General features: G+C 72.4%; 106 protein-coding genes and 8 pseudogenes (1 of these 114 running past the window's edge). 45 read left to right on the top strand and 69 right to left on the bottom strand.

From position 1 onward, the window contains the following. Positions 1-652 precede the first annotated feature (652 nt). On the top strand, positions 653-1,651 hold the full coding sequence (locus tag A4E84_RS02510) for a serine/threonine-protein kinase (protein WP_062924961.1): 999 nt from the start codon (positions 653-655) through the stop codon (positions 1,649-1,651). A gap of 9 nt (positions 1,652-1,660) precedes the next feature. On the opposite strand, the gene A4E84_RS02505 is transcribed toward A4E84_RS02510, so the two are convergent. Next, positions 1,661-2,959 carry a streptophobe family protein gene (locus tag A4E84_RS02505; RefSeq protein ID WP_062924960.1) on the bottom strand — a complete coding sequence of 433 codons (1,299 nt, stop codon included), beginning with the start codon at positions 2,957-2,959 and terminating at the stop codon, positions 1,661-1,663. Between the two features lie 176 nt (positions 2,960-3,135). Between A4E84_RS02505 and A4E84_RS02500 the strand changes: the two genes are divergently transcribed. Next, positions 3,136-4,305 carry a DUF6777 domain-containing protein gene (locus A4E84_RS02500; RefSeq protein ID WP_237304790.1) on the top strand — a complete coding sequence of 390 codons (1,170 nt, stop codon included), beginning with the start codon at positions 3,136-3,138 and terminating at the stop codon, positions 4,303-4,305. A 27-nt stretch (positions 4,306-4,332) separates the two neighbouring features. On the opposite strand, the gene A4E84_RS02495 is transcribed toward A4E84_RS02500, so the two are convergent. The 3 genes from A4E84_RS02495 to A4E84_RS43315 are packed head-to-tail and all read right to left on the bottom strand — an operon-like array spanning position 4,333 to position 5,467. Continuing rightward, the gene (locus tag A4E84_RS02495) at positions 4,333-4,749 is read right to left on the bottom strand and encodes a PRC-barrel domain-containing protein (RefSeq protein ID WP_062924958.1); all 417 of its coding nucleotides are present in this window, start codon (positions 4,747-4,749) and stop codon (positions 4,333-4,335) included. Then, the gene (locus A4E84_RS02490) at positions 4,746-5,330 is read right to left on the bottom strand and encodes a PRC-barrel domain-containing protein (protein ID WP_062924957.1); all 585 of its coding nucleotides are present in this window, start codon (positions 5,328-5,330) and stop codon (positions 4,746-4,748) included. Before A4E84_RS02490 ends, A4E84_RS02495 begins: the two co-directional genes overlap by 4 nt. Next, the gene (locus A4E84_RS43315) at positions 5,327-5,467 is read right to left on the bottom strand and encodes a hypothetical protein (protein ID WP_167455400.1); all 141 of its coding nucleotides are present in this window, start codon (positions 5,465-5,467) and stop codon (positions 5,327-5,329) included. The genes A4E84_RS02490 and A4E84_RS43315 overlap by 4 nt, the downstream gene beginning before the upstream one ends. Positions 5,468-5,654: 187 nt before the next feature. On the opposite strand from A4E84_RS43315, the gene A4E84_RS02485 reads away from it, so the two are divergent. Beyond that, a complete protein-coding gene (locus A4E84_RS02485) occupies positions 5,655-6,119 on the top strand; it encodes an ATP-binding protein (RefSeq protein ID WP_062924956.1) in 465 nt (154 codons plus the stop codon). Between the two features lie 131 nt (positions 6,120-6,250). Here A4E84_RS02485 and A4E84_RS02480 read toward each other — a convergent pair whose 3' ends face one another. After that, positions 6,251-7,138, bottom strand: coding sequence for an RNA polymerase sigma factor SigF (locus A4E84_RS02480; RefSeq protein WP_062931250.1), 888 nt, complete (start codon positions 7,136-7,138; stop codon positions 6,251-6,253). Positions 7,139-7,342: 204 nt separating this feature from the next. Between A4E84_RS02480 and A4E84_RS02475 the strand changes: the two genes are divergently transcribed. Continuing rightward, the gene (locus A4E84_RS02475; protein WP_062924955.1) at positions 7,343-7,756 is read left to right on the top strand and encodes a helix-turn-helix domain-containing protein; all 414 of its coding nucleotides are present in this window, start codon (positions 7,343-7,345) and stop codon (positions 7,754-7,756) included. A gap of 18 nt (positions 7,757-7,774) precedes the next feature. Here A4E84_RS02475 and A4E84_RS02470 read toward each other — a convergent pair whose 3' ends face one another. From A4E84_RS02470 to A4E84_RS02460, 3 genes are all read right to left on the bottom strand, one after another. Next, positions 7,775-8,377, bottom strand: a complete 603-nt coding sequence (locus A4E84_RS02470) for a ClpP family protease (RefSeq protein ID WP_062924954.1) — start codon at positions 8,375-8,377, stop codon at positions 7,775-7,777. Beyond that, positions 8,377-9,018, bottom strand: a complete 642-nt coding sequence (locus A4E84_RS02465; protein ID WP_062924953.1) for an ATP-dependent Clp protease proteolytic subunit — start codon at positions 9,016-9,018, stop codon at positions 8,377-8,379. Before A4E84_RS02465 ends, A4E84_RS02470 begins: the two co-directional genes overlap by 1 nt. A gap of 135 nt (positions 9,019-9,153) precedes the next feature. Beyond that, positions 9,154-10,359, bottom strand: a complete 1,206-nt coding sequence (locus A4E84_RS02460; protein ID WP_062924952.1) for an epoxide hydrolase family protein — start codon at positions 10,357-10,359, stop codon at positions 9,154-9,156. A gap of 121 nt (positions 10,360-10,480) precedes the next feature. Here A4E84_RS02460 and A4E84_RS02455 point away from each other — a divergent pair, with 121 nt between their 5' ends. Further along, positions 10,481-10,963 (top strand): VOC family protein, encoded by a 483-nt coding sequence (locus tag A4E84_RS02455; protein WP_062924951.1) that lies wholly within the window; start codon positions 10,481-10,483, stop codon positions 10,961-10,963. A gap of 207 nt (positions 10,964-11,170) precedes the next feature. On the opposite strand, the pseudogene A4E84_RS40270 reads toward A4E84_RS02455, so the two are convergent. Both A4E84_RS40270 and A4E84_RS02450 read right to left on the bottom strand, forming a co-directional pair. Next, a pseudogene (locus tag A4E84_RS40270) lies at positions 11,171-11,758 on the bottom strand (aminoglycoside phosphotransferase family protein); the annotation flags it as partial. A gap of 152 nt (positions 11,759-11,910) precedes the next feature. Continuing rightward, positions 11,911-12,813, bottom strand: a complete 903-nt coding sequence (locus A4E84_RS02450) for an SGNH/GDSL hydrolase family protein (RefSeq protein ID WP_062924950.1) — start codon at positions 12,811-12,813, stop codon at positions 11,911-11,913. A 202-nt stretch (positions 12,814-13,015) separates the two neighbouring features. On the opposite strand from A4E84_RS02450, the gene A4E84_RS02445 reads away from it, so the two are divergent. Both A4E84_RS02445 and A4E84_RS02440 read left to right on the top strand, forming a co-directional pair. Then, positions 13,016-13,813 carry a VOC family protein gene (locus A4E84_RS02445; RefSeq protein ID WP_062931249.1) on the top strand — a complete coding sequence of 266 codons (798 nt, stop codon included), beginning with the start codon at positions 13,016-13,018 and terminating at the stop codon, positions 13,811-13,813. 41 nt (positions 13,814-13,854) lie between these two features. Next, positions 13,855-14,553 carry a ribonuclease H family protein gene (locus tag A4E84_RS02440; RefSeq protein WP_062924949.1) on the top strand — a complete coding sequence of 233 codons (699 nt, stop codon included), beginning with the start codon at positions 13,855-13,857 and terminating at the stop codon, positions 14,551-14,553. On the opposite strand, the gene melC2 is transcribed toward A4E84_RS02440, so the two are convergent. Beyond that, positions 14,554-15,375 (bottom strand): tyrosinase MelC2, encoded by an 822-nt coding sequence (melC2, locus tag A4E84_RS02435; protein ID WP_062924948.1) that lies wholly within the window; start codon positions 15,373-15,375, stop codon positions 14,554-14,556. It abuts the gene before it with no gap. Between the two features lie 32 nt (positions 15,376-15,407). After that, positions 15,408-15,776 (bottom strand): apotyrosinase chaperone MelC1, encoded by a 369-nt coding sequence (gene melC1, locus A4E84_RS02430; protein ID WP_062924947.1) that lies wholly within the window; start codon positions 15,774-15,776, stop codon positions 15,408-15,410. Positions 15,777-16,117: 341 nt separating this feature from the next. Between melC1 and A4E84_RS02425 the strand changes: the two genes are divergently transcribed. After that, positions 16,118-17,329 carry an FAD-dependent monooxygenase gene (locus tag A4E84_RS02425; RefSeq protein ID WP_062924946.1) on the top strand — a complete coding sequence of 404 codons (1,212 nt, stop codon included), beginning with the start codon at positions 16,118-16,120 and terminating at the stop codon, positions 17,327-17,329. Between the two features lie 28 nt (positions 17,330-17,357). Here A4E84_RS02425 and A4E84_RS02420 read toward each other — a convergent pair whose 3' ends face one another. Next, positions 17,358-19,085, bottom strand: coding sequence for a cholesterol oxidase substrate-binding domain-containing protein (locus tag A4E84_RS02420; protein ID WP_062931248.1), 1,728 nt, complete (start codon positions 19,083-19,085; stop codon positions 17,358-17,360). 138 nt (positions 19,086-19,223) lie between these two features. Here A4E84_RS02420 and A4E84_RS02415 point away from each other — a divergent pair, with 138 nt between their 5' ends. After that, positions 19,224-20,207 (top strand): aldo/keto reductase, encoded by a 984-nt coding sequence (locus tag A4E84_RS02415; protein ID WP_062924945.1) that lies wholly within the window; start codon positions 19,224-19,226, stop codon positions 20,205-20,207. A 24-nt stretch (positions 20,208-20,231) separates the two neighbouring features. Here the strand turns inward: A4E84_RS02415 and A4E84_RS02410 are convergent, their stop codons facing one another. Next, a complete protein-coding gene (locus A4E84_RS02410) occupies positions 20,232-20,579 on the bottom strand; it encodes a hypothetical protein (protein WP_062924944.1) in 348 nt (115 codons plus the stop codon). A 148-nt stretch (positions 20,580-20,727) separates the two neighbouring features. Here A4E84_RS02410 and A4E84_RS02405 point away from each other — a divergent pair, with 148 nt between their 5' ends. Then, positions 20,728-21,225 (top strand): DUF6328 family protein, encoded by a 498-nt coding sequence (locus A4E84_RS02405; protein WP_062924943.1) that lies wholly within the window; start codon positions 20,728-20,730, stop codon positions 21,223-21,225. A gap of 58 nt (positions 21,226-21,283) precedes the next feature. Here A4E84_RS02405 and A4E84_RS02400 read toward each other — a convergent pair whose 3' ends face one another. Together A4E84_RS02400 and A4E84_RS02395 are read right to left on the bottom strand one after the other, a co-directional pair. Beyond that, positions 21,284-21,709 (bottom strand): SsgA family sporulation/cell division regulator, encoded by a 426-nt coding sequence (locus tag A4E84_RS02400; RefSeq protein ID WP_062924942.1) that lies wholly within the window; start codon positions 21,707-21,709, stop codon positions 21,284-21,286. A gap of 62 nt (positions 21,710-21,771) precedes the next feature. Next, positions 21,772-22,812, bottom strand: coding sequence for a hypothetical protein (locus A4E84_RS02395; protein ID WP_174569399.1), 1,041 nt, complete (start codon positions 22,810-22,812; stop codon positions 21,772-21,774). A 150-nt stretch (positions 22,813-22,962) separates the two neighbouring features. Here A4E84_RS02395 and A4E84_RS40265 point away from each other — a divergent pair, with 150 nt between their 5' ends. Next, positions 22,963-23,658 carry a hypothetical protein gene (locus A4E84_RS40265; RefSeq protein WP_079129324.1) on the top strand — a complete coding sequence of 232 codons (696 nt, stop codon included), beginning with the start codon at positions 22,963-22,965 and terminating at the stop codon, positions 23,656-23,658. Here the strand turns inward: A4E84_RS40265 and A4E84_RS02380 are convergent. Continuing rightward, entirely contained in the window at positions 23,555-24,526 is a 972-nt protein-coding gene (locus tag A4E84_RS02380) for an LLM class F420-dependent oxidoreductase (RefSeq protein WP_062924939.1), read from the bottom strand. The two genes, A4E84_RS40265 and A4E84_RS02380, sit on opposite strands and share 104 nt — an antisense overlap. Before the next feature lie 72 nt (positions 24,527-24,598). Here A4E84_RS02380 and A4E84_RS02375 point away from each other — a divergent pair, with 72 nt between their 5' ends. Continuing rightward, positions 24,599-26,050: a serine hydrolase domain-containing protein gene (locus A4E84_RS02375; protein ID WP_062924938.1), complete on the top strand. Its 1,452-nt coding sequence runs from the start codon at positions 24,599-24,601 to the stop codon at positions 26,048-26,050. Here A4E84_RS02375 and A4E84_RS02370 read toward each other — a convergent pair. From A4E84_RS02370 to A4E84_RS02345, 6 genes are all read right to left on the bottom strand, one after another. Next, the gene (locus A4E84_RS02370; RefSeq protein WP_062931246.1) at positions 26,042-27,694 is read right to left on the bottom strand and encodes a protein kinase domain-containing protein; all 1,653 of its coding nucleotides are present in this window, start codon (positions 27,692-27,694) and stop codon (positions 26,042-26,044) included. The two genes, A4E84_RS02375 and A4E84_RS02370, sit on opposite strands and share 9 nt — an antisense overlap. Positions 27,695-28,035: 341 nt before the next feature. Beyond that, the gene (locus A4E84_RS02365; protein WP_062924937.1) at positions 28,036-28,995 is read right to left on the bottom strand and encodes a threonine/serine dehydratase; all 960 of its coding nucleotides are present in this window, start codon (positions 28,993-28,995) and stop codon (positions 28,036-28,038) included. A gap of 542 nt (positions 28,996-29,537) precedes the next feature. Beyond that, the gene (locus A4E84_RS02360; protein WP_418082165.1) at positions 29,538-30,674 is read right to left on the bottom strand and encodes a polyprenyl synthetase family protein; all 1,137 of its coding nucleotides are present in this window, start codon (positions 30,672-30,674) and stop codon (positions 29,538-29,540) included. Continuing rightward, positions 30,671-31,726: a tetratricopeptide repeat protein gene (locus tag A4E84_RS02355; protein ID WP_062924936.1), complete on the bottom strand. Its 1,056-nt coding sequence runs from the start codon at positions 31,724-31,726 to the stop codon at positions 30,671-30,673. Before A4E84_RS02355 ends, A4E84_RS02360 begins: the two co-directional genes overlap by 4 nt. A 172-nt stretch (positions 31,727-31,898) precedes the next feature. After that, complete coding sequence (locus tag A4E84_RS02350) at positions 31,899-32,576, bottom strand: AIM24 family protein (RefSeq protein WP_062924935.1); 678 nt, start codon at positions 32,574-32,576, stop codon at positions 31,899-31,901. A gap of 75 nt (positions 32,577-32,651) precedes the next feature. Beyond that, on the bottom strand, positions 32,652-33,959 hold the full coding sequence (locus A4E84_RS02345) for a CAP domain-containing protein (RefSeq protein WP_062924934.1): 1,308 nt from the start codon (positions 33,957-33,959) through the stop codon (positions 32,652-32,654). A 443-nt stretch (positions 33,960-34,402) separates the two neighbouring features. Between A4E84_RS02345 and A4E84_RS02340 the strand changes: the two genes are divergently transcribed. After that, positions 34,403-35,644 carry an SGNH/GDSL hydrolase family protein gene (locus tag A4E84_RS02340; protein ID WP_062924933.1) on the top strand — a complete coding sequence of 414 codons (1,242 nt, stop codon included), beginning with the start codon at positions 34,403-34,405 and terminating at the stop codon, positions 35,642-35,644. 34 nt (positions 35,645-35,678) lie between these two features. On the opposite strand, the gene A4E84_RS02335 is transcribed toward A4E84_RS02340, so the two are convergent. The 5 genes from A4E84_RS02335 to A4E84_RS02315 form a co-directional block, all read right to left on the bottom strand. Beyond that, positions 35,679-38,615, bottom strand: a complete 2,937-nt coding sequence (locus tag A4E84_RS02335) for a helix-turn-helix transcriptional regulator (RefSeq protein WP_062924932.1) — start codon at positions 38,613-38,615, stop codon at positions 35,679-35,681. Between the two features lie 113 nt (positions 38,616-38,728). Then, entirely contained in the window at positions 38,729-39,082 is a 354-nt protein-coding gene (locus A4E84_RS02330) for a UBP-type zinc finger domain-containing protein (RefSeq protein ID WP_062924931.1), read from the bottom strand. After that, the gene (locus A4E84_RS02325; protein WP_062924930.1) at positions 39,079-40,524 is read right to left on the bottom strand and encodes an ATP-binding protein; all 1,446 of its coding nucleotides are present in this window, start codon (positions 40,522-40,524) and stop codon (positions 39,079-39,081) included. The genes A4E84_RS02330 and A4E84_RS02325 overlap by 4 nt, the downstream gene beginning before the upstream one ends. Then, positions 40,521-42,197 carry an NAD(P)/FAD-dependent oxidoreductase gene (locus A4E84_RS02320; RefSeq protein WP_062924929.1) on the bottom strand — a complete coding sequence of 559 codons (1,677 nt, stop codon included), beginning with the start codon at positions 42,195-42,197 and terminating at the stop codon, positions 40,521-40,523. The genes A4E84_RS02325 and A4E84_RS02320 overlap by 4 nt, the downstream gene beginning before the upstream one ends. A 106-nt stretch (positions 42,198-42,303) precedes the next feature. Continuing rightward, positions 42,304-42,657 (bottom strand): VOC family protein, encoded by a 354-nt coding sequence (locus A4E84_RS02315; RefSeq protein ID WP_062924928.1) that lies wholly within the window; start codon positions 42,655-42,657, stop codon positions 42,304-42,306. Positions 42,658-42,720: 63 nt separating this feature from the next. Between A4E84_RS02315 and A4E84_RS02310 the strand changes: the two genes are divergently transcribed. Then, a complete protein-coding gene (locus A4E84_RS02310; protein ID WP_062924927.1) occupies positions 42,721-43,602 on the top strand; it encodes a universal stress protein in 882 nt (293 codons plus the stop codon). A 12-nt stretch (positions 43,603-43,614) separates the two neighbouring features. Here the strand turns inward: A4E84_RS02310 and A4E84_RS02305 are convergent, their stop codons facing one another. The 3 genes from A4E84_RS02305 to A4E84_RS02295 form a co-directional block, all read right to left on the bottom strand. Beyond that, positions 43,615-44,847 carry a DUF4032 domain-containing protein gene (locus tag A4E84_RS02305; protein ID WP_062924926.1) on the bottom strand — a complete coding sequence of 411 codons (1,233 nt, stop codon included), beginning with the start codon at positions 44,845-44,847 and terminating at the stop codon, positions 43,615-43,617. Between the two features lie 41 nt (positions 44,848-44,888). Continuing rightward, positions 44,889-45,635, bottom strand: coding sequence for an MBL fold metallo-hydrolase (locus A4E84_RS02300; RefSeq protein ID WP_062924925.1), 747 nt, complete (start codon positions 45,633-45,635; stop codon positions 44,889-44,891). A 120-nt stretch (positions 45,636-45,755) separates the two neighbouring features. After that, a complete protein-coding gene (locus tag A4E84_RS02295) occupies positions 45,756-46,379 on the bottom strand; it encodes an alpha-ketoglutarate-dependent dioxygenase AlkB (RefSeq protein ID WP_062924924.1) in 624 nt (207 codons plus the stop codon). A 103-nt stretch (positions 46,380-46,482) separates the two neighbouring features. Here A4E84_RS02295 and A4E84_RS02290 point away from each other — a divergent pair, with 103 nt between their 5' ends. After that, on the top strand, positions 46,483-47,121 hold the full coding sequence (locus A4E84_RS02290) for a TetR/AcrR family transcriptional regulator (protein WP_062924923.1): 639 nt from the start codon (positions 46,483-46,485) through the stop codon (positions 47,119-47,121). Positions 47,122-47,138: 17 nt separating this feature from the next. After that, a complete protein-coding gene (locus tag A4E84_RS02285; protein ID WP_062924922.1) occupies positions 47,139-48,812 on the top strand; it encodes an FAD-binding dehydrogenase in 1,674 nt (557 codons plus the stop codon). A gap of 19 nt (positions 48,813-48,831) precedes the next feature. Here the strand turns inward: A4E84_RS02285 and A4E84_RS02280 are convergent, their stop codons facing one another. After that, positions 48,832-49,182: a DUF488 domain-containing protein gene (locus A4E84_RS02280; RefSeq protein ID WP_062924921.1), complete on the bottom strand. Its 351-nt coding sequence runs from the start codon at positions 49,180-49,182 to the stop codon at positions 48,832-48,834. 144 nt (positions 49,183-49,326) lie between these two features. Between A4E84_RS02280 and A4E84_RS44030 the strand changes: the two are divergent. Continuing rightward, positions 49,327-49,729: pseudogene (locus A4E84_RS44030) on the top strand (DUF6098 family protein). A gap of 23 nt (positions 49,730-49,752) precedes the next feature. Here the strand turns inward: A4E84_RS44030 and A4E84_RS02270 are convergent. Next, positions 49,753-50,007, bottom strand: a complete 255-nt coding sequence (locus tag A4E84_RS02270; protein ID WP_062931244.1) for a WhiB family transcriptional regulator — start codon at positions 50,005-50,007, stop codon at positions 49,753-49,755. Between the two features lie 103 nt (positions 50,008-50,110). Then, on the bottom strand, positions 50,111-51,328 hold the full coding sequence (locus tag A4E84_RS02265; protein WP_062924919.1) for a saccharopine dehydrogenase family protein: 1,218 nt from the start codon (positions 51,326-51,328) through the stop codon (positions 50,111-50,113). Positions 51,329-51,452: 124 nt separating this feature from the next. Here A4E84_RS02265 and A4E84_RS02260 point away from each other — a divergent pair, with 124 nt between their 5' ends. After that, positions 51,453-52,163, top strand: coding sequence for a TetR/AcrR family transcriptional regulator (locus tag A4E84_RS02260; protein WP_062924918.1), 711 nt, complete (start codon positions 51,453-51,455; stop codon positions 52,161-52,163). Between the two features lie 4 nt (positions 52,164-52,167). Here A4E84_RS02260 and A4E84_RS02255 read toward each other — a convergent pair whose 3' ends face one another. Beyond that, positions 52,168-53,067: a LysR family transcriptional regulator ArgP gene (locus A4E84_RS02255; protein WP_062924917.1), complete on the bottom strand. Its 900-nt coding sequence runs from the start codon at positions 53,065-53,067 to the stop codon at positions 52,168-52,170. A 69-nt stretch (positions 53,068-53,136) separates the two neighbouring features. On the opposite strand from A4E84_RS02255, the gene A4E84_RS02250 reads away from it, so the two are divergent. From A4E84_RS02250 to A4E84_RS45620, 3 genes and pseudogenes are all read left to right on the top strand, one after another. Then, positions 53,137-53,754 carry a LysE/ArgO family amino acid transporter gene (locus A4E84_RS02250; protein ID WP_062924916.1) on the top strand — a complete coding sequence of 206 codons (618 nt, stop codon included), beginning with the start codon at positions 53,137-53,139 and terminating at the stop codon, positions 53,752-53,754. A gap of 81 nt (positions 53,755-53,835) precedes the next feature. Further along, a pseudogene (locus tag A4E84_RS45625) lies at positions 53,836-54,156 on the top strand (MFS transporter); the annotation flags it as partial. A gap of 4 nt (positions 54,157-54,160) precedes the next feature. Next, positions 54,161-54,352 carry a hypothetical protein gene (locus A4E84_RS45620; RefSeq protein WP_062924914.1) on the top strand — a complete coding sequence of 64 codons (192 nt, stop codon included), beginning with the start codon at positions 54,161-54,163 and terminating at the stop codon, positions 54,350-54,352. Positions 54,353-54,356: 4 nt separating this feature from the next. Here A4E84_RS45620 and A4E84_RS02235 read toward each other — a convergent pair whose 3' ends face one another. Together A4E84_RS02235 and A4E84_RS02230 are read right to left on the bottom strand one after the other, a co-directional pair. Then, on the bottom strand, positions 54,357-54,812 hold the full coding sequence (locus tag A4E84_RS02235) for a cyclic nucleotide-binding domain-containing protein (RefSeq protein WP_062924913.1): 456 nt from the start codon (positions 54,810-54,812) through the stop codon (positions 54,357-54,359). Between the two features lie 462 nt (positions 54,813-55,274). Beyond that, positions 55,275-55,496 (bottom strand): hypothetical protein, encoded by a 222-nt coding sequence (locus tag A4E84_RS02230; RefSeq protein ID WP_062931243.1) that lies wholly within the window; start codon positions 55,494-55,496, stop codon positions 55,275-55,277. 269 nt (positions 55,497-55,765) lie between these two features. Between A4E84_RS02230 and A4E84_RS02225 the strand changes: the two genes are divergently transcribed. The 6 genes from A4E84_RS02225 to A4E84_RS02200 all read left to right on the top strand — a co-directional run bounded on the left by A4E84_RS02225 (position 55,766) and on the right by A4E84_RS02200 (position 59,958). Continuing rightward, positions 55,766-56,200, top strand: coding sequence for an ATP-binding protein (locus A4E84_RS02225; protein ID WP_062924912.1), 435 nt, complete (start codon positions 55,766-55,768; stop codon positions 56,198-56,200). Positions 56,201-56,400: 200 nt separating this feature from the next. Next, positions 56,401-57,264, top strand: coding sequence for an RNA polymerase sigma factor SigF (locus A4E84_RS02220; protein ID WP_062924911.1), 864 nt, complete (start codon positions 56,401-56,403; stop codon positions 57,262-57,264). A gap of 29 nt (positions 57,265-57,293) precedes the next feature. Then, a complete protein-coding gene (locus A4E84_RS02215; protein ID WP_062924910.1) occupies positions 57,294-57,557 on the top strand; it encodes a DUF5133 domain-containing protein in 264 nt (87 codons plus the stop codon). Between the two features lie 110 nt (positions 57,558-57,667). Beyond that, entirely contained in the window at positions 57,668-58,525 is an 858-nt protein-coding gene (locus tag A4E84_RS02210) for an ANTAR domain-containing protein (protein ID WP_062924909.1), read from the top strand. A gap of 133 nt (positions 58,526-58,658) precedes the next feature. Next, positions 58,659-59,495, top strand: coding sequence for a DUF1206 domain-containing protein (locus A4E84_RS02205; RefSeq protein WP_062931242.1), 837 nt, complete (start codon positions 58,659-58,661; stop codon positions 59,493-59,495). Positions 59,496-59,523: 28 nt separating this feature from the next. Further along, complete coding sequence (locus A4E84_RS02200; RefSeq protein ID WP_062924908.1) at positions 59,524-59,958, top strand: hypothetical protein; 435 nt, start codon at positions 59,524-59,526, stop codon at positions 59,956-59,958. 25 nt (positions 59,959-59,983) lie between these two features. Here A4E84_RS02200 and A4E84_RS02195 read toward each other — a convergent pair whose 3' ends face one another. From A4E84_RS02195 to A4E84_RS02155, 9 genes and pseudogenes are all read right to left on the bottom strand, one after another. Continuing rightward, positions 59,984-62,227: an FUSC family protein gene (locus tag A4E84_RS02195; protein WP_062924907.1), complete on the bottom strand. Its 2,244-nt coding sequence runs from the start codon at positions 62,225-62,227 to the stop codon at positions 59,984-59,986. An 84-nt stretch (positions 62,228-62,311) separates the two neighbouring features. Beyond that, positions 62,312-63,682: an NAD(P)/FAD-dependent oxidoreductase gene (locus A4E84_RS02190; RefSeq protein WP_062924906.1), complete on the bottom strand. Its 1,371-nt coding sequence runs from the start codon at positions 63,680-63,682 to the stop codon at positions 62,312-62,314. 217 nt (positions 63,683-63,899) lie between these two features. After that, positions 63,900-65,627, bottom strand: coding sequence for a PP2C family protein-serine/threonine phosphatase (locus A4E84_RS02185; RefSeq protein WP_062924905.1), 1,728 nt, complete (start codon positions 65,625-65,627; stop codon positions 63,900-63,902). Then, positions 65,624-66,268: pseudogene (locus A4E84_RS44205) on the bottom strand (SpoIIE family protein phosphatase); the annotation flags it as partial. The gene A4E84_RS02185 and the pseudogene A4E84_RS44205, both read right to left, overlap by 4 nt. Before the next feature lie 381 nt (positions 66,269-66,649). Beyond that, a pseudogene (locus A4E84_RS41950) lies at positions 66,650-67,132 on the bottom strand (anti-sigma regulatory factor); the annotation flags it as partial. Continuing rightward, positions 67,132-67,572: an anti-sigma regulatory factor gene (locus A4E84_RS02170; RefSeq protein ID WP_062924904.1), complete on the bottom strand. Its 441-nt coding sequence runs from the start codon at positions 67,570-67,572 to the stop codon at positions 67,132-67,134. The gene A4E84_RS02170 and the pseudogene A4E84_RS41950, both read right to left, overlap by 1 nt. Then, on the bottom strand, positions 67,572-67,991 hold the full coding sequence (locus A4E84_RS02165; RefSeq protein ID WP_062924903.1) for an STAS domain-containing protein: 420 nt from the start codon (positions 67,989-67,991) through the stop codon (positions 67,572-67,574). The genes A4E84_RS02170 and A4E84_RS02165 overlap by 1 nt, the downstream gene beginning before the upstream one ends. Then, a complete protein-coding gene (locus A4E84_RS02160) occupies positions 67,988-68,875 on the bottom strand; it encodes an STAS domain-containing protein (RefSeq protein WP_062924902.1) in 888 nt (295 codons plus the stop codon). The genes A4E84_RS02165 and A4E84_RS02160 overlap by 4 nt, the downstream gene beginning before the upstream one ends. A 264-nt stretch (positions 68,876-69,139) precedes the next feature. After that, on the bottom strand, positions 69,140-69,541 hold the full coding sequence (locus A4E84_RS02155; RefSeq protein WP_062924901.1) for an STAS domain-containing protein: 402 nt from the start codon (positions 69,539-69,541) through the stop codon (positions 69,140-69,142). Between the two features lie 306 nt (positions 69,542-69,847). Here A4E84_RS02155 and A4E84_RS02150 point away from each other — a divergent pair, with 306 nt between their 5' ends. Beyond that, the gene (locus tag A4E84_RS02150) at positions 69,848-70,255 is read left to right on the top strand and encodes a hypothetical protein (RefSeq protein ID WP_062931241.1); all 408 of its coding nucleotides are present in this window, start codon (positions 69,848-69,850) and stop codon (positions 70,253-70,255) included. Positions 70,256-70,302: 47 nt separating this feature from the next. On the opposite strand, the gene A4E84_RS02145 is transcribed toward A4E84_RS02150, so the two are convergent. Both A4E84_RS02145 and A4E84_RS02140 read right to left on the bottom strand, forming a co-directional pair. Next, positions 70,303-70,737, bottom strand: a complete 435-nt coding sequence (locus tag A4E84_RS02145) for an ATP-binding protein (protein WP_033309377.1) — start codon at positions 70,735-70,737, stop codon at positions 70,303-70,305. A 117-nt stretch (positions 70,738-70,854) separates the two neighbouring features. Continuing rightward, complete coding sequence (locus tag A4E84_RS02140; protein ID WP_062924900.1) at positions 70,855-72,753, bottom strand: AMP-dependent synthetase/ligase; 1,899 nt, start codon at positions 72,751-72,753, stop codon at positions 70,855-70,857. A 151-nt stretch (positions 72,754-72,904) separates the two neighbouring features. Here A4E84_RS02140 and A4E84_RS02135 point away from each other — a divergent pair, with 151 nt between their 5' ends. Continuing rightward, a complete protein-coding gene (locus tag A4E84_RS02135) occupies positions 72,905-73,138 on the top strand; it encodes a DUF6480 family protein (RefSeq protein WP_062924899.1) in 234 nt (77 codons plus the stop codon). A gap of 30 nt (positions 73,139-73,168) precedes the next feature. Here the strand turns inward: A4E84_RS02135 and A4E84_RS02130 are convergent, their stop codons facing one another. The 6 genes from A4E84_RS02130 to A4E84_RS02105 form a co-directional block, all read right to left on the bottom strand. After that, positions 73,169-74,257, bottom strand: coding sequence for a glutamate--cysteine ligase 2 (locus A4E84_RS02130; protein WP_062924898.1), 1,089 nt, complete (start codon positions 74,255-74,257; stop codon positions 73,169-73,171). 110 nt (positions 74,258-74,367) lie between these two features. Further along, the gene (gene glgB, locus A4E84_RS02125; RefSeq protein ID WP_062924897.1) at positions 74,368-76,575 is read right to left on the bottom strand and encodes a 1,4-alpha-glucan branching protein GlgB; all 2,208 of its coding nucleotides are present in this window, start codon (positions 76,573-76,575) and stop codon (positions 74,368-74,370) included. A 3-nt stretch (positions 76,576-76,578) separates the two neighbouring features. Beyond that, positions 76,579-77,949 (bottom strand): maltokinase N-terminal cap-like domain-containing protein, encoded by a 1,371-nt coding sequence (locus tag A4E84_RS02120; RefSeq protein ID WP_062924896.1) that lies wholly within the window; start codon positions 77,947-77,949, stop codon positions 76,579-76,581. A 28-nt stretch (positions 77,950-77,977) separates the two neighbouring features. Next, on the bottom strand, positions 77,978-79,696 hold the full coding sequence (gene treS / locus A4E84_RS02115) for a maltose alpha-D-glucosyltransferase (protein WP_062924895.1): 1,719 nt from the start codon (positions 79,694-79,696) through the stop codon (positions 77,978-77,980). After that, the gene (locus A4E84_RS02110; RefSeq protein ID WP_062931240.1) at positions 79,693-81,690 is read right to left on the bottom strand and encodes an alpha-1,4-glucan--maltose-1-phosphate maltosyltransferase; all 1,998 of its coding nucleotides are present in this window, start codon (positions 81,688-81,690) and stop codon (positions 79,693-79,695) included. Before A4E84_RS02110 ends, treS begins: the two co-directional genes overlap by 4 nt. 74 nt (positions 81,691-81,764) lie before the next feature. After that, positions 81,765-82,133, bottom strand: coding sequence for a DUF5133 domain-containing protein (locus A4E84_RS02105; RefSeq protein WP_062931239.1), 369 nt, complete (start codon positions 82,131-82,133; stop codon positions 81,765-81,767). A gap of 364 nt (positions 82,134-82,497) precedes the next feature. Here A4E84_RS02105 and A4E84_RS02100 point away from each other — a divergent pair, with 364 nt between their 5' ends. Then, positions 82,498-83,010 (top strand): hypothetical protein, encoded by a 513-nt coding sequence (locus tag A4E84_RS02100; protein WP_062924894.1) that lies wholly within the window; start codon positions 82,498-82,500, stop codon positions 83,008-83,010. Continuing rightward, positions 83,007-85,160: a glycogen debranching protein GlgX gene (gene glgX / locus A4E84_RS02095; protein WP_062924893.1), complete on the top strand. Its 2,154-nt coding sequence runs from the start codon at positions 83,007-83,009 to the stop codon at positions 85,158-85,160. Before A4E84_RS02100 ends, glgX begins: the two co-directional genes overlap by 4 nt. 42 nt (positions 85,161-85,202) lie before the next feature. Here the strand turns inward: glgX and A4E84_RS02090 are convergent, their stop codons facing one another. Continuing rightward, entirely contained in the window at positions 85,203-86,006 is an 804-nt protein-coding gene (locus A4E84_RS02090; RefSeq protein WP_062924892.1) for a VOC family protein, read from the bottom strand. A 245-nt stretch (positions 86,007-86,251) separates the two neighbouring features. Between A4E84_RS02090 and A4E84_RS02085 the strand changes: the two genes are divergently transcribed. After that, on the top strand, positions 86,252-86,572 hold the full coding sequence (locus A4E84_RS02085) for an ANTAR domain-containing protein (RefSeq protein ID WP_062924891.1): 321 nt from the start codon (positions 86,252-86,254) through the stop codon (positions 86,570-86,572). Between the two features lie 29 nt (positions 86,573-86,601). On the opposite strand, the gene A4E84_RS02080 is transcribed toward A4E84_RS02085, so the two are convergent. Further along, positions 86,602-87,393, bottom strand: a complete 792-nt coding sequence (locus tag A4E84_RS02080) for an RNA polymerase sigma factor SigF (RefSeq protein WP_033311833.1) — start codon at positions 87,391-87,393, stop codon at positions 86,602-86,604. A 339-nt stretch (positions 87,394-87,732) separates the two neighbouring features. Here A4E84_RS02080 and A4E84_RS02075 point away from each other — a divergent pair, with 339 nt between their 5' ends. From A4E84_RS02075 to A4E84_RS02060, 4 genes are all read left to right on the top strand, one after another. Further along, entirely contained in the window at positions 87,733-88,188 is a 456-nt protein-coding gene (locus tag A4E84_RS02075) for a MarR family winged helix-turn-helix transcriptional regulator (RefSeq protein ID WP_062924890.1), read from the top strand. Continuing rightward, complete coding sequence (locus A4E84_RS02070) at positions 88,185-89,066, top strand: ABC transporter ATP-binding protein (protein ID WP_062924889.1); 882 nt, start codon at positions 88,185-88,187, stop codon at positions 89,064-89,066. The genes A4E84_RS02075 and A4E84_RS02070 overlap by 4 nt, the downstream gene beginning before the upstream one ends. Next, positions 89,026-89,886, top strand: coding sequence for an ABC transporter permease (locus tag A4E84_RS02065; protein WP_062924888.1), 861 nt, complete (start codon positions 89,026-89,028; stop codon positions 89,884-89,886). The genes A4E84_RS02070 and A4E84_RS02065 overlap by 41 nt, the downstream gene beginning before the upstream one ends. Before the next feature lie 191 nt (positions 89,887-90,077). Beyond that, complete coding sequence (locus A4E84_RS02060) at positions 90,078-90,599, top strand: hypothetical protein (RefSeq protein ID WP_062924887.1); 522 nt, start codon at positions 90,078-90,080, stop codon at positions 90,597-90,599. Positions 90,600-90,623: 24 nt separating this feature from the next. Here A4E84_RS02060 and hemC read toward each other — a convergent pair whose 3' ends face one another. The 4 genes and pseudogenes from hemC to ligD all read right to left on the bottom strand — a co-directional run bounded on the left by hemC (position 90,624) and on the right by ligD (position 94,646). After that, positions 90,624-91,559 (bottom strand): hydroxymethylbilane synthase, encoded by a 936-nt coding sequence (gene hemC, locus A4E84_RS02055; protein WP_062924886.1) that lies wholly within the window; start codon positions 91,557-91,559, stop codon positions 90,624-90,626. A gap of 68 nt (positions 91,560-91,627) precedes the next feature. After that, a pseudogene (locus A4E84_RS02050) lies at positions 91,628-92,651 on the bottom strand (questin oxidase family protein). 98 nt (positions 92,652-92,749) lie between these two features. Further along, positions 92,750-93,523, bottom strand: coding sequence for an NPP1 family protein (locus A4E84_RS02045; protein WP_062924885.1), 774 nt, complete (start codon positions 93,521-93,523; stop codon positions 92,750-92,752). Between the two features lie 142 nt (positions 93,524-93,665). After that, complete coding sequence (ligD, locus tag A4E84_RS02040; RefSeq protein ID WP_062931238.1) at positions 93,666-94,646, bottom strand: non-homologous end-joining DNA ligase; 981 nt, start codon at positions 94,644-94,646, stop codon at positions 93,666-93,668. A gap of 179 nt (positions 94,647-94,825) precedes the next feature. Between ligD and A4E84_RS02035 the strand changes: the two genes are divergently transcribed. Then, a complete protein-coding gene (locus tag A4E84_RS02035; RefSeq protein ID WP_062931237.1) occupies positions 94,826-95,341 on the top strand; it encodes a MarR family winged helix-turn-helix transcriptional regulator in 516 nt (171 codons plus the stop codon). Positions 95,342-95,348: 7 nt separating this feature from the next. Here the strand turns inward: A4E84_RS02035 and A4E84_RS02030 are convergent, their stop codons facing one another. Then, complete coding sequence (locus A4E84_RS02030) at positions 95,349-96,542, bottom strand: MFS transporter (RefSeq protein WP_062924884.1); 1,194 nt, start codon at positions 96,540-96,542, stop codon at positions 95,349-95,351. Positions 96,543-96,596: 54 nt separating this feature from the next. On the opposite strand from A4E84_RS02030, the gene A4E84_RS02025 reads away from it, so the two are divergent. The 6 genes and pseudogenes from A4E84_RS02025 to A4E84_RS44200 all read left to right on the top strand — a co-directional run. Then, complete coding sequence (locus A4E84_RS02025) at positions 96,597-97,352, top strand: AraC family transcriptional regulator (RefSeq protein ID WP_062924883.1); 756 nt, start codon at positions 96,597-96,599, stop codon at positions 97,350-97,352. 55 nt (positions 97,353-97,407) lie between these two features. Continuing rightward, a complete protein-coding gene (locus tag A4E84_RS02020; RefSeq protein ID WP_062924882.1) occupies positions 97,408-97,788 on the top strand; it encodes a DoxX family protein in 381 nt (126 codons plus the stop codon). Further along, the gene (locus A4E84_RS02015) at positions 97,785-98,252 is read left to right on the top strand and encodes a peroxiredoxin (RefSeq protein WP_062924881.1); all 468 of its coding nucleotides are present in this window, start codon (positions 97,785-97,787) and stop codon (positions 98,250-98,252) included. Before A4E84_RS02020 ends, A4E84_RS02015 begins: the two co-directional genes overlap by 4 nt. Positions 98,253-98,313: 61 nt before the next feature. Continuing rightward, positions 98,314-100,656, top strand: a complete 2,343-nt coding sequence (locus tag A4E84_RS02010; RefSeq protein ID WP_062924880.1) for an ATP-binding SpoIIE family protein phosphatase — start codon at positions 98,314-98,316, stop codon at positions 100,654-100,656. A 210-nt stretch (positions 100,657-100,866) separates the two neighbouring features. Continuing rightward, positions 100,867-101,148, top strand: a complete 282-nt coding sequence (locus A4E84_RS02005; RefSeq protein ID WP_062924879.1) for a hypothetical protein — start codon at positions 100,867-100,869, stop codon at positions 101,146-101,148. Between the two features lie 419 nt (positions 101,149-101,567). Next, a pseudogene (locus A4E84_RS44200) lies at positions 101,568-101,796 on the top strand (helix-turn-helix domain-containing protein); the annotation flags it as partial. 125 nt (positions 101,797-101,921) lie between these two features. On the opposite strand, the pseudogene A4E84_RS40240 reads toward A4E84_RS44200, so the two are convergent. Continuing rightward, positions 101,922-102,172 (bottom strand): annotated as a pseudogene (locus A4E84_RS40240) (DNA polymerase ligase N-terminal domain-containing protein); the annotation flags it as partial. Positions 102,173-102,211: 39 nt separating this feature from the next. Next, positions 102,212-103,042 carry an aldo/keto reductase gene (locus tag A4E84_RS02000; RefSeq protein WP_062924878.1) on the bottom strand — a complete coding sequence of 277 codons (831 nt, stop codon included), beginning with the start codon at positions 103,040-103,042 and terminating at the stop codon, positions 102,212-102,214. A 134-nt stretch (positions 103,043-103,176) separates the two neighbouring features. Here A4E84_RS02000 and A4E84_RS01995 point away from each other — a divergent pair, with 134 nt between their 5' ends. Continuing rightward, complete coding sequence (locus tag A4E84_RS01995; protein WP_237304787.1) at positions 103,177-104,175, top strand: LacI family DNA-binding transcriptional regulator; 999 nt, start codon at positions 103,177-103,179, stop codon at positions 104,173-104,175. On the opposite strand, the gene A4E84_RS42795 is transcribed toward A4E84_RS01995, so the two are convergent. Beyond that, complete coding sequence (locus A4E84_RS42795) at positions 104,176-104,346, bottom strand: hypothetical protein (RefSeq protein ID WP_159029545.1); 171 nt, start codon at positions 104,344-104,346, stop codon at positions 104,176-104,178. It lies immediately after the preceding gene. 147 nt (positions 104,347-104,493) lie between these two features. Between A4E84_RS42795 and A4E84_RS01990 the strand changes: the two genes are divergently transcribed. Then, the gene (locus A4E84_RS01990; RefSeq protein ID WP_062924877.1) at positions 104,494-105,468 is read left to right on the top strand and encodes a TauD/TfdA dioxygenase family protein; all 975 of its coding nucleotides are present in this window, start codon (positions 104,494-104,496) and stop codon (positions 105,466-105,468) included. A gap of 29 nt (positions 105,469-105,497) precedes the next feature. On the opposite strand, the gene A4E84_RS01985 is transcribed toward A4E84_RS01990, so the two are convergent. From A4E84_RS01985 to A4E84_RS01965, 5 genes are all read right to left on the bottom strand, one after another. Further along, positions 105,498-106,526: an LLM class flavin-dependent oxidoreductase gene (locus A4E84_RS01985; RefSeq protein ID WP_062924876.1), complete on the bottom strand. Its 1,029-nt coding sequence runs from the start codon at positions 106,524-106,526 to the stop codon at positions 105,498-105,500. Between the two features lie 81 nt (positions 106,527-106,607). After that, a complete protein-coding gene (locus A4E84_RS01980) occupies positions 106,608-108,113 on the bottom strand; it encodes a metallophosphoesterase family protein (RefSeq protein ID WP_062924875.1) in 1,506 nt (501 codons plus the stop codon). A 47-nt stretch (positions 108,114-108,160) separates the two neighbouring features. Next, on the bottom strand, positions 108,161-108,994 hold the full coding sequence (locus A4E84_RS01975) for an MHYT domain-containing protein (RefSeq protein ID WP_062924874.1): 834 nt from the start codon (positions 108,992-108,994) through the stop codon (positions 108,161-108,163). Between the two features lie 120 nt (positions 108,995-109,114). Continuing rightward, the gene (locus A4E84_RS01970; protein ID WP_062924873.1) at positions 109,115-109,870 is read right to left on the bottom strand and encodes a dienelactone hydrolase family protein; all 756 of its coding nucleotides are present in this window, start codon (positions 109,868-109,870) and stop codon (positions 109,115-109,117) included. Between the two features lie 145 nt (positions 109,871-110,015). Further along, positions 110,016-110,547: the 3' portion of an L-threonylcarbamoyladenylate synthase gene (locus tag A4E84_RS01965; protein ID WP_062924872.1), read on the bottom strand. The gene runs 89 nt beyond the window's last position; 532 of the gene's 621 nt are visible here — the last part of the coding sequence; the start codon falls outside the window, past its right edge — the gene reads right to left on this strand; it ends in the stop codon at positions 110,016-110,018.

The following is a 110,547-nucleotide window of genomic DNA, read 5'->3' as shown; positions in this document are numbered from 1 at the left end:
TGCCTGCTGAGACGCCCGAGCCGACCCGGGCGGTGCCTGCTGAGACGCCTTCTCCGACGCGGGTGGTGTCACCTGAGGCTCCGGAGTCCGCCGGGGTCGGGCCTGCTGAGGTGCCTGAGCCGACCCGGGTGGTGCCTGCTGAGGCGCCTGCTCCGACGCGGGTGGTGTCACCTGAGGCGCCGGAGCCCGCCGGGGTCGGGCCTGCTGAGGTGCCTGAGCCGACCCGGGTGGTGCCTGCTGAGACGCCTTCTCCGATGCGGGTGGTGTCACCTGAGGCTCCGGAGTCCGCCGGGGTCGGGCCTGCTGAGGTGCCCGAGCCGACCCGGGTGGTGCCTGCTGAGGCTCCTGAGCCGACCCGGGTGGTGCCTGCTGAGGCTCCTGAGCCCACCCGAGTTGTGCCTGCTGAAGCTCCTGAGCCGACCCGGGTGGTGTCGTCCGAGGCACCCGAGCCCACGCGTGCGGCGTCTCCCGAGGCCCCCCAACCGACGCGAGTGGTGTCCCCCGACGCCCCCGAGCCCACGAGGGTCGTGGCTGCCGGTGCCCCCGAACCCACCCGGGTCGTGTCCCGCGAGGACCGGGACGGGGAGGGTGAGGAGGACCGGCCCGCCAGGGCGACGCCCACGCGGGTCGTCCCGCCCGAGGGTGACGGGCGTTGAACCGCGAGACGAGCCTGTTCTCGGGGCGGCCCTCCGAGCTGATCGGGCAGCAGATCGCCGGGTACCGGATCGAGCAGGAGATCGGGCGCGGCGGCATGGCCGTCGTCTACCGGGCCCGCGACCTGCGCCTGGAACGCACCGTCGCCCTGAAGCTGCTCGCCCCTGAACTCGCCCGCAACGACACCTTCCGCCGCCGGTTCACCCACGAGTCCCGGGCCGCCGCGGCGATCGACCACCCCCACATCGTGCCGGTGTTCGAGGCTGGCGAGACGGACGGCGTGCTGTACATCGCCATGCGGTACGTCGCCGGCAGCGACCTGCGGCACGTCCTCGACCGCGAGGGCCCGATGCCGCCCGTCACCGCCGTGCGCGTCGCCGCCCAGGTCGCCTCCGCGCTCGACGCGGCCCACGATCACGGACTGGTCCACCGGGACGTCAAGCCCGGCAACATCCTGGTCTCCCGCGGCACCGACAGCGACCACCCCGAGCACGTCTACCTCACCGACTTCGGCCTGACGAAGAAGTCGCTGTCGCTGACCGGCTTCACCACCGTCGGCCAGTTCGTCGGCACGCTCGACTACGTCTCCCCCGAGCAGATCTCCGGCAAGCCGGTCGACGCCCGCTGTGACGTGTACGGGTTCGCCTGCGTCGTCTTCGAGACCCTGGCCGGCCATCCGCCCTTCCTCCGCGACGACGACATGGCCCTGCTCTGGGCCCACCAGTACGACGAACCGCCGCCGCTGACCGAGGACCGGCCCGACCTCGACCCCCGGGTCGACCCCGTCTTCGCCCAGGCCCTCGCCAAAAGCCCCGACGACCGGTACCCGTCCTGCCTCGCCTTCGTCGCCGCGCTGCGCGCCGCGACGACCGGCGGCCGGAAGGGCGGTGCCACGAGGCAGCCCACGCGAGTGGACCGGCAGCTGCCGGGCGTGGGGGAGGAGCGGCCCAAGCCACCGCCGCGCTGGGCCGAACCGGTCTTCATGGAGCGGACGTAGAACGGGGCGTCAGTCCCCGCTGTCGGAACGCACCTCGCCGCGCCGCCGCACGTGCCGGGCCAGCAGCGCCCCGGCGAACCCGGTCACCAGCCCCCACGGGACGGCCAGGCCGACCGCGCCCCATAGCCTGGGTCTCAGGAACAGCTCGCCTGCGAGGCCGCCGCCCAGATCCCCGATGCCGAGCACGGACAGGCCGTAGTGCGCGGAGATGCGTCCGACGAGGCAGATCATGAACACCGTCAGCACCAGGGCGACGGCCATGTGCACCGCGTGCTGCCAGGCCCGCACCCGGGCGGGCGACCGGGCCGCCATCACGAACGCGGCTGCCAGCAGCAGCAGGATGTCGGCGACCAGCAGCCACCACACCCGGCCGTCGTGCTCGGCCAGGGTGCGCAGGTTCAGTTCGGAGATGTCCGGAGTGCGCAGTACCTCGTCGAGCACCTGCGGCATGGGCAGACCGAACGGCCCCTCCACCCTGCCGTTCCAGGTGGCCCCGAGTCCGATCGTCAGCGCCGGCCACGCCAGGTTGGGGATGCCGAGCAGGATCACGGCGAACGTCTCCCGCGCGTTCCCCTTGGTCGCCGCGACGATCAGGGCGATGACCACACCGATGACGACACAGGCCAGCAGCAGCGCGACCATCGCATACGCGGTCGGCCGCACCGACGCCTGGAAGCGCAACAGCCCCGCGGGCAACGGGGCCCCGCGCGACACCAGCAGCGCCAGCATCAGCACACCGGCCAGCCACACCACGCCGACGAACACGGACAGCGGAACGTCCGTGGTGAAGCCGACCTTCGGCGACGCGCCGAACAGGTCGCCGAGTTCACCCAGCGTGTCGTCCCCGAGGGAGATGTCGAAGGTGTGGCGGGCGGCGAGTGTCAGGCCGATCAGCGCCAGCAGCCAAAGGGCCGCCACCCGGCCGGCCCAGCCGGCCAGTTCCCCGGCACCGGCGACCGCGCGGTGCCGCAGCGGCCGCAGGAACCCCCAGGCGACCACCAGCGCACCCGTCAGCGTGACGGACAACGGCATCACCGTCAGGCCCGCCTGTGTGTCGGCGAGATCGCCCGCGCTTCCGGCGAGCCTCACCGTGCCGCCGACGGCGGTGACCATGGTGGCCGCTACGACGGGAGCGAAGGAGCCGTCCGGGAGATCCGCGGCCCCGGCCGCCCACAGACCCAGGCCTGCCACCACCGCCATGGCGAGCAGCCCGCCGAGCACCGTGACGAGGGCATGCGCCCAGCCGTGGTGGGCGACGGCCCGCTCGCCGGAGGTGCGTGCCTGGCCGGAGGGGGTGCGCGAACTCACGCTGCCACGCTAAGCAGCCCCCGCGCCGGCCGCCCGCCGGAGAGGTCCGTCCGCGTCGGCTTGCGGGGCGTACGGGACCGGGGCACACAATGAACAGGTAGTGGAAGAAGCGGTACATGCCGGGATCAATCTCCCTGGGCGTAGGCCGCAGAGAACCCACGCGGGGAGAAGAACTCGTGAGCGTCGATCCGCCGTCGTCCGGCCGCCCCACAGGACCTCCCTCGGGCCCGCTGTCGGGTCCCTCCCAGCCACCGCCGGGCGGCGGCGGCCCGCCCTCACAGCCGCCCACCGGAGGCGGCAGCGAGCCGGGGCCCCGCCGGCCGTGGTGGGGGTCCGTGCCGCGAGTCGCGATCATCGCCACCGCCGTGGTGGCCGCCGTCATCCTGGCCGTGGTGCTGTCCCGGCCCGACAACGGCGGCACCGGCGCGTCCGACGGCGGTACCAGCACGTCCAGCGGCGAGGTCTTCCTCCAGCCCGCCGCGGACACGGGCCCCGACGCGTTCACCGAGTCGACGGCCGAGGAGAAGAGCTCCGCCTCGCCGGTCTCGCCCTCGGGGGCCACCGAGCCGGCACCGCAGAACGCCGTCCGGGGCGTGACCGGCGACGCGCCCGGCCTCTACGGCGGCACCCGCAACGTCGCCAGCTGTGACGTGGAGAAGCAGATCACGTACCTGGAGGAGGCCCCGGACAAGCAGCGCGCGTTCGCCTCGGTCGCCCGGATCGAGCCGTCCGAGGTCCCCGCCTACCTGCGCTCGCTCACCCCCGTGCAGCTCCGCATGGACACCCGCGTCACCAACCACGGCTACAAGGACGGCGCCCCCACCAGCTACCAGGCCGTCCTCCAGGCCCGCACGGCCGTCCTGGTCGACGACCGCGGCGTGCCGCGGGTGCGCTGCGCGTGCGGCAACCCGCTCTCCCCGCCGGTGGCCCAGAAGAGCGCGCCCAGGACGACCGGCGAGGCGTGGCCGGGCTACAAGTCGTCGAACGTCGTCATGGTGACGCCCGCCCCGAAGCCGGTCGACGCCTTCGTGATGTGCGAACCCGACGGCGAGTGGTTCGAGCGCCGGCCGGGCGACACGGGCAAGAAGGACCAAAAGACCCAGAAGCCCGACAAGCCCTCCCCGTCGGCGAGCGTCACCACGCCCACGGCACCGCCCGACACGACGACGTCGCAGCCGCCCACCAGCGAACCGCCGACCTCGGACACGGACACGACGGGGCCGACGACGGACGCACCGCCGTCGTCCGACACCCAGCAGCCCCCGCCCGACGGCGACACCGGCACCGACACCGACACGGGGAGCGACACCGGTGGCGCCACGAGCGAAGAGGCCCCGGCCTCCTGACCGGGTCGGCCTGCTGACCCGGACGGTTCAGGAGGCGCGGACGACCAGGGCGTAGTCCCCGAGTCCGAGCAGCCGATCGGCCGGCAGGTCGCCGTGGGCGGTGACGACCGCCTCGACCCGGCCCGTCTCCGGCTCGAACGCGACATCCTGGACCGTGCCGAGCGTGTCGCCCGTCTCGGTGAGGATCCGCAGACCCGGCAGCTCGTGGTGCGGCGGCACCTCGGCCGGTTCGGCGGTCGTGCGGACCAGCACCGCGTCCGGGCCGACGGCGTGCAGCGCACCCCAGGCCAGCACGGTCTCCTTGCGGGAGTGCCGGCCGCGCACCCGGACGTGGGTGACCACGCCGGACGCGGCGTCGACCGTCAGCGACCTCAGGGCGCCCACCTCCTCCGCCTCGGTCAGCGTCAGCACCGGCAGGCCCCGGGCCTCTGAGAACAGCATCATGACGCCGTCCCCTCCCGCCCGGCCCGGAAGGCCCCGACCCGGGTGGCGAAGGCCGGCAGGTCGTCGGCGACGTAGCGGGTGGCATCCGCCGGGATGACCAGCGCCCGGCCGGAGACGGCGAGTGTCTCACCGCGCGGCACGTACACCCGGTGCCGACGGCGTCGGGAGCCCTGCACCAGCGCCTTGCCCGCGGCGATCCGGAACCCCACGACCCGGCCGCTGGTCCCGCCCTCGACGATCACGTCGAGCACGGTGCCGACCTCGGTGCCCTCGTCGGTCAGCACCTTCGCGTGCAGCACCCGGCCCTGCTGGGCCTCGCGGCGGGCCACCACGACGGATGTGTCCCGCAGCGCGAGCGCATCGCGGATCATGACCGCCTGCGGACCCAGCGCGTGCACCCCCGACCAGGGCAGACTCCGCTTCAGCGGACCCGACAGCAGGCTCCGGCCGCTGAGTGTGAAACCGGTGATCCGGCCGGCGGCGGCGTCGAAGACGGTGTCCTTGACCTGGGCGACGGCCTCCCCGTCCAGGGTGACCACCGGCAGGGTCGTCAGGCTCCGCGCAGCCATCAGCTCGTTCATCGCAGGCCCTTCCCGCCGGGCCGGCGCCGGACCGCGATGACGGTCCCCGACCGGCGGCCCGCCTGCACGGCGAGCGTCACCGCCGCGACAGCGGCGAGCGCCGCGACCACCACGACCAGCCACATCCACCAGGCCACCACGCACCTCCGGCGATCCGGCCCGGCCGCCCTCGGCCGGTCCTGATGACTTCCGGGTGCCCCGCGAAGGGGGGACAATGCCCGCAGCGTCGGATGGGGGAGAATCTGTCAGGACTGTGAAGCCCGGCTCGGGGTACGAGCACTGGTGCAGAGCGTCCGGCCAGTCCGGCTTCCCAGAGAGAAAAGAATGATCGACCACCTGGACGAGGCAGTGATACCGACTGGTTTCGACGTGCCCGTGGAACCGCTGAGGCGGGCGGCACACTACACCGGTGAGCAGGGATGCATCGCCGAGGCGCGGTCCTTCGCCGCGCTCTTTCTCGACCAGCTCAGGACCGAGTGGTGCGCGCGGATCGACGAGCGGGTCGAGGGTGCCGTACTGCTGGTGGTGAGCGAGCTGGTCACCAACGCCGACCGGCACAGCAACGGGCCGTACATCCTGGAGCTCGTCGGCACCGACAGCGCCGTGACGGTGTCGGTCTACGACAGCAGCTCCGCACTGCCCCGCATCTTCCCGCGCAACCCCGAGCGCATCGGCCGGCACGGCCTGGAGATCGTCCACGCGCTCGCGGAGCAGGTCAGCGTGGAACGGGTGCCGGTGGGCAAGCGGGTGCGCGCGGTACTGCCACTCTCCGAGGCAGCCCAGGGGTGAACCGTCCGGGGGGACGTGTCACCCGGACGGAATGAGGACGCAGTCGCGGGTGTCGGACGGAGTCAGAACGCAGTCGCGGGTGCCGCCCCACTCCCGCATGGGGGACGGCACCCGCTGGTGGTACGACGGTGTCAGGCGCAGCCCAGCTCGCCCAGCATGCCCTCGCGCAGCCGCGTGATGATCCGCTTGATCAGGCGGGAGACGTGCATCTGCGAGCAGCCGAGCCGCTCACCGATCTCCGCCTGGGTGGCCTCCTCCACGAACCGCATGTGGATGATCTGCCGGTCGCGCTCGCTCAGCTCCGCCATGAGCGGGGCGAGTGAGTGGAAGTCCTCGACGAGCCGCAGCCCGTCCTCCTCCACACCGATGAAGTCGGCCAGGACCGCCTCGCCGCTCTCCGGGCCGTCGCCGGTGAGGGCGGCGTCCAGCGACGAGGAGTTGTATCCGTTCGCCGCGATCTGCCCCTCGACGACCTGGCGCTCGGAGATGTTCATCAAGGTGGCCAGCTCGGCGACCGTCGGCTCGCGATCCAGCCGGCTGGCGAGCTCCTCACGGGCCTTGGCCAGCTCCACGCGCAGCTCCTGGAGCCGCCGCGGCACGTGCACCGCCCACGTCGTGTCACGGAAGAAGCGCTTGATCTCGCCGACGATGTACGGCAGCGCGAAGGAGGTGAACTCGACCTCGCGCGAGAGCTCGAACCGGTCGATCGCCTTGATCAGGCCGATCATGCCGGTCTGGACGATGTCCTCCATGTCGTCGCCGCGGCCGCGGAACCGGCCGGCCGCGAAGCGCACGAGCGACATGTTCATCTCGATCAGAGTGTTGCGCGCGTACTGGTATTCGTGCGTGCCCTCTTCGAGCTCCGTCAGGCGCTGGAAGAACTGGCGGGACAGCTCCCTCGCGTCCCGCGGGGCCACGGACCGCGGGTCCACGACGCCCGGCAGTGCCCCGTCACCCGCGCTGGCCTCGGTGTTCTCTTCGACGACCTGTGCCTTCGACCGGATCACGGCGGTCTCCATTACCTCTCCCACGAACGTCACGGCGGACTTCTGCATAGGTACTCCCGAGTTGCGGGTACCCGGGTCGACGCGCACCATGCCCCGCGATTTTCCCATGGGTGAAATCGGGCGGAATGCGCCCCTCCGTCGGTGTGGACGGGTGATTCCACCCAGGGCGGAACGCCGGGCCCTTCCCCCGGCGGCCGGGATTCCTAGGCTGGAGCGGTGAGCAACCACCTGCCGAACGAAGCCCGAGTCATCCCTCTGCGCCCGCACGGCGCGCGCCCCGCCGGAACGCCGCGACGCCAGGCGCCGCAGGCCCCCGCCGCCAAGGAGCCGCTGTGGCGGGACCTGGTGGGGGACGTGCTGCGCCGTGAACGCCTGGCGCAGGAGCGCACCTTGAAGGATGTCGCCGACGAGGCGCGGATCTCCATGCCCTACCTCTCGGAGGTGGAGCGCGGCCGCAAGGAGGCCTCCTCGGAGGTCCTCGCGGCCGCCGCCCACGCCCTCGGACTGAACCTCGGCGACCTGCTGACGAGGGCCCAGGGCGAACTGACCCGCGTCACCTCGCGCTACGCGGGCGCAGGCCGTCGCGGGGCCTCCACCTCGTCGCACGACGGAATGTGCCTGGCCGCCTGAGCCGTACCGGCCGGCGCCTCAGACCCTCGCGAGGCGCCGGCTGAGCACCTCGTCGGCCAGCCCGTAGCCCACCGCCTCCTGCGCGGTGAACACCTTGTCGCGGTCCATGTCGGCGCGCAGGGCCGCCACGTCGTGGTGGGTGTGCCGCGCCAGCACCTCCTCCACCTGGGAGCGGATCCGCACCATCTCCTTGGCCTGGAGCGCCAGGTCGGACACCATGCCGCGCTGCCCGCCGGCGGCCGGCTGGCCGAGCAGCACCCGGGAGTGCTCCAGCACGAACCGCCGCCCCGGATCCCCGCCGGCCAGCAGCACGGCCGCCGTGGAGGCCGCCTGCCCGACGCAGAACGTGGAGATCGGCGCCTGCACGAACGTCATGGTGTCGTAGATGGCCATGAGTGAAGTGAACGAACCGCCCGGGGAGTTGATGTAGATCGCGATCTCGCTCTCCGGGGACGACGACTCCAGGTGGAGGAGCTGGGCGATGACGACGTTGGCGACGCCGTCGTCGATCTCGGTGCCGAGGAAGATGATCCGCTCGGACAGCAGCCGGCTGAAGACGTCGTAGGACCGCTCGCCCTGCGGGGTGCGCTCGACGACGTTCGGAATCGTGTACGAACCCATCACTGCAGCCCCATCCTGCGCCGGGTGGCCGCCGGGCGGACGTCCGCGAGGGACTCCACCACCCGGTCCACCATGCCGTACTCGCGGGCCTCCTCGGCTGTGAACCAGCGGTCCCGGTCGCCGTCCCGGGAGATGGTCTCCTGGCTCTGACCGGTGTGCTCGGCGGTGATCCGCTCGATGGTCCGCTTGGTGAACTCCAGGTTCTCCGCCTGGATCTCGATGTCGGCGGTGGTGCCGCCGATGCCCGCCGACGGCTGGTGCATCATGATCCGGGCGTTCGGCAGGGCGTAGCGTTTGCCCGGCGTGCCGACGCTCAGCAGGAACTGGCCCATGCTGGCCGCGAAGCCCATGGCCAGCGTGGAGACGTCGTTGGGGATGAGCCGCATCGTGTCGTAGATCGCGAGGCCGGCGTGCACCGCCCCGCCCGGGCTGTTGATGTAGAGGCTGATGTCGGTGTGGGCGTCCTCCGCGGACAGGACGAGCAACTGGGAGCAGACCCGGTTCGCGGAGACCTCGTCGACCTGGGTGCCCAGCAGCACGATGCGCTGCGCGAGCAGCTGGGCGGCCAGATGGTCGTCGAAGCGGGTCGGAGGGGTGTCGCCCTCCTCCGCCCGCGGGGCGAGCGTCGTGAGTGGAGTCATCGGTTCTCCTCGTCGTGGCGGCGAGCGCCGTGGACGTGTCGGGGATGTGCCGTCGACTCCACTCTTGACCTCGGACGATGCCCGCGAACGGTTTCTCTGCCGTCGGCAGATCCGCTACCGGCAGAGCCCTCCGGCTCAGCCCTTGTCGCGCAACGGGCGGAAGAACGCCCGCACATCACCGACCAGGAGGTCCGGCTCCTCCATCGCCGCGAAGTGCCCGCCGCGGTCGAACTCCGTCCAGCGGACGATGTTCTCCGTCCGCTCCGCCTTGTGCCGCAGCGGGATCTGGGGGTCGCCGGCGAAGGACGCGACCCCGGTCGGCGTGGTGGAGGGCTCCTGCGGGGCGGCGGTCCTCCCGCCCCGGGCGTGGGCGCGCTCGTAGTAGATCCGGGCCGACGAACCGGCCGTGCCCGTCAGCCAGTACAGCATCACGTTCGTGAGCATCAGGTCCCGGTCGACGGCCTCCTCGGGCAGCTCCTCCGAGTCCGTCCACTCCTGGAACTTCTCGACGATCCACGCGAGTTGACCCACGGGGGAGTCCGTGAGCGCATAGGAAAGCGTCTGCGGGCGGGTGGACTGCACGTGGAAGTAGCCCGTGCCGTCGCGCGACCACTCGGCCCACCGCCGCCACGAGGTCAGCGTGCGCTCCCGCTCGGCCGGGCTCAGCGCCTCCAGCTCCGCGGCGGTCGGCTCGACGGCGGCCTGAGCGCCGGGCAGCAGATTGAGGTGGATGCCGATCACCCGGCCGCTGTGGACGCGCCCCAGTTCACGGGAGATCGCCGCCCCCCAGTCGCCGCCTTGCGCGCCGAACCGCTCGTAGCCGAGGCGCGTCATCAGTTCGGCCCACGCGTCGGCGATCCGGCGGGCCTCCCAGCCGGTGTCCCGGGTGGGGCCCGAGAACCCGAAGCCGGGGATGCCCGGCAGCACGAGGTGGAAGGCGTCGGCAGGATCACCGCCGTGGGCGGCCGGGTCGGTCAGCGGTCCCACGATGCCGGCGAATTCGACGATCGATCCCGGCCACCCGTGCGTGACGATCAGCGGGGTGGCGTCGGGCTCGGGGGAGCGGATGTGCGCGAAGTGCACCCGCGCGCCGTCGATCTCGGTGGTGAACTGCGGCCACGCGTTCAGCCGCGCCTCAGCGGCCCGCCAGTCGTAGTCGTGCCGCCAGTACCGGACCAGCTCCCGCAGATAGCCCGACGGAACGCCGTACGTCCAGCCCACACCGGGCAGCTCGTCGGGCCAGCGGGTCCGGTCGAGGCGGTCGTGGAGGTCGTCGAGGTCGCTCTGCGGTATGTCGATGCGGAAGGGACGGATGCCGCTGTCGGCGGGCGAAGACGTCATGACCGGATGCTAGTTCCGAACGGTGTAGCGGCCATCCGAATGTGACGGCCGCCGGCCGATGAGTTCCGGCGCGATTGCCGGTCGACAGTGGTGACAGCGTTCGACGCGTGCAGGAGGACTCATGACCACCGACGGTTTCACCACGTGCCTCTGGTTCGACGGCCAGGCCGAGGAGGCCGCCCACCACTACGTCTCGATCTTCAAGAACTCCAGCATCGGCAAGATCGCGCGCTACCCCGAGGGAGCGCCCCAGGCCGCCGGCAGCGTGATGACGGTCGAGTTCACGGCCAACGGGCACCGGTTCCTCGGGCTCAACGGCGGCCCCCAGTTCAGGTTCACCGAGGCCACTTCCTTCATGATCTTCTGCGAGAACCAGGAGGAGATCGACTACTACTGGACCAGGCTCACCGAGAACGGCGGCGAGCCGGGTCCCTGCGGCTGGCTCAAGGACAGGTTCGGCGTGTCCTGGCAGGTCGTCCCGGACCGGCTCTCCGAGATGATCAGCGACCCGGACCCGGCGAAGGCGTCCCGGGTGACCCAGGCGTTCATGGCGATGAGCAAGTTCGACATCGCCGCGCTGGAGAAGGCGTACGCGGGCGAGTGACGTGCCCCGACGCACGCAGGGGCGGAGCCATCTCTGCCCCTGCGCCGTCTCGGCCAGGATCTCCCCGATCACATGCCGGGAGTTCTCCGCGACCGGCGGGTTGGTGTCACAGTAGTACGGCAGGGCGATGACCGCGATCGACAGGGCCCAGCCCCGGGCCCGTGCCCATTCGGCCTCGCCGGCGCCCACGGCCTCGCGGAAGACGCCGCGGACCGCCGCGGGCAGCACACACCAGGCGCCGATGAGGTCGACGGCGGGATCCCCGACCCCCGCCGTGCCGAAGTCGATCACGGCGCTCAGCCGCCCGCCCGTGACCAGGAGGTTCCCGGCCATCAGGTCGCCGTGAGCCCAGAGCGGTGGCCCGGTGTGCTCCGGAGCCCGAAGGGTCTGCTCCCACACCCTGGTCACCGCGGCGGTGTCGACCCGCCCCGCGAGCCGCCCGAGCGCCTCACGCAGGAAGGGGTCGCGGGTCGCCAGCGGCACGCCCCGGTAACCCGGGGGCCCGTCCGACGCGTCGATGCGGCGCAGGGCCGTGACGCACGCCGCCAGGTCTCCGGCGAGCAGGGCGGGCTGCTCGATCCTGCCGGGCACCGGGTTGCTGCCGCCGAGCCAGCCGTAGACCGACCAGGGCCACGGGAACCCGTCACCGGGTTCGCCCCGGCCGAGGGGCTCGGGCGAGGCGGCGGGCAGCCCCGGGCCCAGCCGGGGCAGCCAGCGCAGCTCGTGCGCGATGGCCTCCACGGCGCGTGGATGCCGGGGGAGCCGTACGACCTTGTCCGCGCCGAGGCGGAACATGGCGTTCTCCGTCCCGGAGGACTCCAGCCGCCGCAGGGGCAGCCCGGCCCACTGCGGGAACTGCCCCGCGATCAGCCGGCCGACGAGGGAGACGTCGATGGCCAGCTCGTCCTCATGCATCCGCACCGCGCACATGGCGCCCATGCGAGCGGTCAACGCGCCGCCTGTCGAATGGTTTTGGTGACCTCCCGGGCGATGCGCAGGATGCCGGGGGAGCGGACCGGGCAGGGTTTCGGCCGGGTGGTGGTCGGGGCCAGGCAGAAGTGCAGATAGTCGTCGTCGCGGTGCAGGGCCGTGCGGTCGCGGCCCGGCTGAGTGCACAGGCCGGGGCGGGCACGCTCGTGGGTCGTGCACGGCAGGTACTGCGTCCAGGTGTAGCGGTCCGCGGCCGGGCTCACCGCCTTCCCGGCGTCCGCCACGAGGTCGCCCGAGGCGGCGGCCCGCTTCTCGTACAGCGCGTTGACGCGCCGGATCCGGTCGGGGGTGATCGGGTCCGGGCCCTGGGACACCCAGACGATCCGGGGGCGGTTGTCGCCCCCGGCCGCGGTGATCTGCTCGGTGAGCCGGCGCGCGTCGGCGTCGTAGCGGCTGAAGTACCGGGCCGGGGACTTGTCGTGGGTGATGCCGTCCATGCACGGCGTGTAGCCCCAGGAGTTCCCCCAGAACTGCAGGACCACGAAGTCGGGCCGCAGCCTGCGCACCAGCGCGGCGGCCTTGTCGGCGGCCGGCACGAGGGACCGTTCGGCCGTGCCCTCCAGGTAGTCGCACAGGGTGGTGCCGGAGTACGGGGCGCCGGTGTACCGCGCCTTCAGATCCCGGCGTAACTCCTGGCCCAGAACCTTCTGGCTCTCCATCGCCAGCGAGTCGCCGAGGTACAGCACCCTGGGTGGTGCCTTCCCCGGCTCCGGACCGGGGGAGGCGGGGGCCCGCTGATGGGTGGTGGCCGACGCGCGCGGCGCGGCCGGTGCCGGTTCATCGGGTGCGGACGCGGGATCCCCGCACCCGCCGAGGAGCACCCCGGCCAGTATTGCCCCCACGATCCACGGCTTGCGCATATGGCAACTCCCGCCCCGGCCACCGAAACGGCACTCAGGCAAGCACAGCCGGGCGCCGGGGGGAAGACATCCGCCGGACGCGATGGTCCGGGCCGGTGTGGCCCGACCACCCGGTGGCCGGTCCGCTCGACGCGCGGGCCGGCCGCCGGGTGACTAGCGTGAGGAAGCGGATGATTCCACCCATTCGGAGAGGGTCGTGGTCATGGCCGTGCAACCTGAAGGAACCCCCTGCTGGGCCGACGCGATGTTCGGCGACCTCGAAGGGGCCAAGAGCTTCTACGGAGACGTCCTCGGCTGGACCTTCGCCGAGGCGTCGGCGGAGCTCGGCAACTACACGGAGGCCTACGCGAACGGCAAGGCGGTCGCCGCCGTCGTCCCGCCCATGCCCGGCCAGGAGGGCCTGTCGCAGTGGTGTCTGTACTTCGCCGCCGACGACGCAGCCGCCACCGCCGGCCGGATCCGCGACAACGGCGGCGAGGTGCTGATGGAGCCCATGGAGGTCGCCGACTTCGGCACCATGTGTCTGGCCCGCGACCCCGGCGGCGTCGTCTTCGGCGTCTGGCAGGCGGGCACCCATGAGGGCTTCCAGGCGATGGCCGAACCCGGTGCCTACACCTGGGCGGAGGTCTTCACCCGCGAGCCCGCGAAGTCCGACGCGTTCTTCCCCGCCGTCTTCTCCTACCGGCAGCGGGACATGGAGGACGGCGAGATGGACTTCCGGATCTACGATCTCGGCGAACGCACCGTGCTGGGCCGCATGAAGATGGGCGACGACTTCCCGCCCGAGGTGCAGCCGTACATCAACGTGTACTTCACCGTGGAGGACTGCGACGAGACCGTCGCGAAGGCCACCGAACTCGGCGGCGTGCTGCGGTTCGGCCCGATGACCACCCCGTTCGGCCGCTTCGCGGCGATCAGCGACCCGCAGGGGGCGAACTTCTCGGTGATCGACATCACGAAGACAGAGGGAGAGATGCCGAAGCTGACCGACGTGGCGTAGGCGTCCGGACCTCCCGGCCGGACGACCCCCGCGGTCATGGCATGATCGAGCGCATGCGTGAACGTGTTGTGGCCGCGTGTGACGGGGCTTCGAAGGGAAATCCCGGGCCCGCGGGCTGGGCCTGGGTCGTCGCCGACGCTTCCGAGACACCGGAGCGGTGGGAGGCGGGGCCGCTCGGCAAGGCCACCAACAACGTCGCCGAACTCACCGCGCTGGAGCGGCTGCTGGCGGCGACCGACCCGGACGTGCCGCTCGAGATCCGGATGGACTCGCAGTACGCGATGAAGGCCGTCACCACCTGGCTCCCCGGCTGGAAGCGCAACGGCTGGAAGACCTCCGCCGGCAAGCCGGTCGCCAACCAGGATCTCGTCGTACGCATCGACGAACTCCTGGACGGCCGCTCGGTCGAGTTCCGATACGTCCCCGCCCATCAGGTCGACGGCGACCGGCTCAACGACTTCGCCGACCGTGCCGCCAGCCAGGCCGCCACCGTCCAGGAGCCCGCGGGCAGCGGCCTCGGTTCCCCCGAGCCGCCGCCCGCCCCGGACACCCCGGCCAAGGCCCCGCGCTCCCGCCCGCGCACCGCCAAGGCCGCAGGGAGCAAGGGCCCCGCGCGCACCATCAAGGCGAAGTTCCCCGGCCGCTGCCAGTGCGGCCGCTCCTACGCGGCCGGCGAGCCCATCGCCAAGAACGACAGCGGCTGGGGCCACCCGGAGTGCCGCACGGCCGCGAGCGTCTGATCAGACGTCGAACGTGTAGTGCGGCGTGTGGTCCAGCAGATCCGCCGGGCTCATGTCGTGCCACGGCCGCATCGTCTCGTTGAGGTCGATCACGTTCGGCGTGCCGGCGGCCGGCAGATAGCCGGAGCCGGGGTGCCGGCGCTGCCACTCGGCCCACAGCTTGTCTATGTACGCGTGGTGCAGCCAGAACACCGGGTCGTTGGGGGAGACCCCGGTCGCCATTTGCCCGCCGACCCAGACATGGACGCGGTTGTGCAGGTTCACGCCCCGCCACCCTTCGAGGTGGTTGCGGAAGCCGTCCGAGCCGCTGTTCCAGGGCGCCATGTCGTACGTGGACATCGACAGCACCGACTCGACCTCGGCCCGGGTCGGCAGCTCGCGGGTACCGGAACCGAGGGAGCGCCGCAGGAACGTACGGCCGTCGACCCGCACGTTGACCGGCCAGTTCCCGCCGGACGCGGAGAACGGCCCGTCCGTCACCCGGCCGTCCCGCTCCCGGCCGGTGCCCCCGAGGAAGTCGGGCGCCCACAGCGAGGCGCGCGGCGTACGGTCGACGGTCCAGTCCCAGTAGGGCAGCGTCACCGACGCGTCCACCGACTGCAGCGCCCGCTCGAACTCCAGGAGGAATCTTCGGTGCCAGGGCAGGAAGGACGGTGAGCGGTGCCCGGTCCGCTCGCCGTTGTCGGTGTCGGAGACGATGAACGCGTTGTGTGTCGTGACGAACTCGTCGTAGCGGCCGCTGCGCTTCAGCTCCAGCAGCGCGGCGACGAAACGCCGCTTCTCGTCGGCGGTCAGGGTGGACTGGTTCTTGCGGACAGCCATGTGCGGGTGCTCCAGATGCCTTGCGGTGCGGGTCAGTTGGCGGGGAAGGGCAGCAGCGTCGCGCCCTGCAGCTCGTCCACGGCGGCGCGGGCGGCGGCCCGCGGGGTGGCCACCGGGTCGTAGTGGCTGACGACGCTGATCCAGCTGCCGTCGGCGTTGCGCATCACGTGCAGCTCGACCCCGTCGACGAACACCGCGTAGCCCGCGCCGTGGTGCCCGTGGTGACCGGACCCGGTCGTCGGACGGCCCTGTATCCGGCGGCCCTTGTAGACCTCGTCGAAGGTTCCGGGCGAGCCGTGGTGCCCGGCGGCCGAGGCCGGGATGGCGGCGGACAACGTCCCGGCGCTCGTGGCGAGGACGGCCGCTGCGGTGAGCGCGCTGCGACGGCTGAGTTCCGGCATGCGGACCTCCAGGGGTGGTTTCGGCTGATGTCCCCGCATGCCTACCGGCCCGCCCGCCACCGGCAGAAATCCACGCGAGCCGGTTGGCTGCGATCCGGGCAATTCCCCTTATGTCGTGCAAGGTTGAACGAAGATGATCTTGCTGCGGGACGCCGGTGCGCGGGCGCGGAAGGGGAAGTTCCGCCCGCGAGGGGTGCTGTGACGGATGTTTCTGCCGGTGCGGCCCGCCGTCCGTGGCGCGCGTCACGCCGCGAAACTGGCGCGATTCGGCGGTCCGGTCGGCGGCACGCGCATGCTGCTACTCTGCGTCGGCAATCGACAGCTCTCGGTAATTCTCAGGGGTGTGCGTGAAGGTCGCCTGTGTCGGCGGCGGGCCCGCCGGTCTGTATCTCTCGATCCTGCTCAAGCGGCAGGACCCGTCCCACGACATCACCGTCTACGAACGCGACCCGGAGGGTTCCACCTACGGCTGGGGCGTGACGTACTGGCGCGGACTGCTCGACCGGCTCCACGAGCGGGACCCCGAGTCGGCGGCCCTCCTCGACGCCGGCTCCGTCCGGTGGAGCGACGGCGTCGCCCACGTCCGGGACCTGACGACCCGGCACAGCGGGGACCAGGGGCACGGCATCGGCCGCCACCGGCTGCTGGAGATCCTCGCCGCCCGGGCCCGCGACCTCGGCGTACGCCTGGAGTACGAGCGCGCGATCACCGCAGGCGACCTGCCCTCCGGCGCCGACCTGATCGTGGCGGCCGACGGCGTCCGCAGCGAACTGCGCTCGCACCACTCCGAGCGCTTCGGCACCCGGCTCACGCCCGGGCGCAATCACTACGTGTGGCTCGGCACCACCAAGGTCTTCGACGCCTTCACCTTCGCCTTCACGGAGACCGCCCACGGCTGGATCTGGTGCTACGGCTACGGCTACGGCCCCGACCGCAGCACCTGCGTCGTCGAATGCGCGCCCGTGACCTGGACCGGCCTCGGACTCGACCGGGCGAGCGAGGCCGACAGCCGGGCCCTGCTGGAGAAGCTCTTCGCCGCCGTCCTGGACGGGCACCCCCTGCTGGGCCGCCCCGGCGGCACCCCCTGGCAGACTTTCCGGACCCTCACCAACGACACCTGGCACCACGGCAACCTCGTCCTGCTCGGCGACGCCGCCCACACCACCCACTACTCCATCGGCGCCGGCACCACGCTCGCCCTGGAGGACGCCATCGCCCTGGCCGCCGCGCTGCGCGAACACCCGGAACTCCCGCGCGCCCTCGCCCGCTACGAGCGGGAACGCAAGGCGGCCCTGCTGCCGGTGCAGAGCGCGGCCCGATACAGCGCCCAGTGGTACGAGAACCTGCCGCGCTACATGCACCTGCCCCCGGAGCGCATGTTCGCCCTGCTCGGCCAGCGCCACTCACCGCTGCTGCCCTACGTCCCGCCCCAGCTGTACTACCGGCTCGACCGGGCGGCCGGACAGCTGGAGCCGCTGCGCCGGTTCAAGCGCTGGCTGGGGCCGAAGGTCGCGCGGACGGTGCACGCGCGGGCGCTGACCTCCCGGGAATAGCGCCCCGACCGTGCAGGTACCTCGGCCCCTAGGGGCCGAACAGCCGGTCCAGGAAGGCGTTGCCGTACACGTGGTGCGGATCGAGCCGGTCCAGCGCGGCGCGCGCCTGCGCCCACGCGGCCGGGCCGACCGCCGCCGGGACAACGTCGCCCAGCACCTCCTGGTCGCTCCACACGTCGTCGTCCGTGTACGCCCACCCCTTGGACCACTCCACCCGGGTGAGCGCGGACCCGCCGTCGAACGTACGCAACAGGAACCGCTCGATCTCGCGCAGGAACGCCTCCGCGTCCGGGGTGCCCGGCAGTGTCAGGACGTCCAGCCACACGGCCGTGTCCCATTCGGGGTGGTCCTCGGGCGGCCGGAGCGCCGACAGCAGCGGCGGACGGGCCCCGGCCACGCCGGTGGCGGCCGGGTCGTCCAGGCCGGTCACCCGGATCTCCACCGAGCCGTTGACCGGGAAGCTGCCTCGGGCGGCGTACGCCGTCAGCCGCTCCCGGTAGAACGCGGCGAACTCGGAGACGACCCGCTGCACCCCGTCCCGCGCGGTGAGGACCGCGTAGCCGTTGGCGTGCACCTGCAGCGTGGTCGGCTTCAGATACAGCAGCGTGTTCTTGGAGGGCCCCCAGAGGTCGGCGGACAGCGTCGTCACCAGCCCGAGCGTGGCGGCCTCGTACTGAGCGGTGCCGAGCACCGGCGCGAGGTACCAGGCGGCCTCCGACGTCATCCGGCCGACCAGCTCCGCCACCGGCGTGGGGACGTTGTCGGAGAACGGATAGTTGTACGGCCGGGTCACCTTCCGCGAGGTCAGCGGCCGGGTGGGGGAGACGCTCCACACCTTCAGCCAGGGATGCTCGGTGAAGGCGAACCAGATCGCCTCGACCCGCCCCGCCTCGTCCAGGAAGCCCGCGAACGTCCGCCCGTCGTCCGAGCCGGGCGCGGCGAACAGCTCCCCGGCCGGGATGTCCGTGCGGCTCACGCACCGCAGGTTCGTGTTCGCGCCGACGCGCAGCACCACCTCGGTGACCAGGGACCGCCCGAGATGGGTCAGCAGAGCGGCGCAGTCCGCCCCGTCGCGCTGGAAGGTGCGCAGCACGTACGCACCGGCCCCGTCGTCCCACACCACGGCCGTGAGGGACAGGATCAGGTTGCTGAGCGAGCCGTAGGTGTGCCCGGGCTGCCGCTGCTCGCCCCGCGCGGGGACGGCCGTGCCGTGGCCGTCGACGGCCAGGACGCCGCCCAGGGTGAGCACGCCGGGAGCGGGTGCCGCGGTGATACCGAGGCCGTGCTCCTCCAGGAAGGCGAGCAGGTCCTCCATGGTCACGCCGGTCCCGGCGCGCACCGCGGTCCGGGAGTCCAGGGCGAGGTCCGTGAGGTGGACCGCGGTGTCGACCAGGAGGACCGGGGCCCCGGACGGTGTTCCCTCCGTCACCGTCAGCGGCGACCAGCCGTGTGCGGCGCCCCGGGCGCGCACCCGCCACCCCTGCCGCCACGCCCAGTTGACGACGGCGACCACTTGGTCCGGGCCGTCCGGAGCACACGCCCACAGACCGTCGGCGGTGATCTCACCGACCCAGTTGCGGTACGCCGAGCGGTACAGCGCGACGTCGGCCGGGAAGTCCGGCAACTCCGCGGCGGCGGCCGCGGGATCCGCCGGCAGACCGGGCAACGCGGCCAGGGCGGTGGCGCCGAGGAGGAAACCCCGGCGGGTCCAGGGCGACGCTTCGGACGGGTTGTCGTTCGTTGAACCGGTAGTCACCGGCGTCACGCTAGAGGCCCGTTGACACGTGACGTGTTCCTGTCGCATCGATTCACCCGTGTGAGTGAATCGTGGGGGCTCGACGAGCCGGAGCAGAACGTTCCACGCGGCGCCGTGACGGGTGACAGACTGACGCCCATGGACGAGCGCACATTCGACAGGTCGGGTCAGCACGCCTCCGTCATCGGTCTGGGCACCTGGCAGCTGGGAGCCGACTGGGGAGACGTCGACGACAAGGAAGCCCTCGCGGTACTGGAGACGGCGGCCGAGGCCGGGGTGACCTTCTTCGACACCGCCGACGTGTACGGCGACGGCCGCAGCGAGCAGACCATCGCCGCGTTCCTCAGCGGCCGCCCGGACCTGCACGTCATGGTCGCCACGAAGATGGGCCGCCGGGTCGACCAGATCCCCGCCAACTACGTGCTCGACAACTTCCGCGCCTGGAACGACCGCTCCCGGCGCAACCTCGGTGTCGACCGGATCGACCTGGTGCAGCTGCACTGCCCGCCGACGCCCGTCTACTCCACGGACGAGGTGTTCGACGCCCTGGACACCCTGGTCGAGGAGGAGCGCGTCGCCGCGTACGGCGTCAGCGTCGAGACCTGCGAAGAAGCGCTGACCGCGATCGCCCGGCCGAACGTGGCGAGCGTGCAGATCATCCTGAACCCGTTCCGCATGAAGCCGCTGCGCGAGGTGCTCCCCGCCGCCCGTGCGGCCGGAGTCGGCATCATCGCCCGCGTCCCGCTGGCCTCCGGCCTGCTGTCGGGCAAGTACACCCGGGACACCGTCTTCCCGGAGAACGACCACCGCACCTACAACCGGCACGGCGAGGCCTTCGACCAGGGCGAGACCTTCTCCGGCGTCGACTACGCCACCGGTGTGGAGGCCGCCGCCGAGTTCGCGGCGCTCGCCCCCGAGGGGTACACCCCGGCCCAGCTGGCCCTGCGCTGGATCGTCGAGCAGCCCGGCGTCACGACCGTGATCCCCGGCGCGCGCTCGCCCGAGCAGGCCCGGGCCAACGCGGCCGCCGCCCGCCTCCCGGGGCTGCCCGGCGAGACGCTCACGGCGATCCGCGACCTCTACGACCGGCGGATCAAGGACCAGGTCGAATCCCGCTGGTGAGACTGGTTCTCACATCTCCGGTTCTCACGGCTCCAGGAGCAGCTCCCTCTCCTGCTCCTGGTCGCCGGAGGCGGCCCCGTCGTCGCGTGCCGTGAACGCCCGGGTGAGCGTGTCGCTCGCCCGCCGCACGGCCTCGGGGGTGCCTTGCACGGTGACGGTCACGGGTGCGGACAGTCGCCCGGAAACCTCCCCGCCACCGCCGGCTGGGCCCGTCTCCCCCTCCCCGTCGAAGGTCGCCGTATGCACCGTCGCGTTTTCGTCGGCGGGAAGCTCGTCCGGCGCCCCGAAGGTGCCCTCCAGGGCGCGGACGACCGCTCGCGCGTCATCGGCGCCTCCGCCGCTGAGCGTCACGGTGAGCTGCGTACCGGACATGCGTCCACGACCTCCTCAAGCCTGCGTCATTCGAGCCGTCCGTGTAACCGCCCCCCGATCGCTCAAACCGCAGCGATCTCCGGGACGACGAGTTGTTACGGGGAACCCGGGAAAGAGGAGGGCTCAGGTCTCTCACCGGGAGGAAACAGTGGTGGACGCGGCAGAGGGCGGGGCGATGCGCCGGGGGCGCAACGAGACGGAGGAGGAGAGAGCGGACCGGATGTGGCAGGAGCTCATCCAGGAGGTCCGCGTAGCGCAGATGGGCGTACAGATCCTGTTCGGCTTTCTGCTCACCGTGGTGTTCACCGAGAAGTACGACGACCTCTCCGGCACCGACCAGACGATCTACCTCGTGACGGTCGTCCTGGGCGCCTGCGCGACCGGGGCGCTCATAGGCCCGGTGTCCCTGCACCGCCTCGTCTCCGGGCGGCGCGTCAAGCCCCAGGCGGTGCAGCTGGCCTCCCGGCTCACCCTGCTCGGCCTCGTGCTGCTGCTCGCCACGACGACCTCTTCGCTGCTGCTGATCCTGCGCGTGGCCACGCACGACGGCTTCGTGCCCTTCCTCGTCGCCGGGGTGGTCGCCTGGTACCTGCTGTGCTGGTTCGTCCTGCCGCTGTGGACGCGGCACCGATACACGTCGAGGTGACGGTACGGAGCCCGCTGCCGGCCGGCAGCGGGCTCCTCGCGAAACAGTTCGCCCTGCTTCAGCCCCCGGCGAGGACGCCCGCCAGGAAGTCGTCGACGTGCACCTCCTCGCGGCCCGGCTGCACCACCTCGTACGTCTCGCGCAGGAACGCGGCGAACCCCGGCGCCCACGCGAACACCACCGCGTGATGCCGTCCCCCGTCGGCGCGGGCGTCGCCGAGGAACTCCATGCGCAGCTCCTGCCACATGCCCCGCGCCTGAGGGCGCATCCGCACGTCGCCCACCCCCACCGGACGCCGCAGCGCCTCACCGAGCATCTCCCGGTCAAGCTGCCACCGGGCGAGAACGCGGCCGTCGTGGCTGAAGACCACGGTGACGGCGAACGGGTCCGCGGCGTCGTAGCTCAGGTGCGCGAGCACGGAGAAACGGTCCGTGTCACCCGCCTGGAGCTGCACCACCAGGGTCTTGTGGACGAACGAGTTCACGAGGGGGCCTCCGGGAAGAACCGACGTAGAGCCCTCTAGTACCCCCGATCCCGCCGGAATGCTCAGCCGACCGGGTGATTCCCGCGAGCACCGCGCAGCGACTCGATGCAGACGGCGACGGCCCGCTGCAGATCCTCCAGACGCTGCACCATGTCGTCCTCGTAGAACTCCCCGGCGTCGTCGAAGGTCAGCTCCTCGAACACCTTGGTCGCCTTCTGCAGGCTGCTGTAGAACTTCGTGCGCCGCTCCTGCACCCGCAGCCCGGGATCGGTCTCCACGACCTCGACGACGAGGGACTTCATCGTGTCGTAGGCCTCGGCGGCCCACTCGCCGGCGTCCTCGCCCTCGTCCAGCTCGTCGAGGAGCGACAGGTGCCGCTCGGCCTCCTGCCGCAGATCGGCGGGCGCGTCGACGGTCTGCCCGGCGGGCGTCCTGATCTGCCCCGACTCGGCGATCTGGCGCACATAGCCGATCCGGTCGGCGGCCCTGCTCTCCCCGGCGACGGCCTTCTTCAGCTCGTCGGTGCGCACCACGTCCCGGGCCAGCTCCGACTGGAGGTCGGGGTCCTCGCGGACCCGGTCCAGCAGGGCCTGACGGGCCGCGCGGGCGGTGGAGGGGTCGGCGAGGATCGCGGCGCGCAGGGCGGTGGGGTTCTCCGCGACCTCCAGGGCCTTCGTGGGCCGGATTCCCTCCGCCTCGGCGGCCTCGCTGATGGCGGTGCCGCGCTCGGAGGTCGCGCTGTTGCGGGAGACGTAGTAGCTCAGCCACACGTCGGCGTCCGGCAGGTCTACCTCCTGACCGGGCGTCAGCGCCTCGAAGTGCGGGACCATCCCGTCGTCGGCCGCCCGGTCCCACGCCTTGTAGTAGCGCATGACCCGCTCCGGGGAGCAGCCGGCGAGTTCCGCGAACTCCCTCGCGGACACCTTCGGCGTCTCGTCCGCGCCCTGCCCGCCGGGCCGCACACTGCGCGCCACCTTCAGCCCGAAGGCCCACCCGCCGGTCCGGGCGTAGGCCCCGAACTCCCGCGCGTCCCGCGCGATGGGGTCGGAGACGGGCGCCGGGGCGGCGGGGGACGTCTCGGGCGGAGTGATGGCAACGGTCACGGACGACTCTCCTGAGGCGGGGCGGACGGGACGGCACGAGGTGCGCACGGAAGCCTAGCGGCACCCGCTGACCTCGTTGTTCACCCCCAGGCGGGGGCCCGTCCGAAAACCGTTGTCCCCACCGGGCGCGCGTGCGCGACGATGCTGGGCATGGTGCGACAGGAGACGGACGTCACGCTGCGCCGCTGTACGCAGTGCGGCGGTCACGTGCACGGAGGTGCCCCCGCCTGTGCCGTCTGCCGTGTCCTCGTGGACGGCGTCGTCGAGGGGGCGTGGGCCGCCTTCCTGCGCCAGTGGGACACCGTCGCGGGCGGCGATCAAGAGAGGGCGCTGGCCGGAATGGTCGCGGCCGAACCGCACCGGCACGACTGGCGGATCGTGGACGCCGCCCTCGACCGGCTGGTGTGCCCCGACTGCGGCGGCCGGCTCGCCCGAGGCCCGGCCGGCTGCCCGGCCTGCGACCTGGCGCACGGCTTCCGCTACGCCGCGATCGAGACGGACCGCCCCGGCGTCCCGCCCGGCAACGAACACGCGATCCGGGTCAACGTCTCGGTGGTGCGCAGGCCGCAGGTCACCTCGGAGAGCGAAGTGCTCGTCCGGCGGCTGGTGCTGCCGCTGCTGCTCGCCGGGTTCCTGCCCACGGCGGAGGAGGCCCAGCGGGTGAGCGCCATCGTGAAGAAGAGCCCTCCGGGGCGGAGGGCTCGGTCGGCGGAAGAGGCCGTCGAGGCGCTGGCCGAGAGCTTCAGCCGAACGCGTCGCGCAGCGCGGGCAGCAGCGTCTTCTCCGACCAGTCCAGATACGCCGACTGTGACTCGCCACCGATCTGGACGAGGGCGACCTCGGTGAACCCGGCTTCGGCGTACGGGCGGACGGCCTCGACGAACGCGTCCGGGTCGTCACCGCACGGGATGGCGTCGGCGACGTCGTCCTGCGTGACGAACTGGGTCGCCGCCTCGAAGGAATCCGGGTGGGGCAGCTCCGAGTTGACCTTCCAGCCACTGCCGAACCAGCGGAACTGGGAGTGCGCCCGCTTGACGGCCGTGTCCCGGTCGGGGTCGTAGCAGACCGGCAGCTGGCCGACCCGGGGCTTGCCCTGGCCGCCGTGCCGGTCGAAAGCCTCCAGCAGCCCGGCCTTGGGCTCCGTGGCGATCACCAGGTCACCGAGCCGCCCCGCGAGTTCACACGACCGCTCACCCGACACGGCGACACCGATCGGCGGCGCCTCGTCCGGCAGGTCCCACAGCCGGGCCGATTCCACGTCGAAGTGCGTGCCGCGATGGTTGACGTGCCCGCCCTTGAAGAGGGCGCGGATGATCTCCACGGCCTCCTCGAACATCTCGTGCCGTACATCGACGGAGGGCCAGCCGCCGCCCACGACGTGCTCGTTGAGGTTCTCGCCCGAGCCCAGTCCCAGCCGGAACCGGCCCTCGGACAGCAACTGCAGCGTCGCCGCCTTCTGCGCCACCACCGCGGGGTGGTAGCGGAACGTCGGGCACGTCACGTACGTCATCAGCGGGATACGTGACGTGGCCTGGGCGGCCGCGCCGAGCACGGCCCACGCGTACGGCGAATGGCCCTGCGAGCGCAGCCACGGGAAGTAGTGGTCGGAGGTCACCGAGAAGTCGAAGCCGGCCTCCTCGGCCCGGACCACGTGGTTGACGAGGTCACGGGGGCCGGCCTGCTCGGTCATCATCGTGTATCCGATTTGCACCATGACCGGCGAGTCCCCTGACAGCGGGCCCGGAAACAGCTCGATCAAGGTCGCCGACGGGTGCAGGATGCATCCATGAGTGCTTCCCCCCTGCCGACTTCCGGTCCGGCCGCCCAGGGTGTCGACGCCTCCGGCGTCCACGCCTTCCTCGACGCCCTCGAAGCCGCCCCCGAGATCGAGCCGCACAGCCTGATGATCATGCGGCACGGGCACCTGGTGGCCTCCGGCTGGTGGGCGCCCTACACCGCCGAACGCCTCCACCTGCAGTATTCGCTCAGCAAGAGCTTCACCGGGACCGCGGCCGCCCTGGCCGAGGCCGAGGGGCTGCTCGACTTCGACGCGCCAGTGATCTCGTACTTCCCGGAGTTCGAGGCCGACATCACCGATCCGCGCAGCCGGGCCGTGCTCGTCCGGCACGTGGCGTCCATGGCCAGCGGCCACCGGGGTGAGACCGTCGACGAGGCCTACGGGGGTGACCCCGCCGAGCCCGTCCGCGGGTTCCTCCTGCTGCCGCCGGACGGCGACCCCGGCACCGTCTTCGCCTACAACCAGCCCACCACCTACACCCTCGCCGCGATCGTCCAGCGCAGGAGCGGGCAGCCGCTCACCGAGTACCTTCGGCCCCGGCTGCTGGATCCGCTGGGCATCGGCGAGGTGGTCTGGCGACGGGACCGCACCGGCCGCGAGCTCGGCTTCAGCGGTCTGTACGCCACCACCGACGCGGTGGCCCGGCTCGGCCAGCTGTATCTGAACGACGGACTCTGGGAGGGCGAGCGCCTGCTGCCCGCGGGGTGGGCGGCCCGGGCCTCGCGACCCCGCACCCCCACCGCCGGAGCCATGGGAGACGCGGACCTGCAGGACTGGCACCAGGGCTACGGCTACCAGTTCTGGACGTCCCGGCACGGCTACCGGGGGGACGGCGCCTACGGCCAGTTCTGCCTGGTGCTGCCGGAGCACGACGTGGTCATCGCGGCGACCGCGGCGACCGAGCGGATGCAGGAGTACCTGAACCTGGTCTGGGAGCATCTGCTGCCCGCCTTCGGACCCGAGCCGCCGACCGGCCGCGAAGCCGCCGACGCGGAGCTGCGGGAGCGCCTCGGCCGGCTCGCGCTGCCGCCCGCGCCGGGCCGTCCCGCACCCCCGGAGCGGGAGCGGGACTGGACGGCTACCGTGTTCACGCCCTCCGTGGAAACCGGGCCGGTCCGGTCGGCCGGGCTCGACCGGGACGCGGACGGCTGGACGCTCACCCTCACCGGGGAAGGTGACCGGCCCGACCGCCCGGACCGGCTCACCCTGCGTCTCGCGGGGGAGGGCTGGACGGTCGCCGAGGAACCCGCCCCGACCGCGGTGAGCGGCGGCTGGACCGATGCCGGCACGCTCGCGGTGGAGGTGGTGTTCCTGGAGACCCCGCACCGCCTGGCACTGACCTGCTCCCTCGCCGACCGGACGCTCACCGCGTCCTGGCGCACCCAGCCGCTGCACGACGGACGGCTCAGCACCCTGTGCGCCCCGCGCCGCTCAGTCTGACCCGGGCCGGAAGGTCGTGAAGAACGTGCGCAGCGCCTCCTGGTTGGCGGCGGCCTCCCAGTCGGCGTCCGGGGTCGTCCAGCGCAGCGAGAAACTCCGGCCGCCGCCCAGCAGGACACCCCGGCCGAGGGTGTGCACCCGGGCGCCGTCGACGTGCGCGGTCCACTCCATGTCGGCGGCCTCGCGGCCCTGGTACGTCGTCGCGCGGATCGCTCCGATCCGGTCGTAGTCGTCGGCCTGCTTGAGGTTCGGCTCGACGTCGTCCCGCCACACGGCCACGGGGTCCGGGCCCGCCTGCTCGCTGTAGGTGACGGCCAGCGTGCGGTCGTCTCCCTTGGCACCGAAGACGACCCGGTACGCACCACCGTCGCGGTCGGTGTCCAGCCGCTTCCAGCCCTCGGGCAGGGCGACGGAGAAGCCCTCCGCCGCCCGGTAGCGCTGGAAGCCGGGCGGCAGGGCCGTGGCCGGGGCGGACGCTGTTGGCGTGGGAGTGGGAGTGGGGGACGGGGACGACGGAGTGGGGGTGGGGGAGGGAGACTGGGGCGGACTGGGCGGCCCCGACGGATCGGGGCTGTCACCACCGGTGCCCTCGCCCGGTGTGGCGGTGGAAGCCGGCGGCCGGGCCGGCGATTCGGCCGCGTCGCTTCCGCCGTCCGTGCCGGGCAGCCCCTGGGTCGCGGCGAGCACGGCGACCGCGACGGTGACGACGGCCAGGGCCGTCCCCGCCACCATGGTCCGTCTGCTCCACGCCGGGCTCCCCGGCCGCATCCCGGCGTAGGCGCCGCGCAGCCGCGGGACCGGCGCCGCGGCCAGGGCCGCCTCGGGGTCCTCGCTGAGCGCGCGGGTCAGCGCCTCACGCACGACCGGGCGGGTCAGCCGCTCCCGTGAGTCCTTGCGGAGCAGCCCCTGCACGACCTGGGTGAGCGGCCCGGCGCGCACCGGCGTGCGCAGCGGCAGCCGGTCCACGCCCTTCAGGGTGTTCTCCGGACGCCCCCGGTCCCGGAAGGGCGGGCGCCCCTCGACCATCGTGTACAGGATCGCGCCCAGCGCCCACAGATCGGCCGCGGGACCGATGCGCTGGTCGCGGGCCTGCTCCGGGGACGCGTACGCCGGTGCCGTCAGACGCGGTGCGAGGGTCGCGCCGGCCAGGCCGAAGCCGGTGACGACGACCGAGTGGTCCTCGCGTGCGAACACCTGGCCCGGGCTGAGCTCGCCGTGTGTGATGCCCTGGGCGTGCGCGGCGTCCAGCACGTCGAGCAGTTCCAGACCGATCCGCGCCGCCCGCACGTAGTTGAACGTGCCCTGCTCCGAGAGGAGTTCGCCGAGGGGGGTGCCGTCGATCCACTCGTTGACCGTCCACAGGGCGCCGGCCTCCTCCGCGGCGTCGACGACCGTGGCGATGCGGCCGGGGCATAGCAGCGCCATGTTCTCGGTCGTGCGCAGCAGGCGGGCCGCGGCCCGGCGCTCGGCCCCGCGCGGATCCTCCGGCAGCCCGATCTGGGTCACGAGGCACGGGCGGGAGATCTCGCCGGTCCCGGTGTCCTCGGCGTACCAGCAGATGCGGTTGGTCTCCCGCTGGATGATCTCGAGCAGCCGGTAGCGGCCGGCGACCAACTGGTGTGTGGAGACGTGCGCCCTGCCCATGGCCATCCCTCGCTGGAAACCTGGCTCTCACCTTTTCCAGAGGTACGGGGAGTGAGCCCGTCCGCGTTCAATCGGATCGCAACTCCGTGCTCATTCCTGTCTTTTGTTCAAGAGATGGGATCACGTGTGCGAGAGGAAACGGTCTTTCGCGAACTCGGGTGCGGTTCACCTCGGCCGCCCGGGCCGCCACGGGCGCGAGGAATTCGCCCGAGGCAGGCCGTGATTAGGGAATTCCGGCCCGGCCTGGTAGTAACCGGCGGTAAATGCGGACGTGTACAACGTCTGAACTCCGAGCCCTCCGATGAATTCCGCGGAGGATTCCCCGGGCAGCGGCCGGATCGTCAGCGCAGACCGAAGCGACGCGACCAGGCGAACAGGTCGCCCGTCGTCACGTTGCCCCCGCACACCACCAGACCGAGCCGGGCACCGTCGCCGACCCGCTCCAGGACCTGCCGGGCGGCGGGAAGCAGGCAGCCGGCCGCCGGTTCGGCCCACACCTTGGCGTGGTCGGCCAGGTCGAGGGAGCCCTGCACGGCCTCCCGGTCCGGAACCACGAGAACCTCGGTGACCAGGGCCGAGACATGGTCGTACGTCAGCTGCGACACGGCCGGGGCGCTGAGGGTGGAGACGATCGACGACAGGGCGACCGGCAACGGGCCGCCCGCCGCCAGCGCCTCGGACATGGCCTGCGCGCCCTCGGTCTCCACGCCCCACACCCGCACCCCGGGCCGGCGGGCCGACAGCGCGGCGGCGACACCGGCGATCAGACCGCCGCCCCCGATGCTCACGAGGACGTCGGTGAGCTCACCGGCGTCCTCGGCGAACTCCAGCCCGACCGTGCCCTGCCCGGCGATCACCACCGGGTCGTCGAAGGGGTGGACCAGGGACAGCCCCTCCTGCTGGAGCCGCGTCATGAGCGCGAACGCGCCGTCCATGTCGTCGGTCAGCCGCACCGACGCGCCGGCCGCCTCCGCGATCTCCACGGCACGGGCGGGAGCCGAGCGCGGCATCACCACTGTCGCCTTCACATCGAGGGCCGCGGCCATGACCGCCAGGGCGATCCCGTGGTTGCCGCCGCTGACCGCCACCACCCCGGCGGCCCGCTCGGCCGCGCCCAGCGACAGCAGCTTCGCCGTCGCCCCGCGCGCCTTGAACGAACCTGTGCGTTGCAGCAGTTCGAGCTTGGCGGTGACCGGCGCGCCGAGCAGCTCCGACAGTCCCGGGCTGTCCACCGTCGGGGTGCGTACGACGTGCCCGGCGATCCGCCCGGCCATGGCCTGGATCTTCGAGATGCCGATCATGGCAGCCATCCTCCCGGCGCGGGGTCGCGGAACGCGCCGTGTCGAACCCTGACGCGGGGGAGGGGGCGGGGTCAAAGCGGTGCGAGTGGGGGAGCGCCCCGGCTGCGCGGAGTGCCCGCCCGGCCGGGTGTGCCGGGCCGGTACCGGGACCCTTTGCCCGCCTTCGCAGGGCGTTTCACATCGGCTCAGGTGGTGAGCCTGGTGCTCGCCCCGCGCCTGTCGGCCTCGCCGGAGCACCCCTGCCCGCCCGAAGGCCTCGCGTCGGTCAGGTGTCGCGCCGTAGACCGTGGCAGGGGTGGGGCGGGGTGGCCGTGCGCGGAGTCCGGTTGCGCGGAGTGCCCGCCCGGCCGGGTGTGCTGGGCCGGTACGGGGGATCGTCCTCGCCCGCTCCGCAGGCCGTATCAGATGGCTGAGGTGCCGCGCAGGGTGATTGCCCCGCGCCCGTCGACCCCGTCGGAGCGCCCCTGTCCGCCCGGAGGCGGGCCGCGCCTGCGGCGGCGGCCGCCCCGGCGACGGCGCGAGCCGGTGCTGTTCGCGTCGGTTCAGGTGTCGCGCCGTACCAGGTAGGCGAGCAGCGACCGCAGGCCGGCGGCGGGCCCTGCGGCCAACGGTGCCCCGGCGAGCGCTGTCTCGACGGCTGCGATGTGCCGTCGGGCCTCCGTCATCGCCGCCGAACGGCCGCCCGCCTCCTCGATCAGCGCCGCGGCCGTCTCCGGCGCATCCCCCGTCTCCAGGAGTGCTGCGACGCGGCCGCCCAGCGGGGAGCCTAGTGCCACCAGCACCGGGAACGTCTTCTTCCGCTCGCGCAGATCACCGTGGACCGGCTTGCCGGTGACACGGGGATCGCCCCAGATCCCCAGCACGTCGTCGACGATCTGGAACGCGACCCCGAGATGCCGGCCCGCCCGGTCGAGCGCGGCGGCCGTCTCAGGGCCGGCGCCCCCGAGCACGGCACCCAGCGCCGCCGCGCAGCCCAGCAGGGCGCCCGTCTTGCGCTCGGCCATCGCCCGGTACTCGTCCGGCCCCACCCGCTCCGGCCCCGTCCACGGGCGGTCGGCGAACAGCAGGTCGTCCGCCTGCCCGCGCACGAGGTCACCCAGCGCCGCGGAGAGCGTGCGAACGGCCCCCGCTCCTCGCGGTTGCACGGCGAGGGTCTCGACGGCCAGGGCGAACAGGGCGTCGCCCGCGAGCACCGCGGGCCCGGTGCCGTAGGCCTTCCACACGGTCGGGCGGCCCCGCCGGTCCGTGTCGCCGTCCATGATGTCGTCGTGCAGCAGGGAGAAGGTGTGCACCAGTTCCACCGCGACGGCAGCCGCCACCCCGGCCCGTCCCGGAGCACCCGCCGCCTCGGCCCCGAGCACCGCGAGCGCCTGCCGTACGCCCTTGCCGCCGGAGGCGACGGCCGGTGCGCCGCCGACCTCGCACCAGCCGAAGGAGTACGCGGCCATCTCACCGACCCAGGGGTGCAGCCGTCCGACGGCTTCTTCCAGGGCCGGCCGGACCAGGGCGCGGCACCGGCGGAGGACCTGGGGGATGTCGTCGACGCCGACCGCGAGATCACGCAGCTCGCCCGGCCGTGCCGTCCGAGCGGCCGGGGCACTGCGGCCGGAGCTGACAGCCGGCGCCGCCTTCACCGTCTTCACCGTCGCCGTCCTCACCGTCGTCGGCAGCGCCGTCACCGTCCCGCCTCCGTCGCCTGCCCGGCCGCCGGTATGCCGAGCTCCTCGTGGGCCCGGGCCACCATCCGGCGGGCGTGCTGCAGGCCGATGCGCTCCAGCAGACCGGCGAGGTCGGCCAGTTCGGCCGCCGTCTCGTCAGGGGCGCGGCCCAGGCGGGCCAGGGACTTGGCGAGTCCCAGCCGCGACAGCGCCTCCCCGCGGGGCTCGCTCATCTCCCGGAACTCTTCGAGCGCCTGCTCGTACAGCCCGCGTGCCTGCGCGTAACGCCCCGCCCGGTACAGGACGTTGCCGCGCATCTTGTGGTTGTAGGCCAGCGCGCTGGACAGCCGCATCGCGCGGCACGCCGTCTCCGCCTCGCTCAGCAGCTCCAGGGCCCGCTCGGTGTCGCCGTCGCGCACCGACACCACATCGGCCAGCCCGCGCAGCGCCCAGGCGTGGCCGCGCCGGTCGTCGGCCCGGGCGGCGATCTCGGCGGCCTCCTCGAACAGCGCGTACGCCGTGCCGTAGCGCCCGGTGTTGCGGTGCATCTGGGCGATGCCCTCCAGCGCCCACACCGTGTGCCGTGCCTCACCGCGCCGCCGGGCCTCGGCGAGCAACTGCTCGTGCAGCCGGCCGACGGCCTCGTAGTCGCCCTGGATGCGGCCGGTCTCGGCCAGGCCGGCCAGCGAGTAGCCGCGGACGACGATGTCTCCGCCGCGTTCACCGAGGTCGGCAGCCAGCTGGAGCAGCCTGCGGGCCAGCCGGAGCTCCCCTCGCTGCCGGGCCAGTGTGCCGCCGCTCCACAGCGCCCAGGCCATCGCCCCGACGTCCCCGGCCTGCCGGGCCGCGCGGTAGCTCGCCTTCCAGGCCCGGTCCGCGTCCTCGACCCGGCCCAGCCGGCGGTGCGCCTCGGCCACCGCGAGCCCGGAGCGCGCCGCCTCCCCGGGCTGCCCGGCGCGCTCTGCCGCCCTCAACTGCTCGGTACCGGCGGCCAGGACGTCGGTCAGTGAGGAGTTGACGGACAGGGTGGTGAGCGCGCCCTGGTACTCCGGGGCGAATGCCTTGCCGTACATCGATGCCTTTCGGTCCGTATACCCACCATGTATACATGGTGGGTATACATGGTGCGTATAGAAGGATGGAAACCTGCCCTGGCCGCAAGGGCCAGGGCATCACCTGTTGCCGGTCAAGACGTAGGCGGCACGGACCGGGTTGCCTCTGAGGTGCAGATCACCCGACCGGCATTCAGTGCTGGCCGGCTTTCTGCGGTGTCGCCTCGCTCGGCCGGACGACGACGTAGCCCTCGCCCTGGAGCAGCAGTTGCACGGCCTCGCCGGAGCCGCCGCGCAGCATGGAGCCGATGGACTGGGAGCGGTGCAGCGAGGTCTGCAGGCCCGCGGTCCAGCCGACGACCGCGTCGGTGTCGACGTACACCGGGTACTGCGGCGAGACGGGGATGACGAGCGGATTGCCCTCGCACACCAGGCCCAGCTTGCCGTGCCCGGTGAAGACGCTGTTGAACAGGCCGCCGCCGGTGATGCCGGCGCCCTTCACGGTCGCGATGCGGTACGACAACGTGGCGTCGAAACACAGGACGTTGCGGCCGTTGACCGTGAACTCGTCACCGGGCTCGACGTCGACGATGAAGCAGTTCTGCGCCTCGTGCGCGAACCAGGCCTCGCCCTGCCCGCGCACCGCCATCAGCGGCAGTCCCTCGCCGGTGACCGCGCGCTTGAGCATGCCGCCCACGCCCTGGCCCTTGCGCTCGAACTGGAGGTTGCCCCGGTAGGAGATCATCGCGCCCTGCCGGGCGAGCATCTCGCCGTTCACCGTGTACCGGAGGCACTTGGAGTTCTCGATCGTCATACCCGGCGCCACGGCCGGCTGCACCATGTGCTCACTGGAAAAGAGGTCACCCTTCATACCGGCATCCTCGCCCGGAGCGTCTCCCTCCGCCAAGATCGCGGGAGACCGGGTCCCGCAGCGCGGTCGCCGGCGTCAGCCGCCGAAGAGCTGCGTCCAGTACGTGCCGGCCCGGCCGCCGCCGGCGAAGCCGATGCCGATGTGGGTGAAGCCGGGGCTGAGCATGTTGGCCCGGTGGCCGGGACTGTTCATCCAGCCCTCCACGACGTCGGCGGGGGAACGCTGGCCGCAGGCGATGTTCTCGCCGATGGCACGCCGGGTCGAACCGGCCGCGGCGGCCCGGTCCCAGGGCTGGGAACCGTCGGGGGCGGTGTGCGCGTAGAAGGCGCGGGCCACCATGTCCGCGCTGTGCGCCTGGGCGGCCGCGGTGAGCAACGGGTCGGCGGCCAGGGGCGGGAGCCCGGCCCCGGCTCGCTCCCGGTTGGTGAGATCGACGACGGCCGCCGCCGTGCCGGCCAGCCCCTCCGGCGTGAACGGCCTGGCCCACAGCGCTGCCCAGAAGGTGTCACCGGACGGGCCGTCGTGCACGTGGGCGAGTCCGGCGTGGGTGAACGCCGGGTCGTGCAGGGTGCGCCGGGCCCCTTCCGTGCGCACGCAGTACGCGACGAACTCGGCAGCCGTGCGCGGTCCGGACACCAGATGCTCGCCGATGGTGAGGTACCTGAATCCCAAACCGACGACACGCTGGTAGACGGAGACGCCGTCGCGCGTCTCGACGCCGAGCCGCCCCGCGGCGGCCATGGCGGCGGCGTGCTCCCGAGCCGCCGCCACCAGGCGGGGGTCCAGGCGGAGGTGTGGTGAACCGGCCGCGGCCCGCGCGGAGTTGACCAAGGGCAGGAAGCCGTCGGGGTCGGGGGCGGAGGAGGAGGCGCCGGGAGCGGAGGAGGAAGCGCCGGGGGGTGTGTCGTCCACGACGTCGACGCCGAAGTCCCGCGCGAGGCCCGCCAGTCCGTCGGCGTACCCCTGGCCCAGGGCACGCAGCTTCCAGTGGCCGCCGCGCCGGTAGAGCTCCGCGAGCAGCAGGACCGTCTCCCGTCCGGGGGGCGGCGGGGTGAAGCGGGCGAGCGCGCTGCCGGTCGCGTCGGCGACGTGGAGCGTGGGGGAGGGCAGGCCGCCGAGCGCGGTCGCGGGGTCCGAGGGGCTGACGACGACGGTGACCCGCGTCGCGCCGGTGCGCAGCCCCGGCGGGTCCACGGTGAGCGTGTCGCCCCGCAGGACGGCTCCCGGCGCCGACGGCTGGTTGTAGAAGACGAAGTCGCCGTCGTCACGGACCTTTCCGCCGTCGTCCGTCACGAGCGCGGACACGTCGAACGGCCCGGGCACCCGGACGCTCACCGCACCGCCGGGGAGGGTCAGATTTCCCCCGGGAACCAACTCGTTCATCGTGCCGCCCTGCCCTCCCCGCGCGGGACCGGTTGCCCGGACAACGGCCGCCGGAGCACTGGGGTTCCCGCACCGGCCTTCCCGTCGCGGTCGCCCCGACCGGTGCCGGGCGCGTCGTGCGCGGCGGTTTCCTACCCGGCAGACGCAGCTTCGCGGCACGCCCGCCGGGCCCCCCGGCCGCAGCTTCGCGGCACGCCCGCCGGACCCCCCCCGCAGCTTCGCGGCACGCCCGCCGGAACCCCCCGGCCGCAGCTTCGCGGCACGCCCGCCGGGCCCCCCGGCAGGGGTGGCGCGGCACGCCCGCCGGGACCACCCCGCGCAGGGGCGGCGGCCGCACCACTACCGTGGCGTACGCCGGGACGACCAGCAGGTTCCTCGCACGCCAGGAACTGCGTCCCGCGACACCGCCCGCATCCGACCGACCGGCCGAAGGAGCGCCGACGATGCCCCGCACCGCACGCCCCCGCTGCCGCGCCGCCCTGGCCGCCCTCTCCACCTGCGTCGCGCTGGGCTGCGGGAGCGGCACGGTACCTCCGGGGGACCAGCCGACCCCGCCGCCCAACGCCCCGACGGCGGCCGGGCGTGGCGTGGTCACCTGGGCCTCCTCCGCGGGCCACGTCGGCGAGGCGGTGGACGACCGCGGCTACCGGCTGATGGTGCACACCAGCGTCGGCGGCAGCGGCCTCAGGGTGCGGCTGTCCAACGCCTTCGGCGACCGGCCGGTGACGTTCGCCAACGTCCACGCGGGACTGCAACGCCGCGGCGCCGCACTCGTCCCCGGCAGCAACAGGCGCCTCACCTTCGGCGGCGCCCGCTCCGTCACCGTCCCCGCCGGCGGCATCGTCTACAGCGACCCGCTGCCCGGCCGCGTCCCCGCCGGGCGCACCCTCGCCGTCAGCCTGTACGTCCCCCGGGCGGGCGGCGCGCTCACCGGGCACTGGATGGCGATGCAGACGTCGTACACCACGCACGGCGACCACACCACCGAGGAGGGCGCGGCCCACTGGAAGCGGCGGACCGGCTCCTGGTCCTACCTCGACGCCGTCACCGTACGACCCCGCAAGGGGACCGGCGCCGTGGCCGCCCTCGGGGACTCCATCACCGACGGATGGCACTCCACGACCGACCGCAACCGCCGCTGGCCCGACTACCTGGCCCGCCGCCTGGCCGCATCCGGCACCACGGTCCAAGGCGTGGCCAACGCGGGCATCGCAGGGAACAAGGTCCTCCTCGACGGCCCCGGGCAGAGCGCACTGAACCGCATGGAGCGGGACGCGCTGTCCCTGCCGGGCGTGCGCACCGTGTTCCTCTTCCAGGGCGTCAACGACATCAAGGCCGAGCCCGGTGCCACGGGCGCCGGGCTGATCGCCGGGTACCGCAAGCTGATCGACCGGGCGCACGCGGCCGGGAAGTGTGTCGTCGGCGCCACGATCGCCCCCTACAAGGGCTGGCAGGAGTGGGACCCCGCCGGGGAAGCGGTGCGACGGCAGGTCAACGCCTTCATCCGCGACAGCGGCGAGTTCGACGCGGTCACCGACTTCGACCGCGTCCTGCGCAGCCCCTCCGACCCCGAACGGATGCTGCCCGCCTTCGACGGCGGCGACCATCTGCACCCCAACGACAAGGGGATGCAGGCGATGGCCGACGCCGTCGATCCCGGGAGCCTCGACTGCCGGACCGGCTGACCCCGCACGCCACGCCACGGCGCAGGCCGACCGGTCAGCCGGACGCCGACGGCTCCGGGGCGATCAGGCCCTCGCGGTAGGCGATCGCCACGGCCTCGCCGCGGCTCGACGCGCCCAGCTTGGCGAGGATGTTGGAGACGTGGACGCTCGCGGTCTTGCCGCTGATGAACAGCTCCTCGCCGATCTGACGGTTGCTGCGGCCCAGCGCGAGCAGTCGCAGCACGTCCTGTTCGCGCGCGGTGAGCACGGCCGCCCCGCCGTCGCCGCCGGGTCTGTCCGACAGCCGGCCACGACGGATCAGGGTGTCCACCCGGCCCCGCAGGGGCGTGGCGCCCAAGAGGTCCGCGGTCTCCCGGACCGCCCGGGCCTCGGCCGCGGCCTCCTCGCGATGCCCGGCCGCCACCAGGGCCTCGGCGTACCGCAGCCGACACCGCGCCCGCTCGTAGACGTCGCCGTAGCCGAACGCGGTCACCGCCGCCGCCCAGGCCGCCACGTCCGGCCCCGACCGGGCCCGGACCCACTCCGCCTCGGCCCGCGCCAGCCACGCCTGCCCCTCGGGGCCCTGGGCGGCGCCGTTCTCACCCCGGCCGGCCGTGACCCGGGCCAGTTCCACCAGTTCCGACGCGGTGTCCGTCCAGTGGCGCGCCCCGGCCTCGTCCCCGGCCAGCCGCAGCCCGGCCGCCGCGTCGGCCACCGCCGCCAGCGCCAGGGCGGCGAGCCGGACCGTCACATCGGGACGGGCGCCCGTCTCGTCGGTGAGCGCCGTGACCGTGGACCGCATCCACCGCACCGCTTCCTCCGGATCACCGCGCAGCGCCGCGGCGTCGGTGAGCACGATGCCCGCCACCAGGGCGGCCATCCAGTCGAACGGCCCCTGCAGCAGGACACGCGCCCGGTCGGCCGCCGCGACGTCGCCCCGCGCGAGGGTCACGAACAGCGCGGGGCCCATCGTGTACCCGCCGGCGGCCGGCAGCACCTCGGCGTCGGCCGCCGCCGCGCGCACACACTCGTCCCAGCGGCCCAGCACGTTGAGCACCAGCAGCCGCAGGTAGCGCATCTCCAGCGGATACGGCGACGACAGCAACCCGGCGCGCCGGGCCCGGTCCAGGCCCTCCGTCAGGAAGGGCACGCACTCCGCCAGGGCACCGGACTCGTAGCAGCCCATGGCCAGGTTGAACAGGGCCCGCAGCTCGACGGGCGCGTTGCCCGAACTCCGGGCCAGTTCCCGGGCCTTGAGCAGCCGCTGACGGCCCTCAGGGCCGCTCCGCCCCTCGCCGTCGAAAACGGCCAGCGAGATCAGCAGGTCCGCCTGGGCGTCGGTCACCCGCAGCCGCTCCGCCACTCCCAGGGCCCGGCGGGCGACCTTCAGCGCGGTCTCGTTCTCCCCGACGTGCCGTGCGGCCAGGACGTGCGTGGCCGCCGCCCACACCCACGTGTGCGACGGCGGCTCCTCGGGGATCATCGCCAGGGCCTCGCTGCTGTAGGCGAACGCCGCCGTCAGACTGTCCACCCGCAGCAGGTCACCGGCGAGCGTGTAGCGGACCCGGGCGGCGAGTTCGGAGTCGGTGTCCTGGCCGAGCTCCGCCAGCGCGGACCGGGTGAGGGAGACCGCGCGGTGCAGCTCCCCGGCGTGCGCGGCCGCCGCGGAGGCCCGCAGGGTCAGCGTCACCCGGTCGACACCCCCGCCCGAGGGACGGGCCTCGGCTCCGACGGCCGGCCACAGGTCGAGGGCCGTTTCGAGATGCCGCTGCTCCTCGGCCGGCGCACCGACCTGCTGGGCGTGATCGGCGGCCTCCAGCGAAGCGGCCAGCGCCTCGGCCAGGTCGTGGCTCTCCCGGTAGTGGTGCGCGCGCTCGGCGGCACTCTCGGGGCGATGCCCGCGCCCGGCGAGCAGCCGCGCGAACGCGCCGTGCAGCCTGGCCCGCTCCCCGGGCAGCAGATCGGCGTAGACGGCTTCGCGGGCGAGGGCGTGCCGGAAGGAGTACGTGTCGTCGTCCCCGGCGACGAGCAGTTGCCGCCCCACCGCAGCACGCAGTGCCGCCTCCAGCTCCGTCTCCGGCAGCCCGGCCGCCTCCCTCAGCAGATCGTGATCCACCCGGCGTCCGGCAACGGCGGCGGTCCGCAGCACCTGCTGCGCGGTCTCGGACAGCTGCTCGAAACGGATCAGCAGCACATCGGCGAGCCCGCTGGGCACCCCACCGGACTCCGTGTCGGTGGCGGCCAGCAACTCCTCGGCGTAGAACGCGTTCCCTTCGGCCCGCTCCACGATCCGCCGCACCGTCGCCTCCGGCAGGGGCCTCGGCTCCAGGGCGCGCACCAGCCGGTCCACATCGGGGTCGGCCAGCGGCCGCAGCTCCAGCCGCTCGACGACGGGCAGCCGTATCAGCTCCGCCAGCAGGGGCCGCAGCGGATGCCTGCGGTGCAGGTCGTCGGCCCGGTACGAGGCGAACACCGCCAGCCGGTGCCGGAGCACGCCCCGGCCGAGCAGGAACCTCAGCAGATCCCGCGAGGACTGGTCGGCCCAGTGCAGATCCTCCAGCACGAGCAACAGCGGCGCGACCTCCGCCACATCGGCCAGCAGCCCCGCCATCCCCTCGAACAGCCGCAACCGCCCGTCCACGTCCCGCACGGCATCGGATCCGGCCCCCAGCAGCCGCTCGACCACGGGATACGCGGCCAGGGCACCCGAGAACCGCTCATCGGCGGCCAGCACCCCCAGGATCTCGGTGAACGGCAGATACGGCAGCCCGACGTCACCGAGATCCACACAGTGCCCGGTGACCACCGTCATGCCCGTCGCGGCAGCCAACCCGCCGACCTCGTCGAGCACCCGGGTCTTGCCGACGCCGGCGTCCCCGGCGATCAGCACGGCCCTGGCCTCACCGCCGCGCGCACGCTCCAGTACACCGGAGAGCCGCGTGAGTTCGGCATCCCGTCCGACGACGGGCGTGGCCGATGACGCCTGCTGCACGGAACCAACTTTCTTTCAGGGGCGCGGGGCTTTGACATGGTGCGGCCTCGCCGCGTGGGCGCGATCGACCACTCACGAGGTGCGGCCGCCGTGCGTCGGAAAGCATCGATCTCCTAGGCGCGCAGAATCTTCGCCCAGTCACCGGGCACCCGCCCCGCCGGCCCCGGCGCGGGCTGGTCGGCCGGATGACTCACCGGCTCGGCCAGCTCGGGCCCGCCCTCGTACAACTCGTTCGTCTCGTAGTTCCAGTACCAGGCCTCACCCGGCTCGAAGCTCTGCACGAACGGATGCCCCGTCTCCCGGAAATGCCCCGTCGCGTGCTTCGCCGGTGAACTGTCACAGCACCCCACGTGCCCGCACTGCGCACACCGCCGCAGATGGAACCACCACCCGCCCGCCGCCTCGCACTCCGCGCAGCCACTGCCGCTCGGCGCGGCACCCGGGTCGATTCCGTTCTCCGCACTCATGCCGACTCCTCCTCGACCGCTGTGAGCGGAAGCAGTACCTGGAAACGCGTGTCGCCCGGCTCCGACTCCACCTGGATGCTCCCGTGGTGCTTGTTGACCACGATCCGCCAGGAGATGTCGAGCCCGAGCCCGGTCCCCTCACCCACCGGCTTGGTGGTGAAGAAGGGATCGAAGATCCGCCCCCGGTCCTCCGCCCGGATCCCGATGCCGGTGTCGCGGAACTCCACCAGCAGCCGGTCGTGGTCCGAGGCCGTCCGCACCGTCAGCGTCCCCTCCCCGCCCGCACTGTTCATCGCCGCGACCGCGTTGTCGATGAGGTTCGTCCACACCTGGTTGAGTTCAGCCGGATACGCGGGGATCTGCGGCAGCGTACGGTCGTAGTCCTTGACGACCTTGATCTGCTTGCCGATCTTGCCCGACAGCATCAGCAGCGTGGAGTCGAGGAGTTCGTGCACGTCGGCGTGGCGGAAGGGCGCCCGGTCGAGCTGAGAGTACTGCTTCGCCGCGTCCACGAGGTGGGAGATCCGGGCGGTCGAGTCGTTGATCTCGTCCATCAGCAGCTCGGTCTCGACGGTGTAGTTGAGCCACCCGATCGCGCTGGGCAGGATGGCCTCGTCCACCGCCGCCTTGACCTGGTCCAGCCAGTCGACGTCGAGACCGGCCTGGACGAAGGCGGGCGCGATCCGCCAGCCCTCCGGAATGCCCTGGTCGTCCAGCCAGTCGGACACGGTGTCCTCCCGGTCGGAGGCCTCCAGCGGACTCAGCGCCGGTGCCTTCGCGACCCGTTCGGCCGTGCGCTCCTGGATGTCGATCAGGTTGGCCATGACCTCCGGGGAGTACGAACCCTGCGCGATGACCGCCAGCTTGTGGCGCATCTTGCCGACCCGTTCCCGCAGGGTCGCCGTCGCCCGCACGGCCGCCGCGGCCGGGTTGTTCAGCTCGTGCGTGAGCCCCGCGGACAACGAGCCCAGCGCCAGCAGCCGTTCCCGCTGGCCGATGGCCCGCTGCGTGCTCTTCGAACCGAAGAACAGCCCCTCCAGCAGATGCACCGCCATCGGGAACCACTCCTGCATGATCCCCGCGAAGGTGTCGGCGGGCAGCACGAAGAACCGCGTCGGCTCCGTGACGCGCATGGAGTTGTTGTAGACCTGCCGCACCCGGTCGCCCAGGTACGCCTGCATCGATCCCGCGTACACCCCGCGCTGGGAGGTCCGGGTCACCTCCACGTCGTCCCCGCCGACCCGGCGGTACAGCACCACCGTGCCTTCGAGCATCACGTAGAAGCAGGTGGCGGGCTCGCCCTCGGTGTACACGGGCCCGGGCTCGAACCGCTCCACGCGTCCCTCGGCGCACAGCCGGCCGAGCTGCTCCGGCGTGAGCTTCTCGAACAGGAACAGCGCCCCGATCTCCTGCGGGTCGCACGGCGCCGACCGCCCGCTCACGACTGCTCCAGGTACCGGTGGACGAGCATCACGGCCATGGCTCCCTCTCCGACGGCGGATGCGACCCGCTTCGCGGACTCGGAGCGGGCGTCGCCCGCCACGAACACGCCGGGCACGTTGGTCTCCAGGTGGTACGGCGGCCGGTCCAGTTCCCAGCCCTCGGGCGGGCGGCCGTCGGCGGTCAGGTCGGGCCCGGCGAGGATGAACCCGCGCTCGTCCCGCAGCACCGTGCCGTCCAGCCAGCCGGTCAGCGGGGCGGCGCCGATGAAGACGAACACCCACTGCGCGTCGACCTGTTCCCTCTCGCCGGTGTCCACGTCCCGCAGGGTGAGCCGCTCCAGCCGGCCGTCGCCGTGCGCCTCCTCGACGACCGTGCGGGCACGGACCCGGATGTTGGACGACTCCTCGATCTGCTGGATCAGGTAGTGCGACATCGACGCCGTCAGCGACTCGCCGCGCACCAGCAGCGTCACCGACTTGGCGCCCCGGGACAGGTACATCGCCGCCTGCCCGGCCGAGTTGGCGCCGCCCACGATGTACACGTCCTGTCCCTGGCAGGCGGGGGCCTCCGTCAGGGCCGACCCGTAGTACACCCCGCAGCCGGTCAGGTCCTCGCAGCCGGGCGCCGCCAGCTGCCGGTAGGACACACCGGTCGCCAGGATCACGCTGTGCGCGGCGACCGCCGAGCCGTCGGAGAACCGCACGATCCGGGCAGCGCCGTTGACCTCCAGGGCCGTCACCTCACGCGCTGTGAGGATCTCGGCGCCGAACTTCGCCGCCTGCCGCCGCGCCCGGTCGGTGAGCTGTGCTCCCGACACGCCGTCGGGGAAGCCCAGGTAGTTCTCGATGCGGGAGCTCTGCCCGGCCTGCCCGCCGGTCGCCGACCGTTCCACCAGCACGGTCCGCAGCCCCTCGGAGGCGCCGTAGACCGCCGCGCCGAGGCCGGCCGGGCCGCCGCCGATGACGACCAGGTCGTAGAAGTCGGCCGTCGGGGTCGTCGCCAGCCCGACCCGGGCGGCGAGGTCGACGGCCTCCGGCTCGACCAGCGGTGTCCCGTCCGGTGTGATCACCACCGGCAGCCGCATCCCGTCCTCGCCGGCCGCGGCCAGCAGCCGCCGCCCCTCTGGCTCGTCGGCGGAGTACCAGCGGTACGGCACCTGGTTGCGGGCCAGGAACTCCCGCACGTCCGAGGAGCGCGACGACCACCGGTGCCCCACGACCTTGGTGCTGGGCACGGGCCGGAAGTCGCTGGAGCGCCACGCCTGGAGCAGATCGTCGAGGACCGGGTACAGCTTCTCCTCGGGCGGGTCCCACGGCTTCAGCAGGTAGTGGTCGAGGTCGACGACGTTGATCGCGTCGATCGCGGCGTTCGTGTCCGCGTACGCGGTCAGCAGCACGCGCCGCGCGCCCGGGTAGACGTCCAGGGCCTGTTCGAGGAACTCGATGCCGTTCATCTGCGGCATCCGGTAGTCGGCCAGGATCACGGCCACGAGGTCGCCGCGCAGCTTCAGCTCACGCAGCGCGTCCAGCGCGGACTCGCCGGACTCCGCCCGCACGATCCGGTACGACGCGCCGTAGCGCCGCCTCAGGTCCCGGGCCACGGCCCGGGAGACGCCCGGGTCGTCGTCCACGGTCATGATGACGGTCCGCGCCGAATCGGCGGCCTGTGCCATACGTCCCCCACGCCGGGCGGTCGACTCACGGCGCGGCGCCCCGGAGCACCGCGCCGGCCTCCGCCCATCGTATGTTCGATCGCCGCGGGGCGCCCGGATGCGGGGATCAGCTGTGGAAGGCCCCCAGCACGCAGAACTCGTTGCCCTCCGGGTCGGCGAGCGTCACCCACGACTGCTCGCCCTGACCGATGTCGGCGTGCCGCGCACCGAGCGCCAGCAGCCGCGCCACCTCGGCCTCCTGGTCGTCGGGCCGGAAATCGAGGTGGAGACGGTTCTTGATCGTCTTACGCTCCGGCACCGAGGTGAAGAGCAGCCCCGGCACCCGGTCCGGGGCGGGGCGGATCTCGAACTCGTCGGGTGCGTCGTTCACCACCACCCAGCCGAGAGCCTCCGCCCACCAGCGGCCGAGGGCCTCGGGGTCGGCCGAATCCACCATGACCTGTTCCCACTCCAGCGACATGCGGGCAGTGTAGTGAAGACTGATCATGAGCACGCAGGGATTTTCGACGAGGGAGACAGCCGGATGACACGCCCGATCACCGCAGGGGTCGACGGATCGCAGGAGAGCCTCGCGGCCCTGGCCTGGGCGGCGCGGGAGGCGGCGCGGCGCGACCGGCCGCTGCGCGTGGTGCACGCCTGGCGGATTCAGACGCCGGAGCTGATGGAGACCGCGGTCGCGACAGACGCGGACAGCCAGGCCGAGTGGGTGCACAACGCCGTGACCGAGTCCGTCGGGACGGTCACCGAACGGCACCCGGACCTCGCGGTGACCACCGACGTCATCGAGGGCGCGGTGGCCGACACCCTGGTGGCCGCCGCGGCCGACGCCGAGACGCTGGTGCTCGGCTCGCGCGGGCACGGCCGTATCGTCGGATTCCTGCTCGGCTCGGTCGGCCAGCAGGTGCTCGCCGCGGCGACCCGGCCGGTGGTGCTCGTCCGGGCCGGCGACCGGCCCTCGTCCGAGGCCGCCGGGCGGGAGGTCGTGGTCGGCCAGCAGGGCGACCCGGAGGACAGCGCCGAGGCGTTGCGCTTCGCCTTCGAGACGGCCGCCGCGCGCGGGGCGACCGTACGGGTCGTGCGGGCCTGGAACCTGCCGCCCGTCTTCGCCTACAGCCCGGGCTCGCTGAAGCTCCTCGACGAGGCCGGCGGCCTGGAGCCGTACGAGAAGAAGAGCCTGGCCGCCGCGGTCCGGCCCTGGCGGGAGCGCTTCCCCGGCGTGCCGGTCGAAGAGCACGTGGAGATGGGCAGCGCGAGCCAGGTGCTGCTGTCGGTGGCCGGGACGGCCCAGCTGATGGTCGTCGGCCGCCGGGTTCACCGCACGGCCGTCGGGGCCCGCATCGGCTCGGTGGCCCACGGAATGCTGCACCACGCGGACTGCCCGGTCGCGGTGGTGCCGCACGGGTGAGGCCGCGGCCTCTCACTCCGCCGTCGGCTGCAGCGTCTTGCGGGCCGTGGGCAGGATGTTCCGGATGTAGTCCTGGACCACCGCGTCGAGGCCGATGTCGTGCTGGGCCCGCTCGGACAGGTACCAGCGGTGTTCGAGGAGCTGGTGGTAGATCTCGGCCGGGTCCATCGCACCGCGCAGTTCGAGCGGTACGGCCCGCACGGTCGGCCGGAACACCTCCCGCACCCAGCGGTGGGCCAGGACCTCGGGGCGGGCTCCCAGGGGATCGCCCGGCGCGTAGTCGTCCTGGGTCGCCATCCAGCTCTCCAGGTCGTTCAGCAGCCGACGGGCCTGGTTCTCCTCCGTGTCCAGCCCGGTCAGGCGCAGGAGCTGCCGCTGGTGGTGGCCGGCGTCGACGACCTTGGGCACGAAGCTGACCGTGTCGCCGTTCGAGGCGTGCTCGATCTGCATCTCGGCGACGTCGAAGCCGAGGTCGTTCAGGCGGCGGATGCGGCGTTCTATGTAGTGGTACTTGCCGGCCGGGTAGACGGAGGCCCGGGTCAGTTCGTCCCACAGTCCGCGGTAGCGGGCGCAGATCTCCATGCCGAACTCGATCGGGTCGACGGACGGATGCAGTGCCCCCGACGCCTCCAGGTCCAGGAGTTCCCCGCTGATGTTCACGCGGGCGAGGTCGAGGTCGTAGTCCCGCTGCCCGGAGCTGAGCTGCGGATGCAGATCACCGGTCTCGGCGTCGACCAGGTAGGCGGCGTAGGCGCCCGCGTCGCGCCGGAAGAGGGTGTTCGACAGCGAGCAGTCGCCCCAGGCGAACCCGGCCAGGTGCAGCCGCACCAGGAGCACGGCGAGCGCGTCCATCAGCCGGTGCATGGTGGCCGGGCGCATGGTCGTCTCGAACATCGAGCGGTACGGCATCGAACCGCCCAGGTGCCGGGTGACCAGGACGCTCTCCAGCGGGGCCCCGCTCGCGTCGGTGCGGCCCGTGACCACGGCCAGCGGGTCCACCGACGGGATACCGAGCCGGTCCAGGTCGCGCAGCATGTCGTACTCGCGCAGCGCCGGGCGCTCGGCGAGCTCCTTGACGGCGATCACCTCGTCGCCCGCCCGGGAGTAGCGCACCACGTGCCGGGAGATGCCGCGCGGCAGCGGTACCAGGTACTCCTCCGGCCAGTCCTCCAGGGGCACGTCCCACGGCAGTTCCAACAGGAGCGCGGGGTGCTCCGGATTGGTCGCGCTGATCTGCAGTGCCATGGGTCGGGTGTCCTTGTCTCGCCGCTGATCGTCACATCAGATTAGAGGGCGCGGTCCCGGGCCCGGAGAGCGGCGTCCCGCACCGGCCCCCGGTGCACCGGCCCGTGCCCGGGGAGCAGCAGTTCGCCCTCCAGCTCCGCCAGGACGTCCAGGGAGGCCAGAGCGCGCGGCCGCTCGTGGTGGAACATGTCCGGCAGCAGCTGCGGCCCCTCGACCCGCGAGGTGGGGTGCCCGCTGACCAGGGCGTCCCCGGAGATCAGCACGCCGGTGCCGGGCAGGTGGTAGGCGCAGTGCCCGTCGGTGTGGCCGGGTGTGTGCACCGGTACCGGCCGCCCGGGCAGGTCCAGGGCGCCGGCTCGCGGGAACGGCTCGGGGGCCGTGACCGGGTTGCGCGTCGTGCCGCCGGAGCGCAGCGCGTGCACCGCCCACGGCAGCACCCCCGGCCGCCAGCCGTTCTTCAGCACTGTGCCGATGGTCACCTGGTGGAGGAACTCCCGGCGCGCGTGCGGCGCTTCGGCCTCGTGCAGGTGGACGGGCGTACCGTAGGCGGCGCGCAGGTACTCGGCGTTGCCCAGGTGGTCGTTGTGGGCGTGCGTGATCAGCACGGCAACGACGGCCTCCGGGGAACTGCCCACCTCGGCGAGGGAGGCCAGGACCTGTTCCCGGTCACCGGGGTAGCCGGTGTCGACCAGTGTGACGGCGTCCCCCTCGGTGAGGATCACCCAGTTCGTGCTGGAGCCGTGCACCAGATAGGTGCCGTCCGCGACGTGGTGTACGTCCGCCCGCATGTTCGCCCGCCCCGTGTGGTCCCGCTACCGGCCCGACGGGAGAAGAAGAGCAGATCCCGCGGCGGGCGGAATCACCGGGTCGGCCACAACGGAGCCGTACGGCAGGGGCGTTCGGTCCGCTCAGCGCACGCCGTGCGGGCGGAACTGGATGCTGATGCGTGGTTCCGTCGCCCGGGCGCTCTTGGGGATCGCGTGCTCCCAGGTGCGCTGACAGGAGCCGCCCATCACGACGAGGTCGCCATGGCCCAGCGGACGGCGGACGGTGTCCCGGCCGCCCCCGGCAGGGCGCAGCAGCAGGTCCCGGGGCGCTCCGACCGACAGGATCGCGACCATCGTGTCCTCGCGCGCACCGCGCCCGATCCGGTCGCCGTGCCAGGCCACACTGTCGCGGCCGTCACGGTAGTAGCACAGCCCGGCCGTGGTGAACGGTTCGCCCAGCTCCTCGCCGTAATGGGTGCTGAGGGCCTCCCGCGCCTCCGTCAGCACCGGGTGCGGCAGCCGGTCGTCCACGCCGTAGAAGGCGAGCAGACGGGGGACGTCGACCACGTTGTCGTACATCTTGCGCCGCTCCGCCCGCCATGGAACCTCGGCCGCCAGGTGTTCGAACAGCACGTCCGAGCCGTTGAGCCACCCGGGCAGCACGTCGAGCCAGGCGCCGAAGCCGAGGTGGGTGCGGCTGACCCCGTCCAGAGGGCCGAGGTGCAGCTCGTCGGCCTGGTCGAAGAGGGAGCCCTGGAGGTGCATGCCACCCAGCGTACCTCCGAATCGAATATGTGTTCCATGGGAACTCGGCCTTTCGATACATCGATGTATCCAATACAGTCATGTATCGAAAGGGGGGCCGGGCATGGCTGTCGAGGGAAGCGCCGGGCGCGTGACGAGGCGCCGGGTCCACACCCGCGCCAACCTCCTTGAGGCCGCGTTCGCCGTCTTCGCGGCCAAAGGCTTCGGGCACGTCTCGATCGAGGAGGTCTGCGAGGCCGCCGGCTACAGCAGAGGCGCCTTCTACTCCAACTTCTCCAGCCTCGACGAGCTGTTCTTCGCCCTCTACCGCCGGCGGGCCGACCTGATCGCCGAGCAGGTGTCCGGCGCCCTCGCCCTCGACGGGCCCGACCTCGACGTGCCCGCCGCCGTGGACCGCGTCACCGACGTGCTGCTCCTCGACCGTGACTGGCTCCTGGTGAAGGCGGACTTCCTGGTGCACGCCGCCCGCGACCCCGAGGTCGCACGAGGCCTGCTCGAACACCGCGCGCGGCTGCGGCAGGCGATCGCCGACCGGCTCGGCCGGGCCCGCGGGCACACCGCGCTGCCCGCCGTACTGGGCGACACCGACGGCGCCGCCCGTGCCGTGGTCGCCGCGTACGACGGCGTCACCACGCAACTGCTGCTGGACCGGGACGTGGAGCACGCCCGCGCCTGGCTGAAGCAACTGCTCACGGCCCTGCTGACCGATGGCAGCGGCACCCCTGCCCACTCGAAGAACTGAAGAAGGGAACGGTCGCCATGGATGCCGATGTCATCGTCGTCGGAGCGGGTCTCGCCGGTCTGGTCGCGGCGCACGAGCTGACCAGCAAGGGCCGACGGGTCGCCCTCGTCGACCAGGAGAACGCGGGCAACCTCGGCGGCCAGGCCTTCTGGTCCTTCGGCGGGCTGTTCCTCGTCGGCTCGCCCGAACAGCGGCGTCTGGGCATCAAGGACTCCTTCGACCTCGCCTGGAGCGACTGGCGCGGCAGCGCGGGCTTCGACCGGCTGGAGGACGAGGACTCCTGGGCCGTGCGCTGGGCCCGCGCCTACGTCGAGTTCGCCGCGGGGGAGAAGCGGTCCTGGCTCGACGGGCACGGCATCACGTTCCTGCCCACCGTCGGCTGGGCCGAGCGCGGCGACCTCACGGCACACGGGCACGGCAACTCCGTGCCCCGCTTCCACGTCGCCTGGGGCACGGGCACCGGCGTCGTCGAACCGTTCGTGCGCTACGCCAAACAGGCCGCCCGCGACGGCCTGCTCACCTTCCACCACCGTCACCGCGTCGACGCGCTCGTCGTCGAGGGCGGCACCGCCCGGGGCGTGCGTGGCACGGTCCTGGCCGAGGACCCCGCACCCCGGGGTGTGGCCTCCAGCCGCGACGCGGTCGGCGCGTTCGAACTCACCGCCCAGGCCGTCATCGTCACCAGCGGCGGCATCGGCGCGAACCACGACATCGTCCGCCGCTACTGGCCCGAACGCCTCGGCACCCCGCCGCGCGAGATGGTCACCGGCGTCCCCGCCTACGTGGACGGGCGGATGCTCGACATCAGCGCGGAGGCGGGCGTCCGGCTGGTCAACCGCGACCGCATGTGGCACTACACGGAGGGCCTGCAGAACTGGGACCCGATCTGGCCCGGCCACGGCATCCGCATCCTGCCCGGACCGTCCTCGATGTGGTTCGACGCCCTCGGCCGCCGCCTGCCCGGGCCCTTCCTGCCCGGCTACGACACCCTCGGCACCCTGAAGCACCTGCGCACCACCGAGGACATCGCCGGGTACGACCACTCGTGGTTCATCCTCTCGCAGAAGATCATCGAGAAGGAGTTCGCCCTGTCGGGCTCCGAGCAGAACCCCGACATCACCGCCAAGGACCGCGCAGGATTCCTCAAGGAACGCATCCTCGGCAAGGGCGCGCCCGGGCCGGTCGACGCGTTCCTGCGCAAGGGCGCCGACTTCGTGACCGCGTCCACCGTCGAGCAGCTCGTCGCGAAGATGAACGAACTCACCGACAAGCCGCTCCTCGACGCGGCCGGGATCAAGCGCCAGATCGAGGCCCGCGACCTCCAGATCGCCAACCCCTACGCCAAGGACGCCCAGGTGCAGGGCATCCGCAACGCCCGCCGCTACATCGGTGACCGCCTGGGCCGGGTCGCCACCCCGCACCGCATCCTCGACCCGGCGGCCGGGCCGCTGATCGGCGTCAAGCTGCACATCCTCACCCGCAAGACGCTCGGCGGCATCCAGACCGACCTCGACTCCCGCGCCCTCGGAACCGACGGCAAACCGGTCGAGGGGCTGTACGCGGCAGGGGAGGTCGCCGGATTCGGCGGCGGCGGTGTCCACGGCTACAACGCCCTGGAGGGCACCTTCCTAGGCGGCTGCCTCTTCTCGGGGCGGGCGGCGGGCCGGGCGGCGGCCAAGCAGACCGCCTGACCTCGCCGGACGGCCCGTCTCACGTCCGGAGGAGGCGGGCCAGTACCGTCGCGTGGCTCTCGTGCGGTGTCTTCGAAGCGGTCAGCAGCGTCACGTCCCCCTCGCGGAGCAGCGCACGCACGCCGTCGAGGGCCTCGGCGGCCTCGTCGGCGGCGAGTTCCGCCTCGTATCGCTCGGCGAACTCCTCGTAGGAGCCCTCGCCCGCGTGGTACCAGCGCCGCAGCTCCGTCGACGGAGTGATCGCCTTCGGCCACTCGTCCACCCGAGCCGCGTCCTTCGCCAGCCCGCGCGGCCACAGCCGGTCGACCAGGACCCGCACCCCGTCCTCCGGCTCGGCAGGATCGTAGACACGGCGCACGCGCACGCTCATGGTCGGCTCCTCTCCTCGGCGGCCCGGGGTGCCGCGAGCCTAACCCCGGCCGGCCGTCCGCACCGCCCGGAGCCGAACGGCCGGTTCCACCCGTGCCGGGCGGGCACTCCGTCGCCTGACCACGCCGAGGAAGGAGGTCATGACATGAGTGCCCCCGACGACCTGCGGCTCGTGCGCACACTCGACGAACTCGCCGAGCTCGTGGAACACCACCGGGGCTTGTACGTCCGCTGGTCGCGCGGACCGGAGATCGATCTTGGCGAGGTGTCCAGCACCGATGATCTGACGGGTGTCTCCCTGCCGGGGCTGTCCGCCAGCCCGCTCGGCGTCGAGGAGTGGTGGGAGGACCGGCCGGTCCGCGTGTGGGTGGCCCGCCGCCTGCACGACTACGCCCATCTGCCGCACGGAGGCAGCTCGCGGCCCCGACAACGAACCGCTGGTCACCGACGTCCACCCGCTGCGCCGGATCGACCAGAAGGTCATCGACGAGGCGAAGGCGGAGGTGACCCGGCAGGAGAACCCCTGGGGACCGCTGCGGCGCAGCTGAGTCCCCAGGGGTGGTGGCCGGTGTCAGCCGGAGCGGCGGCGGGCGGCCGTGCGGCGCTTCAGCGCACGCCGTTCGTTCTCGCTCGTCCCGCCCCACACGCCGATGGACTGACCTGTGTCCAGGGCCCATTGCAGACACTGCTCCTGCACCGGGCAGCGCCGTCGGCACACCCCCTTGGCCTGCTCGGTCTGGAGCAGAGCCGGGCCGGAGGTACCGATCGGGAAGAAGAGCTCGGGGTCCTCGTGCCGACAGGCAGCGTGGTCTCGCCAGTTGTCCATCGAAGTCACCTGCATCGCAGTAGAAACGTGCTCTCTCGGATGCTTACTCCTCTTCGAGTCACCTGTCGATGGTTGGTGAAACAGGGCGTTCCCGGACAGTCCTTCATTGCTCCCGCATGCCCCAGGGGGAGCCATAGGCCGTCAGCAGGTCCAGGAAGGGCCGCGCGGGGAAGGCCTCCGGGCCGAGGACGCCCGCACCGGACCAGGTGCCCGTCGCGAGGAGTTCGAGCGCGACCACGGGGTTGACCGCCGTCTGCCACACCACGGCCTGGGAGCCGTACTCCGTCATGGACCACTGGTTGTCGACCACGTGGTAGAGGTACACCTCGCGGGGCTCGCCGTCCTTCACGCCCCGCACCCAGGTGCCCGCGCACGTCTTGCCGTGCATCCGCTCGCCGAGCGTCGCCGGGTCGGGCAGACACGCGGCGACCACGTCCCGGGGCGAGACCGCCACCGGCCCGTCCGGCCCGGGCACCGTCACCGGGTCGGTGCGGTCCAGGCCCAGCAGGTGCAGCGTCTTCAGCGTCTCGACGAACTCCCGGCCCAGGCCGTACTTGAAGGTCACCCGGCGGGCGTCGACCCAGCGCGGGACGAGCAGCACTTCCTCGTGCTCCACGTTCACGCACTCGACCGGGCCGATGCCCTCGGGGAAGTCGAAGACCTCGGGCTCGCTGAAGGGCTCGGTGGTGAACCAGCCCTTGCCCGTCTCGTAGACGACCGGCGGGTTGAGGCACTCCTCGATGGTGGTCCAGATGCTGAAGGAGGGCGCGAAGTCGTAGCCGTCGACGGTCAGGTTCGCGCCGTCGCGGATGCCGATCTCCTCGATCTCGTCGAAGAGTTCGTCGGCGGCGTGCCGCGCGAACACGTCCGACAGGCCCGGCTCCACGCCCATGCCGACGAGGGCCAGCAGCCCCTCCTTCTCCCAGTCGGCCGCCTGCGCGAACTGTTCGTCGCCGAGCTTGACCCCGCACTCCTCATAGGGCCGCTCGGCGTGCGGGCGGGACAGCGACATCGCCATGTCGAGATAGGTGGCGCCCGCGGCGCGGGCGGCGCGGAACAGCGGCATCACGAAGCGGGGGTCGGTGGCGTTGAGGAGGACGTCGCAGCGGTGCCAGGCCAGCAGGCGGGTCACCGCCGCCTCGTCGCCCGCGTCCACCTGCTCGGCGGTGAACCGCGGGTCGCCCGCCAGCGCCGCGACCGCCGCCTCGGCCCGAGCCGGGTCGTAGTCGGCCACCACCATGGCCTCGAAGAACGGCCGCCGGGCCGCGATCCGGGTGATCGCCCCGCCCACACCACCGGCACCCACGAGCAGTACACGCATGACAGAAACTCCCTATGTGCGAAGAACGCGACGCGCTCTTGTGGAGATACAACGCCGCCCCTTGCCATAAGGTCAATGGCGTTGGCATAAGGACCGGGGCCGGTCCCCGGGGAGGGAGGCAGCCGTGCCCAAGCCCGTGGTGCCCGAGGAGAAACGCCGCCGGCGCAGGCCCACCAAGAGCGGCACCGTGCTGTCCGAGGAACTGATCGTCGAGACCGCGCTGCGCATGCTGCGCGAACACGGCAGCGCGGGACTGACCGCCCGCCGGCTGGGTCTCGCCCTGGACGCCGACCCGAGCACGCTCTACCGCTACTTCCGGGGCATGGACGACCTGACCCTCGCCATGGGCGACGCGCTCATCGGCCAGGCCCTTCAGGGCTGGCGGCCCACGGGGGAGTGGCGGGCGGACCTCAGGTCCTTCGGGCTGCGCATCCACGCCGCGTATCTCGCCCATCCGCAGGCGGCCCTGCTGACCACGAACCGCGTCACGGGCCGGGCCCACGAGCTGGCCGCAGACGAGGCCGTCCTGGACGTCCTGCGCACGGCCGGTTTCCCGCTGCCCGACACCGTGCGCATCTACCACGCGTTCATCGACCAGACCCTGGCCTTCGCCGCCCTGGACGCCGCCTCCCTGGCCCTGCCGAGCGACTCGCTGCACGCCGACGAGGACATGTGGCGCTCGACGTACGCCCGCCTGCCCGCCACGACCCACCCGCGCATCGCCGAGGCGGCGCCCCTGCTCGCGACCCGCATGCTCACCAGCGCCTATCCGGCGGCTCTGGAGATGCTGCTGGACAGCGCGGCGGCCCGGCTGGAGGCCGTCAACGACGCATGAGACGTCAGGGCCGCAGCGCCTGTGCCGCGGTCGCCGTCACCGTGTCCGCGACCTGCGCCAGCGCGGGCGAGTCGAGCTTCCACTGCTGCCAGTACAGCGGCACGTCGACCGTGCGGCCCGGGGCGATGCCGACGAGCCGGCCGTCGCCCAGCAGCGGATCCGCCTGGGGCTCCGGCACCAGACCCCAGCCGAGCCCGGCGGCCACGGCCTCGGCGAAGCCCTCCGAGGTCGGCACGTAGTGCCGCAGGGCGCTCGCGCCGCTCCGCCCCCGCGTGAGCCGCCGGACGAAGCCGTCCTGGAAGTCGTCGCGCCGGTCGAAGACCACCACGGGCACTTCCGCGAGCGCCTCCGTCAGGGGTCCGCCGAGGTGGCGCGCGGCGAAGCCCGGTGCGGCCACGGGGAGGTAGCGCATCCGCCCGAGCGACCGGACCGAGCAGCCCGGCACGGGATCCGGTGACGAGGTCACCGCCGCCATCACCGTGCCTTCCCGCAGCAGGGCCGCCGTGTGGTCCTCGTCCTCGCGGCGCAGCTCGAAGCAGAGCCGAAGCTCCTCCGGAACGCGCGAGAGGACGGGCAGGAACCAGGTGGCCAGCGAGTCCGCGTTCACCGCGACGGACACCCGCGTGGGCTCCCCGTCGCCGCTCAGTCCGAGCTCCGCGTACGCGTCGTGCTCCAGCCGCGCCACCTGGCGGGCCAGCCGCACCAGTACCTCGCCCGACTCGGTCGGCCGCACCGGCTTCGTCCGCAGCAGCAGGACCCGGCCCGTGCGCTGCTCCAGCGCCTTCACCCGCTGGCTGATCGCCGACGGCGTCACATGCAGCGCGGCCGCCGCCGCGTCGAACGTGCCCTCGTCCACGACGGCGAGCAGGGTCCGCACCTGATCCAGCGGGAGATCCGTCATCATCACGCCTGCTAATGATACGTAAGAATCCTTAGCTGGACCCCAGACCGGTGCGTCCGTAGCGTCGACGCCATGACCAGCACCTTCACCGCGGGCGCCGCCGGTTTCGGCACCGGCCTGTCCCTCATCGTCGCCATCGGAGCCCAGAACGCCTTCGTCCTGCGTCAGGGCATCCGCCGTCAGGCCGTCCTCGCCGTGGTCGCCATCTGCGCCCTGTCGGACGCGGCGCTCATCGCACTCGGGGTCGGCGGGGTCGGAGCGGTGGTGGTGCGGTGGCCGGGCGCGATGACCGCGGTCGCCTGGATCGGCGGCGCGTTCCTGCTCGTCTACGGAGCCCTGGCCGCGCGCCGGGTGTTCCGGCCCGGCGGCGACGCGCTGCGGGCGGAGGGGGAGGCGGCCGGATCGGTGCGCCGGGCCGTGCTCACCTGCCTGGCGATGACCTGGCTGAATCCCCACGTCTACCTCGACACCGTGTTCCTGCTGGGCTCCGTCGCCGCCGACCACGGCGCCCTGCGCTGGACGTTCGGCCTCGGCGCGGTGCTGGCCAGCCTGTGCTGGTTCACCGCCCTCGGGTTCGGCGCCCGGATGCTCGGCCGGTTCCTCGCCAGGCCCGCGGCCTGGCGCGTCCTGGACGGACTGGTCGCCGCCACCATGATCGTGCTGGGTGCCGTGCTGATCACCGGAAGCTGAGACCGGCCGCCGGCCCCGCCGCGACGGGTGCGATAGTGATCCCCGCCCGGAAAGATGTAGCGAGCATCGAGGAAGCGGCGCGTGGACGCGAGCGAGAGCACGACCGAAGAGCGGGAGCCCGGTCTCAAGCCACCCCGGCGGCGCGGCCGGCGGCGCTGGGCCATGGACACCCGCCCCCTGCGCCGCCCCGCCTACCGGCGGCTGTGGGGCTCGACCATCGTCACGGCCGTCGGCAGTCAGCTCACCGCGGTCGCCGTCCCCAAGCAGATCTACGACATCACCGGCTCCTCGGCATGGGTGGGCGCCGCGAGCCTGGCCGGGCTCGTGCCCCTGATCGTGTTCGCGCTGTGGGGTGGGGCGATCGCCGACACCATGGACCGGCGCAAGCTGCTGCTGATCACCTGAGATGCGCGGGCGCATGCAGGGCGTCTTCACCGTCGTCGTGGCGGGCGGCCCGCGCCTCGCCGACGTGCTGCACGGCACCGCGGGATCCGCCTTCGGACCCCGCGCCGCCGTCGCGGGCGGCGGACTCATGGTCGTCGCGGTGATGCTGGTGCTGGCCGCAGCCGTGCCGGCGCTGCGGCGCTACCGCGTCTGAAGCCTCACAGGGCTCCACGCCGGTGGAGTGTGTACTGCTCCATCAGCTTGCCCCGGGTCATCTCCAGCCGGTGCGCGAGCACCTCGGCGACGTTGCGCACCAGCATCATCCCCAGCTCCGGGTCCTCCTCGCACAGCTCCAGCACGGCCTGGGCGTCGAACTCGTAGGCCCGCACCGGGCTGAACGCCACCGCGCCGAAGTCCCAGGTGTACGGCGGGAACAGCCAGGACCAGCCGAGCAGGTCGCCCGCGCCGAGGCTGGCGACGGTCACCCGCTGCAGGGAGTTCACCTGCTGGTCCAGCGAGACGGCGCCCGAGCGGATGACCCAGAAGCGGTCGGCCCTGCCGTCCGCCTCGAAGATCCGGGCGTCCTCCGGGAAGGACGCCTCCCGGGCGAGGGCCATGAGACGCTGCCGCTGGGGCGGAGGCAGGGCGGTCAGGAGTTTGATCGCTTTGGTCATGCGGAGCTCCTCGCCGGGCGGTCGACTGCGGTGCTGTCCCTAAAGCCATTTCAGCCGCTGCCGGGGCCGTGGGCACCTCGGCGTACGTGACTTCTTGCGACGGACCGTCCGGGCATGAAAAAGCCCTGGCTGGACGGGGGAGACCAGCCAGGGCCGTAAGCGGTGGCGCACGGAGGACGAGGGGTCGACTCCGTCACCACATGAATGAACGATAAACCATCTGGGCGGTGAGTGCGCCCCCTGGACCGGGTGGCGTGACCTGTTTCACGCCGGGGAGCCACCGCGCGAGCACACGGACCGTCTCCAGCTCCAGGGCCCCAGAACCGGTGCTCGAGTGTGGTCGACTGTCATGCGCACCGGGTTCCCGGCGTGTGCGCTCGCAATCCGGATAGGTCCTCAGCGGCACCCGCCTGCGCCCGGTCGGCTGCGGCCAGGTCCTCTGCGGCGCCCACCTGCGCCCGGTCAGCTCCCCGGGGCGTGTTTGCCCGGGGCCACGATCTCGTCCAGCACCCGCAGCACCGCCTCGTACGACATCCGCCGCACGGTCGCGTCCCGAGCCCCCTGCGGGTCCGTCGCGTCCAGCTCCTCGCTCCTGGTCCGCCAGGTCCGTTCCTCCTGCACCGCGCACTCCCTCGCACGCTGGATACGCCGCAACAGCTCGTCGGAATCCACCACATCGGTCATGCACACCGCCTACCCGTCCAGAGGCCAGAGATGACATCGAGTCATGTCCGTCCGGGGTGTTTTCGGGTCTTCCGGCGGGAGCGGAGGTTTGCAGGTGCGGGGAGAGGTGAGCCGAAGGGTAAGACCGCGGCGCTCGCGCGGTGCGCCCCCGGATGTCGCGGCAGGTCGAGGCAAGCAGTGGGTCCGCGGACCCCGGGCAGGCCCGTGCGGGCGGCCTCGGAACGCGGTCCGGACCCGTTTTTCCGTCCGTGCTTTCAGGGAGCTGCAGAATGTGCGAGGAGCACATGATCGATTCAGTGTTCGAGCCGCCCGGCGCCCACCGGGCCCGGCCGTGCAAACCCGCCGAGGCGCGCCGGGCGGTGGAGCGGGCCGTGGCCGAACGCTGCCGGGCCACCCATACCCCGTGCGACACGGACGCCCTGTCCGACGCACTGCTCGTCGCCTCGGAACTCACCACCAACGCGATCCTCCACGGCGGCGGCGTCACCGACTTCCAGGTGGACGTCGACGGCCCCGGGGTGCGCGTCTCGGTGAGCGACCGCAGTGACGCGCTGCCCGTGACCGCGCCACGCACCGATCCGCACGGCCGGCTGCGGCACGGCGGCCACGGCTGGCCCATCGTCTGCCGGCTCGCCCGCGACGTCCGGGTGTCGGACCTGCCCGCCGGGGGCAAGTGCATCACCGCTGTCGTCCCCCTGTCTTGAACGCCCGTGAGCCGCACTCGACAGATTGCACTGCAAAGCGGAGTTTGTTCCACCGGGGTCAGGGCAGACGCAGTTTCGTGCTTCGGACCGGAGGCGCGCCAGCGGGAGCGGTATGACTGCCCCGGATGGCCCTCCAGGCGATCCGGGCAGCGTCCCTCCCGCGGTCAGTCCCTGAAACCACCGTTCAGGAGCGAATCCGCATGCTCATCGAAACGCCCACCCATCGTCCCGGCACGCCCGAATCGACGACCACCGCTTCCCGGCGGCGTCACGACGACGCCCCCGACACCGCCGCCCTCTTCGCCCGGATGGCGGAGCTGGAGGAAGGCCCCGAGCGGGAGGCCGTCCGCGACGAACTGGTCACCCTGTGGCTGCCCATGGCTCACCGCATCGCCGGCCGCTTCCGCGACCGCGGTGAGTCGATCGAGGATCTCCGGCAGGTCGCCGCACTGGGCCTGGTCAAGGCCATCGACCGGTTCGACCCGAGCCGGGGTGCCTTTGAGAGTTACGCCGTCCCCACCATCACCGGCGAGGTCAAGCGGCACTTCAGGGACCGCATGTGGGCCCTGCGGGTCCCCCGCCGTGTGCAGGAGCTGCGCAACAAGGTGCGGGTGGCACGCCGTGAACTCACCCAGAACCCGGGCAGCCCCGAGCCCTCCGTGGCGGACCTCGCCACCCACACCGGCCTCAGCGAGGAAGAGGTCAACGCCGGGCTCGAAGCCCTGGACAGCTTCAGCACCCTGTCGCTGGACGCCGAGCTCTCGGCCGACGACGACGGCTACAGCCTCGCCGACACCCTCGGCGCGGCCGACTCGTCCTACGACGTCGTCGTGGACCGCGAGTCCGCCAAGGAAGGCCTGCGCCGGCTGCCGGAACGCGAACGGGCCATCCTCTACATGCGCTTCTTCGAGGACATGACCCAGAGCCGTATCGCCGACCACCTCGGCATCTCCCAGATGCACGTCTCCCGCCTCATCAGCCGCAGCTGCGCCCGCGTGCGCGACGAGGTCCTGGGGCAGCGGACGGGCAACCGGGGGAACGGCGGCACCTCCACGACTGCCTGACCATCCGACCCCACGAGGAGCGAACGACCATGCTGAGGCCCCACCCCGCCGTACTGCGCCGACTCGTCGACGAGTACGAGGCCCTGGCGGCCGCCGAGGCCGCCCGCGGACCGGCGGAGCTGAACCCCCGGGCACACGACCTGGCGTACACGCTGTGCGTGTCCACCGGCACCCGGGACGTCAAGCGCGCCCTGGAGGCCGCCCACCAGTGGCTCGCGGCCGGACCCGCACCGGCACGCGAACCCGTCGCGCCGATGGCCGTACCGCGCATGCCGGCCACGGAGCCCGCCTGATCCCCGCGTGCCCCTGACACCGGGGGTGACGAAGCGCGCAGGGGCCCGGCCGACGGCACAAGCCGCGGCCGGGCCCCTGCGCGTCATGACGACGACACCCTAGGAGTTCCATGTCCACAGCGGGGCGAGCGGCAGCCGCCGACGACGGCGAGCTGGAGCGCCTGCGCGCCGAGCTGCGCGATCTGCGGGCCCGGGCCCGGGTGCGCCCGCTGATCTCGCAGGCGCAGGGCATCCTGCAGGAGCGGTACGCGCTCCCGGACGGGGAGAGCGCCTTCGCGCTGATGCAGCGGGCGTCCCAGCGCCACAACGTCAAACTGCACACCCTGGCCGGAGTCCTGGTGACCGCACCGCGCCCCGACGGGCCGGACGCCCTGTGGTTCCCGCGGCGCGTCCGCGGGCCGGAGCCCGAGCTGACCTTCACCCAGGCGCACCGGTCCGGGTCCGGCAGCCGCGGCGCCGTCCTGAAGGCCGTGCTGCGGTCCACCCTGACGGTGACCGGCACCGACATGGGCAACGTGCAGCTCACCGATCCGGCCCGGGGAGGGCTGCGCATCGAGCAGCACACCGGTCTCACGGCCGACTTCGTCGACTTCTTCGCCCACGTCGGCGAGGACGGCACGTCCTGCGCCCAGGCCGCCCGGGACGTCGCCCAGGTCACCGTGCGTGACGTGGAGAGCGATCCGGTGTTCACCGAACCGGCCCGGCGGGCCATTCTCGCGGCCGGCAGCAGGGCCTGCCACAGCGTCCCGCTGACGACGGAGTCGGGGCTGTGCGTCGGCATGGTCTCGGCCCACATGGACCGGCCCATGGACGGACTGACGACCGCCCAGACCAAGGCCCTCGACACCGTGGGCGGCCAGGCCGGCCGCTGGCTCGCCTGGCACGACCGCACGGTGGTCCTGGACGCCTTGGAGCACCTGCACACCCTCGGCCGCGCCGGCCGTGGTTCGAGGTTCCGGCGATCCTGAGCCCGTCACGGGAGGGGCGCCGCCGTACGGCTGTGGAGACAGTACCCGGCGCGGAACCGGAATCCGCTGGTCCGGTCGTTGTGCAGGGTGTGTGAACGCCGACCCGGGGCATCCGCACTGCCGGGAGGTCGACATGAACACGAGTGCGATGGCACAGAGCGGTCGGTTCCGGGCCCGGCGGATGGCCCGGGGTTCGGTGACCGAGGGGGCGGCACGGGCGGGTTTCGCCGCCCGGGGCGTGATCTATCTGCTCGTCGGAGCGCTGGCCCTGCAGATCGCCTTCGGCGACACCGGCCGGCAGGCCGATCGCGGGGGAGCGCTGCAGGAACTGGCGCAGAAGCCGTTCGGCGCGGTGCTGCTGTGGGCGCTGGGCATCGGGCTCGTCGGCATGGCCCTGTGGCGGCTGTCCGAGGCGCTCTTCGGCTCGGTCGGCAAGGACGGCCGCAGCGCCCGCAAGCGGCTGATGGCGACGGCCCGCTTCGCCTTCTACGTCTTCGTCGCCTACTCGGTGCTGTCGTTCGCGGCCAGCCGCCACCAGAGCGGCGGATCCAGCGACCAGCAGTCCCGGGACGCCACGGCCAGGGCCCTGGAGATTCCCGCCGGCCAGTGGCTGGTCGGTGCCGCGGGCCTCGTGATCGTCGGCGCCGGGGGCTGGATCGCCGTACGCGCGGTGCTGCGCAAGTACCACGACAAGCTCCGGCTGGGACAGATGAGCCGGCGGACGCGGCAGCTCGTGGACGTCACCGGTGTCGTCGGCGGCGCCGCCCGCGGGCTGGTGTTCGCGGTGGCGGGGATCTTCGCCGTCCGCGCCGCCATCGACTACGAACCCGACAAGGCCAAGGGTCTCGACGACACCCTGCGCACCCTCGCCGACACCCCCCTCGGCCCCTGGCTGCTGGTGTGCGTCGCGGCCGGGCTGGTGCTCTTCGGAGTCTTCTCGTTCGCCATGGCCCGGTGGCGACGCGTCTGAGCCGCGTCTGGTGGGGAACACGGAGCGAATGAGCGATTCCGAGATTCCGCATGGCGACGGCCGGCCCGTGGACGTGTACCTGGACCTCCTGCGCATCCGGATGGACACGGAGGACTACCGCCTTCTGATGCGCGCGGTGGAACCGGTCCTCGAGGCGATCGAAGAGGAACGCCTGTCCAGCCTCGACTTCGCGCTCGACTCCGGGCCCGACGACGAACTCCCCCAGGAGGTGCGTGACGAGGTGGCCCTCGTCATCGCCACCGCCGTCACCGGCCGCCTGGACAACGAAGTGGTCGAACTCCACGTCGACGACACCGGCCCGGTCAGGATCGTCACGGACGCCACCACCGCGTCCGATCCGATCCGCCTCGGCGAGATAGCCGACTACATCCGGGACCGGCACAAGCAGACCGAGGAACTGCGGGGCATCGCCGAGGTGAGCGGACTGCCCACGGACTTCTGACGGCGGCCGTCAGCCCGTCGGCGGGTCACGCCTTGGGCGCCGCCACCGGCACGCCCAGCGGCCGGGCGAGGCCCACCACGGCCTCGTCCAGCCGCTCCAGATGCCGCAGCACGCGGTCGGTGATGCGGCCGTAGCGTGGTGTGCCGGCGTCGGATCCCAGCAGGGAGGCGATGCTCGGCCCGGTCTCGACCTGCGCGCCCGCGTGCTCGTCGGCGACCCGGGCCGCGATGACCCCGATGTTGCGCACCGTGCGCCCGGCGGCCCCGCGCAGTCGCGGGTCCGCCGCGATCGAGGGGTGCGTGGGCAGCAGCTCGGCCGTCGCGGCCAGCGTCCGCGCGTGGTACGCGCACGTCTCCAGCAGCGCCACCACGTACCGGGCCGTGTGGCGCCGGGTCCGCAGCGGGGTGACCGGATGCATCAGCGGCTGCGTCGCGGCCCGCAGGTCGGCCAGCGCCTGGTCGAGGTCGCGCGCCTTGTCCAGCAGTTCGTCCGCCGGCCCGCCGCTGAGCTGGCCGACCGCGGCCTCGGTGACCTCGGCCAGCCGCTCCAGCACGGTGCCGAGCAGTTCGTTCGTACGGCGGTCCGTCTGCACCGGCAGGACCAGGGCCGCCGCCACCACCCCGCACGCGGCACCGAGCGCCGTCTCCTCGATCCGCAGCACGAGCACATCGAGGCTGTAGGTGTGCAGCAGCGTGTACAGCAGCCCCAGCATCGCGGTGACGAAGAACGACATCAGCGTGTACGACAGCGGCGCCGAGTAGAACATCGCGAAGATCAGCACCAGGACCAGGGCGAACGCCGTCCAGGTGTGGTTGCCGACCAGGCCCGCCAGCACGATGCCGGCCACGACGCCGAACACCGTCCCCAGCAGCCGCCGGTACCCCTTGACCAGGATCTCGCCCGTCGACGACGTGTTGATGAAGACGATCCAGCACGTCAGCACCGCCCAGTACCAGCGCTGCGTGGACAGCAGCTCGCCGCCCACGATGGCCAGCGACGAGCCGACGGCGACCTGCACGGCCGCACGGGTGGTGGGCCGCCGCAGTCCGGTCTGCTCCTCCTGCTCGGCCTCCTCGCCGCCGCCGTCGATCGCGGCGTCCTCGGCGTCCAGTTCCTCGCGGGAACGGGCCGTCGCCGGGGAGTCGTCCGACTCGTCCTGGGGGCCGTCCAGCGCGATCCGCAGCCCGAGCACGGAGCGGACCGACTCGCCGATGCCGCGGAAGACGTCCTGGAGGGCCGCCGACGCCGGCGGCAGGTTCTCCTCGTCCCGGTAGCCGAGGAGCCGGTTGCGTACATGGGCCAGCCCGGTGCCCGTGTCGCCGCTGCCCGCCCGCAGCACCAGGGTGTGCAGCGCCAGCAGATCGCGGCGGAGCGTGGCGCCGGCCTCGTCCGGCATGTCCGGACCGGCGATCGCCGGTGCGGGCGCGCCCGGCAGGTGCAGGGTCAGAGTGTCCGCCCGTTCGGCGGTGCGGGCGGTCAGCAGCAGCAGGCCGAGCCGCTCGGCGGCGATCTCGGCGTCGGCGATCCGGCGCTGCACGAGCCGGGCCGCCGACTCGTCCGGGGTGCCCTCCTCCAGCTGTCCCTGGATCATCATGGCCGTCTCGTGCAGCCGCGCGGTGCCGTCGCGCAGGGCCTTCAGCGCCTTGTCCATCTCCTCAGCGGGGGCGTCGAAAAGTTCGAGCTGCGCGGACACCAGCTGGGCCAGCCGGGCGCGGAAGGCCAGGCGCAGGCGCAGCAGCACGCCCGCGGGAGTCGCGGGCACGACCGCGAAGCGCATCAGGGCACTGGAGCAGAACGCCATCGCCATGGCACCGCACAGTTCGGGCAGCGTGTCGACGGTGGCGCCGACGAACAGCGACAGGAAGTAGACCTGGAAGCCGATCAGCCCCAGCGCGGTGCCCCGGTCGCCGAACCGGCGGCCGTAGACCGCGCAGAAGATCAGGACGACGAAGAAGGCGTCACCGACCACGACCCGCGTGTTGAGCACAGCCCCGAGGGAAACCGAGGCCAGGGCCACCGGAAGCCCCAGAGCCAGGGTCACGGCCTGAGCCCCGAGCTGCTTCTCCCGGATGGCGAAGGTGGCGACCATCGCCGCAATGGCCCCCGCCACCAGAATGTGCACGTCGGCGCCGAGCAGGGAGAGCACGGCCAGCGTCAGCGCGATCGCGCCGACCGTCCGCAGCCCGGCCGTCAACCGCAGCAGTCCGGGGTCGGACGCCGCGATCCGGTCCCGCAGTCGTGCCCGCACCGCGCGTCCCGCTGCCCTCACACCGCCGCACTCTCTCCCGACTCACACCAAGATCCGTATCCCAGCATGACATGCCCCGGGCGGGCCCTCCCGTCCGGCCCGGTCCTACTCCGGCCGGACGGACCCCTCGACCTGTGCCCGCACCTGCTCCGGCGTCAGATACGCGTCCGTGTACTCGAAGTCCTTCAGCCGGGCGGCCTTGCGGGCCTGGAACCCCGTCCGTACGAAGTCGTCGCCGGCGACGGCGTTGAGCAGCCAGTTCGTCATCACCCGCGTCTTGGCCACGTTGGTGCGCAGCGCCGACCAGTGGTAGCCGCGGGCCACGGCCTGCGCGGGCAGCCCCCGCAGTTCGATGCCCAGCGGCTTGGAGACGGCGTCGGTGCCGCCGAGGTCGACGACGAGCCCGAGGTCCTTGTGGACGTACGGCTTCATCGCCTGCCCCCGCAGCGACGCGATGACGTTGTCGGCGACGTGCTTGCCCTGCCGCAGCGCGTGCTGCGCGGTGGGCGGGCACATGGCCCCGTCGCCCTTGGCCAGGTCGGGCACGGCCGCCGAGTCGCCGAGCGCGAACACCCCGTCGTCGCCCGGCAGGTTCATCTCGGGGGCGACCGCGAGCCGCCCCTTGACCGTCTCCGCGCCGAGCGTGGCGATGAGCGGGCTGGCGACGACCCCGGCGGTCCAGATGAGCGTGCGGGTCGGGATCGCCCGGCCGTCGGTGAAGGTGACCTCCTCGGGGCCCGCCTTGGCGATGGAGGTGCCCAGGGAGATCTCGATGCCCCGCCGGCGCAGGATCTCCTGCGCGCTGCTGCCGAGCTTGTCGCCCAGCTCCGGCATCAGCTTCGGCGCGATGTCGATCAGATGCCACTTGATCAGCCCCGGGTCCAGCCGCGGGTAGCGCTTGACCGCCGCGTGCGTCAGCCGCTGCAGGCACGCCGCCGTCTCGGTGCCCGCGTAACCGCCGCCGACCACCACGAACTGCAGCCGCGAGGCCCGCTCCACGGGGTCCTGGCTCGCGTCGGCAAGATCCAGCTGCGAGATGACGTGGTCACGGATGTACGCCGCCTCGGCGAGCGTCTTCATCCCGAACGCGTGGTCCGTCAGCCCCGGGATGTCGAAGGTCCGGGTGATGCTGCCGGGCGCCAGCACGATGTAGTCGTACGGCTCGTTGACGATCTCGTCGGTGATGGTGCGGATGACACAGACCTTGGACTTCAGGTCCACGCCGATGGCACCGCCCGGAATGATCCGCGTGCGGTACTTCTTGCTGCGCCGCAGCGAGACGGCGATCGACTGCGGCGTCAGCACGCCGGAGGCGACCTGGGGGAGCAGCGGCAGGTAGAGCTGGTAGGCGAACGGCGTCACCAGCGTGACGTCGGCCTCGTCCGGGGAGAGTTTCCGTTCCAGACGGCGGACGCACTCCACGCCGGCGAAGCCTGCGCCAACCACCAGGATCCTGGGTCGTGTCACGGTGTTCATCCCTTTCTGCGGCTCCAGGCGGTCTGCCTCGAACGCCTTCCGACTGCCCCTGGATCGCTGGTTCGCACCCTTTCGATCCCACCGTGTGTCCCACGGGCGCGCCAGTCGGACGCGGCAGGCAGACGAACGCGTTGATCACCACCATGCCCGCACCGTGGCCGAAAAGCACCAGGCAGGAGTGAAGAACGCGTGCACACCCGGCCCGCCGGACCCGCCGTCAGGAGCCGATGCCACCTTGGACATGACACAGCAACAGGCACACGTCGTCGTCCCGCTCGGAATCGCTCAGCAGCGGATGCAGGAGCCGGTCCGCCGAGCCCTCCAGGTCCGCGTCCAGCTCCGCGGAACGGAACCCGCCGAGCGCCGAGGCCAGCCGCTCGATACCCGGGTCTATGCCCTGTGCACGCCGCTCCACCAGCCCGTCCGTGTACAGCGCGAGCGTCGAGCCGGGCTCCAGCTGCTCCGTGTGGTCGGCGATCTCCTGGGTGAGCGGGATGCCGAGCATCGCGCCGGGCTTGGCGTCCAGGGTCCGTACGGTGCCGTCGGGCAGGCGCAGAACCGGTGGCGGATGCCCCGCGGCGGCCCAGGTCAGGGTGGGCTCGTCCGGGTGGAACCGGGCGATGACGGCGGTGGCGTACAGGTCCGGCTGGAGGTGGTGCAGGAACCGGTGCAGCCGGGTCAGCAGCCGGCCCGGGCTGTCGCCGTCGACGGCGTACGCCCGCAGCGCGGTGCGCAGCTGGCTCATCATGACCGCCGCGTGCAGACCGTGTCCGGTCACGTCGCCGATGACGGTGATGAGACCGCCGTCCCGCTGGGGGAATGCGTCGTACCAGTCGCCGCCGATGTTCAGCCCGTGGGTGGCCGGAAGGTACCGCGCGGCCAGGCTGAGGCCCGGCGTGACGGGCAGGTCGGTCAGCAGGGCGCGCTGCAGCGTCTCGGCGATGTCGCGGTTGTGCTCGAAGCGCCGGGCGTTGTCGATGGCGATGCTGGCCCGCCGGGTGAGCTCGATCAGCATCACCGCGTCGTCCGGGTCCCAGCGCCCGCCGGGCGGCGACAGCGTCAGGACCCCCAGCGGCGCCCGTCGCGTCGGCAGCGGCACACACAGCAGCGGCCGCCCGGGATCCAGCGCCGACGGCGGCTGGTCCTCGACGCCGGGCAGGTTCCCCGGGTGATCGGCGGCGTACTGGGGCCGCCCGGTGCGGGCCGCGACGACGGCGGCGGCCGGATGCGGCGCCGACCGGTGCTTGTCCTCCTCGTGGTCGAAGAGCCAGACGTCGACGCTGCTCGCGTACTCGGGCACCAGCAGGTCCGGCAGCCGGCGCACGATCTCCTCGTGATTCAGCGACGCCGTCAGCACGGCACTCGCGTCCGCGAGGAACGTCAGCCTGCGCCGGGCGCTCTCCGCCTCGTTGCGGGCGCTGCGCTCGGCGGCGAAGGCCTCGCGCTGGGCCCGCCCGGCCGCGTCGAGCTCGGCGTGCAGGGCCAGCACGCCCTGGTTGGTCTGGTGCAGCTCCTCGCGGTGGAAGGAGACCAGGTCCTCCTGCTCGGTGAGCTTGTCCAGCACGACGGCCGTGTCCTCGTCCGCGCCGAGCAGCGCCTCCGACAGTGCGGCGGTGTCGTCGGCGACGGTGCCGTCCTCGGCGGCCTCGGCCGTCTCGGGGCAGGGGACCGTGACCTCCCAGAGCGGCTCCCCGGCGGCGCAGGCCTCCGGCGACGGGGTCACCACGACGTGCAGCAGCCCCTCCTCGGCGGGGGAGCCCGCCAGGTCCATGGTGAGCCGCCAGGTGCCGCCCTTGGTGAGGCACTGCCGCAGGTGGGCGCTGAGGGCGGCGGCCAGCCGGGTCCGTTCGACGGTGGGCACACCGTAGGCGGCGGCCATGCGCGCGAGCGAGATGCGGGCGCGGGCCGCATCGGTGACGGTGGTGATCTGCCAAGTGCGCATCATGGGTGTTCCGGCGGGATCGAGGTCAGCACGGCCACGGCGGTGTCGTCCCGCACCGGCCGGGCGGGACTGCTGGCGTCACGTATCGTCACGGCGGCCGTCACGGCCGGGTCGGCCGGCGCCGGCCCGGGACCGGACGGCGGCGTCCAGCGGCTGGGCAGGCCGTCGGTGTGCAGGATCAGCAGGGGGTCGTCCGTCCAGTCGGCTTCCTCCTCGCGGAGGGTCGCGGGCCGGTGGACCCCGACGATGCCGGGCCGCGACAGCAGGGCGCGCCAGGTACCGCCGGTGCGTAGCCGCGCTCCCACGTTGCCGATGCCGGCGAACCGCAGGCGCCCGGCCGACAGGTCGAGCTGGGCCAGGGCGACGGCCGCGCCCCGGGTGTCCCGCAGGGCGTCGTGCAGCCGCCGCAGCGACTCGGCGGGGGAGAGGTGGGCCCAGCGGTGCAGCGCCGTGACCGCGGCGGACGAGGCCCGCGCGGCCTCCGGCCCGTGGCCCAGCCCGTCCGCCAGCATCAACGTCACCCGGTCCCCGGCCCGGACCCAGCCCCAGGCGTCCCCCGAGTACTCGGCTCCGGCGTAGGGGATGTTCACCCCGCCGGCTCGCACACCGGCGACCGGCAAGGAACGGTTCTGCGAGGCGGCTTTGGGGACCGGGTCTGTTGCCGCGTGGTCGTTCGACTGGGCCCTGTGCGGGGCCCTGCCCGTGGACCTGCTGCCTGCCGGAGGGCCGGCCTGGCCGCCGGGCACATCGGCGCCTGCCGTGGCGGGGGCCCCCGCCCGCCGGGGCAGCGCCTCGGTGCCCGGAGTGCCGACGTCCTCCGGGGCAGCCCGGAGGACGGGCCGGCTTCCCGGAGTGCCGGCGTCCGGGAGGTCGTGGCCCGGTGCTCCGTGGAGTCCCGGCTCCGTCCCCCGCGCACGGCCGGCCGTCGCCGGGCCCTGTCCCGGGGAACCCGGAGCGCCGGACACTGCCGCATGGCCCGTCAGGCCGCCGCAGGCCACCGTGCCGAACGGCGGCTCGCCACCCTGCCACCGTCCGCCGGCGGACACCCCGCCGCCTCCGGGCCACACCGACGCCTCACCAGCCCGCGGCGTCGCACTCACGCGGGCCACGGCGACCGTGCCGCGGCCGGGAACACTGTGCAGGGCGAAGTCGTCGCAGAGGCGACGGCACGTGCCGAGGCCCGCGCCGAGCGAGCGGGTCGTGGAGAAGCCGTCGCGCAGCGCCGCGGGGACGTCGTGGATGCCCGGGCCGTGGTCGATCGCGGCGATCTGCACCACCCTGGACCTCTCCCGGCCATCCCGCAGCACGGGCAGGGCGACGACCTCGATGAGCACCTGACCGCCCTCGGCGTGCTTGAGCAGATTCGTGGCCAGCTCGGTCGCGACCAGCGCGGCCGCCGCGGTCCGCCGCTCGTCCAGCCCGGCCAGCGCGGCAGCGCCCTCCGCCGCGGCCCGCGCATCGCGCACCCGGGTCGCGTCGCGCACCGGCACGTCCCACACCCGCGGCATCAGACCTCCTCGCGCGGACGCGGCGGCCGGCCCACCCAGCAGGTCACCCGCACCGTGGTGCCCGACCCCGGCGCGGTGTCGATGTCGAAGTCGTGCACCAGGCGCCGCGCGCCGCTCAGCCCCATCCCCAGACCGCCGCCCGAGGTGTAACCGTCGCTCAGCGCGAGGTCCAGGTCGGCGATGCCCGGCCCCTCGTCGGTGAAGGCCAGCCGCAGCCCCTGCGCACCCGCGGTGCCGACCTGCGTCGCCTCCATCTGTCCGCCACCGCCGTGCACCAGGGTGTTGCGGGCCAGCTCGCTGGCCGCGGTGATGAGCTTGGTCTGGTCCACCAGGCCGAAGCCGAGCCGGGCGGCGGCCTGCCGAACGTGCTGTCGCACCCACACCAGGTCCATGTCCGACCGGATGGGCAAGCAGGCCTCCACGCCCGCGGCGGTGTGCATCACGGACTCTCCTGACGCGGGCGGCCGGGACGGCGCACCGGGGCCTGCTGTGCGAGGAGCTCCATGCCCGCCTCGGTGCTGAGCGCGGTGCTCAGCCCCGGCAGCGACAGTCCCAGCTCGACCAGGGTGATGGCGACGGCCGGGCGCATACCGGCCACCACGGTGCGCGCGGCCAGCAGCTTGGCCTGCGCGGCGATCTCGGCCAGCACCCGGCCGAGGAAGGAGTCGACGATCTCCACACCGGAGATGTCGATGAGGACCCCGCGCACCCCGGTACGGGAGATGGTCTCGGCGAGGTCCTGCTGGAGTTGCTGCGCCGTGCTGTCGTGCAGATCCCCCTGGAGCGTGACGAGCAGGACGTCGCCGAGCCGGAGGACCGGCACGTGGCCGGTCACGGGACGGGGGCGGGCGTCGTTCACCGCTGACCCGCACCCGGGTTCACGATGTCCGTGCCGAGCTGGTGCAGCGCGTACCCCAGTGCGTCGGCGAGGTTCGCACGCGTGATCACGTCCAGGTCGAGCCCGAGGTGCACGATGGTCTGCGCGATGGCGGGGCGGATGCCCGAGACGATGCACTCGGCGCCCATGAGCCGCGCCGCCGCGACCGTCTTCATCAGGTGCTGCGCCACCAGCGAGTCGACCGTCGGCACCCCGGTTATGTCGAGGATCGCGAACCGCGCGTGCTGCTCCACGACGGCGTTCAGCAGCGTCTCCATCACGATCTGGCTGCGGGCGCTGTCGAGCGTCCCGATGAGCGGCACGGCCACGACGCCGTCCCACAGCCGGATCACGGGCGTGGCCACCTCCATCAGCTGCATCCGCTGCCGGTCGCTGAGCGCCTGCCACTCGCTCAGCGCCGTCTGCATGGCGACCAGCCGCAGGGTGCCCATCAGCACGGTCAGGGCGGTCGAACAGGCCCTCAGGTGCTCGGGCGGTGCCTGTTCCAGATCGGCGGCCAGCAGGTTCTCCACGGGCGGCCGCAGGGCGGCCAGCTCGCTGGAGACCTGGGTGTTGGACAGTCCGGCACGGGAGCGGGCCACCCCCATCCGGGCCAGCTGCTCGCGCACCCCGCTGAATCCCGCGGCGTCGGGATCCTCCACCTGCTCCGAGTCGGCCACCTCGGCCAGCGCGTCGACGACGGCCTTGCCCGCCTCCACCGCCTCGTCGCGCGAGACGGTGAACACGGTGCGGAACAAGGGCTCGTCCGCCCACCGCTGGGCGATCTGCTCACGCCGGCGGTGCAGGAAGTCCCTCACCTCGTGGCTGGGCGTGGCGAGCTGTCCGTCCGCTTCGTGCTCCGGCACCTGGTTCTCTCCTCATCCGCGTTGCGTCGACCGAGCCCGCTTCTGGCAACGAGACGGCGATGTGACACTTGCCGGGCGACAACTCTAACCATGCGCCGACCTCGTACGACACCTGCTCCTGCGTAAGCGATCCGGTTCAGGGGTACGGCGGTTGGAGCCCCGTCGGCGGCGTGCGAAGAGGGAGCCGTCGTCCGGGCAGGGCGGAGCGAGGGCGCCGGGCCACCGGCCTGCGCCGGTGCCCTGCCCTGTGGATCACCCGGACCGTCAGACGTTCAGCCCCTCCGGCTCCCCGGGCTGCTGCGGCCCTTCGTCGACACGGGTCAGAGCCTCCTCGACACTCTCCGATATCGGCACGGTGATGCTGACACCCGTCAGGTCGAGAATGCGCCGCACGGCCGGTGCCGGACTGATGACGTGCACGCTGCCCTCGGTCTTACGGGCCTCCTGGTACACCCGCAGGATGATGTTCATCCCGGACGAGTCCATGAAGGGGACGGACGACAGGTCGAGCAGGAAATGCCGTCGGCCGTGGTGGAGTTGGTTGGCCAGATGGGCCTGGAACTCGGTCGCGGTGTCGACGTCCAGGTAGCCGTCGACCGTGATCAGGGCCACGTCCTCCCGGGGCAGTTCGACTTCCACGGACAGCGGGTTCTGGGCGAGGGGCACGGATACCTCCAACAAGTGCTACGGCCTGGGCTGGTCACCTCTGGGGATGACCGCGGTGCGAGGGGATCCCGGTCGTTGTCCCGACTCGGATTCCGTTCCTCATGCGCCTCCCTTCACCGACGGGCTCGGATGTCACCGCGCCCCCGCGATTACCCCGGAAACCGCCCTCCATGCCCCCTCGGTCGAACATCGCCGGGACCGGCCGGCGGAAGTCGCGTGCGGTAGCGGGCGTGTGCGCCGAATGCGCTTGCGACAGGAGGGTAATTGCTGCTGTGGGACGGGGTGGGCGCGAGCGCCCGCCGAGGCATGCGGTCCACGGATCGCCAGGGAGGATGGGGCAGAGTGGCCATCGACAGAATCTGGTCGTACGCGCCGGACAGCGGTCACACGGAGGGGCAGGACCTGACCGGGTTCGCCGTCGCCGCGACCGACGGCACCATCGGGCACGTGGACCGGGAGGCCGCCCCGCACGACATGCGGCACCTGGTCGTCGACACCGGCGTCTGGGTGTTCGGCCGCAGTGTCCTGGTACCGGCCGGGGTCGTCACCGGCATCGACATACCGGGGAGGAAGGTCACCCTGGCGTGCAGCAGGGGAGACGCCAAGGCGGCGCCGCGCTTCCAGACCGACAGCGAGACCAGGGACAGGCAGTACCTGCGGGCCGTGGGGGACTACTACGACCGGCTGCCGCCACGCGAGGCGGCCGCGGTCTGAGCCGTCCGGGCCGGTCACGGGCGCGGCGCGCCCGTGACGCTCCCGGCTCACCAGGGCATGAACACGTGCACGTCCTTGCCCCGGTCGTCGGCCACCACGCTGACCTGGTCGCACAGCGTGTGGATCAGATGCCAGCCGATGCCCCCGCCGCCGCTGCGCGGATCGAAGGGGCGAGGGGCTGGCTCCGTGGTGCTGGTGTCGTGCAGGACCACATGCACCCCGTCGAACGTCCGGCGCATGCGCAGCGCGAACGGACCCGGGGCGTACTGGACCGCGTTGGCGGCCAGTTCCGTCACCACCAGCAGGATGTCGTCCCAGTACTCGGGAGCAGAGGGCGGGGAGGAGCGTGCCAGATCACGCAGAAACTCCTCCGCGGCCAGCCGCGCGCCTGTCACGTCATGCGGCTCACCCACGAAGCTGTTCGTGCGGCTCGGGATCTCCTCGGAGGTCAGGGCGTCGTCCCCACGCGGCTCGGTTGACATATCGCCTTTCCGGCCCGGGCGTCAGCTATGGCTGTCGTCAGGGCTGTCGTCCTTTCTCTTGCGTCGCCACTGTTGCGTGTTCCCGAGGGGACGAGGCCTACGCGTCCGGCCGCACGCTCAGCGGAAGACGTTGTCGGAATCGTCCCAGTTCGACGGTTCGTCCGGGGCGCTCGGCCGCCCGGGACGCCTGCGCGACTGGTACATCGCGTCGATCTCGGAAGCGTAGTGCCGCACGATCTCGTCCCGGCGCAGCTTCATCGACGGCGTGAGCAGCCCGTTGGTCACGTCGAACGACTCCGGCAGAACCCGGAACACCCGGATCGACTCCGACGGCGACACGACGCTGTTGGCCGCGGCCACGGCCCGCGCGACCTCCTCCCGCAGCGCGTTCTCCTCCCGGGCCTCCCGCATCTCGCCCTGCAGCGCCAGCCCGGCCCGCCAGTGCGCCAGGAACTCCGGATCCAGCGTGATCAGAGCGCCGACGCAGGGCCGGTTGTCCCCGACCACCACCGCCTGGTGGATGAGCGGGTGCATCCGCAGCCGCTGCTCCAGTGCCAGCGGGGCGACGCTCTTGCCGCTGCTGGTGATGATGATGTCCTTCTTGCGGCCGGTGATCGTCAGATAGCCCTCCGTGTCCAGCTGCCCGAGGTCGCCGGTGGCGAGCCACCCGCCGCGCAGCGCCGCCCGGGTGGCGGCCTGGTCGCCCACGTATCCCTGGAACACCGAGGGACCCCGCACCAGGATCTCCCCGTCCTCGGCCACCCGGATCTCCATGCCCGGCAGGGCCTGCCCGACCGTCCCGGACTTCTCCCGGCCGAGCGGCTGCATCGTCACCCCGCCCGCGGTCTCCGTCAGCCCGTACCCGTCGTGCACGTAGATGCCGATGCCCTCGTAGAAGAGGGACAGCTCGCGGCTGAGAGGGGAACCGCCCGATGTCGCCCGCCGCACCCGTCCGCCCAGCGCGGCCCGCAGCCTGCGGTACACCGTGCGCTCGTACAGCGCGTGCTGGAACCGCAGGTCGAAGCCGGGCCCGCGGCCGCGCCCCAGCCGCTGGCGCTCCAGGGCCGCGGCGAAGTCCCGGGCGGTCTCGGCGGCCCGCTCGAAGAGGGCTCCGTGGCCGCCCTGCTGAGCGGCGCGCAGGAAGTTCTTGTAGATCTTCTCCAGGACCGAGGGAACCGCGTAGAGGTACGTGGGCCGGAACGACTGCAGCGCCGCGGACAGCGCCTCACCGCTCAGATCGGCCTGGTGTCCCATCAGCAGCCCGCCGCGCACGCACAGCCCCTGGATCATCAGCCCGTACACGTGGGAGAAGGGCAGGAACGCGAGCACGGACCCCTGCTCTCCGCGCGGCGCCGCCGTGTGCCCCCAGCCCGCCAGCAGCGTGTCGCAGGGGCCGGCGAGGTTGCGGTGGCTGAGCGCGCAGCCCATGGCACGGCCGGAGGTGCCGGAGGTGTAGGCGATGACGGCCGTGGAATCCGGCAGCACGATGCGGCGCATCGAGTCGACCGTGGGGGGCGGGATGAACTCGCCGCGCACCGTCAGGTCCGCCAGGGCGCCCGCGTCCAGCTGCCAGACGTGGCGCAGCAGCGGCAGTGACGCGCACACCGAGCCGACGGTCATGACGCCCTGCTCGTCCTCGACGAACACGGCCACGCAGCCCGCGTCCCGCAGGATCCACGCCACCTGGTCGCGGGACGCCGTCGGGTAGACCGGGACGACCTCGGCGCCCACGGCCCACAGCGCGTAGCACAGGACCGTCCACTCGAACCGGGTGCGCGCCATGATCGCCACGCGGTGGCCCGGCGCGATCCCCGAGGCGATCAGCCCCTTGGCGGCGTCCACCACCTCGTCGCGCAGCTCGATCGCCGTCACCTCCTCCCAGGTCGCGGAGGCGGGGTCGGCCCGGCGGGCGAGCATCGGCCGGGTCGGTTCGCGGTCCGCCGTCTCGAAGACGCTGTCGGCGAGCCCGCCGGTCAGGGGCGCCACGGCCGGGGGAGCGAGGGCGAGGTCGCGCATGCACTGCTCCTGACGTGTACGGGGTGTGACATTGCCGACGGGTACCGTCATCGGCGGTGCTCGAATGTAGTCGAGTCGAGACCCTTCGGGGTCGGAAAATACGGAACTCGACCCGCTGATGATCTCGGCGTGATCGGGGGACCCGGACGACATGACTCACATCAGCCCCGATCCCGAACCCGAACGCACCTCAGGTCTGGAACCCGGCGGCGGTGTACCGCCGGGCGAGACCCCGCCCGCGGAGAGCAGCATGCCGGAGACGCTGCCCCGCGAGACGCACAACCCCACCAAGGGCTGGGCCAAGGCCCCGCTGACCGTGATCATCCTCGTCACCGTGCTGATCGCGGCGTTCTTCCTGGCCTACGCCCTCGTCCTCATCCTCTGAGCCCACCCTCCGGACATGGCGCGGGACGCCTCACGCCTGCGTGCGTCGGACGCACTCGGTGACGACGTCCCGCAGACTGCCCGTGCGCTCCATCAGCGCACGCTGCACCTGAGCCCCGTTGCCCTCCCGCAGCAGCTCGTCACAGGCCGCCCCGGCCCGCGCCAGGTCGCCCGTACCGTCCAGGGCCTCCTCGACGTGGTCCAGCAGGGCACGGACCACGGCTTCGGCGGGCATCCGCCGCATGGTCGCGGGGTGCAGCAGCTCGCCCTCGAGTCCGGACCGGGCCGCCTGCCAGTCGGCCAGCCGCAGCAGACTGACACTGTGGTCGAGCGGCTCACAGCCGGCTCGCCACTCACGCGCGGCGGTCTCGACCAGCCCCCGGACCAGCGTGGCGATCAGCACGGCCGTGCCGGAGTGCAGACAGACGTCCGAGACGCGGAGTTCCACGGTCGGGTACCGCTGTGACAGGCGCGCGTCGAAGTAGATCATCCCGTCGTCGAGGAGCGCCCCGGTGGCCACCATGTCCGCGATCAGCCGGTGGTACCGCTCGGCCGAGCCGAAGATCTCGGTCGGGCCGGCCGACGGCCAGCGCAGCCACACCCGGCTGCGGTAGCTGTTGTAGCCCGTGTCCTTGCCCTGCCAGAACGGCGAGTTCGCGCTGATCGCCCGCAGCACCGGCAGCCAGGGCCGCAACCGGTCGACGACCGCGACGCCCTCCTCGTCGGACTCGACCGACACGTGCACGTGGCAGCCCATGACGAGCTGCTCCCGGGTGGCGATGCCGTACTGCTCCGCCATCCACTGGTAGCGCCGGCCGAAGCCGACCGCGGGGCTGACCGGCAGCGGTGAGGTGGCGAGCGCCGCCACGGTGCAGCCGATCTCCTCCGCGTGCTGCGCCGCCTCCGTACGGCAGCGGACGATCTCCGCGCGCAGGCTCTCCATGGACGATTGCGGATGGGTGGCGAACTCCAGCATCTGCTCGTGGAGTTCCTTCTCGAACACGTCCTGATCCGCGCCGTTCTTCTCCGCCCGGGCGAGCACCGCTGCGGACAGCGCCCGCGGTTCCCCGGTCTCCGGATCGACCAGGAGGAGTTCCTCCTCCACTCCCACGGTGCGCACCTGATGCCCGCCCTTCTGTGCCCTGCCACGTCGTACCACCGGGTGCTCCCGGTGGTACGACCCCCAGTGCCCCTCTCAGCGGGTAGGACACCTGGTAGGACGGCGGGACTTCACATGGCGAACGGCATCAGCCACACCGTGGCCAGCGGAGGCAGCGTGATCCGGACATGGCCGTCGACCGGTTTGACCGGATCCGGGTTGGTGACGCCACTGCCGCCGTAGCGCGTGTCGTCGGTGTTGAGGCGCTCCTCCCACGCGACGACGTCCCCCGGCACCCACAGGCCGTAGTCCTGCCGGACGACGGGGGAGAAGTTCGACACCGCCAGCAGCGGCCTGCCCTCGGCGTCGTAGCGCAGGAACGCGAAGACGTTGTCGTCGGCCGAGTCCACCGCCACCCACCGGAAACCCTCCGGGCGGGTGTCGCACTGCCACAGCGCCGGAGTCGCCCGGTACGCCGAGTTCAGGTCGCGCACCAGATCGCGCACGCCCCGGTGGTCGCCCGCCGAGTGGTAGCCGTCGTCGAGCAGCCACCACTCCGGGCCGTGCTCCACCGACCACTCGGCGCCCTGCGCGAACTCCTGCCCCATGAACAGCAGCTGCTTGCCGGGATGGCCCCACATGAAGCCGAGGTAGGCCCGGTGGGTGGCGCGCCGCTGCCACCAGTCGCCCGGCATCTTCGACACCAGCGCCTGCTTGCCGTGCACGACCTCGTCGTGGGAGATCGGCAGGACGTAGTTCTCGCTGTAGGCGTACACCATCGAGAACGTCATCTCGTGGTGGTGGTACTTGCGGTGCACCGGCTCGTGCGCGATGTACTCCAGCGAATCGTGCATCCAGCCCATGTTCCACTTCAGCCCGAAGCCGAGCCCGCCGGTGGCGGTCGGCCGGGTCACCCCGCCCCAGGCGGTGGACTCCTCCGCGATCGTGACCACGCCCGGGGCCCGCCGGTACACGGTCGCGTTCATCTCCTGCAGGAATCCCATGGCGGCCAGGTCCTCCCGGCCGCCGTAGGCGTTGGGCTCCCACTGGCCGTCCTCGCGCGAGTAGTCCAGGTACAGCATCGAGGCGACGGCGTCCACGCGCAGCCCGTCGATGTGGAACTCCTCGCACCAGTACACGGCGTTCGCGACCAGGAAGTTGCGCACCTCGGTGCGGCCGAAGTCGAACTCGTACGTGCCCCAGTCCGGGTGCTCCGCGCGCCGGTCGTCACCGGGCTCGTACAGCGGCTCCCCGTCGAACCGGGCCAGCGCCCAGTCGTCCTTCGGGAAGTGCGCAGGCACCCAGTCCATGATCACGCCGATGCCGGCCCGGTGGCAGGCGTCGACGAAGAAGCGGAAGTCGTCCGGTGTGCCGAGCCGGGACGTCGGCGCGTAGAACCCGGTGACCTGATAGCCCCAGGAGCCGTGGAAGGGGTGCTCGGCGACCGGCATCAGCTCGATGTGGGTGAAGCCCATGTCCTTCACGTACGCCGGGAGCTCTTCCGCGAGCTGCCGGTAGGTCAGCCCCGGCCGCCACGACGCCAGATGCACCTCGTACACCGAGAGCGGCGCCTCGTGCACCGGCGTGTCCGCGCGGTGCGCCATCCACTCGCCGTCGCCCCACTCGTAGTGCGAGGCCGTCACGATCGACGCCGTGTTGGGCGGCTCCTCGCAGCGGCGTGCCATCGGGTCGGCCTTGAGGAAGCGGTGCCCGTACCGGGAGTGGATCTCGAACTTGTACGCGGTGCCCTCGCCGACACCCGGCAGGAACAGCTCCCACACACCCGAGGCGCCCAGGGACCGCATCGGGAACTGCGTGCCGTCCCAGTGGGTGAAGTCCGTGGCCACCCGCACGCCCTGGGCGTTCGGCGCCCACACGGTGAACCGGGTGCCCTCGACGCCCTCGTGGGTCATGGGCTGCGCGCCGAGCGCCTGCCACAGCTCCTCGTGCCGGCCCTCGCGGATCAGGTGCAGGTCGAGCTCGCCGAGCGCCGGCAGGAAGCGGTACGGGTCGGGCGTCTCCTGCTCGCCCTCCTCGTACGCCACATGCAGCGTGTAGGAGGGGACCGTGTCCAGCGGCAGCACGCCCGAGAAGAGACCGTCGCCTTCGGAGACGAGGGCGGTGCGTCTGCCGTCGATCACGACGCTCACGGAGCGGGCGAAGGGGCGCAGCGCACGGAACACGACCCCGCCCGGGACCGGGTGGGCGCCCAGCAGGGCGTGCGGATCGTGGTGGGCACCCGCCAGCAGGCGCCCGCGGTCTTCGGGGCTCAGGGCGGGTGCGGTCGTGCTCGGGACCGGGCCGGACGGCTCCGGGATTGAGGTGTCGCGCAGGGCCACGGCTCAGTCTCCTCTCACGGCGAGGCGCTCGATCGCCGCCATCGGTACAGGCAGCCAGTCGGGGCGGTGCCGTGCCTCGTACAGCACCTCGTACACGGCCCGGTCCGTCTCATAGGCGCGGAGCAGTCCGTGTTTCTTACGGGGGTCCCAGCCGGCGCGGGCGGCATAGCCCGCGCAGTAGGCCTCGCGGCAGCGGCGGGCCCACTCCGGGCGCCAGGGGCGGCGCTGCCGGGCGGCGTAGTCGAAGGAGCGCAGCATCCCGGCGATGTCCCGCACCGGGGAGTGGGCGCTGCGCCGTTCGGAGAGCGGCCGGGACGGCTCGCCCTCGAAGTCGATGACGAACCACTCGCGCCCGGCCCGCAGCACCTGCCCCAGGTGCAGGTCGCCGTGGATGCGCTGGGCGGGCGGCCCCGGATCGCAGCTGGTGAGCGCGGCGAACGCGGTCCGCAGGCCCGGCACGAACGGCTGCAGCGCTGGCACGCAGTGCGCGGCGGCGTCCAGCCGCTCGATCATCGCGGCCGCCGTCTGCCCGTTCTCCCCGGGCCCGCCGACGGGGAACGCCGACGCCAGCGCCAGGTGCACCTCCGCGGTGGCCGCGCCCAGCGCCCGGGCCTGGACGGTGAAGTCGTCCCCCGAGGCCAGCGCGTTCAGCCCCAGCGTCCAGCCGTCGGAGGCGTCCCGCAGATACGGCTGGAGCACGCCGAGGGTGGCCTTGAACGGATGGTGCGTCTGGAACCAGGCCACGGGTGCGGGCACGCGGTGACAGCCTTGGCGGGCCAGCGCACCCGGCACCTCCAGGTCCGGGTTGACGCCCGGCTGGATGCGCCGGAAGACCTTCAGGATGTACTCGTCGCCGTAGACCAGCGAGGAGTTGGACTGCTCGGCGTCCAGCAGCCGCGGCACCAGCCCGGCGGGCACCTGGTGATCCGGGTCGCAGTCGAAGCGCAGGGGGCCGGCGGAGCCCGGGTGCCGCAGCCGGTCCAGCAGAAGCTGGGCCGAACGGGGATCGTGCAGCGCGTCGTAGACCGTCAGCCCGGCCAGCGGCCCGTCCTGCACCCGCCCGATGAGCGCCCGCCCGAGCCGCGGCGCCGGCTGCTCCCGCACGCCGAGCAGCAGTTGGTAGCAGTCGCCCGCCGGAGGAGCGCCACCGGGCGAGGGCACGCCCGTGTGGCCGGCGTGACCGGCGTGGACCAGCAGATGCAGACAGCCCGGGAAGAGCTCGGTCATCGACAGCAGGCCGAGCTCCGTGACGGGCCGGTCCTTGCCCGCGAACCAGCGCTGCCGGGGCAGCCAGTCGCGCAGCAGCCCGCCGAGCGACTCCATGGGCTCGGCCAGGCGCGTCAGGCCCGGGCGGAGGGATGCGGTCTTCGCCATGGTCACGCCTCCTTTCGTCGGCGCAGGCTCACAGTCGCCGGCCGATGCGGGATGCGACTCGAGTGAGCCGGAACCAGTAGAAGCCGTGGCCCCCGAGGGTCAGCAGATAGGGCAGCTCGCCGATGGCGGGGAAACGGACCCCGCCGAACAGCTCCACCGGGTGCCGCCCCGCGAACTCGCGCAGGTCGAGCTCGGTGGGCTGCGCGAACCGCGCGAAGTTGTTGACGCACAGCACCAGGTCGTCCTCGTACTCCCGCAGGAACGCCAGCACCGCGGGGTTGGAGGAGGGCAGTTCGGTGTACGAGCCGAGTCCGAAAGCGGGGTTCTGCTTGCGGATCTCGATCATGCGGCGGGTCCAGTGCAGCAGCGACGACGGCGACGACATCGACGCCTCGACGTTGGTCACCTGGTGTCCGTAGACCGGGTCCATGATCGCCGGGAGGCAGAGGCGGCCCGGGTCGCAGGTGGAGAATCCGGCGTTGCGGTCCGGGGTCCACTGCATCGGGGTGCGCACGGCGTCCCGGTCGCCGAGCCAGATGTTGTCGCCCATGCCGATCTCGTCGCCGTAGTAGAGGATCGGCGAGCCGGGGAGGGCCAGCAGCAGCGCGGTGAAGAGTTCGATGGTGTGCCGGTCGTTGTCCAGCAGGGGAGCGAGGCGCCTGCGGATGCCGATGTTGGCGCGCATGCGGGGGTCCTTGGCGTACTCGGCCCACATGTAGTCGCGCTCTTCGTCGGTGACCATTTCGAGCGTGAGCTCGTCGTGGTTGCGCAGGAACATGCCCCACTGGCAGCCCGAGGGGATGGCCGGGGTCTTGGCCAGGATTTCCGAGACCGGGTAGCGGGACTCGCGGCGGACGGCCATGAAGATGCGCGGCATGACGGGGAAGTGGAACGCCATGTGGCACTCGTCGCCGCCGCTGGGATAGTCGCCGAAGTAGTCGACGACGTCCTCGGGCCACTGGTTGGCCTCGGCCAGCAGCACCGTGTCCGGGTACAGGGCGTCGATCTCGCGCCGGACCCGCCTGAGGAACGCGTGCGTGGCGGGCAGGTTCTCGCAGTTGGTGTCCTCGGCCGCGTAGAGATAGGGGACCGCGTCCAGCCGGAAGCCGTCGATGCCCAGGTCCAGCCAGAACTTCAGCGCGGCCAGGATCTCCTCCTGGACCCGGGGGTTCTCGTAGTTGAGGTCCGGCTGGTGCGAGAAGAAGCGGTGGAAGAAGTACTGGCCGCGCACCGGGTCGAAGGTCCAGTTCGAGGTCTCCGTGTCGACGAAGATGATCCGCGCGTCCGGATATCCCTTGTCGTCGTCGGCCCACATGTAGTAGTCGCCGTAGGGCCCGTCGGGGTCCTTGCGCGACTCCTGGAACCACGGGTGCTGGTCGCTGGTGTGGTTCATGACGAAGTCGATGATCACGCGCATGCCGCGCTGGTGTGCGGCGTCGACGAACTCCACGAAGTCCGCGAGGTCGCCGAACTCCGGCAGCACGGCCGTGTAGTCGGAGACGTCGTAGCCGCCGTCGCGCAGCGGGGACTTGAAGAACGGCGGCAGCCACAGGCAGTCGACGCCGAGCCACTGGAGGTAGTCGAGCTTGGAGGTGAGGCCCTTGAGGTCGCCGACGCCGTCGCCGTCGCTGTCCTGGAACGAGCGGACGAGCACCTCGTAGAAGACGGCGCGTTTGAACCAGTCGGGGTCCCTGTCCCGGGCGGGAGTGTCCTCGAAGGTGTCCGGTACGGGCTCGTTCACGGTCATGACGCTCCTGCCCCTCCGATCGCGTGCGCGGCGGGCGGGGACTGGACGTGGAAGACGTGCGCGGGAGCCCGCCCCGGCTCCAACCGCACGTAGTTGTTGCGCCCCCAGCGGTAGGTCTCGCCGGTGAGCTCGTCGCGTACGTCCACCGACTCGTGCCAGTCCAGGCCGAGGTGCGGCATGTCCAGCGAGACCGTGGCCTCCTGGGCGTGGTGCGGGTCGAGGTTGGCGACCACCAGGACGGCATCTGACCCGCTGCGCTTGCTGTACGCGATGAGCGCGTCGTTGTCGGTGTGGTGGAAGCGGAGGTTCCTGAGCCGGTGCAGCGCGGGGTGCTCCCGCCGGATGGTGTTGAGCCGGGTGAGCAGCCGGGTGATGGTGCGGCCCTCGCGTTCGGCGGCGGCCCAGTCACGGTGCCTGAGCTGGTACTTCTCCGAGTCCAGGTACTCCTCGCTGCCCTCCTTCAGCGGGGTGTTCTCGCACAGCTCGTAGCCGGAGTAGATGCCCCAGGCCGGCGAGAGGGTCGCCGCGAGCACGGCCCGGACCTCGAAGGCGGGCCGGCCGCCGTGCTGGAGGTAGGCGTGCAGGATGTCGGGGGTGTTGGCGAAGAAGTTCGGCCGCATGTAGGAGGCGGCCTCACCGGAGAGCTCCGTGAGGTACTCGGTCAGCTCCTGCTTGGTGTTGCGCCAGGTGAAGTACGTGTACGACTGCTGGAAGCCGATCTGGGCCAGGGTGTGCATCATCGCCGGCCGCGTGAACGCCTCGGCCAGGAAGATCACATCGGGGTCGGTGCGGTTGACCTCCCCGATCACCCGCTCCCAGAACACCACCGGCTTGGTGTGCGGATTGTCCACCCGGAAGATCCGCACCCCGGCGTCCATCCAGTGCCGCAGCACCCGCACCGTCTCGGCGACCAGACCGTCCATGTCGGCGTCGAAGGCGATGGGGTAGATGTCCTGGTACTTCTTCGGCGGGTTCTCCGCGTAGGCGATGGTGCCGTCGGGGCGGTGGTGGAACCACTCCGGATGCTTCTGCACCCAGGGATGGTCCGGCGAGCACTGCAACGCGAAGTCCAGCGCCACCTCCATGCCCAGCTCCCGCGCCCGCCGCACGAACCCGACGAAGTCCTCCAGCGTCCCCAGATCGGGGTGCACCGCGTCGTGACCGCCCTCGGGCGAGCCGATCGCCCAGGGCACACCGACATCGTCGGGACCGGGGGAGAGGGTGTTGTTCTTGCCCTTGCGGAACGTGGTGCCGATGGGGTGGATCGGCGGCAGGTAGACCACGTCGAAGCCCATCGCCGCGATCGCCGGGAGCCTGCGGGCCGCGGTGCGGAACGTGCCGTGCGGCTGCTCGCGGGTGCCCTCCGAACGCGGGAAGAACTCGTACCAGGAGCCGTACAGCGCCCGCTCGCGCTCCACCAGCAGCGGCAGCGGCTCACTGCTGGTCACCAGATCCCGCAGCGGATGCCGCGCCAGGACCTCGTCCACCTCCGGCGTCAGCGCCGCCGCGAACCTGTCCGCCGTGGGCAGCAAGTCGTCGCGCAGGGTCTGCGCCGCGGTGAGCAGCACGGCGCGGCCGGCTTCCTTCGGCACGCCGGCCGCTGCCCGTTCGTACAGTTCCGCACCCTCTTCCAGGACCAGGCCCGGATCGATGCCCGCCGGGATCTTTATGCCTGCCGTGCGGCGCCAGGTGGCCACCGGATCGCTCCAGGCCTCCACCCGGTAGGACCAGCGGCCGACGGCGTCCGCGCTGACCTCGGCGCCCCAGCGGTCGCTGCCGGGAACGAGCTCGCGCATCGGCGTCCACGGGCCGGGCCGGCCCTCGGGGTCCTTCAGGACGACATGGGCCGCCACTGCGTCGTGCCCCTCCCGGAACACGGTGGCGGTGACTTCGAACGGCTCACCCACGACCGCCTTCGCCGGCCGGTTGCCGCCCTCCACGGCCGGGCGGACGTCCCTCACCGGAATACGGCCGATGGCCCGGGTCCTCGTCATGGTCATCACCTCCACCGTGTTCGAAAGCCGGGCCGCGGGGGCCCGGTTCAGGGACTGGATGTGCGGGAAGGGCGTCACCTTCCCGCTGTGGATCTCCGCTCGGAGGCGGGGGATCTGCGCTCCGCCGCCGGCGGTCTTCGTCTGACCGCCGTGGCCGGGCGGGGCCGTTCGGCCGGTTCCTGCGTACAGGTGATGTGCTGCTCCTGGAGGCAGGTGATCTGCTGTTCCTGCAGATAGGTGACGTGGTTGGTGCGCAGGTACCGTTCGGCCGCGTCCGCGGCCTCCCGCGCGCAGCGCTTGCCCATCAGCACGCAGAGCGTGTAGCCGGAGTCCTCGAAGGTGGTCCGCACCGTGCGGTCGTTCGGTGCCGCGAGCATCACGCGTTCCCAGGCCCGGTAACGCCGCAACTGCCGGGCGACTTCGGCTTTGGCGGGTAGCAGCATGGCGCCGATCACCTTTCGGGGCTCGAGGGGCACGGTCTCCCGACGGTCGGACGGCGGCCGTGCAAACAGCGGCACGGACCCGTAACGGCGATCGAGTTCTTCACACATGGTGCACGGGAGGCGACGCAGCGTCTTGTTGGAGCTTCAACCAGTGGTGGCTCTGCTGAGCCGTTCGGGCACACCTGCACCCGCTCACTTGTGTACTCCCCCGCCTCAACCGTGCGCTCGTGTTGCACGAACGGGCTAGCACCCTCAGGCTGATGGTGACTCAGAAGCGATAGACGCTCACGTTCCGTGTTCGGGGCTCGTCCCGCAGGACCGCGGGAGCGAGAAGGAGCTGAGCTTCGCGGTGAGGAGCCGACCGATGAAGACCGCAGTGCCCTGCTACTACCACCTCGGCGTGGAAGTCAGCCCGGAACGGGTGGGACAGGTCAGCCGCATTCTGGCCGCTCACCTGAAGTTCTGGGACCTGGAGAACCTGGTCCAGCCCGTCTGCGGCGGTGCCGAGATGCTGCTCAAGGCCATCGACGAACACGCCACGGACAAGAACACGTCGATCGAGATGTGGTGGAACGGGCAGCACCTGATCACCGCCATCGGGGACAACGACCGCGCCCTGCGGCCGGACCAGGAGCTGCGAGGCTGCCTGGAGCACCTCGCGGCCATGAGCGACGGCTGGGGCTGCGGCGCCACCGAGACCGGCAGCAAGGTCATCTGGTTCTCGCAGCGCGCCCGCGCCGGCGAACGGGTCCCCCTGGTCCCGACCGCGCCCGCGCCGCGGGAGAGCGAGGGCCTCGACGTGCCCCGCGAGGTCCCGGTCACACAGCTGGCCGCCTCGGCCGTCACTCCGGACGAGGTCCTGGAGGACGCCCGGTGACCCGCCGGCAGACTCGCGTAGGGGTGTCCGCCTGGAGCGGGCGCCCCTACCCGCTGGGTGCGGCCTACGACGGGGAGGGCACCAACTTCGCGCTCTTCAGCGAGGTCGCCGAACGCGTCGAGCTGGTCCTCGTCGACGACGACGGCGCCCACACCCAGGTGCCGCTGAACGAGGTCGACGGATTCGTCTGGCACGGCTACCTCCCCGGAGTCGGCCCCGGCCAGCGCTACGGCTACCGGGTGCACGGGCCGTGGGCCCCGGCCGCGGGGCACCGCTGCAATCCGGCGAAACTGCTGCTCGACCCGTACGCCCGGGCGGTCCAGGGGCAGATCGACAACCACCCCTCGCTCTACGAGCGCAACCCGGACGGTCCGGACCCGGCCGACAGCGCCGGGCACACCATGCTCGGCGTGGTGACCGACCCGGCCTTCGACTGGGGCGACGACGCCCGGCCCTGCCGGCCCTACGCCGACACGGTGATCTACGAGGCGCACGTCAAGGGCATGACCCGCACTCATCCCGAGGTGCCCGAGGAACTGCGCGGCACCTACGCCGGGCTGGCGCACCCCGCGGTCGTCGAGCACCTGACCTCCCTCGGCGTCACGGCCGTGGAGCTCATGCCGGTCCACCAGTTCGTCCACGACGGGGTGCTGCACGACCGGGGCCTGGCCAACTACTGGGGCTACAACACCATCGGCTTCTTCGCGCCGCACAACGGCTACGCCGCCCACGGCACCCGCGGGGGGCAGGTCGCCGAGTTCAAGCAGATGGTGAAGACCCTGCACGCCGCCGGGCTCGAAGTGATCCTCGACGTGGTCTACAACCACACCGCCGAGGGCAACGAGATGGGCCCCACGCTCTCCTTCCGCGGCATCGACAACTCCTCCTACTACCGCCTGGTCGACGGCGACTGGGAGCACTACTACGACACCACCGGCACCGGCAACAGCCTGCTGATGCGGCACCCCTACGTCCTCCAGCTGATCATGGACTCGCTGCGCTACTGGGTGACCGAGATGCACGTCGACGGCTTCCGCTTCGACCTCGCGGCGACGCTCGCCCGGCAGTTCCACGAGGTGGACCGGCTGTCGGCGTTCTTCGACCTCATCCAGCAGGACCCGGTGATCAGCCGTGTCAAGCTCATCGCCGAGCCGTGGGACGTCGGCGAGGGCGGCTACCAGGTGGGCAACTTCCCGCCGCTGTGGTCGGAGTGGAACGGCATGTACCGGGACGCGGTGCGCGACTTCTGGCGCGGCGAGGACCACACCCTCGGCGAGTTCGCCTCCCGGCTCACGGGCTCCTCCGACCTGTACCAGCACAGCAGGCGCCGCCCCCGGGCCAGCGTCAACTTCGTCACCGCGCACGACGGCTTCACCCTCCGCGACCTCGTCTCGTACAACGACAAGCACAACGAGGACAACGGCGAGGGCAACCAGGACGGCGAGAGCACCAACCGCTCCTGGAACTGCGGCGCCGAGGGCCCGACCCGCGACCCGGCGGTCCTGGAGCTGCGCACCCGCCAGCAGCGCAACCTCCTCGCCACGCTGCTGCTGTCCCAGGGCATCCCGATGCTCTCCCACGGCGACGAACTCGGGCGCACCCAGGGCGGCAACAACAACGCCTACTGCCAGGACAACGACATCTCCTGGATCGACTGGCGGCTCACCGAGGAGCAGCGCGACCTGCTGGAGTTCACCCGGTACCTCATCCGGCTGCGCACGGGACACCCCGTGCTGCGCCGACGTCGCTTCTTCCGCGGCGAGACCCTGACCCGGGCGGACCAGCCGCTGCCCGACCTGGTGTGGCTGGCGCCGGACGCCGGCGAGATGACCGACGACGACTGGCTGCGCGGCGACGCGCACTGTGTCGGCGTGTTCCTCAACGGCGACGCCATCGCCGAACCCGACGCGTGGGGCCGCCCGGTCGTCGACGACTCGTTCCTGCTGCTCCTCAACAGCCACTGGGAGCCGGTCGACTTCCGCCTGCCGAAGGCCTCCTACGGCGAACGGTGGACGGCCCTCATCGACACGGCCGACCCGGAGGGCACGCCGGACGAGGCGGAGCACAAGGCGGGGACGGGCCTGACCGTCGGGGCCCGCAGCCTGGTCCTGCTGTCCCGGCCGTCACGGGCGGCGCGCGAGAAGGAGTGACGCGGGTCAACGGCCGCGGCGCGCGAGAAGGAATGACGCGGGTCAGCGGCCCCGGCGCGCGGTCACCGTGAACTGCGCGCCGTCGTGGTCCCGCAGCACCGCCTCGTGGCCGCCCTTGGACAGGACGCTGCCGCCGTGGAGTTCGGCCGCTCGGGCACAGGCCTCGACGTCGTCCACGGAGAAGTGGACCTGCCAGTGCGGGCGGATCGCGGGGTCCGGGGCCGCCCCCAGGGCACCGGACTCGATCCGGGCCACCACGTCCCCGCGGCTGCGCAGCACGACCTCGCCGCCCTCGTAGTGGACCTCGCAGCAGCCGGGGCGCTGGGAGGCCCAGTCGAGGACCTCGCCGTAGAAGATCGCCGCGTCGAAGGCGTCACGGGTGTGGAGCGTGATGAAGGCCGGCTGTGCGTTGCGCCAGGTCTCCCAGTCGGTGAAGAGGTCGCCCTCCCAGATGCCGAAGGTCGCCCCGTCCCGGTCGGCCAGCAGCGCCGCCCGTCCCGGCGGCAGCGAGATCGGCCCGACGGCGACCGTGCCCATGCGCTCCTGCACCCGCGCGGCCGCGTCGTCCGCGCTGCGCACCGCGAAGTACGGCGTCCACGCCACCGCCATCTGCCACATGGCCGCGACCCCCGCGATCCCGGCCACCGGCGAGCCGTCCGCCAGCGCGATCCGGAACCGGTCGCCGAGCTTGGCCGGCCGCCACTGCCAGCCCAGCACGGCCCCGTAGAACTCCTCGGTCGCCTTGACGTCCCGGCTGGTCAGGCTCACCCAGCAGGGCGCGCCGAACACGGAGTGTGATGAGACGACGTCCTTCGTGCCGGAGGAGGTGGGCATGTCGTGGTTCATGGCAGTCGCGTCCTGATCTCGTCGGCCTGGGAACACCGGAGGATTGACACCAGTGTCCAACCGGAACCGCTGTGGGCGCCTGCCGAGTACCCCGGCGGGGGCGCCGAAACGGCGTCCGGCCTGGTCCGCCCCGGTGGCACCGGACGGCCCGAGTGACGACGATGGAGGGGTCGGACACTGCGTCAAGGTACTCAAGCACCCGGTGAGACCTCGGGCGCAGCGGCGCACCGGACCCGGAGGTGACCATGCCCACGGACGGGGGCTCGGAGCGGATCTTCGCGCTGCAGGAAGAGGTCCAGCAGCTGAAGGAGGCGGTCGTCTCCCACGCCGTCGTGGACCAGGCGATCGGAATGGTTGTCGCGCTCGGCCGGATCTCCCCCGACCAGGGGTGGGCCGTGCTGAAGGAGGTCTCCCAGCACACCAACATCAAGCTGCGCAACGTCGCGGAACTGATCCTCGTCTGGGGGCGCACGGGCGTGATGCCCGAGGAGATCCGGGCCGCTCTGGAGGACGCCCTCGACGGGGCCGGACCGACGCAGATCCCCGGATCGCCGCCGGAGGCGTGACCCCGGCGGCACCGGAACCGGACCTCGCTTCAGCGGGCCTCCGTCAGCAGTTCCTCACGCAGATGGGCGAAGCAGCTGCTGAGCAGCCGCGAGACGTGCATCTGCGAGATGCCGAGCTGCTCGGCGATCCGGCTCTGCGTCATGCCCTTGAAGAACCGCAGATAGAGGATGATCCGCTCGCGCTCGGGCAGCGCCTCCAGGCAGGGCCTGACGGCCACCCGGTCCACGACGGTGTCGAAGGCCGGGTCGGGCCCGCCGATCGCGTCCCCGAGGGCGTAGCCGTCCGTCCCGGGCATCTCCGCCTCCAGCGACAGCGCGGAGAAGCACTCCAGGGCCTCCATGCCGGTGCGCACCTCGCCCTCGGTGAGCTGGGCGTACTCGGCGATCTCGGCGACCGTGGGGGAGCGGCCCGGGGTGGTCTGCGACAGCTCCTTCGCGGCGTGCCGCACCCGGTTGCGCAGATCCTGGACCCTGCGGGGTACGTGCAACGTCCACATGTGGTCACGGAAGTGGCGCTTGATCTCGCCGGTGACCGTCGGCACCGCGTACGCCTCGAAGGCGTTGCCGCGGGCCGGATCGTAGTGGTCGACCGCCTTCACGAGGCCGAGGGCCGCCACCTGGTAGAGATCCTCCAGGGCCTCGCCACGGCCCCGGAAGCGGACGGCGATCCGCTCGGCCATGGGGAGCCAGGCCTCGACCAGCTCGTCGCGCAGGGCCTTGCGCTCGGGCCCCTCGGGCAGCCGCGCGAGCCGCGCGAACGCCGCGGCGGTGTCGGGCGCGTCGTCGTGGGGGTGCGTTCGGGTGCTGCCGGCGATACGCATGGTGCGCACCTCCCTGAGCAGGTGCTGAATGGACAGACACCGTGGGAGGAGCGGACTCGGGCCTCACGGGAGAGCACCGGGGGCCCGGCCTGCCGGCTCCCACGCACGTGCCTCCTGTCCGAAGCACTTCCCTGCCCATCCCCAGGCAGGGACATAGCGAAACAATTAAGACAATACGGCAATCGGGTGCCGCGGGCGCTCCCAGTCCGCAGCCGATCGGATCCGCTGCCGTTCCGGAGCGCCCTGGACCCTTCTTGACCGGAGCCCCTGGACCCTTCTTGACATCCCTTGACCTCGTCTTGGGCCGATTAGCTCTGCTACAGAGCTAATCTCGGCGGCATGGAGCCGGAGACCTTCCCAGAAGAGCTGGCCGACGCACTCGTCGGTGTCCAGCGGCTGATCCGGCGGCGCCTGCGGCGGCAGACGCCCGACCCGCGGCTGCGCGGCGCCGAGGTGGAACTGCTGCGTCTGGTCGTGGTGCGGCCCGGCATCGGTATCTCCGACGCGGCCAAGGACCTCGGTCTGGCGGCCAACTCGGTGTCCACCCTGGTCAACCAGCTGGCGAGGGCGGGCTACCTGGTCCGCGAGACCGACCCGGCCGACCGGCGGGCCGCCCGGCTGCTGCCCACCACCGCCGCCGAGACACGGCTGCGCGACTGGCGCCGGCGCCGGGCCGAACTCGTACGCAGCCATGTGGCGCGCCTCGACGAGCCGGACCGCCGGGCGCTGCAGGCGGCGGTCCCGGCCCTGCGCAAGCTGGCCGACACCCTGCACGAGGAGGCCGAGGAGTCATGAAGCGGGACACCGCCCCAGCCGGGGCCGACGGGGCCGCGCCGCCCCGGGCCGACGCCGTCGCCTGCACCGGGCTCACCTACGTCTTCGGCGACCACAACGCCGTGGACGGACTCGACCTCACCGTCCGGCGGGGCGAGGTCTTCGGGCTGCTCGGGCCCAATGGCGCGGGCAAGACCACCGCCATCCGCTGCATCACCACCCTGCTGCCCGTGCCCGCCGGCATGGTCCGCGTCTTCGGCCAGGACGCCGCCGGGGACCGCATGGCCGTACGCCGCCTGCTCGGCTACGTCCCACAGCAACTGTCCGCGGACGCCGGGCTCACCGGGCGGGAGAACGTCGCCCTGTTCGCCCGGGTCTTCGACGTGCCCCGCGCGGAACGCGCCGAGCGCGTCGCCCAGGCCCTGGCCGCGGTCGGCCTCGCCGACGCCGCCGACCGGCTGGCCACCACGTACTCCGGCGGCATGGTCCGCCGGCTCGAACTCGCTCAGGCCCTGGTCAGCGCCCCGCGGCTGCTGATCCTCGACGAGCCCACCATCGGCCTCGACCCGATCGCCCGCACCGGCGTGTGGGAGCACATCGGCGCCGTCCGCGAAGCCACCGGCATGACCGTGTTCGTGACCACCCACTACATGGACGAGGCCGACCAGTACTGCGACCGGATCGCCCTGATGCACCGCGGCCGGATCCGGGCCCTCGGCACCCCGGCCGAACTCAGGGCGGGACTCGGCGCCCGGCGCAGCGCCGCTGGGGTGGCCCAGGAGGCGCCGCCCACGCTGGAGGACGTCTTCCGGGACGTGGCCGGCAGCGGTCTCGACGACGAGGCAGGGGATTTCCGTGATGTCCGAAGCACCCGCCGCACCGCGCGCCGTGTCGGCTGACCCCGCCCGCGGTCACGGCATCGACCTGCTGCTGAACCCCCCGCCGCCCCGCGCCGGTTGGCGGCTGCTGCCCGCCCGCGTCGGCGCGATGTGCGCGGTCGAACTGCAGAAGCTGCGCCATGACCGCACCGAGCTCTACACCCGCGCGATCCAGCCGGCCCTCTGGCTGCTGATCTTCGGTCAGACCTTCACCCGCATCAAGGCGATCCCCACCGGCGGCATCCCGTACGTGGACTACCTGGCGCCCGGCATCATCGCCCAGTCCGCGATGTTCATCGCCATCTTCTACGGCATCCAGATCATCTGGGAACGTGACGCCGGCGTCCTCAACAAGCTCCTCGTCACCCCGACCCCGAGATCGGCGCTGATCACCGGCAAGGCGTTCGCGGCCGGGGTGAAGTCGCTCGTCCAGGCCGTCGTCGTGCTCCTCATCGCCGCCCTGCTCGGCGTGGCCCTGACCTGGAACCCGCTCAAGCTGCTCGCCGTCGCCGCGATCGTCGTCCTCGGCTCGGCCTTCTTCTCCTGCCTGTCGATGACCATCGCCGGCATCGTCCTCAGCCGCGACCGCCTCATGGGCATCGGGCAGGCGATCACGATGCCGCTGTTCTTCGGCTCCAACGCCCTGTACCCGGTGTCCGTGATGCCGGGCTGGCTGCAGAGCGTCAGCAAGGCCAACCCGCTCAGCTACGAGGTGGACGCCCTGCGCGGCCTCCTTCTCGGCACGCCCCACCATCTGGCGTCCGACTTCGCGGTGCTGTTCGCCGCGGCCGCGCTCGGCGTCACCGCCGCCTCGGCCCTGCTGGGCCGGCTGGCCCGTTGATCTTCACTCGTGGAAGTGATGTGCGGCACGCCGGGGCAAGCGCTTTCTCCGCTTGTTTCCGGATAACCGCTGGGCACGGCTTGATCACCGATCAAAAGGGATGAACTGCCTGGCCACAGCGCATTCTGCTCATTTGACAGTGCGCTGAGACCACAGATAGGAAGCAGCTTCCAGAGGTCGAGAGGTGCAGCGTGTACGAGCCGAACGTGGTCGGGGACTGGCAGGAGTACGACGAGCATGCCGGTCTGCGCGTCCGCGTCCACCGTCTGGAACCGGCCGAGCCGCCCCGCGGCCGGGACGACGCCGCCGAGGGACTGACCTACTTCTGCCTCCGCGTGACGGTCGAGAACCGCGGCAGCCGCCATCTCGGCGTCCACCTCGAGGACGGCCAGATCGACGTGCGGCTCGGCCCGGACGGGGAGAGCGCCTTCATCGACTGGCGCAACTCGCAGTTCATCGAGGGCTTCGACGTCTATCCGCTGCGCCGCGCCACCGCCGTGCTGTACGCCGCCGGCGCCGAGGCGTCCCTGAGCCTCGTGGACGTCCAGGTGCAGTTGCGCGTCGAGGAGGAGTGGACCGGGCGCCGGCTGTGGGCGGGCGGCATCGGGGCGCACGAGGGCCCTGCCGGGTCCCGGCAGGGTCCGGTGCGGGACAGCCTGGCGCACCAGGTGAGCGTCTTCCTGCGGGACCAGGCGGAGGAAGGCACCGCCTGATCCCGTGTCAGGGTGGCGCGGAGGTCAGTGCGGGATGCCGTCGATGATCTCGCGGGCGCCCTGGCGCAGCAGGGCCACGGCGACCGAGGTGCCGAGCGTGGCGGGGTCGAGCCGGCCCGCCCACTCGTGGGCGTTCAGCCTGGTCTTGCCGTCCGGGGTGAACACACAGGCCCGCAGGGACAGTTCGCCACTGCGGTCCACCTGAGCGAACCCGGCGATGGGGCTGTTGCAGTGCCCCTGCAGCACATGCAGGAACATGCGCTCGGCGGTGGTCTCCCGGTAGGTGTCCGGGTCGCCCAGGCCGCTCACCGCGTCGATCAGCGCGGCGTCTGTCTCGCGGCACTGCAGCGCCAGCACGCCCGCACCGATGGGCGGCATCATCGTCTCGGTGGAGAGGATCTCGCTGATCACGTCCTCCCGGCCGATGCGCTCCAGGCCGGAGACCGCGAGCAGCAGGGCGTCCGCCTCGCCGGCGGCCAGCTTCGCCAGACGCTTGTTGGCGTTGCCGCGAAACGGCACGCACTCCAGGTGGGGGTGCGTGGCGGCCAGTTGCGCGACGCGGCGCACCGAGGAGGTGCCGATCCGCGTCCCGGCCGGCAGCTCGTCCAGGGTGAGCCCGCCCGGGTGGATCAGGGCGTCGCGGATGTCGTCCCGCTTGAGGAACGCGGCGAACACCGTGCCCGCGGGCAGCGGCCGGTCGGCGGGCACGTCCTTCACGCAGTGCACGGCGAGGTCGGCCTCGCCGGCCAGCAGCGCCGCGTCGACCTCCTTGGTGAACGCGCCCTTGCCCTCGACCTGGGACAGATCGCCCATCCACTTGTCGCCGGTGGTCTTCACCGGCACGACCTCGGTGCGCACTCCGGGATGGGCGACGGCCAACTCGGCGCGGACGCGCTCCACCTGGGCGAGGGCCATGGGGGAGTCGCGGGAGACGATGCGAATCAGTTCGGGGACGGACATGCGGACACGATAGACCCTTGCGCGGGGGCGTCCGTCCCGTACCTCCTCCGACTGCCGGGTATCGGGCGTCAGTTCGGGACGAGCGGGTCGCTCAGTTCCCCCGCCCGCAGGGCAGCGGCGAGGGCCCGCTCGTCGCCGACGTCGAGAGCGGTGTCCGTGAGCTTCACGACGTGCTCGTCCCCATGCGCGAGGGCCCGTTCCAGCACCTCCTGCGCGGTGCACCGGGGTGCGGGGACCTCCGCGACGGGCCCGGCGGTGGCGTACATGGCGGTGACGGCCGCGGACGCCGTCCACGCCGCGCGCAGGCTCGGCGCCCACAGCGGGCGGGGCAGGGAGCCGAGGGTGCGCAGGACGGCGTTGGGCGCGGTCGCCGCGTGCACCAGCATCGTCGCCTCGCCGTGGCCGTGGGTGGCGTAGCGGTGGGTCGCGGCCCGGACCAGTTCGACGAGGCGGTCCCGGGCCGTGTCCGGGTCGGTGGCGTCGTCCGCCCACAGCGGCAACCGCCGTACGGCTGCCAGCCGGTCGGGGAATCCGCCCCGGGGGTCGGCGAGGGGCGGCACGGCGGTCCAGGGACCGCGCGGCACTCGGCGCCGCCGGCAGGGCCGCGATGCCGGAGACGGGCCGGTGCCGGGCGGCCCAGTAGCCCAGCCCGTGCGCGAGTTCGGCGAGCCGCGGCGCGTTCTCGCGGGCTTCCAGGGCCCGTACGGCATGCCCGACGCGGATGACCGGATGCGTGGAGCCGCCGTACATCCCGGGCAGCAGCCGCGGCCACCACACGGCGAGGACGTCCCGCCACGGCTGCTCGGCGAGCGCCCGGCCGAAGTACCCGATCCAGTCGGCGGCGCGGCGCGGATCGCCCAGCGCCGCACGCCAGTCGGCGTCGGTCACGGGAGCGACGGGCCGGGGCAGGTCCTCCAGTTTGTGCCGGTACAGGTCCAGCCACCGGTGCACGGCGTCCGCCCGGCCGTGCGCGGCGAGCACCTCCACGACCATCGGGGCGTGATTGGTGAGCCGGCCGAGCCGCTCCGGCCCCGAGGCGTGAAGACGCCCGAGGGCGTCTTCGAGGGTCCCTGTCGTGTCGTGCGTGTCCATGCCGGGACGCTATGCGGCCGCCCCGCGCCGGGGGATCGGGCGCGGGGCGGAACGCGGGCCCCACCGGAGGCCTAGGGCCTCCGGCCGGGCCGGTGCGGTCAGGCGTACGGGTCGAAGGGGATGCCGGAGGGCTTGGCCTTGGCGAGGTGGTTGGCGAAGTTGCCGTCCTTCAGGCCGAAGTTGGCGCTGCCGAAGTCGTACGACGTGAGCTTGTCGCGGACCCCGGCCGGGTAGCCGTTCCAGCCGACCAGCGCCGGGTACTGCCAGCTGCGCTTGTGGTTCTCCGGCGGCTCGTCGTTCCCGTTCGCGGCGCGGAAGCAGTGTGTTCTGACGCCGTCCTTGTGGTAGACGATCTTCGCGTGCGTGCCGTCGAAGCGGATCGCGGACGCCGCGTGCACGGTGAACCCGCCGTGGTTGGACGTCGACACGTACTTGACCTGGTTGTCCTGTACGAACACCGCGACGTGCTCGAAGTCGTGCCGGTGCCCTCCGATGCCGCTGCCGGCCACGGCCTGGTCCTTCTCGAAGTAGAGGGCGTACAGGATGGCGCACCAGCCGTTGTTGCACTTGGAGCGCGCGTAGCCGTTGGTGTTGTCGAGGTCCGAGGCGTCCCGGCAGTTGCCGTTCAGGGCGCCGGTCGGGTTGAGCCCGCCGTTCACGGTGCCGTCCGGGCCGATCGCGGGCGTGGAGTAGCAGCCGTCGGTGTCGTAGTCGTAGGCGGGCTGGTACGTCTGCTCCAGGGCGTCCGCGTTGGCGGGCAGCGCCGACGGTGGGGCGGCGAAGGCCGTGGCGGGGGAGGCGAGGACGAGGGCGGCGGCACCGGCCGCTCCGATGATCCATCTCCTGCGGTGGGCGAACGGGCGTGACGACACTGCGTCCTCCTCGGTCCGGGCGCAGCCACAACGGCTGTGGGGGAAAGGGAGGTTCAGCTTCCAGGTTGAACGCGTTCATGCCAAGACCGATGGAGGATCCGAACGGTGAATCGGAGCCCAATAGTTGGGGCCGGCCGTCGTTTCAGACCATGTCGTCCGGGATGTCGGCCGCGGCCTCCTCGGGTGCGAGATCGGGCCGGAGTCGCAGCCAGGACGGCTGCCGCAGCAACCCCTCCCGGGTTCGGGTGCTGTAGCGGACCTCGCCGACCAGGCGGGGCGCGACCCAGTGCGCGCCCGGAGCGCGCGGGGCGGGGTCGAAGGGGCAGACGTCACTCGCGGCGGCCCCCAGCAGTGCGGCGAGTTCGGTGCGTTCGGCCTCGCTCCAGCCGGTGCCCACGCTGCCGACGTAGCGCAGCCGTCCCGCCGCACGCTGTCCGACCAGCACCGCGCCGGGCAGGCCGGTGAGCCGCCCCTTGCCGGGCTGCCAGCCGCCGACCAGGACGTCCTCGGTGCGCATGTTGCGGATCTTGATCCAGGCCCGGGAGCGCACCCCCGGTTCGTACACCGAGTCGAGCCGCTTGCAGACCAGGCCCTCCAGGCCGTGCTCCTGGGTGGCGCGCAGGGCATCGGCGCCGTGGCCGACGAGTGCGCGCGGGGTCGACCAGGAGGGTCCTGTCAGGCCGAGGTCCTCCAGGGCCGCACGGCGTCGTGCGTAGGGGAGCCGGAGGAGTGAGTCGTTCCGCAGGTGCATCAGGTCGAACAGCACGAGATGGACCGGGACCTCCGCCGCCCGCCGCGCGGCCCTGGCGGGGGCGTGGGCCAGGCCCATCCGGGACTGCAGCAACTGGAAACTGGCGCGGCCCTGGTCGTCCAGGGCCATGATCTCGCCGTCCAGGACGGCGGGCGTGGCGCCGAGGGCGGTGCCCAGCGGCCGCAGTTCGGGGTAGGCGGCCGTGATGTCGTCACCGGAGCGGGCGCGCAGCAGCACCCTGCCGTCCCCCGGCAGGTAGACCACCACCCGCTGGCCGTCCTGTTTGGTCTCGTAGGCCCAGCGCGCGTCCTGCGCGGCGGATGGCAGGGTGCCGGACGTGGCGAGCATGGGCGGGATCAGCGGCAGGTCCACGGGTGAGGTGTCGACGGACCGGCGCCCCGCCACGCGTGTTCTCCTGCTGTTTCCCCTGAACGGGGTGAGCGCTCGGCGAACGGCGTGAACGCTCGACGAACGGCGCGAAGAATGTTCGGCGAACGGCGTGAACGGCTCGATTTACTTGAGTTACGCAACGAGATGGTACCGTGGTGCTCATGCCCACACCACCGCTCCCCGAGGCCCCCTCCCCGGAAGTGACCGAGATCGAGCGTGCGCTCACCCGCATCACCTACCTGAGCACCCGCGCCCGCCGGCACGAACGGCTCATGGCCCTGGCGGGCGTGCCGCTCGACCGCGCCGCCGTCGCCCTGCTGCGGCAGATCGCCGACTGCGAGCCACAGCGGCCGGGGGAGCTCGCCGCCCGGCTGGGCGTGGAGGCCTCGCACGTCACGCGGACGGTGCAGCAGTTGCAGAAGTCCGGGTACGTCACCCGCGTCCCCGACCCGGACGACCGCCGCGCCCAGCGCATCGAGCTCACCGACGCCGGGGGCGAGGCCATCGCCAGGATCCGCGAGGCCGGCGTCCGCGGCATGCAGGTGGCCCTCTCGGGCTGGTCCCCGGAGGAACTGCGGCAGCTCGCGACGCTCTTCCACCGCATGGTCGACGGCTTCCTCGCCCACGCCGTCGACGAGGAAGCCGATCCCGGCCCGGCCCCGGCCGTCAGGGCCTGATCCCCGGTCACCGTGCCGCCGGATCACGCGAATCTGCCCGCTCGGCCGCTGCCGTGCCCGGCGGTGCCGGCTCGCGCAGGCCGCACAGCAGCAGCCGGCCCAGCGCGGGCAGCGCGATGAGCGGCAGCAGGGCCGACCGCAGGGACGTCGCGTCGGCCAGCGCCCCGAGCGCGGGAGCCGCGAGGCCGCCGACGCTCACGGTCAGGCCCAGCGTGACCCCGCTCGCGGTCCCCACGCGCCGGGGCAGGAAATCCTGGCCCAGCGTGATGTGCAGCGAGAACGGCACATACAGACCCGCCGACGTCAGCGCCACGAACAGGTACACCGGCGGCCCGGGCACCAGGACCAGCCCGGCGACGGCCAGGACCGTCAGGGCGTACGACCGGCGCACCACCGCCATCCGGCCGTACCGCTCGGCCAGCCGGCCCCCAAGCAGCGTGCCGGCCGCGCCGCCGGCGTAGAGCACGAACAGGGCCGCCGTACCGGCCGCCGCACCGCCACCGGTGCGCTCCCGCACGTACAGCGAGACGAACGTGCTCAAGCCCACGAACACCACGGAGCGGCAGACCACGGCCCCGGACAGCCGCAGGAAGGACCTCCAGTCGTCCTCGGCCACGGCGGCGGACGCGGGGGGACTCCCGGCGCCGGAGCCCGCCGAGCGCATCGCCGCCGCGCACAGCGCCGCCCCCGCCAGGGCCGGGACGACCAGGAGGGGAGAGGCGCGCAGCCCGCCCGTGGCCACCACGGCGAAGACCAGCAGGGGCGCCAGGGCGAAGCCGGCGTTGCCGCCGAAGGAGAACCAGCCCATCGCCGTGTGCCGGCCCTGCGCGACGGCCCGCGCCGCCCGGGCGGCCTCCGGATGGTAGGCGGCCACACCCACCCCCGACACGGCCACGACCGCCAGCGTCAGGGCGTAGGAGCCGGTCACCCCGCTCAGGGAGACTCCCGCCCCGGCCGTCAGCGCGCTCAGCGGCAGCAGCCACGGCATCGCCCACCGGTCGGTGAGCACCCCGAACAGCGGCTGCACCAGCGACGACAGCAGGGACGCCGCCAGGACGACACCGGAAGCGGCGGCGTAGGAGTAGGCACGCTCGGCGACGAAGTACGGAACCAGCGCGGCCACGGCCCCCTGGTACACATCCACGCAGGCGTGCCCCAGGGACATCAGGGCGACGGGTCGGCCTTGCCTCGAAGCGGTCATCTGGCGATCGTCGTCCGCGAAGGGCCTGGCCCGCTTCCGATAATCTGCCGTACTGTGCCGAACATCCGCCACACTCCGACGGCCCCGACCCGCACCCAGCGGCTCACCGCCGGCGACCGCATCAATGCGCACCGGCACGACGACCACCAGATCGTCTACGCCGGCGCCGGAGTCGTCGCCGTCACCACCGACGCCGGCACCTGGTTCGCACCCGGCACCCGCGCCATCTGGGTCCCCGCCGGCACCGTGCACGCCCACCGCGCCCACGGCCGGCTCGACCTGCACCTGGTCGGCCTGCCCGCCGACGACAACCCCCTCGGCCTCGACCATCCGGCCGTCCTCGCCGTCAGCCCGCTGCTGCGCGAGCTGATCCTCGCCTACACCCGCGACCCCGGCGACGACAGCCCCGAGCGTCGTCGCCTGCGCGCCGTCCTGCGCGATCAGCTGCGCCTGTCGCCCCAGCAGCCGCTGCGCCTGCCCACCCCCACGGACCCGCGCCTGACCGCCGTCTGCGCGCTCGTGCACGCCGACCCGTCCGACGTGCGCACCCTCGCCGAGCTCGGGGCCGCGACCGGGGTGGGGGAGCGGACCCTCAGCCGGCTCTTCCGCGGCGAGTTCGGCATGACGTTCCCGCAGTGGCGCACCCAGTCGCGGCTCTACCACGCCCTGCGGATGCTGGCCGACGGCCTGCCCGTCACAACCGTCGCCCACCGCTGCGGCTGGTCCTCCGCCAGCGCCTTCATCGACGTCTTCCGCCGCTCCTTCGGCTACACGCCGGGCAGCCACCACCGGCACTCAGGGACCCGGTGAACCGACCTGACTACCGTCCGGTAATAATGCGCGGCAGGCCTTCAGAGGAGGAACCGTGTCCCGGTCCGAACGCTCGCCCCTACTGCTCGCCGGCCTCCTGGCCACCGCGGGCGTCGCCCACTTCGCCACCCCACGCCCGTTCGACGCGACCATCCCGCGGGGCCTGCCCGGCACACCGAGGGCCTGGACCTACGCCAGTGGAGCCGCCGAGCTCGCGCTGGCCGCCGGCCTGGCGCTGCCGCGCACCCGCAAGGCCGCCGCGCTGGCCACGGCCGCCTTCTTCGTCGGGGTGTTCCCCGCCAACGTCAAGATGGCCGCCGACTGGCGCCACCGCCCCACCCCGCAGAAGACCGCCGCCTTCGCCCGCCTCCCCCTGCAGGTGCCCCTGGTGCTCTGGGCCCGCGGCGTCGCCCGGAACGCGGAGGGCAGGTCGTGACCGCGCGCGTGGAGACCGGGGACACGGTCGAGGACTTCGCCCTGCCCGACGAGACCGGTACCGTCCGCACCCTGACCGGGCTGCTCGCCGAGGGGCCCGTCGTGCTCTTCTTCTACCCGGCCGCCCTGACCCCCGGCTGCACCGCCCAGGCCTGCCACTTCCGCGACCTCGCCGCCGAGTTCGCGGCCGTCGGCGCCCGGCCCGTCGGCATCAGCGGTGACGACGTCGAGCGCCAGCAGGAGTTCGCCGGCCGGCACGGCCTCGGCATGCCGCTGCTGTCCGACGCCGACGGCGCGGTCCGCGAGCGGTTCGGAGTGAAACGCGGCTTCTCCCTGGCCCCCACCAAGCGCACCACGTTCGTCATAGCGCAGGACCGCACCGTCCTCGACGTCGTCCGCAGCGAACTGCGCATGAACGCGCACGCCGACCGGGCGCTCACCGCGCTGCGCGCCCACCGGCCCTGACCCGGCCACGAATGCTGCGTCGCGGTTGATACAGGGCGGCAAAGGGATAATCCTGGACGATATGGAGGACGCCTCCGCTGCTGCGATCATCGACGCCCGCGGCATTCTGACGGGGTGGAGCGAGGGTGCCCGGCGGCTGACCGGCTACCCGGCCGATGAGGCCCTGGGCCGTGCCGCCCGGGAACTGCTCGCCGAGACCGTGCCGCCCGAGGCGGTGTCCGCGCGCTCCGGCACCGTCATGGTGCGGCACCGCGACGGCTACCTCGTCGGGCTCCGCGTCAGCGCCTGCGCCGTGACGGGCCCGGACGGAGAAGCGAGCGGGTACGTGATCACCGCGTCGCCCCCCGGCCCCGGGGAGACGTCCCTCGCGGGGCGCGCCTTCCAGCAGGCGTCCATGTCGATGTCCGTCTTCGACACCAGCCAGCGCTACGTGCGGCTCAACGACGCCGCCTGCCATGTGATGGGCGTGTCCGAGGAGACCCTGCTCGGCCGGCACTTCCCCGAGACGGTGGAGGAGGCGGAGCACAGCCGCGGTTTCAACTGGCACCTGCGGCACGTCGTCGAGACGGGCCGGCCGCTGCGGTACGAGAGCTACACCGGCGCGCCGTCCCTCAACCGGGAGCACGCCTGGGTCACCGAGATGTGGCCGGTACGGGATGCCGCGGGCGCACTCGTGGGGACCGCCCTGGCCGCGTTCGACAGCACCGAGCAGTACTGGGCCAGACAGCGCCTCGCCCTGCTGAACGAGGCCGCCGCCGCCATCGGCACCACCCTGGACGTGGTCCGCACCGCCGAGGAGCTGATCGGGGTCGTGGTGCCCCGGTTCGCGGACTTCGCGAGCGTGGACCTGTTCGACTGGGTGCTCGGCTCGGACGAGGCCCCGGCGGTGTCGGCCGAGGAGATCACACTGCGGCGGGTCGCCCACGGATCCGTCACCGAGGGCACCCCGGAAGCGGCCGTCCACGTGGGGGAAGTCGACGTCTACCCCTCGTTCTCACCGATCGCCCGGGCGATGCGGGAGGGCCGGGCCATCATCAGCCAGGCGGGGGAGCCGGCCTTCATGCGCTGGGTCGCCGAGCGCAATTCCCGCGCCCCGGAAGGACGCCCCTACCGCCAGGGCGTCCATTCGATGATGGCAGTACCGCTGCGGGCCCGCGGCACCACACTCGGCGTCGCCGTGGCCGTGCGGGTGGCGCAGCCCGACGACTACGCCGACGACGACGCGGTGTTCGCCGAGGAACTCGCCAGCCGGGCCGCGGTCTGCGTCGACAACGCCCGTCGCTTCGCCCGCGAACGCACCACCGCCCTCGCCCTCCAGCACAGCCTGCTGCCCAAGGGGCTGCCCGGCCAGGCCGCCGTCCAGGTCGCCCACCGCTACCTGCCCTCCGGCTCGGCGGCCGGTATCGGCGGCGACTGGTTCGACGTGATCCCGCTGTCCGGCAGCCGCGTCGCGCTGGTCGTGGGGGACGTCGTGGGGCACGGCATCCCCTCCACGGCGACCATGGGCCGGCTGGTCACGGCCGTCCGCACCCTCGCCGACGTGGACCTGCCGCCGGACGAACTCCTCACCCACCTCGACGACCTGGTCACCCACCTCGCCTCGGACGACCAGGGCGACGAGGTCGCCGAGCTGGGTGCGACCTGCCTCTACGCCGTCTACGACCCGGTCACGCGCCGACTGAACCTGGCCGCCGCCGGGCACCCCGCACCCGCGCTGGTGCTGCCCGACGGATCCGCCCGGCTGATCCCCATGAGTGCGGGGCCCCCGCTGGGCGTGGGAGGGCTGCCGTTCGAGGCGACCGAGCTCCAGCTGCCCGCGGGCTCCGTCGTCGCCCTCTACACCGACGGGCTCATCGAGGGCCGCGACCGCGACGTCGACCACGCCACCGACGAGCTGTGCCGGGCCCTGACCGTGCCCGCCGACTCGCTGGACGCCCTGTGCGACACCGTACTGAAGGCCGTCCTGCCGGAGGAGCCCGGCGACGACGTGGCCCTGCTGCTGGCCCGGACCCGGGCGCTGGGCGCCGACCAGGTCGCCACCTGGGACGTCACCCCCGACCCGGCGGAGGTGGCCGCCACCCGGCAGGCCGCCACCGACCAGCTCACCGCGTGGGGCCTGGACGAGACGGCCTTCGTCACCGAACTCGTCGTCAGCGAACTGGTCACCAACGCCATCCGGTACGGTGCCCCGCCCATCCAGCTCCGCCTGATCCGGGACCAGACCCTCATCTGCGAGGTGTCCGACGGCAGTTCGACCTCCCCGCACCTGCGGCGGGCGCACCAGGACGACGAGGGCGGCCGCGGACTGCTGCTGGTCGCACAGCTCACCCAGCGCTGGGGGAGCCGGCAGACCACCCGGGGCAAGACGATCTGGTGCGAACAGTCACTCACACCGCTGTTCTGACCTCACCCCCCGGCCGCGTCGGAGGCGACCTGGGCGAGCGTGCGGCCGCAGACGGCCGAGCGCGCGCGGCGGGGATCGGGAGCCCCGTGTGTAAACGGTTACTCATTGTGATCTCTTGGTTCGTGGCCCGATCCTCGGCTGAGGAAGCGGGCCCCGTCCCGTCACGGCCCCAAGTGCCGTGCCCCGGCCCGCAGTCAGTGGTGATGCACCATGACCGAGGAGACCGAGAAGGTCGGCAACGTCAGCCAGTCCCGCTACGAACAGATCGTCGCCGAGCTGCGGCAAGTCGTCGAACAGCAGAGCCAGGGCTCCTTTACGATCGGCGACCGGGCTCTGGAGATCGAGCCGATCAGGCCCCGCGGAGGCATCGCGGACCCGGAGTGGACGGTCAGGCAGTCCCTGATGCGGCTGGCCGAGGACATCGGCCTGACGTTCAGCAGGGTGGAGGCCGCCAGGCTGACCGCGTCGCACTGGCCGAAGGAACACCGCTAGGCGGGCATCTCGTTCACGATTCATCAAAGACGTCTGTGCGCAGAACGAAGGGCCGCCCCTGCTGTGGACCCGCGAACGCGACTACCACTTCTGCGCGGACGAGACCGAACTGGAGAACTGGGAACGAGCCTGGATCAGCGAACGCCTCACCCAGTTCCGCCGCATGCTCACCGGTACCCTCGGACCCCACCCCCAACTGTTCCCCAACAGCACCTGGGCCGAATACTTGACAGCCCTCCTCGACACGGCGAGAACACCATCATCGGCACCGAAGCCCCCCACCTCGCGGAGTGGATCGCCCGCGGTAACTGAACCTCTTTCATCCTGCGCCATGGGGATGAAAGGGGCTGGTCAGATGGGATGACATGGCGAAGCCCCCCGTCGTTGATGTGGTGATCTCACCCAGCACGCCATCGGCTTGGCGGAAGTTGGGGGCTTCCCAGCAAGCCCTGCTGGTTCTGGCCCACCCGCGGAGGAACGAGACCCTCGCCCGGGTGGCCGCCGGTTTCGGAGTGTCGGAAGCGACAACCTGGCCCTACGTCGGCAAGACCGTGGAGGTACTGGCCGCATGTGCGCCGGGCCTGCACGAAGCCCTCGTCGGTCTGGGAGAGGGCAACTTCATCATCGTCGACGGGACGCTTCGTCGTGGCTTCAGGAGTGAAAGGCAGGAGCACACTGAATCGGTCCCAGCCACGGGAAACGATCACACAGCAGATGGGAAGCGATTTCAAACCGTTCCCCGTACCGCAGGCCCAACCTATTCGTGAACTCCCCAGCGGATGGTCCTCCGTGGGCAGGGCCAGCCGCTTGTCCTTCGGGTCCGCCGAAGGGCCTTTCGGGATCGACCAGGACTTCAGCACGTCGTCCACCTGCAACCGGAAGGCGAAGTGCATCGTGCTCGCGTCATGGATCTGCACCACGAAACGCGGTGTGTCCCCGGCGGACGCGTCCCGTCCCCGGGGCTCACCGGTCCGGCGGAAGTCCGCTTGCCGCGGTAGTCCCGCAGCCGGTCCCGGGCAGCCACGTGCGGCTCCTTCCTGCCTCGCGCGCCCCCGGGTACCCGTCAGAACTCCTCGTGCACCTCGGGGTCCCCGCCGACCCGCCGCTGCGCCCGGTCCGCGACGGCCCGCATCTCGTCCTCGCCCAGCTCGAAGCCGAAGACGTCGATATTGGCCCGCTGCCGCTCCGGGTTCGCCGACTTCGGGATGGGCACGGCGCCCAGCTGCGTGTGCCACCGCAGCACGACCTGACCGGGCGACACCCCGTGCGCCTCGGCGATCCGCGCCACGGCGGGATCCTCCAGCAGGGGCGTGCCCCGGCCCAGCGGGCTCAAGCTCTCGGTGGCGATGCCCTTGGCCGCGTGGAAGGCGCGCAGTTCGTCCTGGGGCAGCAGCGGGTGCAGCTCGATCTGGTTGACCGAGGGCAGCACCCCGGTCTCCCGCTCCAGCCGCTCGATGTGCCCGGCCGTGAAGTTCGAGACCCCGATCGACCGTACGAGCCCCTCCTCGCGCAGCTTGATCATGGCCTTCCACGCGTCGACGTACCGGTCCACGCGCGGCAGCGGCCAGTGGATCAGGTACAGGTCGACGTACTCCAGGCCCAGGCGGGCCCGGGATTCCTCGAAGGAGGCGAGCGTCTCCTCGTAGCCGTGGTGCCGGCCCGGGAGCTTCGTCGTCACGACGATCTCCTCGCGCGGCACCACACCGGAGGCCACGCCGCGGCCGACCCCCGTCTCGTTGCGGTAGTTCGCCGCCGTGTCGATCAGGCGGTAGCCCGCCTCCAGGGCCGAGAGCACCGCCTGCTGCGCCTCGTCGTCGCCGAGCGGCCAGGTGCCCAGGCCCAGGGCGGGGAGCGTCGTACCGTCGTTGAGCGTGTGGGTCGGGATGCTGATCACCGTGGGACCTTCCCGTCGAGTGTGCGTACGGCTGTGTCGCCCCTCCAGCGTCACGGATGAGGTGAGCGATGATCAACCGGACACGTGGGGGATGAGGACGGCGGACGGCATGGGCAGCGCCGAGGGAGAAGCCGGTGACGGGGTCGGGGCGCCCCACCTCGCGGGACGTCGCGCGGCTCGCCGGCGTGTCGCACACCGCCGTGTCCTTCGTGTTCAACGGCCGCGCCGCCGGCAACCTCTCGCCCGCCACCCAGGAACGCATCCGGCAGGCCGCCGCCCAGCCCGGCTACCGGCCCGACCCCGTCGCCCGCGGCCTGCGCCGCAGCCGTACGGCCGTGATCGGCCTGGTCACCGACGAGATCGCCTCCTCACCCTTCGCCGGGCGGCTGCTGCGCGGCGCCATGGGCACCGCCTGGGCCGGCGAACACCTGGTCCTCACGGTCGACTCCGGCGGCGACCCGGCCAAGGAGGACGCGGCGGTCGCCGAGCTCCTCGACCGGCGCGTAGACGGCATCATCTACGCGGCCATGTCCCTGCGCAGCGTCCGCGTCCCCGAGGGTCTGCACCGCACCCACTCCGTCCTGGCCAACTGCCTGCCCGAGGACGGCTCACTGCCCGCCGTGATCCCCGCCGAGCGCGCCGGCGGCCGTAGCGCGGCCCGGTTGCTGCCGGAGCAGGGGCACCGGCGGCTCGCGATCGTCGGAGGGAATGACGACATCGCCTCGGTGGAGCGGCTGCGCGGCTTCCGCGACGCGCTGCGTGCCGAGGGCATCACCGTCCCCCGGGACTGGGTCGTCCGGACCGGAGGGGAGATCTCCGGCGGCCACGAGGCGCCACGCGCCTGCTCGACGGCGCGCCGCCCGAGGCCCGGCCCACCGGGATCTTCACCTACAACGACCGGGTCGCCGGGCGTCCTGCACGCCGCGACCCGCCTCGGCATCGCCGTCCCCGGCGACCTGTCGGTGGTGGGTTACGACGATCAGGAGCACATGGCCGCCCACCTTGCGCCGCCCCCCACCACCGTCGCCCTGCCCCACCGGGCCACGGGGGAGGCGGCCACGCGTCTCCTCCTCGACTCCATCGGCACCGCCGGACACCGCCCGCAACCGTGCGGCGCCTGGCCTGTCCCGTGATCAGCCGCGCGTCGGTGGGACCAGCGCCCACCCGGTGACGGACGCGCCGGGCGTCACCCTCAACTCCCTGACGTCGTCCGCCCGTTCGGCGAGCCGGTCGTGGATTACCCGGCGCACGTACCCGCGCTGCTCCTCGTCGCGGAAGCCCGCCGGCAGGTCCGTCAAGGTCATGGGGCCTGACGCTGCCCACGGAGGTCCGCCCGCCTCGACCGGTTTTCCGGCAGCCCCGACCGGCTCGTCCCGGCATGGTCGCCCTCGACGGAGATCACTGTCACGATCTTCGGGACGGGAACCACGCCCACGACCAGCGGAGCGCTCATGACGAGGGACAACCGGACGACGGACGAGGCGGCGCGGGAGGCCGGAGTGGAGGTGCGGCCGGTCGCCGGGTACATCGGGGCCGAGATCGCCGGGGTCGATCTGGCGGCCGACCTCGACGGCGCGGTGGTCGCCGCGATCAGGGCGGCGGTGCTGCGGTGGAAGGTGGTGTTCTTCCGGGGGCAGCGGCTGGACCACGCCGGGCACGTGGCCTTCGCGCGCCGGTTCGGGGAGACCGTCGTGCTGCCCCGGCGGGGCAAGGCCTCACCGCCGGACTTCCCCGAGATCGAGACGACCGCCGACCGGCTGGAGCTGGGCGGACGGTTCGGGATGGAGCACGACGAGTGGCTGCGCCGCCGCCGGCACACCCTGCTGCGCGGCTGGCACTGCGACCACGGCGCCCGCGTCGACCCGCCCGCCGCGACGATCCTGCGCGCCGAGACCGTGCCGCCCTACGGCGGCGACACCACCTGGTCCAACCTGGCGGCGGCGTACGCCGGACTCTCCGCGCCGCTCCGGCAGTTCGTCGACGGGCTGCGGGCCGAGCACCGGCTCGGCGTCGGCTACCAGCCACGGCCCGGCGACGACGCGTACGTCCGGCACCTGCTGGACCGTCAGGTCGCCTCGGTGCACCCCCTGGTGCGCGTCCACCCGGAGACGGGGGAGCGGATCCTGTACGTCAACGGCTACTACGTCGAGCAGATCGCCGGCCTCTCCCGGCCCGAGAGCGCCGCGATCCTGGAGATGCTGCTGGAGCAGGCGGTCCGGCCCGAGTACACGGTCCGCTTCCGCTGGGAGCCGGGCAGCGTGGCGTTCTGGGACAACCGGGCCACCATGCACCTCGCCCCCGGCGACACCGCCCACCTCGACCATCCCCGGATCATGCACCGCGTGATGCTCGCCGGGGACGTGCCCGTCGGCGTGGACGGCAGGGCATCGGAGCCGATCACCGGGACCACGCCGGGCCACTGGTGAACCGGCCCGGCGGAAGCGACGGACCGCCCTCACAGGCCCGGTTGCCATCCCAGGGCCGGGCCCAGCTTCGTCGCCATGTCGGTGAGGATCTGCACGTAGTCCTCGTGCTCGAAGGTGAAGGGCAGTGCGAACGCCACCTCCTCCACCTCCCGGAACGCGGCGTGCGCGTGCAGCCGTTCGGCGATCTCCGCCGAGGTGCCCACCAGGTCCGGCGCGAACAGCAGCCGTGCCGGGCCCTGGGGTGAGACTGTCCGGGGAGTGCGCTGGGCCGCGTACTCCTCGTAGCGTGCGCGCTGCTCGGGCGAGGCGCCGTCCGTGGGGATGACGACCATGCCCTGCGAGACCCGGGCCGCCTCGCCGTGGGGGTGGGCGGCGCGGAAGGCGCGGATCTGGGCGAGCTGGATCTCCGCGAAGTCGTAGGGGCCCTCGGGCTCTTCGGCCTTGACGACACTGCTGGTGAGGAGGTTCATGCCGTGCTCGGCCGCCCACCGGGCCGAGCGCAGGCTGCCGCCGCCGTACCACAGACGGCTCCCCAAGCCGGGGGACTGCGGCTGCACCCGGTCCGAGAAGACCTCGAAGCCCTCGACCCCGCTGAAGTCCGTCACCGGCTCGCCCCGCACGGCCGCGAGCAGCCGCTCCACGCGCCCGTAACCGAAGTCCTCGGCATCGGCCGTGTCCGGGTAGAGCGCGCCTTTGACCTGGTCGAAGTGCAGGGGCGGGCCCACGCTCACGCCCGGGTTGAGCCGGCCGCCCGACAGCAGGTCGACGGTGGCCAGGTCCTCGGCCATCCGCAGCGGGTTCTCCCAGCCGAGCGGGGTGACCGCCGTGCCCAGCTCGATACGGCGGGTGCGCTGGGACGCCGCCGACAGGACGGCGACCGGGGAGGAGATGCCGTACTGCAGATGCCGGTGACGCACCCACGCGCTGTCGAAGCCGAGCCGTTCCCCGAGTTCGATGATCTCCAGCGTCGACTCGTGACCTCGGCGCGGGTCCGCCGCGTCGAACAGTCCGATGGTCAGGAAGCCCAGCTTGCGCAGCGGGCGTGGGGTCGGCGGCACGAGCCCTCCATCATTGAACCTTCAATGGCCTGTGGTGGTGCCACCCCGGCGGAGGCCCGTGCTGTTCCCGTTCCCGCCCGGTCAGCGCAGCGGGATCGTCACCTCGTCCTCGACCGGCGGGTCGACCTCCTGGGCGCGGTTGCCGGTGGCCGCGTAGCAGCGCAGCCGGACCGACTCCGGGGAGACGTCAAGGCGCAGGAAGCACTTGAAGAACGGCGGGCTGTACGTCGCCGAGCCCGGCGAGAACAGCGACGTGTAGATCTTCCGCACGGGCAGCCGGAACCGCTTCGCCTTGTCGGGGCGGCGGCCGGTGCCCAGCAGCCCGGCGACCAGGCGGACGCGCCGGGTGACGCGGGTCGAGGCGCCCGGGGCCCGAGTGGGCCTGATACCGAGACGCTCGGCGATCACGGCCGTCGCCTCGGCTTCGGTGAGCGTGAAGAAGCGGCGCATCCGCAGCCGGCGGCCGTAGAGCCGGCTGTAGAAGGCCAGGGAGTCGCCGCGCAGCGGGTAGCAGCGGAAGTCCTGCTCGGTGACGCCGGCGACGTTGACGCGGGGGATCGTGTGAGTGGCGTGCATGAACGCGCCGCCCCCGCCCGCGACGACGTACTGGAGCATGCGGCCGTCGTCCAGCCGGACCGGGTAGCGCTGGTAGTTGTGGATGTCGCCGCCGATCGCCGCCACGTAGTGGTGGTCCGGGTCGCGAACGATGGCGTCGACGGTCCCGCCCCCTTCGATGGCGCACGGCTCGCACCGGCCGTCCACGTACAGCGGCGAGCCCGTGACGAGGATTTTCGGGCGGGGCCCTCGGGAGACCTCGCGCAGCCAGGCGCCCTGCTCGGCGTCGAGGGTGCCGAGCAGACCCGTGTCGATGCCGATGATCCGCACCGGCCCGGCGTCGATCGCCCAGTACGGACCCGGCTGGACGGCCTGTTGGGCGGGGGCGGAGCGCTGCCCCCGTGCCTCGGCGAGCCGCCGGCCGTCGTCCGGGCCCGGCCGGTGCCACAGCAGCGACCGCAGCCAGGCCCGGGTGAGCGGGCGCGGCCGGGGCTCGGGCGGCAGGGGCGGGGCGTCGTCGCAGAAGACGCGCATGAAGCCGCCGAGGTCCTCGTACCAGTCGTGGTTGCCGGGTATCGCGTAGATCGGCGCCCGGTAGTCCCGGTAGGGGCGGAAGAACTTGGTGTCGTAGTCGTCCGCACTGCCCACCGGGTAGATCACGTCACTGGCCAGCACGGCGAAGCGGGTGTCCTGACCGGTGCTCAGAAGGCCCGGTACCACGGCGTACTGGGGGTCGTCGCCCTCACCGGTGTCGCCGATGACCAGGAACGAGAACCGGTCCGGGTCATCGCGCCGGATCACCTTGTCGGCCGGTGCGCCGGAGGCGGCCCGCTGCGCCACCCACCGGCTGCGCGTCCCGCCGGTGGGGTCCCCGAACCAGGAGGCGAGCACGCCGTTGCGGGCGATCCACAGCATCCTGGGGTTCAGCCAGGAGATCTTCTCGGTCTTCGGCGGCATCAACCGCTGGTACGCGCCTCGTTCGGTGGTGCCCCAGCCGGCGCCTTCGGCGGTATCGCGTGAGGAGTCAGACACCGGTGCACCGTAACAACCGGCTCATGACCCGCCCCCAGGCGGGCTGTTCACCGTTCGCGCGCGGACGATGCCGCCGCGCGCCACGAAGGGCGCTTCCCGGCGGGGGAGTTGGGGGCCGGGGAGTCCGGCCGGGGGGCGGAGGACCGCTCGCCCAGCACCAGCAGCGGATCGAACATCACCACGACCCCGGCCAGCAGCAGGAAGACGACCGGCCCCAGCAGCATCGGCAGCAGCAGGGACGTGGGGGAGTCGCCCTCCCAGGTCCCGCCGGTCATGTCGTGCACATGGACGCTGACGGCGGCCATGCCCGTGTAGTGCATCCCGGACACCGCCACGCCCATCACCAGGCTCGCCCCGAGGCTCGTCAGGAAGCCGCGGATGGTGACGGCCGCCCACAGCGCCGCTGTCGCGGCAACGATGGCGATCAGCACGGACATCGCGACACCGACCGGGTCGTAGCCGACCTCGCCGTTCAGCCGCATCGCCGCCATGCCGAGGTAGTGCATGCCCGCCACGCCCAGGCCGGTGATCGCGCCGGCCACCGCCAGCGTGCCGCCGCTCGTGCCGCGGAAGCCGACGATGAACACGCCGATGCCCACCACGGCGACGGCCACGACGAGACTGAGCACCGTCGTGGCCGCGTCGTACCGGACCCGGGTCTCCTCCACGTGGAAACCGATCATGGCGATGAAGTGCATCGTCCAGATGCCGCATCCGATGGAGGCCGCTCCTAACGCCAGCCAGCCCGCCCTCCAGGAACGCGCGTCGAGCAGCGAGCGCACGATGCACCGCAGCCCCAGCGCCCCTCCCAGACAGGCCATCAGATAGGCCGCCACCGGAGTCACCGCACCGTAGCGGAACCCGTCGACCGTGCCGTCCATAAGCCAACTCCCCCCGAGTCATGGCTGGTTTCCAGCAAGGTCTACGCGCAGGGATCGCACGAGAGCAAGCCCTTACCGTCGGTAGGCCGGCAACTCCTTCTCAGCAGATCCCGATTGGGGTCAGAATGTGCGCTTCAGCAGGTCGAGCAGCGCCGACCAGTGGCGCTCGGCGCCCTCCCGGTGGTACGAGGCGGTGTCGGCCTGCGTGAAACCGTGGGGCGCTCCCGTGTACACCTCGCAGCGGTGGCGCACGCCAGCCGCCGTCAGAGCCTCCTCCAGGCGCTCGATCTGCTCCTCGGGCAGCGAGGGGTCCTGGTCGGCGTGGCCGAAGTACAGCTCGGCGGTGACCTTGCCGGCCACCAGGTGGGGGCTGTCCGGGGTGTCCGTGGCCAGCCGTCCGCCGTGGAATCCGGCGGCGGCCGCGACCCGCTCCGGGTAGGTGCCGGCGGTGAGCAGCGAGAGGCGGGCGCCCATGCAGTAGCCGGTCAGCGCGACCGGTCCGTCGGCGACGGCCGGGGACCCGTCCAGCCAGCTCAGATACGCACCGGCGTCCCGCATCGCCAGGTCGGGGGTCAGGGCCTGCATGACCGGCACGATGCGCTCGAAGATCTCCGGCCGCGCCCCCGGGTCGATGAACTCGGGCAGGTCGAACAACGGGGCAGGGCCGTGCCGATAGAACACGTTCGGCACCAGCACCGCGTAGCCCTCGGCGGCCAGCCGGTCCGCCATGGACCGCAGCTGCGGACGCAGACCGAAGGCGTCCATGAAGACCAGGACCGCCGGGTGGGCGCCCCCGTCGGCGGGGTGGGCCAGATACGCGTCGGCGGTGCCGTCCTCGGTGGGGATGTCGACAGCGGTTCCCTGTACGGCGGTCATGGCTGGGCTGCCTCTCTGCGGGGGTGGGGCCAGGAACCCGTCCGCGTGACCGGGCGGATCACGGGCATCGTGGCACGCCCGTTCCCGGGGCATTTCGCCCGCCCCCGGCACGTGGTTCAACCGTGAACGGCCCTTGGTTCCCGTTTTACTCGAACCGCGAGGGGTCGCCCGCGCCGTGCCGCACGATCTCGGCCTCCCCGCCGGAGAAGTCGACGACCGTCGTGGGCTCCGTTCCGCAGTCACCGGAGTCGACCACCCCGTCCAGCACATGGTCGAGCAGGTCCTTGATCTCCCAGCCCTGCGTCATCGGCTCCTCCTCGCCGGGCAGCAGCAGCGTGCTGGACAGCAGCGGCTCCCCGAGCTCGGCGAGCAGGGCCTGCGTGACGACGTGGTCGGGGATGCGTACACCGACCGTCTTCTTCTTGGGGTGCTGCAGCACGCGCGGCACCTCCTTCGTCGCGGGCAGGATGAACGTGTAGCTGCCGGGCGTCGACGCCTTGATCGCACGGAACACGTCGTTGTCGATCCGCACGAACTGGCCGAGCTGGGCGAAGTCCTGGCACACGAGAGTGAAGTGGTGCCGGTCGTCCAGCTTGCGGATCGTACGGATCCGGTCGATGCCGTCACGACTGCCGAGGCGGCAGCCCAGTGCGTAACAGGAGTCCGTGGGGTAGGCG

Source organism: Streptomyces qaidamensis (assembly GCF_001611795.1).
GTDB lineage: Bacteria > Actinomycetota > Actinomycetes > Streptomycetales > Streptomycetaceae > Streptomyces > Streptomyces qaidamensis.
The sequence above is the reverse complement of the archived record's forward strand: the minus strand, read 5'-3'. Positions and strand labels throughout refer to the sequence as shown.

What these genes read in the sequence shown, in the direction of transcription:
- A4E84_RS02265 (WP_062924919.1), bottom strand. Translation starts at nt 51,328, where the DNA reads ATGCGTGTACTGCTCGTGGGTGCCGGTGGTGTGGGCGGGGCGATCACC.
- A4E84_RS02105 (WP_062931239.1), bottom strand. Translation starts at nt 82,133, where the DNA reads ATGCTGCTACCCGCCAAAGCCGAAGTCGCCCGGCAGTTGCGGCGTTAC.
- A4E84_RS02210 (WP_062924909.1), top strand. Translation starts at nt 57,668, where the DNA reads ATGTCCACAGCGGGGCGAGCGGCAGCCGCCGACGACGGCGAGCTGGAG.
- A4E84_RS02110 (WP_062931240.1), bottom strand. Translation starts at nt 81,690, where the DNA reads ATGACGAGGACCCGGGCCATCGGCCGTATTCCGGTGAGGGACGTCCGC.
- A4E84_RS45620 (WP_062924914.1), top strand. Translation starts at nt 54,161, where the DNA reads ATGCGCGGGCGCATGCAGGGCGTCTTCACCGTCGTCGTGGCGGGCGGC.
- A4E84_RS01975 (WP_062924874.1), bottom strand. Translation starts at nt 108,994, where the DNA reads ATGGACGGCACGGTCGACGGGTTCCGCTACGGTGCGGTGACTCCGGTG.
- A4E84_RS02075 (WP_062924890.1), top strand. Translation starts at nt 87,733, where the DNA reads ATGGAGCCGGAGACCTTCCCAGAAGAGCTGGCCGACGCACTCGTCGGT.
- A4E84_RS02370 (WP_062931246.1), bottom strand. Translation starts at nt 27,694, where the DNA reads ATGGGCAGGGCGCACGTCTCCACACACCAGTTGGTCGCCGGCCGCTAC.
- A4E84_RS02485 (WP_062924956.1), top strand. Translation starts at nt 5,655, where the DNA reads ATGATCGACCACCTGGACGAGGCAGTGATACCGACTGGTTTCGACGTG.
- A4E84_RS02065 (WP_062924888.1), top strand. Translation starts at nt 89,026, where the DNA reads ATGTCCGAAGCACCCGCCGCACCGCGCGCCGTGTCGGCTGACCCCGCC.
- A4E84_RS02080 (WP_033311833.1), bottom strand. Translation starts at nt 87,393, where the DNA reads ATGCGTATCGCCGGCAGCACCCGAACGCACCCCCACGACGACGCGCCC.
- A4E84_RS02150 (WP_062931241.1), top strand. Translation starts at nt 69,848, where the DNA reads ATGCGGTCCACGGATCGCCAGGGAGGATGGGGCAGAGTGGCCATCGAC.
- A4E84_RS02310 (WP_062924927.1), top strand. Translation starts at nt 42,721, where the DNA reads ATGACACGCCCGATCACCGCAGGGGTCGACGGATCGCAGGAGAGCCTC.
- A4E84_RS02235 (WP_062924913.1), bottom strand. Translation starts at nt 54,812, where the DNA reads ATGACCAAAGCGATCAAACTCCTGACCGCCCTGCCTCCGCCCCAGCGG.
- A4E84_RS02305 (WP_062924926.1), bottom strand. Translation starts at nt 44,847, where the DNA reads ATGGCACTGCAGATCAGCGCGACCAATCCGGAGCACCCCGCGCTCCTG.
- A4E84_RS02200 (WP_062924908.1), top strand. Translation starts at nt 59,524, where the DNA reads ATGAGCGATTCCGAGATTCCGCATGGCGACGGCCGGCCCGTGGACGTG.
- A4E84_RS02295 (WP_062924924.1), bottom strand. Translation starts at nt 46,379, where the DNA reads ATGCACCTCCAGGGCTCCCTCTTCGACCAGGCCGACGAGCTGCACCTC.
- A4E84_RS02005 (WP_062924879.1), top strand. Translation starts at nt 100,867, where the DNA reads ATGACCGAGGAGACCGAGAAGGTCGGCAACGTCAGCCAGTCCCGCTAC.
- A4E84_RS02315 (WP_062924928.1), bottom strand. Translation starts at nt 42,657, where the DNA reads ATGTCGCTGGAGTGGGAACAGGTCATGGTGGATTCGGCCGACCCCGAG.
- A4E84_RS02215 (WP_062924910.1), top strand. Translation starts at nt 57,294, where the DNA reads ATGCTGAGGCCCCACCCCGCCGTACTGCGCCGACTCGTCGACGAGTAC.
- A4E84_RS02140 (WP_062924900.1), bottom strand. Translation starts at nt 72,753, where the DNA reads ATGCGCGACCTCGCCCTCGCTCCCCCGGCCGTGGCGCCCCTGACCGGC.
- A4E84_RS02350 (WP_062924935.1), bottom strand. Translation starts at nt 32,576, where the DNA reads ATGAAGGGTGACCTCTTTTCCAGTGAGCACATGGTGCAGCCGGCCGTG.
- A4E84_RS02255 (WP_062924917.1), bottom strand. Translation starts at nt 53,067, where the DNA reads ATGATGACGGATCTCCCGCTGGATCAGGTGCGGACCCTGCTCGCCGTC.
- A4E84_RS02285 (WP_062924922.1), top strand. Translation starts at nt 47,139, where the DNA reads ATGGATGCCGATGTCATCGTCGTCGGAGCGGGTCTCGCCGGTCTGGTC.
- A4E84_RS02280 (WP_062924921.1), bottom strand. Translation starts at nt 49,182, where the DNA reads ATGAGCGTGCGCGTGCGCCGTGTCTACGATCCTGCCGAGCCGGAGGAC.
- A4E84_RS02445 (WP_062931249.1), top strand. Translation starts at nt 13,016, where the DNA reads ATGGCCGTGCAACCTGAAGGAACCCCCTGCTGGGCCGACGCGATGTTC.
- A4E84_RS40265 (WP_079129324.1), top strand. Translation starts at nt 22,963, where the DNA reads ATGGTGCGACAGGAGACGGACGTCACGCTGCGCCGCTGTACGCAGTGC.
- A4E84_RS02495 (WP_062924958.1), bottom strand. Translation starts at nt 4,749, where the DNA reads ATGATGCTGTTCTCAGAGGCCCGGGGCCTGCCGGTGCTGACGCTGACC.
- A4E84_RS02440 (WP_062924949.1), top strand. Translation starts at nt 13,855, where the DNA reads ATGATCGAGCGCATGCGTGAACGTGTTGTGGCCGCGTGTGACGGGGCT.
- A4E84_RS02145 (WP_033309377.1), bottom strand. Translation starts at nt 70,737, where the DNA reads ATGTCAACCGAGCCGCGTGGGGACGACGCCCTGACCTCCGAGGAGATC.
- A4E84_RS01990 (WP_062924877.1), top strand. Translation starts at nt 104,494, where the DNA reads ATGACGAGGGACAACCGGACGACGGACGAGGCGGCGCGGGAGGCCGGA.
- A4E84_RS02480 (WP_062931250.1), bottom strand. Translation starts at nt 7,138, where the DNA reads ATGGAGACCGCCGTGATCCGGTCGAAGGCACAGGTCGTCGAAGAGAAC.
- A4E84_RS02225 (WP_062924912.1), top strand. Translation starts at nt 55,766, where the DNA reads ATGTGCGAGGAGCACATGATCGATTCAGTGTTCGAGCCGCCCGGCGCC.
- A4E84_RS02450 (WP_062924950.1), bottom strand. Translation starts at nt 12,813, where the DNA reads ATGCGCAAGCCGTGGATCGTGGGGGCAATACTGGCCGGGGTGCTCCTC.
- A4E84_RS02270 (WP_062931244.1), bottom strand. Translation starts at nt 50,007, where the DNA reads ATGGACAACTGGCGAGACCACGCTGCCTGTCGGCACGAGGACCCCGAG.
- treS (WP_062924895.1), bottom strand. Translation starts at nt 79,696, where the DNA reads ATGACCGTGAACGAGCCCGTACCGGACACCTTCGAGGACACTCCCGCC.
- A4E84_RS02220 (WP_062924911.1), top strand. Translation starts at nt 56,401, where the DNA reads ATGCTCATCGAAACGCCCACCCATCGTCCCGGCACGCCCGAATCGACG.
- A4E84_RS02415 (WP_062924945.1), top strand. Translation starts at nt 19,224, where the DNA reads ATGGACGAGCGCACATTCGACAGGTCGGGTCAGCACGCCTCCGTCATC.
- A4E84_RS02490 (WP_062924957.1), bottom strand. Translation starts at nt 5,330, where the DNA reads ATGAACGAGCTGATGGCTGCGCGGAGCCTGACGACCCTGCCGGTGGTC.
- A4E84_RS02100 (WP_062924894.1), top strand. Translation starts at nt 82,498, where the DNA reads ATGAAGACCGCAGTGCCCTGCTACTACCACCTCGGCGTGGAAGTCAGC.
- A4E84_RS02410 (WP_062924944.1), bottom strand. Translation starts at nt 20,579, where the DNA reads ATGTCCGGTACGCAGCTCACCGTGACGCTCAGCGGCGGAGGCGCCGAT.
- A4E84_RS02070 (WP_062924889.1), top strand. Translation starts at nt 88,185, where the DNA reads ATGAAGCGGGACACCGCCCCAGCCGGGGCCGACGGGGCCGCGCCGCCC.
- melC1 (WP_062924947.1), bottom strand. Translation starts at nt 15,776, where the DNA reads ATGCCGGAACTCAGCCGTCGCAGCGCGCTCACCGCAGCGGCCGTCCTC.
- A4E84_RS02010 (WP_062924880.1), top strand. Translation starts at nt 98,314, where the DNA reads ATGGAGGACGCCTCCGCTGCTGCGATCATCGACGCCCGCGGCATTCTG.
- A4E84_RS02250 (WP_062924916.1), top strand. Translation starts at nt 53,137, where the DNA reads ATGACCAGCACCTTCACCGCGGGCGCCGCCGGTTTCGGCACCGGCCTG.
- A4E84_RS02340 (WP_062924933.1), top strand. Translation starts at nt 34,403, where the DNA reads ATGCCCCGCACCGCACGCCCCCGCTGCCGCGCCGCCCTGGCCGCCCTC.
- A4E84_RS02170 (WP_062924904.1), bottom strand. Translation starts at nt 67,572, where the DNA reads ATGCACACCGCCGCGGGCGTGGAGGCCTGCTTGCCCATCCGGTCGGAC.
- A4E84_RS02330 (WP_062924931.1), bottom strand. Translation starts at nt 39,082, where the DNA reads ATGAGTGCGGAGAACGGAATCGACCCGGGTGCCGCGCCGAGCGGCAGT.
- A4E84_RS02230 (WP_062931243.1), bottom strand. Translation starts at nt 55,496, where the DNA reads ATGACCGATGTGGTGGATTCCGACGAGCTGTTGCGGCGTATCCAGCGT.
- A4E84_RS02300 (WP_062924925.1), bottom strand. Translation starts at nt 45,635, where the DNA reads ATGCGGGCGGACGTACACCACGTCGCGGACGGCACCTATCTGGTGCAC.
- A4E84_RS42795 (WP_159029545.1), bottom strand. Translation starts at nt 104,346, where the DNA reads ATGACCTTGACGGACCTGCCGGCGGGCTTCCGCGACGAGGAGCAGCGC.
- A4E84_RS02470 (WP_062924954.1), bottom strand. Translation starts at nt 8,377, where the DNA reads ATGGGTTCGTACACGATTCCGAACGTCGTCGAGCGCACCCCGCAGGGC.
- A4E84_RS02120 (WP_062924896.1), bottom strand. Translation starts at nt 77,949, where the DNA reads ATGGCGAAGACCGCATCCCTCCGCCCGGGCCTGACGCGCCTGGCCGAG.
- A4E84_RS02460 (WP_062924952.1), bottom strand. Translation starts at nt 10,359, where the DNA reads ATGACGTCTTCGCCCGCCGACAGCGGCATCCGTCCCTTCCGCATCGAC.
- A4E84_RS02135 (WP_062924899.1), top strand. Translation starts at nt 72,905, where the DNA reads ATGACTCACATCAGCCCCGATCCCGAACCCGAACGCACCTCAGGTCTG.
- A4E84_RS01970 (WP_062924873.1), bottom strand. Translation starts at nt 109,870, where the DNA reads ATGACCGCCGTACAGGGAACCGCTGTCGACATCCCCACCGAGGACGGC.
- A4E84_RS02465 (WP_062924953.1), bottom strand. Translation starts at nt 9,018, where the DNA reads ATGACTCCACTCACGACGCTCGCCCCGCGGGCGGAGGAGGGCGACACC.
- A4E84_RS02085 (WP_062924891.1), top strand. Translation starts at nt 86,252, where the DNA reads ATGCCCACGGACGGGGGCTCGGAGCGGATCTTCGCGCTGCAGGAAGAG.
- A4E84_RS02190 (WP_062924906.1), bottom strand. Translation starts at nt 63,682, where the DNA reads ATGAACACCGTGACACGACCCAGGATCCTGGTGGTTGGCGCAGGCTTC.
- A4E84_RS02455 (WP_062924951.1), top strand. Translation starts at nt 10,481, where the DNA reads ATGACCACCGACGGTTTCACCACGTGCCTCTGGTTCGACGGCCAGGCC.
- A4E84_RS02380 (WP_062924939.1), bottom strand. Translation starts at nt 24,526, where the DNA reads ATGGTGCAAATCGGATACACGATGATGACCGAGCAGGCCGGCCCCCGT.
- A4E84_RS02035 (WP_062931237.1), top strand. Translation starts at nt 94,826, where the DNA reads ATGCCCACACCACCGCTCCCCGAGGCCCCCTCCCCGGAAGTGACCGAG.
- A4E84_RS02205 (WP_062931242.1), top strand. Translation starts at nt 58,659, where the DNA reads ATGAACACGAGTGCGATGGCACAGAGCGGTCGGTTCCGGGCCCGGCGG.
- hemC (WP_062924886.1), bottom strand. Translation starts at nt 91,559, where the DNA reads ATGTCCGTCCCCGAACTGATTCGCATCGTCTCCCGCGACTCCCCCATG.
- A4E84_RS02355 (WP_062924936.1), bottom strand. Translation starts at nt 31,726, where the DNA reads ATGTACGGCAAGGCATTCGCCCCGGAGTACCAGGGCGCGCTCACCACC.
- A4E84_RS02345 (WP_062924934.1), bottom strand. Translation starts at nt 33,959, where the DNA reads ATGAACGAGTTGGTTCCCGGGGGAAATCTGACCCTCCCCGGCGGTGCG.
- A4E84_RS02185 (WP_062924905.1), bottom strand. Translation starts at nt 65,627, where the DNA reads ATGATGCGCACTTGGCAGATCACCACCGTCACCGATGCGGCCCGCGCC.
- A4E84_RS02365 (WP_062924937.1), bottom strand. Translation starts at nt 28,995, where the DNA reads ATGATCGGCATCTCGAAGATCCAGGCCATGGCCGGGCGGATCGCCGGG.
- A4E84_RS02375 (WP_062924938.1), top strand. Translation starts at nt 24,599, where the DNA reads ATGAGTGCTTCCCCCCTGCCGACTTCCGGTCCGGCCGCCCAGGGTGTC.
- melC2 (WP_062924948.1), bottom strand. Translation starts at nt 15,375, where the DNA reads ATGGCTGTCCGCAAGAACCAGTCCACCCTGACCGCCGACGAGAAGCGG.
- A4E84_RS02030 (WP_062924884.1), bottom strand. Translation starts at nt 96,542, where the DNA reads ATGACCGCTTCGAGGCAAGGCCGACCCGTCGCCCTGATGTCCCTGGGG.
- A4E84_RS02290 (WP_062924923.1), top strand. Translation starts at nt 46,483, where the DNA reads ATGGCTGTCGAGGGAAGCGCCGGGCGCGTGACGAGGCGCCGGGTCCAC.
- A4E84_RS02320 (WP_062924929.1), bottom strand. Translation starts at nt 42,197, where the DNA reads ATGGCACAGGCCGCCGATTCGGCGCGGACCGTCATCATGACCGTGGAC.
- A4E84_RS02090 (WP_062924892.1), bottom strand. Translation starts at nt 86,006, where the DNA reads ATGAACCACGACATGCCCACCTCCTCCGGCACGAAGGACGTCGTCTCA.